This is a genomic window from Mesorhizobium sp. B3-1-9 (genome assembly GCF_006439595.1).
In the GTDB taxonomy this organism is placed as follows: Bacteria; Pseudomonadota; Alphaproteobacteria; order Rhizobiales; family Rhizobiaceae; genus Mesorhizobium.
On record NZ_VFTJ01000009.1, the window covers coordinates 110,390 to 216,887 of the forward strand.

The 106,498-nt window shown below is 65.1% G+C and carries 106 protein-coding genes and 1 tRNA gene (1 of these 107 only partly in view); 60 read left to right on the forward strand and 47 right to left on the reverse strand.

Annotated elements, in window-relative coordinates:
* The 3 genes from ccmD to ccmA all read right to left on the reverse strand — a co-directional run.
* Nucleotides 1–91 carry the 5' portion of a heme exporter protein CcmD gene (gene ccmD, locus FJW07_RS18115; RefSeq protein WP_140658615.1) on the reverse strand. It extends 77 nt beyond the left edge of the window, so 91 of the gene's 168 nt are visible here — the first part of the coding sequence; it begins with the start codon at nt 89–91; its stop codon lies beyond the left edge, outside the window.
* A gap of 117 nt (nt 92–208) precedes the next feature.
* Complete coding sequence (gene ccmB, locus FJW07_RS18120; protein ID WP_140857972.1) at nt 209–874, reverse strand: heme exporter protein CcmB; 666 nt, start codon at nt 872–874, stop codon at nt 209–211.
* Between the two features lie 208 nt (nt 875–1,082).
* Nucleotides 1,083–1,685 (reverse strand): heme ABC exporter ATP-binding protein CcmA, encoded by a 603-nt coding sequence (ccmA, locus tag FJW07_RS18130; protein WP_140857974.1) that lies wholly within the window; start codon nt 1,683–1,685, stop codon nt 1,083–1,085.
* A gap of 283 nt (nt 1,686–1,968) precedes the next feature.
* Here ccmA and acnA point away from each other — a divergent pair, with 283 nt between their 5' ends.
* The gene (acnA, locus tag FJW07_RS18135) at nt 1,969–4,659 is read left to right on the forward strand and encodes an aconitate hydratase AcnA (protein ID WP_140857976.1); all 2,691 of its coding nucleotides are present in this window, start codon (nt 1,969–1,971) and stop codon (nt 4,657–4,659) included.
* A gap of 102 nt (nt 4,660–4,761) precedes the next feature.
* Here the strand turns inward: acnA and FJW07_RS18140 are convergent, their stop codons facing one another.
* The gene (locus FJW07_RS18140) at nt 4,762–5,433 is read right to left on the reverse strand and encodes a ceramidase domain-containing protein (protein ID WP_140857978.1); all 672 of its coding nucleotides are present in this window, start codon (nt 5,431–5,433) and stop codon (nt 4,762–4,764) included.
* A 185-nt stretch (nt 5,434–5,618) separates the two neighbouring features.
* On the opposite strand from FJW07_RS18140, the gene FJW07_RS18145 reads away from it, so the two are divergent.
* Both FJW07_RS18145 and FJW07_RS18150 read left to right on the forward strand, forming a co-directional pair.
* On the forward strand, nt 5,619–6,407 hold the full coding sequence (locus tag FJW07_RS18145) for a thioredoxin family protein (protein WP_140857980.1): 789 nt from the start codon (nt 5,619–5,621) through the stop codon (nt 6,405–6,407).
* A 792-nt stretch (nt 6,408–7,199) separates the two neighbouring features.
* Nucleotides 7,200–7,586, forward strand: coding sequence for a DUF2794 domain-containing protein (locus FJW07_RS18150; protein ID WP_140658621.1), 387 nt, complete (start codon nt 7,200–7,202; stop codon nt 7,584–7,586).
* An 86-nt stretch (nt 7,587–7,672) separates the two neighbouring features.
* Here FJW07_RS18150 and FJW07_RS18155 read toward each other — a convergent pair whose 3' ends face one another.
* The 4 genes from FJW07_RS18155 to FJW07_RS18170 form a co-directional block, all read right to left on the reverse strand.
* Entirely contained in the window at nt 7,673–8,239 is a 567-nt protein-coding gene (locus FJW07_RS18155) for a GNAT family N-acetyltransferase (RefSeq protein WP_140857982.1), read from the reverse strand.
* 217 nt (nt 8,240–8,456) lie between these two features.
* A complete protein-coding gene (locus tag FJW07_RS18160) occupies nt 8,457–9,197 on the reverse strand; it encodes a Bax inhibitor-1/YccA family protein (protein WP_140647847.1) in 741 nt (246 codons plus the stop codon).
* Nucleotides 9,198–9,436: 239 nt separating this feature from the next.
* A complete protein-coding gene (locus tag FJW07_RS18165; RefSeq protein WP_140857983.1) occupies nt 9,437–11,977 on the reverse strand; it encodes an ABC transporter permease in 2,541 nt (846 codons plus the stop codon).
* Nucleotides 11,977–12,675 carry an ABC transporter ATP-binding protein gene (locus FJW07_RS18170; RefSeq protein ID WP_140857985.1) on the reverse strand — a complete coding sequence of 233 codons (699 nt, stop codon included), beginning with the start codon at nt 12,673–12,675 and terminating at the stop codon, nt 11,977–11,979. The genes FJW07_RS18165 and FJW07_RS18170 overlap by 1 nt, the downstream gene beginning before the upstream one ends.
* Nucleotides 12,676–12,757: 82 nt before the next feature.
* Here FJW07_RS18170 and FJW07_RS18175 point away from each other — a divergent pair, with 82 nt between their 5' ends.
* The gene (locus FJW07_RS18175) at nt 12,758–13,402 is read left to right on the forward strand and encodes an arylesterase (RefSeq protein WP_140857987.1); all 645 of its coding nucleotides are present in this window, start codon (nt 12,758–12,760) and stop codon (nt 13,400–13,402) included.
* A 118-nt stretch (nt 13,403–13,520) separates the two neighbouring features.
* A complete protein-coding gene (gene thpR / locus FJW07_RS18180; protein ID WP_140647851.1) occupies nt 13,521–14,114 on the forward strand; it encodes an RNA 2',3'-cyclic phosphodiesterase in 594 nt (197 codons plus the stop codon).
* Here thpR and FJW07_RS18185 read toward each other — a convergent pair.
* Nucleotides 14,021–14,536 (reverse strand): low molecular weight protein-tyrosine-phosphatase, encoded by a 516-nt coding sequence (locus tag FJW07_RS18185; RefSeq protein ID WP_140857989.1) that lies wholly within the window; start codon nt 14,534–14,536, stop codon nt 14,021–14,023. The genes thpR and FJW07_RS18185 overlap by 94 nt on opposite strands.
* 117 nt (nt 14,537–14,653) lie before the next feature.
* Between FJW07_RS18185 and FJW07_RS18190 the strand changes: the two genes are divergently transcribed.
* The 8 genes from FJW07_RS18190 to FJW07_RS18225 all read left to right on the forward strand — a co-directional run bounded on the left by FJW07_RS18190 (nt 14,654) and on the right by FJW07_RS18225 (nt 19,952).
* On the forward strand, nt 14,654–14,947 hold the full coding sequence (locus FJW07_RS18190; RefSeq protein ID WP_140857991.1) for a 4a-hydroxytetrahydrobiopterin dehydratase: 294 nt from the start codon (nt 14,654–14,656) through the stop codon (nt 14,945–14,947).
* 253 nt (nt 14,948–15,200) lie between these two features.
* Nucleotides 15,201–15,563 (forward strand): YkvA family protein, encoded by a 363-nt coding sequence (locus FJW07_RS18195; RefSeq protein WP_140647854.1) that lies wholly within the window; start codon nt 15,201–15,203, stop codon nt 15,561–15,563.
* A gap of 257 nt (nt 15,564–15,820) precedes the next feature.
* Entirely contained in the window at nt 15,821–16,324 is a 504-nt protein-coding gene (locus FJW07_RS18200) for an invasion associated locus B family protein (RefSeq protein ID WP_140658627.1), read from the forward strand.
* A 471-nt stretch (nt 16,325–16,795) separates the two neighbouring features.
* Nucleotides 16,796–17,329 (forward strand): sigma-70 family RNA polymerase sigma factor, encoded by a 534-nt coding sequence (locus FJW07_RS18205; RefSeq protein WP_140658628.1) that lies wholly within the window; start codon nt 16,796–16,798, stop codon nt 17,327–17,329.
* Nucleotides 17,316–18,101: a hypothetical protein gene (locus FJW07_RS18210; protein ID WP_140857993.1), complete on the forward strand. Its 786-nt coding sequence runs from the start codon at nt 17,316–17,318 to the stop codon at nt 18,099–18,101. Before FJW07_RS18205 ends, FJW07_RS18210 begins: the two co-directional genes overlap by 14 nt.
* Nucleotides 18,102–18,197: 96 nt before the next feature.
* Nucleotides 18,198–18,488 carry a hypothetical protein gene (locus FJW07_RS18215; RefSeq protein WP_140857995.1) on the forward strand — a complete coding sequence of 97 codons (291 nt, stop codon included), beginning with the start codon at nt 18,198–18,200 and terminating at the stop codon, nt 18,486–18,488.
* 129 nt (nt 18,489–18,617) lie between these two features.
* On the forward strand, nt 18,618–19,160 hold the full coding sequence (locus tag FJW07_RS18220; protein ID WP_140647859.1) for a hypothetical protein: 543 nt from the start codon (nt 18,618–18,620) through the stop codon (nt 19,158–19,160).
* Nucleotides 19,161–19,343: 183 nt separating this feature from the next.
* Nucleotides 19,344–19,952 (forward strand): DUF4336 domain-containing protein, encoded by a 609-nt coding sequence (locus FJW07_RS18225; protein WP_246680797.1) that lies wholly within the window; start codon nt 19,344–19,346, stop codon nt 19,950–19,952.
* 21 nt (nt 19,953–19,973) lie between these two features.
* Here the strand turns inward: FJW07_RS18225 and FJW07_RS18230 are convergent, their stop codons facing one another.
* Both FJW07_RS18230 and FJW07_RS18235 read right to left on the reverse strand, forming a co-directional pair.
* Nucleotides 19,974–21,326 (reverse strand): chloride channel protein, encoded by a 1,353-nt coding sequence (locus FJW07_RS18230; RefSeq protein ID WP_140857997.1) that lies wholly within the window; start codon nt 21,324–21,326, stop codon nt 19,974–19,976.
* 137 nt (nt 21,327–21,463) lie between these two features.
* On the reverse strand, nt 21,464–21,763 hold the full coding sequence (locus tag FJW07_RS18235; RefSeq protein ID WP_140647862.1) for a hypothetical protein: 300 nt from the start codon (nt 21,761–21,763) through the stop codon (nt 21,464–21,466).
* Between the two features lie 331 nt (nt 21,764–22,094).
* On the opposite strand from FJW07_RS18235, the gene FJW07_RS18240 reads away from it, so the two are divergent.
* The 3 genes from FJW07_RS18240 (at nt 22,095) to FJW07_RS18250 (ending at nt 25,325) form a co-directional block, all read left to right on the forward strand.
* Nucleotides 22,095–23,525, forward strand: coding sequence for a DHA2 family efflux MFS transporter permease subunit (locus tag FJW07_RS18240; RefSeq protein ID WP_140857999.1), 1,431 nt, complete (start codon nt 22,095–22,097; stop codon nt 23,523–23,525).
* Between the two features lie 103 nt (nt 23,526–23,628).
* Nucleotides 23,629–24,861: a 23S rRNA (adenine(2503)-C(2))-methyltransferase RlmN gene (rlmN, locus tag FJW07_RS18245; protein ID WP_140858000.1), complete on the forward strand. Its 1,233-nt coding sequence runs from the start codon at nt 23,629–23,631 to the stop codon at nt 24,859–24,861.
* Nucleotides 24,858–25,325: a hypothetical protein gene (locus tag FJW07_RS18250; protein ID WP_140858002.1), complete on the forward strand. Its 468-nt coding sequence runs from the start codon at nt 24,858–24,860 to the stop codon at nt 25,323–25,325. Before rlmN ends, FJW07_RS18250 begins: the two co-directional genes overlap by 4 nt.
* A 3-nt stretch (nt 25,326–25,328) precedes the next feature.
* On the opposite strand, the gene FJW07_RS18255 is transcribed toward FJW07_RS18250, so the two are convergent.
* Entirely contained in the window at nt 25,329–25,970 is a 642-nt protein-coding gene (locus FJW07_RS18255) for a LysE family translocator (protein WP_140647866.1), read from the reverse strand.
* A 183-nt stretch (nt 25,971–26,153) separates the two neighbouring features.
* Here FJW07_RS18255 and FJW07_RS18260 point away from each other — a divergent pair, with 183 nt between their 5' ends.
* Nucleotides 26,154–27,374 carry an argininosuccinate synthase gene (locus tag FJW07_RS18260; RefSeq protein WP_140858004.1) on the forward strand — a complete coding sequence of 407 codons (1,221 nt, stop codon included), beginning with the start codon at nt 26,154–26,156 and terminating at the stop codon, nt 27,372–27,374.
* A gap of 271 nt (nt 27,375–27,645) precedes the next feature.
* On the opposite strand, the gene FJW07_RS18265 is transcribed toward FJW07_RS18260, so the two are convergent.
* Complete coding sequence (locus FJW07_RS18265) at nt 27,646–28,449, reverse strand: lytic transglycosylase domain-containing protein (RefSeq protein WP_140858006.1); 804 nt, start codon at nt 28,447–28,449, stop codon at nt 27,646–27,648.
* 155 nt (nt 28,450–28,604) lie between these two features.
* Here FJW07_RS18265 and FJW07_RS18270 point away from each other — a divergent pair, with 155 nt between their 5' ends.
* The 7 genes from FJW07_RS18270 to rpsP all read left to right on the forward strand — a co-directional run bounded on the left by FJW07_RS18270 (nt 28,605) and on the right by rpsP (nt 35,493).
* Nucleotides 28,605–29,852, forward strand: coding sequence for an NAD(P)/FAD-dependent oxidoreductase (locus FJW07_RS18270; RefSeq protein ID WP_140707260.1), 1,248 nt, complete (start codon nt 28,605–28,607; stop codon nt 29,850–29,852).
* A 69-nt stretch (nt 29,853–29,921) separates the two neighbouring features.
* Complete coding sequence (locus FJW07_RS18275; protein WP_140783174.1) at nt 29,922–31,001, forward strand: putative zinc-binding metallopeptidase; 1,080 nt, start codon at nt 29,922–29,924, stop codon at nt 30,999–31,001.
* 86 nt (nt 31,002–31,087) lie between these two features.
* Nucleotides 31,088–31,693, forward strand: coding sequence for a DUF1236 domain-containing protein (locus tag FJW07_RS18280; RefSeq protein ID WP_140647871.1), 606 nt, complete (start codon nt 31,088–31,090; stop codon nt 31,691–31,693).
* Between the two features lie 147 nt (nt 31,694–31,840).
* Complete coding sequence (locus tag FJW07_RS18285; protein ID WP_140783175.1) at nt 31,841–32,791, forward strand: type II CAAX endopeptidase family protein; 951 nt, start codon at nt 31,841–31,843, stop codon at nt 32,789–32,791.
* A gap of 338 nt (nt 32,792–33,129) precedes the next feature.
* Nucleotides 33,130–34,710, forward strand: a complete 1,581-nt coding sequence (gene ffh / locus FJW07_RS18290; protein WP_140858008.1) for a signal recognition particle protein — start codon at nt 33,130–33,132, stop codon at nt 34,708–34,710.
* 7 nt (nt 34,711–34,717) lie between these two features.
* On the forward strand, nt 34,718–35,044 hold the full coding sequence (locus FJW07_RS18295) for a chorismate mutase (protein ID WP_140658643.1): 327 nt from the start codon (nt 34,718–34,720) through the stop codon (nt 35,042–35,044).
* Nucleotides 35,045–35,091: 47 nt separating this feature from the next.
* On the forward strand, nt 35,092–35,493 hold the full coding sequence (gene rpsP, locus FJW07_RS18300; protein WP_140658644.1) for a 30S ribosomal protein S16: 402 nt from the start codon (nt 35,092–35,094) through the stop codon (nt 35,491–35,493).
* Nucleotides 35,494–35,566: 73 nt separating this feature from the next.
* Here rpsP and FJW07_RS18305 read toward each other — a convergent pair whose 3' ends face one another.
* The 4 genes from FJW07_RS18305 to FJW07_RS18320 all read right to left on the reverse strand — a co-directional run bounded on the left by FJW07_RS18305 (nt 35,567) and on the right by FJW07_RS18320 (nt 38,124).
* Nucleotides 35,567–35,830, reverse strand: a complete 264-nt coding sequence (locus FJW07_RS18305) for a YMGG-like glycine zipper-containing protein (protein ID WP_095770014.1) — start codon at nt 35,828–35,830, stop codon at nt 35,567–35,569.
* A gap of 147 nt (nt 35,831–35,977) precedes the next feature.
* Nucleotides 35,978–36,505, reverse strand: a complete 528-nt coding sequence (locus FJW07_RS18310) for an SRPBCC family protein (protein ID WP_140858010.1) — start codon at nt 36,503–36,505, stop codon at nt 35,978–35,980.
* Between the two features lie 12 nt (nt 36,506–36,517).
* A complete protein-coding gene (locus tag FJW07_RS18315) occupies nt 36,518–36,928 on the reverse strand; it encodes a DoxX family protein (RefSeq protein WP_140647876.1) in 411 nt (136 codons plus the stop codon).
* Between the two features lie 290 nt (nt 36,929–37,218).
* Nucleotides 37,219–38,124 carry a bestrophin family ion channel gene (locus tag FJW07_RS18320; RefSeq protein ID WP_140647877.1) on the reverse strand — a complete coding sequence of 302 codons (906 nt, stop codon included), beginning with the start codon at nt 38,122–38,124 and terminating at the stop codon, nt 37,219–37,221.
* A 162-nt stretch (nt 38,125–38,286) separates the two neighbouring features.
* Here FJW07_RS18320 and FJW07_RS18325 point away from each other — a divergent pair, with 162 nt between their 5' ends.
* Nucleotides 38,287–38,694, forward strand: coding sequence for an ACT domain-containing protein (locus FJW07_RS18325; protein ID WP_140858012.1), 408 nt, complete (start codon nt 38,287–38,289; stop codon nt 38,692–38,694).
* Between the two features lie 313 nt (nt 38,695–39,007).
* On the opposite strand, the gene FJW07_RS18330 is transcribed toward FJW07_RS18325, so the two are convergent.
* Nucleotides 39,008–40,042, reverse strand: coding sequence for an aspartate-semialdehyde dehydrogenase (locus FJW07_RS18330; RefSeq protein WP_140858014.1), 1,035 nt, complete (start codon nt 40,040–40,042; stop codon nt 39,008–39,010).
* A gap of 666 nt (nt 40,043–40,708) precedes the next feature.
* Here FJW07_RS18330 and FJW07_RS18340 point away from each other — a divergent pair.
* Nucleotides 40,709–42,559, forward strand: coding sequence for a DEAD/DEAH box helicase (locus FJW07_RS18340; protein WP_140858018.1), 1,851 nt, complete (start codon nt 40,709–40,711; stop codon nt 42,557–42,559).
* Between the two features lie 170 nt (nt 42,560–42,729).
* Nucleotides 42,730–43,386 carry a DUF805 domain-containing protein gene (locus FJW07_RS18345; RefSeq protein WP_140858020.1) on the forward strand — a complete coding sequence of 219 codons (657 nt, stop codon included), beginning with the start codon at nt 42,730–42,732 and terminating at the stop codon, nt 43,384–43,386.
* Nucleotides 43,387–43,498: 112 nt separating this feature from the next.
* On the opposite strand, the gene FJW07_RS32300 is transcribed toward FJW07_RS18345, so the two are convergent.
* From FJW07_RS32300 to leuD, 6 genes are all read right to left on the reverse strand, one after another.
* Nucleotides 43,499–43,627, reverse strand: coding sequence for a hypothetical protein (locus tag FJW07_RS32300; RefSeq protein ID WP_281405340.1), 129 nt, complete (start codon nt 43,625–43,627; stop codon nt 43,499–43,501).
* A gap of 4 nt (nt 43,628–43,631) precedes the next feature.
* Nucleotides 43,632–44,735 (reverse strand): 3-isopropylmalate dehydrogenase, encoded by a 1,104-nt coding sequence (leuB, locus tag FJW07_RS18355; protein ID WP_140858022.1) that lies wholly within the window; start codon nt 44,733–44,735, stop codon nt 43,632–43,634.
* 278 nt (nt 44,736–45,013) lie between these two features.
* Nucleotides 45,014–45,364: a VOC family protein gene (locus tag FJW07_RS18365; protein WP_140783184.1), complete on the reverse strand. Its 351-nt coding sequence runs from the start codon at nt 45,362–45,364 to the stop codon at nt 45,014–45,016.
* Between the two features lie 10 nt (nt 45,365–45,374).
* Nucleotides 45,375–45,758, reverse strand: coding sequence for a RidA family protein (locus FJW07_RS18370; protein WP_140858024.1), 384 nt, complete (start codon nt 45,756–45,758; stop codon nt 45,375–45,377).
* Nucleotides 45,759–46,245: 487 nt separating this feature from the next.
* A complete protein-coding gene (locus tag FJW07_RS18375) occupies nt 46,246–47,199 on the reverse strand; it encodes a hypothetical protein (RefSeq protein WP_140858026.1) in 954 nt (317 codons plus the stop codon).
* A gap of 71 nt (nt 47,200–47,270) precedes the next feature.
* Nucleotides 47,271–47,876 carry a 3-isopropylmalate dehydratase small subunit gene (gene leuD / locus FJW07_RS18380; RefSeq protein WP_140647189.1) on the reverse strand — a complete coding sequence of 202 codons (606 nt, stop codon included), beginning with the start codon at nt 47,874–47,876 and terminating at the stop codon, nt 47,271–47,273.
* Between the two features lie 184 nt (nt 47,877–48,060).
* Here leuD and FJW07_RS18385 point away from each other — a divergent pair, with 184 nt between their 5' ends.
* The 4 genes from FJW07_RS18385 (at nt 48,061) to FJW07_RS18405 (ending at nt 50,151) form a co-directional block, all read left to right on the forward strand.
* On the forward strand, nt 48,061–48,486 hold the full coding sequence (locus FJW07_RS18385; protein WP_140858028.1) for a GNAT family N-acetyltransferase: 426 nt from the start codon (nt 48,061–48,063) through the stop codon (nt 48,484–48,486).
* Between the two features lie 337 nt (nt 48,487–48,823).
* Nucleotides 48,824–49,144, forward strand: a complete 321-nt coding sequence (locus tag FJW07_RS18395; RefSeq protein ID WP_140647191.1) for a metalloregulator ArsR/SmtB family transcription factor — start codon at nt 48,824–48,826, stop codon at nt 49,142–49,144.
* The gene (locus tag FJW07_RS18400) at nt 49,141–49,590 is read left to right on the forward strand and encodes an SRPBCC family protein (RefSeq protein ID WP_140858030.1); all 450 of its coding nucleotides are present in this window, start codon (nt 49,141–49,143) and stop codon (nt 49,588–49,590) included. The genes FJW07_RS18395 and FJW07_RS18400 overlap by 4 nt, the downstream gene beginning before the upstream one ends.
* 45 nt (nt 49,591–49,635) lie before the next feature.
* Nucleotides 49,636–50,151 carry an SRPBCC domain-containing protein gene (locus FJW07_RS18405; RefSeq protein ID WP_140858032.1) on the forward strand — a complete coding sequence of 172 codons (516 nt, stop codon included), beginning with the start codon at nt 49,636–49,638 and terminating at the stop codon, nt 50,149–50,151.
* Nucleotides 50,152–50,153: 2 nt separating this feature from the next.
* Here FJW07_RS18405 and FJW07_RS18410 read toward each other — a convergent pair whose 3' ends face one another.
* The 4 genes from FJW07_RS18410 to FJW07_RS18425 are packed head-to-tail and all read right to left on the reverse strand — an operon-like array spanning nt 50,154 to nt 55,144.
* Nucleotides 50,154–51,320 carry an FAD-binding oxidoreductase gene (locus tag FJW07_RS18410; RefSeq protein ID WP_140858034.1) on the reverse strand — a complete coding sequence of 389 codons (1,167 nt, stop codon included), beginning with the start codon at nt 51,318–51,320 and terminating at the stop codon, nt 50,154–50,156.
* Between the two features lie 27 nt (nt 51,321–51,347).
* Nucleotides 51,348–52,919 (reverse strand): HAMP domain-containing sensor histidine kinase, encoded by a 1,572-nt coding sequence (locus tag FJW07_RS18415; RefSeq protein ID WP_140858035.1) that lies wholly within the window; start codon nt 52,917–52,919, stop codon nt 51,348–51,350.
* The gene (locus FJW07_RS18420; protein WP_140858037.1) at nt 52,907–53,605 is read right to left on the reverse strand and encodes a response regulator transcription factor; all 699 of its coding nucleotides are present in this window, start codon (nt 53,603–53,605) and stop codon (nt 52,907–52,909) included. The genes FJW07_RS18415 and FJW07_RS18420 overlap by 13 nt, the downstream gene beginning before the upstream one ends.
* A gap of 3 nt (nt 53,606–53,608) precedes the next feature.
* A complete protein-coding gene (locus FJW07_RS18425) occupies nt 53,609–55,144 on the reverse strand; it encodes a DUF4173 domain-containing protein (RefSeq protein ID WP_246680798.1) in 1,536 nt (511 codons plus the stop codon).
* Nucleotides 55,145–55,687: 543 nt separating this feature from the next.
* Between FJW07_RS18425 and FJW07_RS18430 the strand changes: the two genes are divergently transcribed.
* Nucleotides 55,688–56,566: a CoA ester lyase gene (locus tag FJW07_RS18430; protein WP_140858039.1), complete on the forward strand. Its 879-nt coding sequence runs from the start codon at nt 55,688–55,690 to the stop codon at nt 56,564–56,566.
* Between the two features lie 29 nt (nt 56,567–56,595).
* Entirely contained in the window at nt 56,596–56,802 is a 207-nt protein-coding gene (locus tag FJW07_RS18435) for a DUF1737 domain-containing protein (protein WP_140647198.1), read from the forward strand.
* Nucleotides 56,803–57,030: 228 nt separating this feature from the next.
* Here the strand turns inward: FJW07_RS18435 and FJW07_RS18440 are convergent, their stop codons facing one another.
* Entirely contained in the window at nt 57,031–57,468 is a 438-nt protein-coding gene (locus FJW07_RS18440) for a metallopeptidase family protein (protein ID WP_140858040.1), read from the reverse strand.
* A gap of 184 nt (nt 57,469–57,652) precedes the next feature.
* Between FJW07_RS18440 and FJW07_RS32080 the strand changes: the two genes are divergently transcribed.
* The 3 genes from FJW07_RS32080 to FJW07_RS18455 are packed head-to-tail and all read left to right on the forward strand — an operon-like array spanning nt 57,653 to nt 63,424.
* Nucleotides 57,653–58,660, forward strand: a complete 1,008-nt coding sequence (locus FJW07_RS32080) for a hypothetical protein (protein ID WP_140858042.1) — start codon at nt 57,653–57,655, stop codon at nt 58,658–58,660.
* Nucleotides 58,602–60,092 (forward strand): DUF6504 family protein, encoded by a 1,491-nt coding sequence (locus FJW07_RS18450; protein WP_140858044.1) that lies wholly within the window; start codon nt 58,602–58,604, stop codon nt 60,090–60,092. Before FJW07_RS32080 ends, FJW07_RS18450 begins: the two co-directional genes overlap by 59 nt.
* The gene (locus FJW07_RS18455; RefSeq protein ID WP_140858045.1) at nt 60,089–63,424 is read left to right on the forward strand and encodes an error-prone DNA polymerase; all 3,336 of its coding nucleotides are present in this window, start codon (nt 60,089–60,091) and stop codon (nt 63,422–63,424) included. The genes FJW07_RS18450 and FJW07_RS18455 overlap by 4 nt, the downstream gene beginning before the upstream one ends.
* A gap of 69 nt (nt 63,425–63,493) precedes the next feature.
* Here FJW07_RS18455 and FJW07_RS18460 read toward each other — a convergent pair whose 3' ends face one another.
* The 4 genes from FJW07_RS18460 to FJW07_RS18475 all read right to left on the reverse strand — a co-directional run bounded on the left by FJW07_RS18460 (nt 63,494) and on the right by FJW07_RS18475 (nt 66,318).
* Nucleotides 63,494–63,739, reverse strand: a complete 246-nt coding sequence (locus FJW07_RS18460; RefSeq protein ID WP_140647205.1) for a Trm112 family protein — start codon at nt 63,737–63,739, stop codon at nt 63,494–63,496.
* Nucleotides 63,740–63,762: 23 nt separating this feature from the next.
* Nucleotides 63,763–64,434 (reverse strand): LON peptidase substrate-binding domain-containing protein, encoded by a 672-nt coding sequence (locus FJW07_RS18465; RefSeq protein ID WP_140783198.1) that lies wholly within the window; start codon nt 64,432–64,434, stop codon nt 63,763–63,765.
* A 276-nt stretch (nt 64,435–64,710) separates the two neighbouring features.
* Complete coding sequence (gene trxA, locus FJW07_RS18470) at nt 64,711–65,703, reverse strand: thioredoxin (RefSeq protein WP_140783225.1); 993 nt, start codon at nt 65,701–65,703, stop codon at nt 64,711–64,713.
* Between the two features lie 120 nt (nt 65,704–65,823).
* Complete coding sequence (locus tag FJW07_RS18475) at nt 65,824–66,318, reverse strand: prolyl-tRNA synthetase associated domain-containing protein (RefSeq protein ID WP_140858047.1); 495 nt, start codon at nt 66,316–66,318, stop codon at nt 65,824–65,826.
* Nucleotides 66,319–66,580: 262 nt separating this feature from the next.
* Between FJW07_RS18475 and FJW07_RS18480 the strand changes: the two genes are divergently transcribed.
* From FJW07_RS18480 to FJW07_RS18500, 5 genes are all read left to right on the forward strand, one after another.
* Nucleotides 66,581–66,655: transfer RNA gene (locus FJW07_RS18480), tRNA-Gly, on the forward strand.
* 334 nt (nt 66,656–66,989) lie between these two features.
* A complete protein-coding gene (locus tag FJW07_RS18485; RefSeq protein WP_140858049.1) occupies nt 66,990–67,967 on the forward strand; it encodes a hypothetical protein in 978 nt (325 codons plus the stop codon).
* Between the two features lie 8 nt (nt 67,968–67,975).
* Nucleotides 67,976–69,109, forward strand: coding sequence for a glycosyltransferase family 4 protein (locus FJW07_RS18490; RefSeq protein WP_140858051.1), 1,134 nt, complete (start codon nt 67,976–67,978; stop codon nt 69,107–69,109).
* Between the two features lie 739 nt (nt 69,110–69,848).
* Nucleotides 69,849–70,004, forward strand: coding sequence for a hypothetical protein (locus tag FJW07_RS18495; protein ID WP_181182672.1), 156 nt, complete (start codon nt 69,849–69,851; stop codon nt 70,002–70,004).
* A gap of 214 nt (nt 70,005–70,218) precedes the next feature.
* A complete protein-coding gene (locus FJW07_RS18500) occupies nt 70,219–70,596 on the forward strand; it encodes a hypothetical protein (protein WP_140659062.1) in 378 nt (125 codons plus the stop codon).
* Between the two features lie 256 nt (nt 70,597–70,852).
* On the opposite strand, the gene FJW07_RS18505 is transcribed toward FJW07_RS18500, so the two are convergent.
* Nucleotides 70,853–71,293, reverse strand: coding sequence for an Lrp/AsnC family transcriptional regulator (locus tag FJW07_RS18505; protein WP_095769871.1), 441 nt, complete (start codon nt 71,291–71,293; stop codon nt 70,853–70,855).
* Nucleotides 71,294–71,421: 128 nt separating this feature from the next.
* On the opposite strand from FJW07_RS18505, the gene rocF reads away from it, so the two are divergent.
* Nucleotides 71,422–72,354 carry an arginase gene (gene rocF, locus FJW07_RS18510; protein WP_140659063.1) on the forward strand — a complete coding sequence of 311 codons (933 nt, stop codon included), beginning with the start codon at nt 71,422–71,424 and terminating at the stop codon, nt 72,352–72,354.
* 2 nt (nt 72,355–72,356) lie between these two features.
* Complete coding sequence (locus FJW07_RS18515) at nt 72,357–73,415, forward strand: ornithine cyclodeaminase (RefSeq protein WP_140858053.1); 1,059 nt, start codon at nt 72,357–72,359, stop codon at nt 73,413–73,415.
* A gap of 348 nt (nt 73,416–73,763) precedes the next feature.
* Here FJW07_RS18515 and FJW07_RS18520 read toward each other — a convergent pair whose 3' ends face one another.
* The 5 genes from FJW07_RS18520 to FJW07_RS18540 all read right to left on the reverse strand — a co-directional run bounded on the left by FJW07_RS18520 (nt 73,764) and on the right by FJW07_RS18540 (nt 79,578).
* The gene (locus FJW07_RS18520) at nt 73,764–74,762 is read right to left on the reverse strand and encodes a substrate-binding domain-containing protein (protein WP_140858055.1); all 999 of its coding nucleotides are present in this window, start codon (nt 74,760–74,762) and stop codon (nt 73,764–73,766) included.
* A 12-nt stretch (nt 74,763–74,774) separates the two neighbouring features.
* A complete protein-coding gene (locus tag FJW07_RS18525) occupies nt 74,775–75,767 on the reverse strand; it encodes an ABC transporter permease (protein ID WP_246680799.1) in 993 nt (330 codons plus the stop codon).
* A gap of 20 nt (nt 75,768–75,787) precedes the next feature.
* The gene (locus FJW07_RS18530; RefSeq protein WP_140858058.1) at nt 75,788–77,290 is read right to left on the reverse strand and encodes a sugar ABC transporter ATP-binding protein; all 1,503 of its coding nucleotides are present in this window, start codon (nt 77,288–77,290) and stop codon (nt 75,788–75,790) included.
* A gap of 128 nt (nt 77,291–77,418) precedes the next feature.
* The gene (locus FJW07_RS18535; protein WP_140858060.1) at nt 77,419–78,384 is read right to left on the reverse strand and encodes a sugar ABC transporter substrate-binding protein; all 966 of its coding nucleotides are present in this window, start codon (nt 78,382–78,384) and stop codon (nt 77,419–77,421) included.
* Nucleotides 78,385–78,558: 174 nt separating this feature from the next.
* Nucleotides 78,559–79,578 carry an LLM class flavin-dependent oxidoreductase gene (locus FJW07_RS18540; protein WP_140858063.1) on the reverse strand — a complete coding sequence of 340 codons (1,020 nt, stop codon included), beginning with the start codon at nt 79,576–79,578 and terminating at the stop codon, nt 78,559–78,561.
* Between the two features lie 244 nt (nt 79,579–79,822).
* Here FJW07_RS18540 and FJW07_RS18545 point away from each other — a divergent pair, with 244 nt between their 5' ends.
* From FJW07_RS18545 to FJW07_RS18570, 6 genes are all read left to right on the forward strand, one after another.
* Entirely contained in the window at nt 79,823–80,725 is a 903-nt protein-coding gene (locus FJW07_RS18545; protein ID WP_140858065.1) for a MurR/RpiR family transcriptional regulator, read from the forward strand.
* An 85-nt stretch (nt 80,726–80,810) separates the two neighbouring features.
* Entirely contained in the window at nt 80,811–81,815 is a 1,005-nt protein-coding gene (locus FJW07_RS18550) for an extracellular solute-binding protein (protein WP_140647225.1), read from the forward strand.
* Between the two features lie 22 nt (nt 81,816–81,837).
* A complete protein-coding gene (locus tag FJW07_RS18555; RefSeq protein ID WP_181182673.1) occupies nt 81,838–83,640 on the forward strand; it encodes an iron ABC transporter permease in 1,803 nt (600 codons plus the stop codon).
* Nucleotides 83,637–84,680, forward strand: a complete 1,044-nt coding sequence (locus FJW07_RS18560; RefSeq protein WP_181182674.1) for an ABC transporter ATP-binding protein — start codon at nt 83,637–83,639, stop codon at nt 84,678–84,680. Before FJW07_RS18555 ends, FJW07_RS18560 begins: the two co-directional genes overlap by 4 nt.
* A 25-nt stretch (nt 84,681–84,705) precedes the next feature.
* Entirely contained in the window at nt 84,706–85,461 is a 756-nt protein-coding gene (locus tag FJW07_RS18565; protein ID WP_140858069.1) for a COG4280 domain-containing protein, read from the forward strand.
* Entirely contained in the window at nt 85,458–85,673 is a 216-nt protein-coding gene (locus FJW07_RS18570) for a hypothetical protein (protein WP_140858071.1), read from the forward strand. Before FJW07_RS18565 ends, FJW07_RS18570 begins: the two co-directional genes overlap by 4 nt.
* A 303-nt stretch (nt 85,674–85,976) precedes the next feature.
* Here the strand turns inward: FJW07_RS18570 and FJW07_RS18575 are convergent, their stop codons facing one another.
* On the reverse strand, nt 85,977–86,609 hold the full coding sequence (locus FJW07_RS18575) for an isoprenylcysteine carboxylmethyltransferase family protein (RefSeq protein ID WP_140858073.1): 633 nt from the start codon (nt 86,607–86,609) through the stop codon (nt 85,977–85,979).
* A 205-nt stretch (nt 86,610–86,814) separates the two neighbouring features.
* On the opposite strand from FJW07_RS18575, the gene FJW07_RS18580 reads away from it, so the two are divergent.
* The 5 genes from FJW07_RS18580 (at nt 86,815) to FJW07_RS18600 (ending at nt 90,593) form a co-directional block, all read left to right on the forward strand.
* A complete protein-coding gene (locus FJW07_RS18580) occupies nt 86,815–87,072 on the forward strand; it encodes a hypothetical protein (protein ID WP_140707344.1) in 258 nt (85 codons plus the stop codon).
* A 30-nt stretch (nt 87,073–87,102) separates the two neighbouring features.
* Entirely contained in the window at nt 87,103–87,888 is a 786-nt protein-coding gene (locus FJW07_RS18585; RefSeq protein ID WP_140858075.1) for a hypothetical protein, read from the forward strand.
* Nucleotides 87,889–88,085: 197 nt separating this feature from the next.
* The gene (locus tag FJW07_RS18590; RefSeq protein WP_042645381.1) at nt 88,086–88,763 is read left to right on the forward strand and encodes a winged helix-turn-helix domain-containing protein; all 678 of its coding nucleotides are present in this window, start codon (nt 88,086–88,088) and stop codon (nt 88,761–88,763) included.
* A gap of 39 nt (nt 88,764–88,802) precedes the next feature.
* Nucleotides 88,803–90,182, forward strand: a complete 1,380-nt coding sequence (locus tag FJW07_RS18595; RefSeq protein ID WP_140858076.1) for an ATP-binding protein — start codon at nt 88,803–88,805, stop codon at nt 90,180–90,182.
* Nucleotides 90,183–90,338: 156 nt separating this feature from the next.
* Nucleotides 90,339–90,593, forward strand: coding sequence for a DUF1344 domain-containing protein (locus FJW07_RS18600; RefSeq protein ID WP_140858078.1), 255 nt, complete (start codon nt 90,339–90,341; stop codon nt 90,591–90,593).
* A gap of 58 nt (nt 90,594–90,651) precedes the next feature.
* Here the strand turns inward: FJW07_RS18600 and FJW07_RS18605 are convergent, their stop codons facing one another.
* The gene (locus FJW07_RS18605) at nt 90,652–91,521 is read right to left on the reverse strand and encodes a helix-turn-helix domain-containing protein (protein ID WP_140858081.1); all 870 of its coding nucleotides are present in this window, start codon (nt 91,519–91,521) and stop codon (nt 90,652–90,654) included.
* 106 nt (nt 91,522–91,627) lie between these two features.
* Between FJW07_RS18605 and FJW07_RS18610 the strand changes: the two genes are divergently transcribed.
* The 5 genes from FJW07_RS18610 to FJW07_RS18630 all read left to right on the forward strand — a co-directional run bounded on the left by FJW07_RS18610 (nt 91,628) and on the right by FJW07_RS18630 (nt 97,953).
* Nucleotides 91,628–92,896: an ABC transporter substrate-binding protein gene (locus FJW07_RS18610; RefSeq protein WP_140858083.1), complete on the forward strand. Its 1,269-nt coding sequence runs from the start codon at nt 91,628–91,630 to the stop codon at nt 92,894–92,896.
* A gap of 174 nt (nt 92,897–93,070) precedes the next feature.
* Complete coding sequence (locus FJW07_RS18615) at nt 93,071–93,931, forward strand: sugar ABC transporter permease (RefSeq protein WP_140858085.1); 861 nt, start codon at nt 93,071–93,073, stop codon at nt 93,929–93,931.
* Complete coding sequence (locus FJW07_RS18620) at nt 93,928–94,764, forward strand: carbohydrate ABC transporter permease (RefSeq protein WP_140858087.1); 837 nt, start codon at nt 93,928–93,930, stop codon at nt 94,762–94,764. The genes FJW07_RS18615 and FJW07_RS18620 overlap by 4 nt, the downstream gene beginning before the upstream one ends.
* An 11-nt stretch (nt 94,765–94,775) precedes the next feature.
* On the forward strand, nt 94,776–95,861 hold the full coding sequence (ugpC, locus tag FJW07_RS18625) for a sn-glycerol-3-phosphate ABC transporter ATP-binding protein UgpC (protein WP_140858089.1): 1,086 nt from the start codon (nt 94,776–94,778) through the stop codon (nt 95,859–95,861).
* 58 nt (nt 95,862–95,919) lie between these two features.
* On the forward strand, nt 95,920–97,953 hold the full coding sequence (locus FJW07_RS18630; RefSeq protein ID WP_140858098.1) for an aldo/keto reductase: 2,034 nt from the start codon (nt 95,920–95,922) through the stop codon (nt 97,951–97,953).
* 322 nt (nt 97,954–98,275) lie between these two features.
* Here FJW07_RS18630 and FJW07_RS18640 read toward each other — a convergent pair whose 3' ends face one another.
* Both FJW07_RS18640 and FJW07_RS18645 read right to left on the reverse strand, forming a co-directional pair.
* A complete protein-coding gene (locus tag FJW07_RS18640; protein WP_140858100.1) occupies nt 98,276–98,563 on the reverse strand; it encodes a GIY-YIG nuclease family protein in 288 nt (95 codons plus the stop codon).
* Between the two features lie 238 nt (nt 98,564–98,801).
* The gene (locus FJW07_RS18645) at nt 98,802–99,230 is read right to left on the reverse strand and encodes an Lrp/AsnC family transcriptional regulator (protein WP_140858102.1); all 429 of its coding nucleotides are present in this window, start codon (nt 99,228–99,230) and stop codon (nt 98,802–98,804) included.
* A gap of 127 nt (nt 99,231–99,357) precedes the next feature.
* Here FJW07_RS18645 and FJW07_RS18650 point away from each other — a divergent pair, with 127 nt between their 5' ends.
* A complete protein-coding gene (locus FJW07_RS18650) occupies nt 99,358–100,461 on the forward strand; it encodes a saccharopine dehydrogenase family protein (RefSeq protein WP_140858104.1) in 1,104 nt (367 codons plus the stop codon).
* Nucleotides 100,462–100,791: 330 nt separating this feature from the next.
* On the opposite strand, the gene lpdA is transcribed toward FJW07_RS18650, so the two are convergent.
* The 4 genes from lpdA to FJW07_RS18675 all read right to left on the reverse strand — a co-directional run bounded on the left by lpdA (nt 100,792) and on the right by FJW07_RS18675 (nt 106,003).
* Nucleotides 100,792–102,189, reverse strand: a complete 1,398-nt coding sequence (gene lpdA / locus FJW07_RS18660) for a dihydrolipoyl dehydrogenase (RefSeq protein ID WP_140858106.1) — start codon at nt 102,187–102,189, stop codon at nt 100,792–100,794.
* Between the two features lie 239 nt (nt 102,190–102,428).
* Nucleotides 102,429–103,739: a dihydrolipoamide acetyltransferase family protein gene (locus FJW07_RS18665; RefSeq protein WP_140858107.1), complete on the reverse strand. Its 1,311-nt coding sequence runs from the start codon at nt 103,737–103,739 to the stop codon at nt 102,429–102,431.
* A gap of 15 nt (nt 103,740–103,754) precedes the next feature.
* The gene (locus FJW07_RS18670) at nt 103,755–104,768 is read right to left on the reverse strand and encodes an alpha-ketoacid dehydrogenase subunit beta (protein ID WP_140858109.1); all 1,014 of its coding nucleotides are present in this window, start codon (nt 104,766–104,768) and stop codon (nt 103,755–103,757) included.
* A 2-nt stretch (nt 104,769–104,770) separates the two neighbouring features.
* Complete coding sequence (locus FJW07_RS18675) at nt 104,771–106,003, reverse strand: 3-methyl-2-oxobutanoate dehydrogenase (2-methylpropanoyl-transferring) subunit alpha (protein ID WP_140858111.1); 1,233 nt, start codon at nt 106,001–106,003, stop codon at nt 104,771–104,773.
* Nucleotides 106,004–106,498 lie beyond the last annotated feature (495 nt).

The following is a 106,498-nucleotide window of genomic DNA, read 5'->3' on the forward strand; positions in this document are numbered from 1 at the left end:
GCTGGTCGAGCAGGATCCAGCCGATCAGCCCGGCGAGCACCACGGCGGTGATGGCATAGGCGGCGGTGACGAAGAGGGCGTGCGCGCTCATGTCAGCCGCTCCTCGCTCTCCGCCGTGCCAATCGTTGCGATCATGTCTTCCCTTAACCTCGCGCCGGCAGTTCCGCAATTTGTCGCGGTGCCGCAGTGAAGGAACATTCTCGTCGTCTCAATCCGTCCCGTGCCGCAGCGCCAATGCCGCCGCCAGCGGACCAAGCACTGCAAGAAACAGCGTCAGCGCGGCAAGAATGAGGAAAGGCTGCAGGAATGGCGCCGGATCGGCCACCGCGCCATAGCTTGCCGAAACGCCGAAGATCAGCACCGGAATGGTCAAAGGCAGCACCAGCACCGAAATCAGCAATCCGCCGCGCGGCAGCGCCACCGCCACCGCGGCACCCGCGGCGCCGATGAAGGTGATGGCCGGCGTGCCGACGAGAAGCGTGAGCGCCGTGGCGCCGATGCCGAGCGGCTCCATGTTCATGAACAGGCCAAGCAAAGGCGCCGCGACCACCAGCGGCAGCACGCTGCCGGCCCAGTGCGCCAGGCACTTCGTCAGCACCGTCAGCGCCAGCATGTGGCGGTCGTTGTTCAGGACAAGAAGGTCGAGCGAGCCATCCTCGCGATCAGCCTGGAACAGGCGGTCGAGCCCGAGCAGGCAGGCAAGCAGGGCGGCGATCCACAGGATCGCTGGGCCGATGCGCGACAAGAGGTTGAGGTCGGGACCGACGCCGAACGGGATGGTGACGATGACGGCGAGGAAGAAGATGACCCCGATCAGCGCCCCGCCGCCGGCGCGGATGGAAAGACGGATGTCGCGCAGGAAGAGGGGCCACATTATAAAGGGATCCCTTGGCGAGGCTGGCGCTCCGGCACACCCCCCTCTGGCCTGCCGGCCATCTCCCCCGCAAGGGGGGAGATCGAATGTCGCGCGGACTTTCGCCAATCACCGACGCCGCGAAGGAGATGCCGGCGCCGAAGCTGCCAATCTCCCCCCTTGCGGGGGAGATGTCCGGCAGGACAGAGGGGGGTGCCTCGCACCGACATCAGTCGCCCATCCTCAACACCTTCGCCCCGCCCAGCCCCAGCGGCAGATGCGTGGCCGCCACGACAATCCCTCCGTCGCGCAGATGCGCCTTCATCAGCCCTGCGAACCTTGCCTCCGAGGCCTTGTCCAGCCCCGCGGTCGGCTCGTCGAGCAGCCAGACCGGCCGGCGGCTCACCAGGAGCTTCGCGATCGAGGCCCGTCGCCTCTGCCCCGTCGACAGATAGCCGAAGGGCAGATGCCCGAGACCGCCGAGCGCCACCGTCTCCAGCGCCTCTTCGACGTCCAGCCCCGGCTCGCCCTGGAAGGCGCGCCAGAAGCCGAGATTCTCCTCGACGCTGAGCGCCGTCTTCATTGCGTTGAGATGGCCGAGATAATGCGAAGCCGAGGCGACCGTCGGGAAGGCCTCGCCGCCATCCTCGAACCGCACCTTTCCTTGCGCGGCCGGCAGCAGGCCGGCGACGATTCTGAGCAGCGTCGATTTGCCCGAGCCGTTCGGACCGGTGACAATGAGCGCCTCGCCCTTGTCCAGCGCGAAGCCGATGTTGGAAAAAACCGTCTCGCCGCCGCGCTCGCCGCCTAGATTTTCGGCGATCAGCCGCATTCTTGCCCGTCCCGAAAGCACCGTTTCGCGGCCGTTTCCGGCTCACGCAAATTCGTCCTTCGACTGTCTAGAACTATTCCAGTAAATTCTCTATATGCGGTTCATCCGTGCCAGCGGTCGGCGCGGGATCAGAATTAGCGCCGAACCAGCGCACGCGCCGCCTTGAACGGCTCGGGTTGCTTGGGAGCGGACAGCGGAAATGGCCGTACCCGCACCTTTGCGCGTGATTGCATGCCAACGGCGTCCGTTCCCTTTCAGGCTGAACAGACAAGGACGGATAGCCGTGACCAAATCCCTCGACAGTTTCAATTGCCGCCGCACCCTGACCGCGGGTGGCGCGGATTATGTTTATTTCGACCTCGTTGAGGCCGAGAAGAACGGCCTCACCGGCATCGCCCAGCTGCCTTATTCGATGAAGGTGCTGCTGGAGAACCTGTTGCGCAACGAGGATGGCCGTTCGGTCACCAGGGAATCGATCCAGGCGGTCGCCGCCTGGCTGACCGACAAGGGCACCGCCGGGGTCGAGATCGCCTATCGCCCGGCCCGCGTGCTGATGCAGGATTTCACCGGCGTTCCGGCGGTGGTCGACCTGGCGGCGATGCGCGATGGCATCAAGGCGCTCGGCGGCGACCCGGAGAAGATCAATCCGCTGGTGCCGGTCGACCTTGTCATCGACCACTCCGTCATCGTCGACGAGTTCGGCACGCCGATGGCCTTCGCCCGCAATGTCGAGCTGGAATATGAGCGCAACGAGGAGCGCTACAAATTCCTGAAATGGGGCCAGCAGGCCTTCCGCAACTTCCGTGTCGTGCCGCCCGGCACCGGCATCTGCCACCAGGTCAACCTCGAATATCTCGGCCAGGTCGTGTGGACCAACGCCGAGGACGGCGAAACCACCGCCTATCCCGACACCTGCGTCGGCACCGATTCGCACACCACCATGATCAACGGCCTTGGCGTTTTGGGCTGGGGCGTCGGCGGCATCGAGGCCGAGGCCGCGATGCTTGGCCAGCCGGTCTCCATGCTCTTGCCGGAAGTCATCGGCTTCCGCCTCACCGGCAAGCTCAAGGAAGGCGTCACCGCCACCGACCTCGTGCTCACCGTCACCCAGATGCTGCGCAAGAAGGGCGTCGTCGGCAAATTCGTCGAGTTCTTCGGCCCCGGCCTCTCCAACATGACGCTGGCCGACCGCGCCACCATCGGCAACATGGCGCCGGAATACGGCGCGACCTGCGGCTTCTTCCCGGTCGACTCGGAAACCATCCGCTACCTGACCATGTCCGGCCGCGAGGAGAACCGCATCGCGCTGGTCGAGGCCTATTCCAAGGCGCAAGGCATGTGGCGCGACGCGGGCTCGGCCGATCCGGTCTTCACCGATCTGCTCGAGCTCGACCTCGGCGACGTCGTGCCGTCGATGGCCGGCCCGAAGCGCCCCGAGGGCCGCGTCGCGCTGCAGGACATCCCCGCCGGCTTCGCCAAGGCGATGGAGACCGAATACAAGAAGGCCGCCGAAATTTCCAAGCGCTACGCCGTCGAAGGCACCGACTACGATCTCGGCCATGGCGACGTCGTCATCGCCGCCATCACCTCCTGCACCAACACTTCGAACCCTAGCGTGCTGATCGGCGCCGGCCTCCTGGCTCGCAACGCCAACCGCCGCGGCCTGAAGCAGAAGCCGTGGGTGAAAACCTCGCTCGCCCCCGGCAGCCAGGTGGTGGCCGAATATCTCGAAAAGTCCGGCCTTCAGAAGGAACTCGACCAGATCGGCTTCAACCTGGTCGGCTTCGGCTGCACCACCTGCATCGGCAATTCCGGCCCGCTGCCGGCGCCGATTTCCAAGACCATCAACGATAAAGGTTTGATTGCCGCCGCGGTGCTTTCCGGCAATCGCAACTTCGAAGGCCGCGTCTCGCCGGACGTGCAGGCGAACTATCTCGCGTCGCCGCCGCTGGTCGTGGCGCACGCGCTGGCCGGCACGGTGACCAGGGACCTCACCACCGAGCCGCTTGGCGAAGGCAGCGACGGCAAGCCGGTCTATCTCAAGGACATCTGGCCGACTTCGGCCGAGATCCAGGAGTTCATCGAGAAGAACGTCACCCGCGAGCTGTTCGCCCGCAAATATGCCGACGTCTTCAAGGGCGACGCCTACTGGCAAAAGGTCAAGGCGCCGGAAGGCCAGACCTATGCCTGGGACGACCACTCGACCTATGTGCAGAACCCGCCCTATTTCGCCGGCATGGGCCGCTCCTTCGGCAAGGTCGGCGACATCAAGGGCGCGCGCGTGCTCGGTCTCTTCGGCGACAAGATCACCACCGACCACATCTCGCCGGCGGGCTCGATCAAGGCTGCATCGCCGGCCGGCAAGTACCTGACCGAGCATGGCGTCGGCGTCGCCGACTTCAACCAGTACGGCACGCGGCGCGGCAACCATGAGGTGATGATGCGCGGCACCTTCGCCAACATCCGCATCCGCAACCACATGCTGGGCGAGAACGGCCGCGAGGGCGGCTACACGATCCACTATCCCTCGAAGGAGGAGATGTCGATCTACGACGCGGCGATGGAATACAAGCAGGAAGGCGTGCCGCTGGTGATCTTCGCCGGCGTCGAATACGGCAACGGCTCGTCGCGCGACTGGGCGGCCAAGGGCACCAACCTGCTCGGCGTGCGCGCTGTCATCGCCCAGTCCTTCGAGCGCATCCACCGCTCCAACCTGGTCGGCATGGGCGTCATCCCCTTCGTCTTCGAGGACGGCACCTCATGGGCCTCGCTCAACCTGAAGGGCGACGAGCTGGTCGAGATCGACGGCCTGGACGCGATCAAGCCGCGCCGGAAGATGGTGGCCAAGGTCACCTATGGCGACGGCACGGTGAAGAACGTGCCGATCATCTGCCGCATCGATACGCTGGATGAGCTCGACTACTTCAAGAACGGCGGCATCCTGCAATACGTGCTGCGCGACCTGGCCGCGTAGCGGCCAGGGAATAGGGCTTAGGCATTAGGCAGTAGGGAAAGGACACCTACTGCCTACTGCCTACTGCCTACTGCCTACTGCCTACTGCCTACTGCCTACTGCCTACTGCCTTACCTGCGGCTTCCCAAACCGCGCCGTCGCCGCCAGCAACACGGCGAGCATCAGCCCGTTGAAGACATGCCAGAGGAAATGCGTGCCGAGCGGGAAGCTGGCGCAGACCAGCGGGTCGATCATGCGGCAGAAGACCGAGACGACGAAGATCGCCGACCCCGCCAGATTGTACCAGCCGGCCCGGTTGCCGGTGGCCGCCACCCACGCTCCGAAGAAGGCGAGCGCGAGGAAGGGCGGCAGGTAGCCCGTGGTGCCGTTCGACGCCTGGCGCAGCCAGTCCGGCACGGCGAAGGCGATCAACCCGGCGACGACATAGAAGGCGACGAAGACCAGGATCGCCTTGCCCCATTCCATGCCGAGGAAACGCCGCAGGTTGAACAGCGTGTAGGCCAGCGTGAAGCCGGCGATCGGCAGGATGTCGGCCCAGATCGTGCCTTTGCTGGCGAAGGTGTGGAAAAGGGTCGAGCCGATGCCGATCGCCACCACCCACCAGGCCAGCACTTCGGCGAAGGCGCCGGTCTTGTATCGCCGCACCTGGTGGACGCCCCATAGTCCCGCCGCAATGAAAGCCAGGTTGGTCAAAGCATTAGCCGGCTCGGCCCAAAGTCCAGGCCCCGTCCGTTCGCAATAGAGATCGACAGGGGTCAGGAGAGTTTGCCACATGGTGAGGATGCTGCTCCCGAATCGAACCACGCCTTGAAATGCAATCGCCTCTCCTATTGCGCCCTTACCTGCGGCTGCAACAGCAAAAATTTCACCGCAACGTGACTTCCCGTTGACTGGCGCTTCTGCCACATATTTTAGCAATCAGAACAAGGCCGGCGTCACCGGCGGGAATTGGAAAAGTCATGGCATTTCGAGGACGATTGCGGCTTGCGGCAGTAGCGCTGGCCCTTACGGCGTTGGGCGGCGTGGCCCTGGCAGCCGAGCCTGAGAAGGCCGCGACCGGCAAGCCTCAAGCCGACAAGCCTTTGGGCGTGGTCGAATTGTTCACCAGCCAGGGCTGCAGTTCCTGCCCACCGGCCGACGAGTTGTTTGCCGAGCTCGCCGGCAAGGACGACATCGTCGCGCTCGCCTACCACGTCAATTACTGGGACTATCTCGGCTGGCAGGACACGCTGAGCACCAAGGAGAACACCGAGCGCCAGTATGACTATATGCGCGCCTTCGGCAGCCGCTCGGTCTACACGCCGCAGGCCGTCATCAACGGCCGCAGCCACGTCAACGGCGCCAGCCGCAAGGACGTCGACGGCGCCTTGGCGCGGATGGACAGGACCGGCGAGGGCATGCGGGTCGCCATCAAGGTTAGCCGCACCAGCGACCGTGTCGTGATCGACGCGGGCGATGCCGGCAACGGCCCGACCGACGCCCATGTGGTGATCGTCTATTTCGATCCGCCGCAGATGGTGAAGATCGGCCAGGGCGAGAACAGCGGCCGAAGCCTGACCTACTGGAACGCCGTTTCCGACATTCAGACCGCCGGCATGTGGCACGGCAAGGCGCAGCGTTACGAATTGCCGATGACCGAGATCGCCAAGAAGGGCGGCTGCGCGGTGCTGCTGCAGTCGGTTGGTCAGGACGGCATGCCCGGCCCGATCCTCGGCGCCGCCTTCATTCGCAAGCCCGACCGGCTTTAGCTCCCGCCTTCTAGCAATTGGCTTCTCGTCCGCTCGCGCGCGGACCGCTTCTTACCACAAGGCAGGGCAATCTTTGGGAGTTCGGATAGCCGGCATGCCTTGATCGGCGTGATTGATCGGCCGAAGACCTGATTGCCACGTGGTTCCCCCAATCCGTCGCTGCTTTGCAGCGCCACCTTTCCCCCCTCCGGAGGGAAAGGAAGGGAGCCTTGCTGGACGAGCGTTGTCGGCAAAAAGCCTGGCGCGCCTTTCCTCTACCCCGTCGATCGGGGGAGAGGTGGCTCGGCGAAGCCGAGACGGAGTGGGGGTCGACCAGCGCAGCATAAGACACTGCATGCGCCAAGCTGCCATTCACGCTATCGCCAAGACCAGCCGCTTGGAAATGTGTGCATGCCGTAGACAAGGGGAGAGGGAAATAAAAAACCGGCGTCAGCTTGCTTCTGACGCCGGTCATTCAGGTTTTGGGATCGTCGCACCTGATTTTTCCAAGGAAAAACCGAGGTTGGTTCGATCCGACGCTGACCCGTGGGCGGGGGGCTTGGGGTTTACGAGCCGGTGCCGGACCGAACCGTCTCAGGCAACGCCGGTAAATTCGTCGGACATTGGGGCATGAGCGCGGATTATTTGTGGCGAGAATGTGGCAGAGCATCACCAATTCCAACATGTGTTTCGCAAACGTGACTGGACGTTTGGGAAACCGCGCGACCATCGGGCCTGCTTAGCCAGGCCTTGCAATTCGACCGCGAAAGCGCGAACCTTGGCCGGCGCATGATTCAATCGAAGGATCGAGGCATGACCGATCACAGCAGCGGGACGGAGGATGGGGAAGCATCCGGAATATTGATCCCGTTGCACGAGGCGCGCAACGCCCGCCTCGACCAGCCGGTGCGATTCGACCGGCGCGAGCTCGACCAGATTCTGAGGCTTTACGGACGCATGGTGGCGGCCAATGAATGGCGCGACTACGCGATCGACCACCTCACTGATCGCGCTGTCTTTTCCGTCTTCCGCCGGGCCAGCGAAGTGCCGCTTTTCCAGATCGTCAAGGACCCCAGGCTGGCACGCCGGCAAGGCGCTTTTGCCGTCATCGCCGCAGGCGGCCGCATCCTGAAGCGCAGCCAGGAACTCGGCCGCGTGCTTGGCGTGTTCGATGCGAAGCTCAAGGTTGTCGAGGCGTAGTCCGGAAAGAGGAAGTGAGGAACTGGAGAAAAGGACTCTGAATACCTTTCTTCAATTGCCCAATTCCCCAGTTCTTCAATTCCCCTTCAGCCTTTCGCGAACTTCCGTTCCGGCAGCGAATTCGGATCGGGCGGCAATTCCGCGCCGCCATTCAGCGAAAGCTGCATGAACACCGTGTCCAGCCAGCGTCCGTGCTTGTAGCCCGATCCTTCCAGGCGACCGGAATGGCGGAAGCCGAGCTTCTCGTGCAGCCGCACCGAGGCGCTGTCCGCGTGGCCGTCGCCGATCACCGCAATGATCTGGCGGAAGCCCGCCGTGCGCGCCGTCTCGATCAGCGCCCGCATCAGCAGGAAGCCGACGCCCTGCCCCTTGGCCTCCGGCGCGACATAGACCGAATCCTCGATGACGAATCGGTAAGCGGGGCGGGGCCGGAACGGCCCGGCATAGGCATAGCCGAGCACGGCGCCGTTCTTCTCGGCCACGAGATACGGAAAGCCGCCGGCCACCAGAGCGTCGAATCGGTCGCCCATTTCGGCGCGGCTGGGCGGCTCCAGCTCGTAGCTCGCCGTGCCATGCGCGACCGCATCGGCATAGATTTCGGTGATTCGGTCGAGGTCGGCCGCGGTGGCGGCCCTGATCGCAACATTGCTCATAATTTGTGCAGGTTCTCTTTCCTGCCTCGATAACAGCAGAGGACTGCGCAAAAAGAAAGGGCGGCCGTTGGGCCGCCCTTCGCAAAGTCTATGGTCCACTGAGACCGGGTAACCGCCTTTAGAGCAATTCCAGGAAAACTGTGCGCGGTTTCCCGTCCGGAATTGCGTCAAACAAGGAGATAGAGGGTTCGCCGTTTCCGTGAAACGGCGAACTGCTCTAGCGGCGGTCGCCCATGAACTGCAGCAGGAACATGAACAGGTTGATGAAGTCGAGATAGAGGCGCAGCGCGCCCATGATCGCCTTGCGGCCGGCGACGTCGGCGACGTCACCTTCGAAATACATCTCCTTGATCTTCTGCGTGTCGTAGGCGGTGAGGCCGGCGAACACCAGCACGCCGATCGCCGAGATGGCGAAGCCAAGCGCCGACGACTGCAGGAAGATGTTGATCAGCATCGCGATCAGCAGGCCGATCACGCCCATGATCAGGAACGAGCCGAACGCCGACAGGTCGCGCCTGGTCGTGTAGCCGTAGAGCGACAGGCCGCCGAAGGCCGCGGCCGTGGCGAAGAAGGTCTGGGTGATGCTGGTGCCAGTGTAGACGAGGAAGATCGTCGACAGCGACAAGCCGACAAGGCCGGCATAGACCCAGAACGTGGCCTGCGCCGCGCCCACGCTCATCGACTGGATACGGAACGACAGGAACATCACGGCGGCGAGCGGCGCCAGGATGACGACCCAGCGGAACGCGCTTGCATAGATGAGCTGGCCGAAGGCGGTCAGCTGACCGTCGCCGGTGACGGCGAGCTGGAAGGCGCCCCAGGCGGCAAGGCCGGTGATCAAAAGGCCAAGCCCCATGAGGTTGTAGACCTTGATCATATAGGCGCGCAGGCCCTGATCGATATCGACGCGCGCGCCGGGGGCGGCGGACGTCTGGTAGTTGCGAATGGGATCAGCCATTGGAAATCCTCTGTTGCTTCTGCCCCGTCCGGTGACAGGTCCGCTCGGAGCGGTCCCCGGGACCAGGCGCCGCTGGCGGAGCTCCAGCATGCCTAGCGCGAAATATGATGGTTCTTGACGTCAAGAACAAGACGGTAACGGGCCGTAACGCTTTGTGAGAAGGCAAAAGGCCGGTTTTCGGGTCTTCCGGGCGGCATTCTTACAAAGATTTAACCGGGCGGGCGGCTCTCGGCCCTCCGTCAGAGGTTGCGCAGCACCGGCGCTGCCCTGTGGCCAAGCACCCGCCAGGTGCCGGCAAGGCCGATTCCGACGGTGACCGCCAGCGAAACCAGGATCGTCGCCACCGCGACCTCCGGCATGAAATGCGACGGCAGCGTCATGATATGCGCGACCACGAACCAGGCGGCGATGCCGCCGGCGGCAAGCGCGAACAGCGCCGTCGCGAGGCCGATCAGCATATATTCCAGGGAGAAGGCGGTAATCAGCGTCCGCCGCGTCGCGCCGAGCGTCTTCAGCACCACCGCGTCGTGGATGCGCGCCCGGTTGCCGGCGGCAAGCGCGCCGGAGAGCACCAGCACCGAGGCGATCAGCGCCACGCCGGCGGCGGCGCGGATCGCCGTGCCCAATTGCGCGACCAGCCGGTTGACGATGTCGAGCGCGTCCTTGACGCGAACCGTCGTCACCGCCGGAAAGGCGCGGGTGACGGCGTTGAGCAGTCTTGCGTCGTCGGCCGTGCTGGCTTGTTTGTCGGTCAGCGTCGCCAGCCAGCCATGCGGCGCCCCAGCAAAGGTGTTGGGCGAGAAATCCATGACGAAATTGATGCCCATCGTCTCCCATTGCACCTGGCGGAAATTGGCTATTTTCGCGGTGACGTTGCGTCCCAGCACATTGACAGTCACGGTGTCGCCGAGCTTCAGCCCGATCGCCTTGCCTTCCTCGGCCGAGAACGACACCAGCGGCTCCCCGGAATAGTCCTGCGGCCACCACGCACCTTCGGTCAGCGTCGCGTTCTCCGGCTGTTTCGCGTCATAGGTCAGGCCGCGGTCGCCGCGCAGCACCCAGGCGCCGTCGGCCGGGATCTTCACCTTGTCGACGTCGACGCCGTTGAGCGCCATGATACGGCCGCGCAGCATCGGCACCTTGACCAGTGTTCCCCGAGGCGACTCCTTGCCGACGAGGCTGGCGAAGGCGTCGACGTCGCTGCTCTGGATATCGACGAAGAAGAAGTTCGGCGCCCGCTCCGGCAGGCTGCCGGAGATCTGCCGCCTGAGATTCCCGTCGATCAGCGCCAGCGTCACCAGCAGCGTCAGCCCGAGGCCAAGCGACAGCACCACCGAGGGCGTCAGCGCGCCCGGACGGTGGATGTTGCCGAGCGCCAGCCGCAACGAAACGGAACGCACGCGCGGGCTCTTTTTTGCCGCCCACTGCACCAGCATCGCCACCAGCCGCAGCACCAGGAAGGCAAAGACCGTGGCGCCGACGAAGATCGAGGCGATGCGGTAGTCGTTGGCCGAGAGGATCGCCAGCGCCGCCAGCGCGACGACGATCGCCAGGGCAGCGCCCGTATAGGGCAGGCGCGGCAGGCCGCGGCTCTCGAATCCCATTTCGCGGAACAGCGCCGTCGCCGGCACGTCGCGGGCGCGGCCGAGCGGCAGCAGCGCGAAGGCCAGCGTCACCAGAAGGCCGAACAGTGCGGCCATGGCAAGCGCGCCAGGATAGAAGCCGCCTTGCGCGGGCACCGGGATGACCGACTGCAGGAGCGCGCTCGCCACGAACGGCATCGCGGCACCCAGGATCAGCCCGAGCACGATGCCGAGGCCCGCGATCAACAGGATCTGCACCAGATAGACGGTGAAGACGAAACCACCCGAGGCGCCGAGGCTCTTGAAGGTGGCGATGACGCCACGCTTGCCGTCGAGATAAGCGCGCACGGCATTCGCCACGCCGACGCCGCCGACCACCAGCGCCGTCAGCCCGACGAGCGTCAGGAACTGCGAGAAGCGCTCGATGTTGGCGGAGAGCGCGGGTGCGGCGTTGCTGCGCGTGCGGATCGACCAGCCGGCCTGCGGGAAATCCTTCGCGGCCTCGGCCTGGATGTCCTTGATCCGGGCCTCGGACGCGCCGTCGGGCAACCTCACCTTATAGGCGTTTTCGACCAGGCTGCCGGGCTGCACCAGACCGGATGCGGCAAGGCCCTCGCGCGAAATCATCAGCCGTGGCGCGAAACCGAAACCGTCCGACACCGCATCCGGCTCACTGACCAGCCTGGCCCGCAACTCGAAAATGGCGCCGCCGAGCTTCAGCCTGTCGCCGATGTGAACATTGAGCCGGTCGAACAACAGGTCGGGCGCGGCGGCACCGAACACGCCGGACCTTTCGCCGAACAATTGGTCCTTCGGCAGCGCCGGATCCGTCTCCAGCGCGCCGTAGAGCGGATAGGCGTCGTCGACGGCCTTTGCCTCGACCAGCGCCTGGTCGGAGCCGTCCTCCAGCCGCGCCATCGAGCGCATGCCGGAAGTCAGTGAGACCGTGCCGAGGCCTTTGATGAAGCCGAGCTCGGCGTCCGAAGCGCTGCGCTGGTTGACCTGGAAGCGCAAATCGCCGCCAAGCAGCGTCTGGCCCTGATTGGCGACGCCGGCGGAAATCGCCTGCGCCACCGAATTGACGCCGCCGATCGCCGCGACGCCCAGCGCGATGCAGGCAAGGAAGATCATGAAGCCGGACAGGCCGCCGCGCATCTCGCGCAGCGAGAAGCGGATGGCGAGCTTCAATGTCCGCATCAGGCGGGAACCTTCACGGCTTTCGGCGCGTCCTCGATCCGCCCCGAGCGCATCGAGACCTGCCGCGCGCAACGCGCGGCAAGCGCCGGGTCGTGCGTCACCAGCACCAGCGTCATGCCGCGTTCCGCCGCCTTGGCGAACAGAAGATCGGCGATCTGCTTTCCCGTCGCCTGGTCGAGATTGCCGGTCGGCTCGTCGGCGATGAGGATGCGCGGCGACGGCGCCAGCGCCCGGGCGATCGCCACCCGCTGCTGCTCGCCGCCGGAGAGCTCGCCCGGATAGTGCGTCATGCGGTCGCTCAGGCCGACGGCGGCGAGATCGCGCGCGGCGACGCCGAACGGGTCGGCATGGCCGGCAAGCTCGAGCGGCACCGCGACGTTCTCGAGCGCCGTCATGTTGGGAATGAGATGGAAGGACTGAAAGACGATGCCAATGTTTCGTCCACGAAACGATGCGATCTGGTCCTCGCTTTTGCCGTTGAGCAGCTCACCGGCGATCTGGACCGTACCCGAATCGACCCGTTCCAGGCCGGCAAGAACCATCAGCAGGGTTGATTTGCCCGAGCCCGACGGTCCAACGATGCCGGTGGCTTCACCGGCCGCCACGTCGAGGCTGACGCCCTTCAGCACATGGACGGAGGACGCGCCCTCGCCGAGCGTCAGCGATACGTCCCTCAGCGCGATGACGGCTTCTGTCACAATGAAAGTGCCCTATATGTGGAAAAGGGAGACGGCCCGTGTCTCTTTCCTTGGGTTGTTTCGGTCATATGGGGCTCGCCGCATGGCATTCAAACACCGTTTTGCCGCAGCCCTCATCCTTTTCCTCGCCGTTTGCGGCGCCATTACGCCGGCGCGCGCCGCCACCTTCACCATCGTCGGCTTCGGCGACAGCCTGATGGCAGGCTTCGGCCTTGGCCCAGGCCAGGGTTTCACCGACAGGCTGCAGGCGGCGCTGAAGGCTAAGGGCCTCGACATCACCGTCGCCAATGCCGGCGTCTCCGGCGACACATCGAGCGGCGGGCTGGCGCGGCTCGACTGGTCGGTGCCGGACGGCACGAGCCTCGTCATCCTCGAACTCGGCGCCAACGACATGCTGCGCGGCGTCGCTCCCGGCATCGCCGAGAAGAACCTCGACGCCATGCTGGCAAAGCTGAAGCAGCGCAACGTCCCGGTGCTGCTCGCCGGCATGCGCGCCGCGCCCAATCTCGGCGCCGACTACCAGAAGACCTTCGACGCCATCTACCCGAAGCTTGCCGCCAAATATGCCGTTCCGCTCTATCCGTTCTTTCTCGAAGGCGTCGCCGGCCACCCCGACCTGCAGCTGGAGGACGGCCTGCACCCCAATCCGAACGGCGTCGACGTGATCGTCGAGCGCATCCTGCCCACCGTCGAGAGGTCGATCGCCGACAATGGCGGCCCGTCGTGAGTCCAAAACGCCACGGTTTCCGCTGGGGAAACTTTGTGGACAACAAAGCTCTTGCCCCGCGCTTGTATCGATGATTCGCTAGGGACGAGAGTTTCGATTCGAGGACAGGAGGCTTCACATGCCACGTCTTTTCACCGCCCTCGAAATTCCGCGTGATGCCGCCCTCTCTTTGTCCCTGCTCCGGGGCGGGTTGCCGGGAGCGCGCTGGATCGACGTCGAAAACTACCATCTGACGCTGCGCTTCATCGGCGATGTCGAAGGCCATGTCGCCGACGAGATCGCCAACGCCCTCGACCGGGTCGACCGCCCCTCTTTTCAAATGACGCTCTCCGGCGTCGGCGCCTTCGGCGGCAAGAAGCCGCATGCGGTGTGGGCCGGCGTGTCGGCTTCGCCCGACCTGGCGGCGCTGCAGGGCGAGATCGACCGCATCTGCCAGCGGCTCGGCCTGCCGGCCGACCCGCGCAAATTCTCGCCGCATGTGACGCTGGCGCGCCTGCGCAATGGGAGCCCGCTCGATGTCGCGCAATATCTTTCGGCGCGCGGCAATTTCGCGGCGCTGCCCTTCCGCGTCGGCCGCTTCGTCCTGATGTCGTCGCGCGATTCGGTCGGCGGCGGCCCCTACATCGTCGAAGAAGCCTGGCCGCTGGTCGGCGAAGCGCTGGCCTCGAGCCGCTTCGCCAGCGCCTCAGATGCCTCGCGGATCATGCGATAGACCGAAGCGAAGGCCTCGGCGCCGTCGTAATAGGGATCCGGCACGTCCGCGGTCTTTCCCGTCGCGAAATCCAGATAGAGATGGACCCGGTCGCGCGCGGTCGCTGGCGCCAGAGCCTTGAGGTCGCGCACATTCGCCTTGTCCATGCCGAGGATCAGGTCGAAGCGCGAAAAATCCTCCGCCAGCACCTTGCGCGCCCTCTGCCCTGAAATGTCGACGCCATGCTTTGCCGCCACCGCGACAGAGCGTGGATCGGGCGCGGAGCCGACCTCCCAGCCGCTGGTCGCGGCCGAATCGAGCACGATGCGCCTGGCCAGTTCGCGCTCGGCCAGCACGCTGTGGAAAACGCCCTCGGCAAGCGGTGACCGGCAGATGTTGCCGAGGCAGACGAACAGAATGGATTTTAAGGGCTTTTCGCGCATCGATCCGGCAGGTTTAAATCTTTGCTTTCATGCATGTCGTCACCCCAAAACCGCCGCGCACTTTTGGGCGACATGCATTATGGTGCAGGCCATTTTCGAATAGCACAGGGACCACACATGAACAGGGAAAAACTGACCAAGGACGCGATCGCCACGGCTCTGGCCGAGCTCGGCGGCTGGTCGCTCGCCGCCGACGGCGCTTCCATCAAACGCAGCTTCGTCTTCAAGAATTTCTCCGAAGCCTTCGCCTTTATGACGCGCGTGGCGCTGGCGGCCGAAAAGATGGACCATCACCCGGACTGGTCGAATGTCTACAAGACTGTCGACGTGACGCTGAACACGCATGACGCAGGCGGCGTGACGGCGCTGGATATCGAGTTGGCAAAGCGGATGAACCGATATTTCGGCTGAGTCGAAAAGACTCGCCTTTCTTCGTCATTCCAGGGCGAAGCAAGGAGCGAAGCCCGTGGATGACGATGGGAGGGATGCCTCGGCCAATCGCAGAAACTAGGCGATCGCCAGCCAGGTCACCGCTGGCCAGCATCCCTTTCCGATTTTCCGGCCAAGCAACCGCCCAAACTCTTGTAGCAGTCCCCCGCTTTCACCACATCTTTCGCGGCGGGTTGGCACGCATGGGTTGCGAGCGGCCGCCAAGGAGCGACTGATGACGCAAGGTACCGGTTTCGATTTCTTCGGCTTCGGCGACAAGCTTGCCGGGGAGGGCGAGGTCCGCGAGAAATTCTGGCGCACCGCCAGGAAGGCGGCGCGGCAGATTCCGTTCATGGACGAGGTGGTCGCCGCCTACTATTGCGCCATGGACAAGGACACGCCGATGCGGGCCAAGGCAATCCTGCTCGGCGCGCTGGGCTATTTCGTCCTGCCGTTCGACTTCATTCCCGATTTCGTCGTCGGCCTCGGCTTCACCGACGACCTTGCCGTGCTGACCGCCGCGATCACCGCCGTCAGCGCCCATATCACGCCTGCCCACAGGCAGGCCGCCAGGGACGCGCTGGCGGACAAGAACTGATCTCGCCTCGCCTCACGCCCGTAAATCAGCGCGTGCGAAAAGACAAACTCTTGCCGTTTTCGTGGCATCCAACTCCGCGCCGGGACGTCGCGCCGGCCTCAATCCACAGTGGCGGCGCGGATGGTGGCGGTTTCCTGGGGTGAGTTCCTTTTCTTCGAGGACAATTCACCGTTTGGTAACCCTGATTAAATCAAAATGAAGCGACGGCAGGACGCCACGCGGCCCGCCTCCGCACCATTTGGAATACGGGAAGAACGATGCGCGGATTGATTGCTATAGTTTCCAGCCTGGTCCTGGTGGCCTCGGCAGTGCCGGTGTTGGCGCAACAGGCGACCAAGATCGGCCAGCACAATGCCTGGGGCACCTACAGCTATCAGTCGGCCGCCGGCAAGGTCTGCTATGTGCTGACCGTGCCCACCGACAAGCAGCCGGCGACGCTCGACCATGGCGACATGTTCTTCTTCGTCAGCCAGCGGCCCGGACAGCAGGTCTCCTACGAGCCGCAGTTCATCGCCGGCTACAACTTCCAGGAAGGCTCGAAGGCCACCGTCACCATCGACAAGAAATCCTTCTCGATGTTCACCCGCGGCAAGTCGGCCTGGGTCGAGAACGCCGCCGAAGAGCCGGTGCTGATCGCAGCCATGAAGACCGGCTCCGACATGAAGGTGCAGGCCAAGTCCGGCCGCGGCAACCCCACCTCCTACGTCTTCTCGCTCAAGGGCATCTCGGCCGCGCTGTCCTCGATCGCCAAGTGCAAATAGGCAAGAGCCACAAACCGCCAAAACGACGAATGAACTGACGCAAGGCCGGCCATCAGGTCCGGCCTTTTCCCTTCAGCTTGCCTTGTATCCGCGCCGGTTCGTCTCGGCGGGCGGCGTCGGCGAGGCACGGCCGGGAATTCATACCCGCGGCCAATCGCCCGGAAAAATTTCGCGGTCGACGGAATAGTTTCCCGCCGAGCCCGGTAGATAGCGCAAAGAGGGAGAACACGTTTTGACGCGGCCCGTCATTTTCAGGGCCGCGCCGGAAACAGGGAGCGGCGGCAAGCACTGGGGATGAGTGTCTTTCAGGGCTTGCAGTCGGGAGGAGCACGCTCCCAGCCGGCCCAGCGGTTGCCTGTCCCCCTGTCCCTGACCGCTGGGCCGCTTTTCACGCCGGCTTTGGCTGGACAGCGCAGTAAGGTAGGCCCGGCTTGCGCCAACACGGGCATGAGACGGGCGGCATGAGATGGGATGAAAGCGAAGTTCGACGTCATACCGCACCTGGAGGATCTGTGGCGTTACGGCAGAGTGCTCACCGGCAATGATTCCGACGCCGATGACCTTGTACAGGAATCTCTCGCCCGTGCGTTGTCGATGGCCGGCAGCTACGATCCCTCCCGGCCGCTGCTTCCCTGGCTGATCAGGATTGTCCGCAATACCTTCTTCACCGGTGCCAGTCAGGCCGATGCCGACAGGCGGCGCCTTGCGTCCATCGCCGACATGTCGGATGCCGCCTCGCCGCCGCCGCAGGAGCACAGCGCCGAACTTTCCAACGTCGGCAGGGCCCTCGCCCGGATGCCGACCGACCAGGCCGAAATACTGCACCTGGTCGGCGTGCTGGGTTTTACCTATTCCGAGGCGGCCGAACTTCTGGGCGTGCCGACGGGAACCGTGATGTCCCGTCTCAGCCGGGCTCGCGCTGCCTTGAAGCACAACATGGAAAATATGGATGACGGAGCTTCCCGTCATCTGAAGATCATTGGAGGGCGTGATGTGGCCCGATAGTCGCGTTTCCGAGCAGGATATCGGCCGCTTGCTGGATGGCGAGCTGTCGCCGTCGCAGCGATCCGAGCTGCAGGCCCGGCTTGCCCGCGAGCCGGAACTGGCAGCGGAGGTCTTTGCCCACGCGCAACGCATGGATGCGCTGCGCGATTCCCAACCAAGGCGATTGTTTCCGCCCGGCGCGACCGTCGACAAGGCGAGACAGCTGGAACAGGCGCTTCGCCGCAGGCGGATGTTCGCGATGCTCCGACTTCAGGTCGCCGCCGTCGCGCTAATCGCGATCGGATGGTCGGCCAACTCGCTGACAGTGCCGCTTCGCCAGGGCGGCAAGACGGCGGATGAAACCTTCATCCTGGCCGCGCGGGATGCGCTGCGCGTCGCGCAACTCAATGCCGGTCCCGAAAAGGGCGTCGAGCTCAAACAGGACAAGATCCAGCGGCTGGTTGGCGCCGTCAACGTCAGCATGCCGACGCTGCCCTCGGCATGGGTGGTCAAGGATGTCCAGGTGCAGCCCTGGAACGGACAGCAGAGCCTGGTCGTGACGGCCGATACACCAAGCGTCGGGCGCATCACACTTGTGGCGGCTCCGATGAACGGCGAGGACGCCGTTCCCCCGACGCCTGCCACCGACGGCCGCGTGCCGACGGTTTACTGGCAGTCTGGGGGTACCGCCTATGCGCTGATGGGGTCCGCCGCGCCGGATCGGCTCGAAGTGGAAGCAAAGCAGATCGAGGTCGCCACGCGCCGGAGCGTTGCGCCCAAGACAAGAGGCTGATCGCGGCCGCCGGCTGCCGGACAAGGGAGACAGAATGCACGCGAAGCTGGAATTCACGATCCGCCGATGCCGCATGCCGTCGGATAAGTCCGCGCGATGAAACTCCTGCCGTTCGAAAGGAGATACTATCCGTCCACCTGTCCCGTTTGCGCCGGAGCGGCCCTGGAAGCCGAGGTCATGCTCCGCAAGGTGGAGTTCCAGTGTGCCGCCTGCGGGCCATTCGAGATCACCTCCGCTGCTCGCACCGCGATGAAGGGCCTGTCGCAGGAGCACCGCCGATTGTGGCTGTCGCAAGCGCGGCTGCCGAATTCGACCGTCCCCCTGATTGCCTGCGCGAACGAGATGCTTTCGCAGGTTACCGGCTCCCCAGGTGACCCGGGAAGGTGACCCGGGAAGCGCTGCGCGCGGGCGCTTCCCGACGGCCCGGCATCTCGGCTTGGGGGTCGCCGGGCCGTTTTCGCGCAAGAAGAGATGAGCACGGCTTCATCGACCAGGGACTTATTTGCGATGCGCAGATTGGAAGACTACGAGGAAATCGCACTGATCGGTTATCCTTGCGATGGAGAATACATCGCCGTGATGGCGAATGGCGGGCAGCGGAACTGGCTGCTCGGCGGCGAGCTCTGCGAATGGAACGGCGCCATCCTCGCCGATCAAGCCGCTGCTTTGCTCCGATATTATCCGCGGGGGTCGCGCCTCGTCCTCGTTACGATCAAAGGTGACAACCTCGTTGCGATCCGGGACTGCGACACCGCCACGGCCCCGGCAGAGTCGCAGGCGACTGCGAATGCAAAACCGGGCGAAGGGCAAGCCGGTCCGGCCGAGGACGCGCGGCTCGCCGATTTTCGCGCCGCGGCGATGCTACGCGATTCCGCGTCCATGTCGTTCGACCCGGCCACCGAAATTGCGCTGTCGACGATCGCGGCGCGCATGAAGCTCGGACGCATGGAATTAATCCGTGTCGCGCTTCGCGAGTGGCTGGCGATGCGTGCAGCCATGCGCTTCCCTCCAGACGAAGGCGCGCCATATGGCTCACAGGCGCCGGACGGTTTCGGCTGACCGCATCGCGCTTCGAGTTACCGCCGAGTAGCCATGCCCCAGGAATCGCCCGCCGACAGGTCCGCTCTCGATCTCTATGAGCCGATCGATGTCCTGAAACCCGTCGCTCCCGATCTGTGGATCGTGGATGGACCACGGATCGGCTTCGGCGTCGGACCGTTTGAATTTCCTTTCACCACCCGCATGACGGTCGTGCGGCTTCGCAGTGGCGACCTGATCCTGCATTCGCCCGTCGCGCTTGCGCCCGCGCTCCGGTCCGCGGTCGAGCTTCTGGGGCCAGTCCGCTTCCTGGTCGCGCCGAACTCCCTTCACTACTGGTGGCTGCCCGATTGGAAGGTCGCCATGCCTAGGGCGGAGGTTTTGGCCGTGCGCGGCCTGCGGGAACGGGCAAAGCGTCCTATCGCCGTGGACCGGCTGCTGGTGGGGCGCGCCTCGCCCTGGCCCGCTGAGATCGACCTTTTGGTCGTGCGCGGCGACGTCCTCACCGAGGCCGTGCTGTTCCATCGCGCATCGCAAACGCTGATCCTCACCGACCTGATAGAGAACTTCGAGCCAGGCCGGATTCATAGCTGGTTTCTGCGATTGCTCGTCAGGCTCGCCGGCGCGATCGATCCGGACGGCAAGGCGCCGATCGACATGCGGCTGAGCTTCTTTCGCCGTCGTCGGGCCTTGCGGGCGGCGGTTCACCAGATGCTCGCTTGGCAGCCGGAGCGCGTCATAATCGCGCATGGCCGATGGTATGACAAAGACGGCGCCGCCGAACTCAGGCGCGCGTTCCGTTGGGTTTTGTGACGACGACCCACCTTCGAAGCGCTACGCCTTGACTGCTTCGCTTGTCTCCGCGCGCCGCCGCCGGATCGCCTCGGCGATGAAGACGCGCGACAGCGCATGATAGAGCGGCTCGTGCGAGATCAGCCGCGCCGTGCCGTAGCCCAGCACCGCCGCGCACATCAGCGCGATCACATTGTCGTGGTTGCCGGTCATTTCGAGGATGATGACGAAGGCCGTCATCGGTGCCTGCACGACGCCGGCGAAATAGCCGGCCATGCCGAGCAGCGCCGCGGTTCCCGTGGCCGCGCCGAAGACGAGGCCGAGCGTGCTGCCCAGCCCGGCGCCCACCGCCAGGGACGGCGCGAAGATGCCGCCCGGTATCCCCGACACCATCGACAGCAGGCCGGCCGCGAATTTCTCGACGAAGAAGAAGGCCGGCAGCGGCGTGCCTTCGATCGCGCCGCGCGCCTGCGTGTAGCCGGTGCCGAAGGTCAAACCGCCCGAGGTGATGCCGATCGCGGCCACGGCCAGGCCGCAGACAGCCGCCACGACCAGCGTGCGCGGCAGCGGCTGCAGCGCGTTCCAGCGCCGGATGCGGCGCATGACCTTCAGCGCCGAGAGCGAGAACAGCGCGCCGACACCGCCGCCGATGATGCCGCAAGCCAGCACCAGCGGCCAGTCGGCGGCGAAGGCGACCGTGTCCTTGGCGACGCCGAAATAGGTGTAGTTGCCGATGAGCCCGAGCGAGGCAAGGCCGGCTAGGATAACCGCCGTCAGCACCAGCCCGTTGGTGCGCGATTCATAGGCGCGGCCCATCTCCTCGATGGCGAAGACGATGCCGGCAAGCGGCGTGTTGAAGGCCGCCGCGATGCCGGCGGCCGAACCGGCAAGGATCAGGCCGCGCGCCTGCGCCATGCCGCCCCAGCGCGCCGCCTGCAGCATCAGCGAAGCGCCGACTTGCACCGTCGGGCCTTCGCGGCCGATCGAGGCGCCGCAGGCGAGCCCGACGATCGTGAGCGCGATCTTGCCCGCCGCCAAACGCAGCGACAGGATGTGGCTGCGGTCGTCCTCGTCGCGCAGATGCCGCGCCGCGATCGCCTGCGGAATGCCGCTGCCTTGCGATCCCGGGAAGAAGGAATGCGCCAGCCAGGCGCAAAGGACGAAACCGAGCGGCGTCACGACCAGCGGCAGATAGAAGCGCCAGCCACCGTCATTGCCCGTCATGAGATGGAACAGGGTTTGCGCGCGGTCGGCGAGCAATGCGAACAGGACGCTGATCAGGCCGATCGAGATGGCGCCGGCCCAGAAGACCAGACGCGGCTGCCAGACGCGCCGCGACACCCACATCGCCTGTGAGCGCCGCAGCATACGATTCTTTCGGGATATGCCGGCCATGTCCGCCCTCGTGATGGAATTCAGCCCTAGCACAGGCTGAGGGTCGATCAAGACCGCGCAGGCGTAATCGTGCATGCGCTCAAGATTGTCCCGCCGGCTCCGATGCCGGCGGGAATGTCAGGCGGGCAAGGTGGATCTCACATCGCCATTTTTTCACATTCGGCCTGGGCCTTCTTGGTCGACGTATCGATCATGTAGGCTTTGCCCTTGGCGTCGGTGATCATCATCATGCAATGCTTGATGGGCTTGGCCATCTTCATCATATCGGCGCTCATCTTGGCGTCCGGCATCATGGTGCCCATGTGACCGTCCGGCATGATCGCGGTGACCTGCCCGCCCTTCATCATCGTCATGGCGCCCATCGTGTCCTCGGCAAAGGCCTGCGAGGCGCAAAGACCGGCGAGGCCGGCAACGAGTGCGAACTTGATCGAGTGCATCTGAACAACTCCCATTGTTGAGGGGCATGGTCGCCCCTTTCAGGTTCGCGGATGCGCTTCGATTGGTTACGCCAACACGAATATGTGATCGATTTTCAGCCGACCATGGCGGGAGCCGGCCCCGCTCCGCCCTGGCACAGGCGGCAGGGCTCAAAATTTGTTGACCCCTGTGCCAGTCGAAATCGCTATCGCTTCGCATCGATCGGGACATAAAGCAGTCGGGTGCGGTGGGAAGGCCAGGCCGGCTGGGCCGCACGACATCGACGCCGGCTCGATCGTGGATGGCCCAAAGGCGGGCCACCGCTTCCTGCACGACGGAACTGGCGGACAATTGGAACAGCATCTCTTTGCGACCGAGCGCGACCCGCGTCTCAAGCTGATCATCCCGGCAATCGTCGCCATCGCCTTCCTGATGGAGCAGCTCGATTCCACCATCCTCACCACCGCTATCCCGGCCATCGCGCAGAGCCTCGACACCACCCCGGTCCGGCTCAACCTGGCGATCACCACCTACATCCTGACGCTGGCGGTGTTCATTCCGGTCAGCGGCTGGTTCGCCGACCGGTTCGGCGCCCGCAAGATCTTCGCCCTGGCGCTCTTCACCTTCACCCTTGGCTCGGTCCTGTGCGGCGTGGCCGACAGCGTCGGCATGCTCCTGGCGATGCGCGCGCTGCAGGGGCTGGGCGGCGCCATGATGACGCCGGTCGGGCGGCTGATCCTGTTGCGCTCCTTTCCGCGCAGCGGGCTGATCACGGCCATGACCTACATGACCTTGCCGGCGATCGTCGGTCCCGTTATCGGGCCGCTGCTCGGCGGCCTCTTGACCACCTATGCGTCCTGGCGCTGGATCTTCTACGTCAACGTGCCGTTCGGCCTCATCGGCATCTTCGCCGCCTTGCGCTTCGTCGACGATTTCCACGGCGAGGAGGCGCAGCCTTTCGACTTCGCCGGCTTCCTCATGGTGGGGGCCGGCGCCGCGCTGCTGCAGTTCGGCCTGGAGAATATCGGCAGGCCGATCATTTCCTCGCTGGCGACCATGCTGGTGCTGGCCGCGTCGGTCCTGCTCCTGCTCGCCTTCGGCCGCTATGCCCGCCGCGTCGCGGCGCCCGCGGTCGATCTCACGCTGTTCCGCTTCCGCTCCTTCTGGGTCGGCACGCTGGCCGGGGGGCTGTGCCGCATCGGCCTCAACGGCGCGCCGTTCCTTTTGCCGCTGATGCTGCAGGTCGGCTTCGACATGAGCCCGGTCACGTCCGGCTCGCTGACCTTCGTCGGCAGCTTCGGCGCGCTTCTAATGCGGCCGCTGCTGTCGTTCTTCCTGCGGCGCTTCGGCTTCAAGGCCGTGCTGAGCGGCAGCGCGGTGGTCGGCTCTGTTGCCGTGGCGGGCTTTGCCCTGCTCGATGCCGACACCCCGCATTGGCTGATCGGCCTCTATGTCTTTTTCTTCGGCATCGTGCGTTCGGCGCAGTTCATGTCGTCCAACACGCTGTCCTATGCCGACCTGCCGGCGGAGAAGCTCAGCCGCGCCACCAGCCTCGGCGGCGTCCTGCAGCAGCTCAGCGTTTCGCTCGGCGTCTCGATCGCCGCCATGGTGCTCGGCCTCGTCTCCGGCCAGGCGCACGCGCCGACGGCGGACCAGTTCCATTGGGCGTTCCTGCTGACGGCGGTGATCCCGCTGCTTCCCATACCGGGTTTCTTCTTCCTGCATCCGGAAGACGGCCAGCAGGTCAGCGGCCATCGCCGCAAGGCGGAAGCCGACGCCTGAACCTGCGGGGCGCATGACTCCGCCGCCGAGCTGTGCTATGCGCCGCGCTTCCATCTGAGGCCGATGCTGAAATCAGCCGCAAATCGCTTATATTGGCGCCACCATGACCGTTTCGCTTGATCTTACCGCCGAAGGCGCTCGTGACGCCTTGCGCCGTGCAACACCGACCGAGAAGCCGTCGCTGATCGGCCTGACCCGCGCCGAGCTCGGTGAAGCTCTCATCAATGCCGGCATCGTGCCGGAGCGCCAGGCCAAGATGCGCGCCCAGCAGCTCTGGCACTGGATGTATGTGCGCGGCGTTTCCGACTTCGCGCATATGTTCAACATCTCCAAGGACCTGCGCGCCGAGATCGACAAGCATTTCACCGTCGCGCGGCCGGAAATCGTCGAGGAGCAGATCTCTTCCGACGGCACGCGCAAATGGCTGTTCCGCTTTCCGCCGCGCGGCGCCGGCCGTCCCGTCGAGATCGAGACCGTCTACATTCCCGAGGAAGGCCGCGGCACGCTCTGCATTTCCTCGCAGGTCGGCTGCACGCTGACCTGCTCCTTCTGCCACACCGGCACGCAGAAGCTGGTGCGCAACCTCACCGCCGAGGAGATCCTGGCGCAGCTGCTCACCGCGCGCGATCGCCTCGGCGACTTCCCCGACCGCGACACGCCGGACGGCGCCATCGTGCCGGCCGAGGGCCGCAAGGTTTCCAACATCGTCATGATGGGCATGGGCGAGCCGCTCTATAATTTCGAGGCGGTGAAGAAGGCGCTGCTGATCGCCTCCGACGGCGACGGCCTGTCGCTGTCGAAGCGGCGCATCACGCTGTCGACCTCGGGCGTGGTGCCGGAGATCGCCCGCACCGGCGAGGAGATCGGCGTCATGTTGGCGATCTCGCTGCACGCCACCAATGACGACCTGCGCGACCTGCTCGTGCCGATCAATAAGAAGTTCCCGCTGAAAGACCTGATCGCCGCCTGCAAGGCCTATCCGGGCCTTTCCAACGCCAAGCGCATCACCTTCGAATATGTGATGCTGAAGGACGTCAACGATTCCCTCGACGACGCCAAGGCGCTTGTGAAGCTGCTCAAGGGCATTCCGGCCAAGATCAACCTGATCCCGTTCAATCCCTGGCCCGGCACCAACTATCAGTGCTCGGACTGGGAGACGATCGAGAAGTTCGCCGACTACATCAACAATGCCGGCTATGCCTCGCCGATCCGCACCCCGCGCGGCCGCGACATCCTCGCCGCCTGCGGCCAGCTCAAGTCGGAGTCGGAGCGCATGCGCAAGGTCGACCGGCTGGCGCTCGAAGCCATGATGATCGCGGGACACGGCGAGGCGTGAGGCGCATCATCGCCTACCTCATCCGCTTTGCCGCCATCCTGGTCGGCTATGTCGTCGCCTCGCTGGCGGCGAGCGCCTTCCTCCACGTCCTGGTCCTGGCGCATCTGGGCTACACCCCGGCCGATCCGGAGCCGACGGCCACCGCCTCGCTCTATTTCTCGGTGCCTTTCGTGGCGCTGTTCGTCGCTTATTTCGCCTTCATGCCGGCGGTGGTCGTCATTTTGATCGCCGAGGTGCTCGACCGCCGCGACTGGCTGTTCTACGCGCTCGGCGGCGCCGTCATCGCCATCGTCTTTCTCGGCTTCGTGCACAATGTCGGCGATGCGAATTTCGATGTCACCGAGACCAACGCCAGGCTGGCCGTGATCGGCACCGGCATGGTCGGCGGCATCTTCTACTGGCTCTCCGCCGGTCGCTGGGCCGGAAGCTGGCGTCGCGCGCCCTTGCTCGACGCGCAGCCGTGAACCCTACTTCGCCTGCGCGGTCAGGATCTTGAGCGCGAAGGCCGAGAACACGCCAGCGAACAGATAGTCGACCACGCGCGTGACGCGCGGGCTTGCCTTCATCGCCGCCGAGAACTTTTCCGCCGCCAGCACCATCGGCACCGTCACCGGGATCGACAGCACGATGAACATCATGCCGAGGAAGAACAGCTTTCCGGACGCGTTCGGATCGTGCGCGGAGACGAATTGCGGCAGGAAGGTCATGAAGAACAGGATGATCTTGGGGTTGAGCAGGTTGACGCCGAGCCCGGCCGCCCAGCTGCGGAACAGGGAGACTTGCGGTCCGGTCCTCTTCTCCGGCGAGAAGGCCGAACCCTTCGTCACTGCCTGCCAGGCCAGGAACACCAGATAGCCGGCGCCAAAAATCTTCAGGACGAAGAAGGCCATCGGCGAGGCGACGATCAGCGCCGAGATGCCGACCACCACCAGCGTGGTGTGGATCAGCGTGCCGGTGAGCGCGCCCGCCATCGAGGCAAAGCCGGTGGCGCGGCCTTGGCTCAGCGTGCGCGAGACGAACAGCGTCATGTCCGGCCCCGGCGTGATCGCCAGGATGACGGTGGCGATGGCGAACTGGATGAGCGTCGAAGTGTCGGGAATAAAGGACATGCGCGCGGCCCTGGGAGAGATCGCGCAGCCTATAACGCGACCATTTTTGCTCCGCCAGCGTCTGCCCGGGCAAACATCTGGCCCAGCCTGCGCTGGAGCCAGGCCTCTGTTCGTCTCTTGCGCCGCCCGGAAAGGCCGTGATACCTCGCCCCGCGAAGCTCTTTTCCCGCGGAACCGCCAAAAATGTCCAAGATCAAGAACGTCAAGAAAGTCGTGCTCGCCTATTCCGGCGGCCTCGACACCTCCATCATCCTGAAATGGCTGCAGACCGAGCTCGGCGCCGAAGTCGTCACCTTCACCGCCGATCTCGGCCAGGGCGGCGAGCTGGAGCCGGCCCGTAAGAAGGCCGAGATGATGGGCATCAAGGACATCCGCATCGTCGATGTGCGCGAGGAATTCGTCGCCGACTTCGTCTTCCCGATGTTCCGCGCCAACACCGTCTATGAAGGCACCTACCTGCTCGGCACCTCGATCGCCCGGCCGCTGATCTCCAAGCACTTGGTCGAGATCGCGAAAGAGACTGGCGCCGACGCCATCGCCCATGGCGCCACCGGCAAGGGCAACGACCAGGTCCGCTTCGAGCTGTCGGCCTATGCGCTCAACCCCGACATCAAGGTCATCGCGCCCTGGCGCGACTGGACGTTCAAGTCGCGCACCGATCTGATCAACTTCGCCGAGCAGCACCAGATTCCGGTCGCGAAGGACAAGCGCGGCGAAGCGCCCTTCTCGGTCGACGCCAACCTTTTGCACTCCTCTTCCGAGGGCAAGGTGCTGGAGGATCCGTGGAGCGAGCCGCCGGAATTCGTGCATCAGCGCACCGTTTCGCCGATGGACGCGCCCGATGCCGTCACCGAGATCGAGATCGAATTCCTCAAGGGCGACCCGATCGCGCTCAACGGCAAGAAACTGTCGCCGGCCACCATGCTGGCGGCGCTCAACGACCTCGGCCGCGACAACGGCATCGGTCGCCTCGATCTGGTCGAGAACCGCTTCGTCGGCATGAAGTCGCGCGGCGTCTACGAGACGCCCGGCGGCACCATCCTGATCGCCGCCCATCGCGCCATCGAATCGATCACGCTCGACCGCGGCGCCGCCCACCTCAAGGACGAGTTCATGCCGCGCTACGCCGAACTCATCTACAACGGCTTCTGGTTCTCGCCCGAGCGCCTCATGCTGCAGGCGATGATCGACAAGAGCCAGGAAGACGTCGAAGGCACGGTGCGGCTGAAGCTCTATAAGGGCAATGTCATGGTCACCGGCCGCAAGTCGAAAAAGACGCTTTATTCCGATGCGCTGGTCACCTTCGAGGACGACCGCGGCGCCTACGACCAGAAGGACGCCGAGGGATTCATTCGGCTCAATGGGTTGAGGTTACGGACGCTGGCGGCGAGAAGCCGTCGCTGAAGCTGCTAATCTCCCCCCTTGCGGGGGAGATGCCCGGCAGGGCAGAGGGGGGTGTGAAGGATCGCTGCCTCTCTGATTTGCAGCTGGGCGCCAGCGTGAAAATGGTGAGGATTGCCGGACAGGCTGGAGGGACAGCACCCCCCTCTGTCCTGCCGGACATCTCCCCCGCAAGGGGGGAGATTGGCCATCATCCCGGCTTTCGCCAATCTCCAAGTCCAACAAAAAAGCCCGGCGCATGGCCGGGCTGTTCTGCTCAACAAAGATTCAAAGATCAATCCGCGTCGATCGCCTCGGCGATGCGGGCGATGGCCTGCTGGTAGACGCTTGCCGAATTCCAGCCGGCGATTGCGCCCATATTGGCCTCATAGCTCGCGCCGGCGTGCCAGCCATGGCCCTTGAGGTAGTTGGCGGTGGAAGCCAGCGCCGTGTTGCGGTCGCGCAGGTTGCCGCTGCCGACGCCGTATTTCAGCACGTTTCCGGGCAGGAACTGGGTGTGGCCGATCTCGCCATGCATGGCGCCCACCGAGGCGGCGCTGAGCGCGCCGCGATCGACCAGCTTGAGCGCCGCAATGGCGTGCGGCGTGAAATAGTCCGGGCGGCGGCAGTCATAGGCGAGCGTCAGGATGGCCGACACCGTGTTCTGGTTGCCCATCGAGGCGCCGAAGCCGGTCTCCATGCCCCAGATGGCCAGCAGCACGCCCGGCGGCACGCCATAGGTCCGCTCGATATTGGCGAACATCGCCGCGTTCGCCTTCTTCAGCGCACGGCCTCTCGAGATGATGGCGGAAGCGCCGCGACGTTTCATGAACGCCTCAACGGAGCCGCTGAAAGCCTTGTGGATGGCGCGGTCGGCCGAAATCGTCCTTGTCGCGTAGGTCGCCCCGGCCAGCGCCGAAAGGCCCCTTTGGCCGACGCCGTTGGCCTTGGCCTCGGCGGCAAAGTCCTGCTTCCAGGCGTCGAAGCCGGCGCCGTTCTTGCCGCAGCTGGCCGCGGCCTCGGCGCCTGTCGCCAGCCCAAACATCGCCAGCACCGCCGCGGTGGCCACGAAAATCCTTCCCTTGGCAAAAAATGCCATATCCGTCTCCTGGTTGCCTTGAATCACGTCCCGGTTGCGAATTTGCCAGCGAAACGCCTGATTGTCACCGCCCCCGCCGGGGACGTGACACCCGACACTGGCGAAAGAAGGGCAATTTGCCTACGATCAGCCATCAGGTGTGGCGGGCTTGCCTCATGAAAGACGTTGACGTCGTGATCATTGGCGCCGGTTCCGCGGGGCTTGCCGCGGCCAAGACGCTTCGAGCGGCCGGGCTTTCCTTCATTCTTCTCGAGGCGATGGATCGCATCGGCGGCCGCGCCTGGACCAGCGACCGCCATTTCGGCGTGCCCTTCGACATTGGCTGCGCCTGGCTGCACGCGGCAGACCGCAATCCTTATTTTCCGGACGCCCAGGCGGCCGGCTGGACGCTGCATCACCACGACATGAATGTCGACCACCTCTATTACCGCAAGCGCAAGGCGGGCGAGGAGGAAGAGGCCGAGATGAAGGCGGCCGATGCCAAGCTGTTCGAATTGCTCGCCAATCACCAGGTCGAGGAAGGCGACGACGACCGGCTGTCGGCGCTGCTCGCCAAGGGCCAGGCGCCGCGCGCGGCCGCCACCTTCGCCGGCCCGATGGATTTCGGCGCCGACGAGGACGAGATCTCGATCCGTGACTTCCAGGCGGCGGCCGACCTCGACCCCAATTATTTCAGCAAGGAAGGGTTCGGCGCGCTGGTCGCGCGCTTCGGCTTCGATGTGCCGGTCGAGCTGTCGACGCCGGTGCGCAAGATCCTCTGGGATGTACCGGGCGTCGCCTGCGTCACCGACCGCGGCACGGTGCGCGCGAAGGCGGTGATCGTCACCGCCTCGCCGGCCGTGCTCGCCTTCGAGGAGATCGAGTTCTCGCCGGCGCTGCCAGACGCGCATTTCGGCGCCTTCTTCGACCTGCCCATGGGCATGCTGACCAAGCTGCCGGTGGAGATCAAGGGCACGCGGCTCGGCCTTGAACCTTTCGACGACCTTCTGATCGAACGCATGGCCAGGCACGACATCTATTTCCTCTGCTTCCCCTTCGATCTCGACCTGATGGTCGGTTTCGTCGGCGGCGACTTCGCCTGGGAAATGTCGGCCGCCGGCGAGGCGGCCGGGGTCGATTTCGTCGTCGACCGCCTGTGCGGCATCTTCGGCGGCGACGTGAGGAAGCATGTCGGCCGCGCCATGATGACGAACTGGGGCGCGGAGCGCTTTGTGCGCGGCGCCTATGCCGCGGCGCGCCCTGGCCGTTCGGAGGCGCGCGCGACGCTGCTGCAGCCGCTGGCGGAAAAGATCTTCTTCGCCGGCGAGCATGTCGCCGGCCCGCTGATCCAGACCTGCGGCGGCGCCAGGCTTTCGGGCGAAAGCGTGGCCCGGCAGGTCATTGCCCAGCTCGCTACGAAATAGCTTCGGAACGCCGGAGGCCCGGCGGACGTTTCGACGAGGCTTCCACCTCTTCCGCATGTTGAAAACAAGATGAAGCTGTTCGACTGTCCAAACTGCGGCCACCGCCTTTATTTCGAGAACGCCCAGTGTCTGAACTGTTCCAGCCTGGTGCTCTACGACCCGTACGAAGCACGTTTCCTGCTGGCGGGTGCGAGCGGCGTTGCCGCATGCGGCAATGCCGATGAATGCGCCTGCAACTGGCGGGCTGAGGCTGGCCGGACTTTCTGCCGCGCCTGCGCCCTCAACCAGGTCATTCCCGACCTTTCCATCGACGGCAACCGTCGGCGCTGGATCCGGGTCGAAGCAGCGAAGAAGCGGGCCGTCTATTCACTGCTCGCCTTTGGCCTGCCGGTCGTTCCCAAGGCCGACGCCAAGGATGAGATCGGCCTTGCCTTCGACCTCCTCGCCGATCCGATCGGCGCCGGTCCGGGCGGAGAGCGCATCCTGACCGGCCATGACAACGGCCTGATCACGCTCAACGTTGCCGAGGCCGATTCCGTCGAGCGCGAGCGACGACGCGTCGAAATGGGCGAGAATTACCGCACCCTGCTCGGCCATTTCCGCCACGAGCTTGGCCATTATTATTGGGACCGGCTGATCCGTGGCGATCCCGCTCGGCTTTCAGTCTTCCGCGCGCTCTTCGGCGACGAGCAGGCCGATTACGAACAGGCCCTGAAGGCATACTACGCCAATGGCGCGCCGCCGGACTGGCAGCAACGCCACATCTCCGCCTATGCCGCATCCCATCCCTGGGAGGACTGGGCCGAGACCTGGGCGCATCATCTCCACATCGCCGACACGCTGGAAATGGTCCATGCGCTGAATTTTCCGCTGGGCCGGCTGGAGACGGTGGATGCCGACGCCATCCCGCGCGGCGACACTGGTGGCCGTCTGCACCCGGCGCCCGCCGATCCCGACCTGGATCCGGAGCCATTTGAAAGGATCCTGGCCCGCTGGCTGGTATTGTCGGAGGCATCCAACTCGATCAACCGCTGCATGGGTCTGCCGGATCTTTACCCCTTCGTGATTTCCGAGGTGGCGGCGCGCAAACTCGCATTCGTGCACGATCTTTTGACAGGCGCGCCGAAAAAGGCCTGGAACAATTCGTGAGCGGGCGCAAAGCACTTTAGCCGGAACGCATAAGCCTTTGTTTCGTTTCCGATCCCGAGGGAGCGTTGAAAACGGAGAGAAGAACCATGACACGCGTGTTGTTTCCGGCTCTGGCCGGTGCGCTGCTCACAATCTCGGGCGCAGCTTTCGCCGACACTCCCGTACAGGCGGTGACCGACTTGAACGTTCGCGCTGGCCCCGGGCCGCAATATCCGGTTATCGGCGTGCTGGCGGCAGGGCAGTCGGCCACGCTTAACGGCTGCATCGAAGGCAGCAAATGGTGCACGATCGCCGAAGCCGACGGCAAGGGCTGGGTCTATTCCGACTATGTGACGGGCGATTTCGGCGGCAGCCGCGTCGTCGTGACCCGCCGCCCGGCCAATGCCGAGATCGCCGTCGTCGCCCCGCCGACCGACAACATCTACACGACCGATACCTACACCGGCGCCATCGTTTCCAACGACGACGCCATTGAGTCGATCGGCAGGCCGCCGGCCGAGGTCGGCACCTATGTCGCCACGCACCGGGTCGACCCGGTCTATCTCGACGGCGAGGTGGTGACCGGCGCCACACTGCCCGACACGGTCGAGCTGCGCGAGATCCCCGATTACCGGTATCGCTACGTCTATGTGAACAACCAGCCGGCGCTGGTCGACCCTGGCACGCGGCGCATCGTCTATGTGATGCGCTGATCGGGCTTGATCGCTGTCAAATAACGGCCGCCATCGCTGGCGGCCGTTTTTTGATCCTGCGCGCGGCAACTCCGCGTGGACGGTAATTGCGCGGTAACTGCCGATCTCCTAGACCCATGTGGCGAAAGCCTTCGGCAGGGGAGCCGCGTGACGATCGAAAATGCCGCCTTCGAGCGCTATCGCCGCTCGCCGAACGAAAAGACCAATTTGCTGCGCCTGTTCTTCGGGACGGCGATCGTCATCGCCTTCTGGATGGCGATGACGGCTCTGGTGCTGTTTGCCGGCACCTATGTCTACATTGTCTGGCGTCTCCCCGGCCCCTCGACCGGGCGCTACATGCAGGACTTCCTGGCATCGCCCACCGGCATCCTGAGCGCCCTGACCTCCTTTGCCGGCATCTGGATCGGCCTGTGGGTGGCGATGCGCTTCGTCCACGGCGAGCCGCTGTCGGCCCTGTTCGGCGTCAGCCGCCGCGTCGCGGGCGGCGATTTCCTCAAGGGCCTGGCCGCGGTGATGATCACCTCGCTCTTTTCCGAGGTCTTGCTCTATTGGCTGCAGCCCGAGATCGCGCGCGGACCGATCGCCTTTTCGTCCTGGCTGCTCTTCCTGGTGCCGATCGTGCTGCTCGCCTTCCTGCAGACCTCGTCGGAGGAGATGCTGTTTCGCGGCTATCTGCTGCGCGGCCTCGCCTATCGCTTCAGCAGCCCGCTGGTCTGGGCGCTGCTGCCCGGGCTGCTGTTCGCGTCGCTGCACTGGAATTCGGCCTCGACACTTGCCATCAATGCCTGCGTGCTGGTCTCGATCGGCACCTTTGCCCTGCTGCTCACGCTCCTGGTCTATGTCACCGGCAATCTCGGCGCCGGTTTCGGCGCCCATCTCGGCAACAATCTGACCGGCTTCCTGCTGATCTCGCATCAAGAGGGCTACAATGGCTTCGCGCTGCTTAATGCCAAGCCCCTCGAAGGCCCCGGCTGGACCAATCTGGACGCCGTTCTCATCGCCGCGATCGGTATCGTCAGCACGCTTTTGACGATGCTGCTGCTTTTGCACCGGCGCTCGCCGCTCAGGGTCGGGACGAGCAAGCAAAGCCTGGGCTGAATCGCCAATAGCGGCGTTTTGGCTCGGATTCCGGCATTGTTTTTTGATGCATGCCGTTGCCGCAAAACCGCTGCGCACTTTTGCGCGACATGCATCAGCCTTGACTCCGCGGCCAATTTCCTGTCTAGAGCCGCTGAATTCCGCGACGAGTTTTCTTTCGCGAAAGCCGACCAGGACGCCGAAGCCTCTTTGAGGCGGGTGCTGTAAAGAGATCCTGGAGGCCAACACCCGGCAGCGCGATGCGCCCCCGGGTGCTTTTTGGCTTTGCGCTTTTGCTTGGCGACCCGGCCCGAACGCACTACCTCTCGGTCGAAACCCACCGAGATCAAGGACCGCAGATGTTTGAATCCCTCCAGGAGCGTCTTGGCTCCATCCTGAACGGCCTGACTGGCCGCGGCGCGCTGTCCGAGGCGGATGTCTCGGCGGCGCTGCGCGAGGTGCGCCGGGCGCTGCTCGAGGCCGATGTCGCGCTGGAAGTGGTTCGCTCCTTCACCGACAAGGTGCGCGAGAAGGCGGTCGGCGCCGCAGTGCTTAAGTCGATCAAGCCTGGACAGATGGTCGTCAAGATCGTCCATGACGAGCTGGTCGAGATGCTCGGCGCCGAGGGCGTGGCCATCGACCTCAACGCGCCGGCGCCCGTCGTCGTCATGATGGTCGGCCTGCAGGGCTCCGGCAAGACGACCACCTCGGCCAAGATCGCCAAGCGCCTGACCGAGCGGCAGAACAAGAAGGTCCTGATGGCCTCGCTCGACACGCGGCGGCCCGCGGCACAAGAGCAGCTGCGCCAGCTCGGCGAGCAGACCAAGGTCGCCACCCTGCCGATCATCGCCGGCCAGAGCCCGGTCGACATCGCCAAACGCGCCGTGCAGGCCGCCAGGCTCGGCGGCCATGACGTCGTCATCCTCGACACCGCCGGCCGCACCCATATCGACGAGCCGCTGATGGTCGAGATGGCCGACATCAAGAAGGTGTCGAGCCCGCACGAGATCCTGCTGGTCGCCGACTCGCTGACCGGCCAGGACGCCGTCAACCTTGCCAAGAGCTTCGACGAACGCGTCGGCATCAACGGCCTGGTTCTGACCCGCATGGACGGCGACGGCCGCGGCGGCGCGGCGCTGTCGATGCGCGCCGTCACCGGCAAGCCGATCAAGCTGATCGGCACCGGGGAAAAGATGGACGGGCTGGAGGAATTCCACCCCAAGCGCATCGCCGACCGCATCCTCGGCATGGGCGACATCGTCTCGCTCGTCGAGAAGGCCGCCGAGACCATCGACGCCGAGCAGGCGGCCGCGATGGCCAAGAAGATGCAGTCGGGCAAGTTCGACCTGAACGACCTCGCCCAGCAGCTTCAGCAGATGTCGAAAATGGGCGGCATGGGTGGCATCATGGGCATGATGCCCGGCATGGGCAAGATGAAGGACCAGCTGGCCGCCGCCGGCCTCGACGACAAGATGTTCGGCCGCCAGCTCGCCATCATCTCCTCGATGACCAAGGCCGAGCGCGCCAACCCCGACATGCTCAAACACTCGCGCAAGAAGCGCATCGCCGCCGGCTCCGGCACCGACGCGGCCGAGATCAACAAGCTGTTGAAGATGCACCGCGGCATGGCCGACATGATGAAGGCGATGGGCGGCAAGGGCAAAGGCGGCGGCCTCATGCGCGGCATGATGGGCGGCCTCGCCTCGAAAATGGGCCTTGGCGGCATGATGCCGGGCGGCGGCATGCCCGATCTTTCCAGGATGGATCCCAAGCAGCTCGAGGCCCTGCAGAAGCAGGCGCAGTCCGCCGGTCTCGGCAAAGGCATGCCGGGCGGCCTTCCCGGTGGCGGCGGACTGCCGGGCCTGCCCGGCGGCATGAAGCTTCCGGGTCTTCCGGGCCTCGGCGGCGGCGGGCTGCCCGGCCTTGGGAAAAAGAAGTGAGGGGGCGATGAACGAGGAGAAAGATATGGCCGACGCACGCGCCATCCTGGCTGGCTACCGCGCTTCGATCGACAACATCGACGCCGCCCTCATCCATATGCTGGCCGAGCGCTTCCGCTGCACCAAGGCGGTCGGCGTCCTGAAGGCCGAGCATGGCCTGCCGCCCGCCGACCCGTCGCGCGAGCAACAGCAGATCGCCCGCCTTCGCCAGCTGGCGAAAGATGCGAACCTCGACCCGGATTTCGCGGAGAAGTTCCTGAACTTCGTCGTCCGCGAGGTGATCCGGCATCACGAACAGATCGCCGCTTCCAACGGTGTGACGAAAACGGGTTGAAGAAACCCCGACTTATTCAACGAAATCAGAGCTTTTAGGAGAAAACAATGGCACTGAAGATCAGACTGGCCCGTGCGGGCTCGAAGAAGCGTCCTTACTACCACGTCGTCGTCGCCGACGCCCGTTCGCCGCGCGACGGCCGGTTCATCGAGTCGCTCGGCTCGTGGAACCCGCTGCTGCCGAAGGACGGCGAGCGCGTCAAGGTCGACGCCGATCGCGTCAAGCATTGGCTGTCGCATGGCGCCCAGCCGACCGACCGCGTGCTGCGCTTCCTCGACGAGGCCGGCCTTGCCAAGCGCGAAACCCGCTCGAACCCGAACAAGGCCCTGCCCGGCAAGAAGGCGCAAGAACGCGCCGCCCTGTTGAAGAAGGCCCAGGAAGACGCGGCCGCTGCCGCCGCCGCGGCGACCGCCGCGCCGGCCGAGGCTGAAGCCGCCACCGCCGAGTAATCACGGCTTTTTCGTTAACGAGAACGGCGGGCCCATGCCCGCCGTTTTTTATTCGATTGTCCGGTCCGATGCCTCAATAGCCGGACGGGCAGCGCGCCACATAAACGCGTCCGTAGCGGTCGCGGTAGCGGCACTGGCCGGCTTCGCTGGCATGACCGATCAGCGCGCCGGCCACTGCGCCAACAGCGCCGCCGACCACCGCGCCTTGCACCGGATCGCCTGCCACCGCGGCACCGACCGCCGCACCGCCCAGGCCGCCGATCGCAGCACCCTTTTCTGTTTGCGAGCAGGCGCCAAGGGCCACCGTCAGCACCAGGATGGTGATTGCTTTCTTCATTGCTGTTCCTCTCTCAAGCGCCGTCCTCGCCGCCATGCCCTAAACTCACGAACAGCTGAATTGATCCCGCAGATGATGAAGATTGGCCGGCTACGCGCCGGCCGGATTTACGGCACTGAGCGCCAACGCATTGAAACTTCGTGGTTTTCACCGCTCGGCGAGGCGCCGCAGATTGCCCAGCCCAGCCTCGAAATCCTTGCCGATCAGCGTGTCGAAATTCATGAACAGGCCCATCAGCTTGGCAATGAAAGGCCTTGCGCCGCGCATTGCCCAGGTGACCGTGGTGCCCTCGCCGGACGGCGAAAGCGAGAAATCGACAGTGTTGTTGGCCCTGAATGGCTTTTCGAAATCGAGTTTGAGCGAAACCAGCGAGGACGGCACCGAGTTGACGATTTCCATGCGGCCCTTGCCGGCCTTGCTGTTGCCCTCCCAGGCATACGCCGCGCCCTTGCCGCTTTCGGCGCCGGACAAAGTGCGCTTCATCCCGGGGTCGAGCTTTTCGTAGGGCGACCATTCGGGCCAGCGCCGAAAATCGTCGATCAGCGGGAAGATCGTCTCGGCAGGCGCCTTGATGCTGGCCGAGCGGGTGACGACGAAATCGTTCGGCCGGGTCGCGGCATAGACCAGCACGGCGGCGATGATGACGGCCAGGATGATGAGGATAGTGGCAAACATCTCTTCTCCTCCCTATCGCGAAAACGGGATCAGCGCGCGCACTCTTGCGTCGCGCAGATAGAGCCCGCCCCACAGGATAATGCCGAGATAGACGCCGAACAGCGTGTGCGAGAACAGCGGGTTGCCAATCCGCACATGCGTCGAAATCGCGCCGCCCATATAGGCGGTGAGCAGGATGGCGCCGAGCACCGACGTGCGTGGCCATGCGTAGAGCGCGGTCGAGACCAGGCCGATGACGCCCAGCATGCGCGCCACATTCGGATCGGCCGGCCAGCCGAGCTGCGCCATCGTTTGCGTGACGATGTCGAGCGGCGGCAGCTTGATGGCGCCGTCGAAGATCATGAACAGGACGATGACGCCGCTGAGCGCGCGCCCGGCCCACAAAGCGCCTTTTGAAGCAGGCGCGGCTTCGGAAATGCTCATGGATATTCCCTCCTGATGGTTTCGAATGCCGGCCATTTGCCGGGTCCGATCCAAGGACGAAGGAACATGCCGCGATCCTACACGCCTTCGTCATACTCGGGCTTGACCCGAGTATCCATGCCGTGACGTCGAACGAAGAATGCAGCGCTCTAGAATGAAGCTCCAGCCAGGCGATCTTAACTTCTGGGTCTGCGCCGCGTCGCTTCGCTCCTTGCTCCGCCCTAGAATGACGAAGAGAACACAGCGCTTTCGACCAATCTCCGAGGGCAGAGCCCTCGCGGGTCGACCTCCTAAGAGAAGTAGAACTTGTCGGCCGCGATCATCTTCGGCGGCGTCTCGTCCAGCGCCTCGAACACGGAGATCTCGCAGACGCGGCAAAGGCCGTCGAGCGCCAAGTCGTTGGCCTCGATGCCGAACGGGTCCTCGAGCTCCTCCGACAGCGCGTCGAGGCCGAAGAATGTATAGGCGATCAGCGCCGTGAACAGCGGCGTCGCCCAACCCGTGGTCGAGACCAGGCCGATCGGCAAGAGCAGGCAGACGACATAGGCCGTGCGGTGCACCAGCAGCGTATAGGCGAAGGGCAAGGGCGTGCCGGCGATCCGCTCGCAGCCGGCCTGGATGGCGGCGATCGCGGCCAGCCTTTCATCGAGGATGCGGAAGCCGATCGGGTCGAGCGCGCCCGCCTCGCGCCGCGCATTGGCGCGCCGGCCCATGCGGCGGACCATGTCGTCGGCCGGATTGGTGCGGGCGGCGGCCTTGTCGACCTCGTCGCCGATGAAGGCGCGGGCGTCCTTTATGCTGTCGATTTTGCGCAGTTGCCCGCGCAGCAGGTGGCAGAAGGCAAGCGCCTCCATCAGAAGCGCGCGCTGCTCGGCGCGGTCGCCGACCAGGCTGGTGGTGGCGCGCGCCAGGTTGCGTATCTCGAAAACCAGCGCGCCCCAGAGTTTGCGCGCCTCCCACCAGCGGTCATAGGCGGCGTTGTTGCGGAACGACAGATAGATCGACAGCGTCACGCCGACGAGCCCGAAAGGCGCGATGCTGAAAGCGCTGAGGTCGAGATGGAACTGCCGCGCCAGAAGCAGGATGACCGCCGAATAGAGGGCGAAGCCGAAAATCTGCGGCAGGATGCGCGGCACCACCGAACCACGCATGATGAAGAACAATTGCAGGAATGTCGGGCGCGGTCGGACGATCATCGGGTTAACCTTTGCAAGCCGGCTTGGCTTTGATGTCTTATTGTGCGGTCGATGCCCGCGGCGCGACAGCAAGCGACATCGAGATGTCGTCGGCACGGCCGGACCGTCGGCCCTTGCATGTATTGAGACATGCGACTGCGACTGCCAAGAGGAGGAGCGACGATGACGGGCGAGACCGACCTGCAAAAACTGCTCGCGTCGATGACGCCGCAACTGCTTGCCGACGTCTATGTGTTCGCGACGCTGACGCCGGACACGCCGGTCCCGGCGAGACTCGATCCCATCATGCAATTTCGCGAGCGGGAAGGCCTGACCCTGATCACAACCGAAGACGAGGCGAAATCAGCCGGCCTCGCCGGCACGTTCCGCTGCCGGATGATCACGCTCGACATCCACTCCTCGCTGGAAGCCGTCGGCTTCCTCGCCGCCATCACGAGACGGCTCGCGGCGGCCGGCATGGGCGTCAATCCGGTCTCGGCCTTCTATCACGACCATCTCTTCGTGCCGGCGGAGCGGGCGAAGGAGGCGCTGGCCATATTGCAGCGGTTGGCGGCGGAAAGCGGCGGGTGAACTCAGCGCCTGAGCGCGTAGAGATGGTTTCGGCGACGGCTCGGCCAACAAGGAAGGCCTGCCGGATATTTCGCGATGGTGGCGGCATCGGAGCCGATGGCCGGGCGTAGGGTGATTTCGGTCCGGTCACTCATAGGCCGGCGCTGCCCCTCATCCGCCCTTCGGGCACCTTCTCCCCGTTGAACGGGGAGAAGGAAGGGCGTCCCGGCCAAAGGCCGAGCCCGCGACTGCGGGCCGCCGGTCGTCCGGCGCCCCCCGCGAAGGGCCCGCCGCGGCAGCGGCGATACGGCCCGTGAGCGAAAACAAACTGCCGTCAGGCCGCCTTCTTCTTCGGCTGGATGAGGCCGCGCTCGACCAGCAGCTCGGCGATCTGCACGGCGTTCAGCGCCGCGCCCTTGCGCAGATTGTCGGAGACAACCCACATCGACAGGCCGTTGTCGACGGTCGAATCCTCGCGGATGCGCGAGATGAAGGTGGCGTCCTCGCCGGCCGATTCGAGCGGCGTGATGTAGCCGCCGTTCTCGCGCTTGTCGAGCACCTGGCAGCCGGGCGCCTCGCGCAGGATCTCGCGCGCTTCATCCGCCGTGATCGGCTTCTCGAACTCGATGTTGACGGCTTCCGAATGGCCGATGAACACCGGCACGCGCACGCAGGTCGCCGTCAGCTTGATCTTTGGGTCGAGCATCTTCTTGGTCTCGGCGACCATCTTCCACTCTTCCTTGGTGAAGCCGTCGTCGAGGAAGACGTCGATATGCGGGATGACGTTGAAGGCGATGCGCTTGGTGAACTTCTTGACGTCGACCTGGTCGGCGACGAACACCGCGCGGGTCTGGGTGAACAGCTCATCCATGCCTTCCTTGCCGGCGCCGGAGACCGACTGGTAGGTGGCGACGACGACGCGCTTGATGGTGGCGATGTCATGCAGCGGCTTCAGCGCCACGACGAGCTGCGCGGTCGAGCAGTTCGGGTTGGCGATGATGTTCTTGCGTGTAAACAGCGAGATCGCGTCCGGGTTAACCTCCGGCACGATCAGCGGCACGTCCGGATCGTAGCGGAAGGCCGACGAATTATCGATGACGACGCAGCCCTGCTTGCCGATCTTCGGCGACCATTCCTTCGACACATTGCCGCCCGCCGACATGACGCAGATGTCGGTATCGGAAAAATCGTACTGGTCGAGCGCCTTGACCTTCAGCGTGCGGTCGCCGAAGGACACTTCGGTGCCCTGGCTGCGCCGCGACGCCAGCGCCACCACTTCGCTCACCGGGAAGCCGCGTTCGTCCAGAATGTTGAGCATTTCGCGGCCCACATTGCCCGTGGCGCCGACTACCGCAACCTTGAAACTCATCTGATATCTCCTGTCCCTCTCCGCTTGGTTGTTGGAGAAACCCGCCGGCCTCATGCGGGTTCCGTCCCCGGGCCGGACCCGGGAGAGGGTGGTTAGGCCAAGGGAATCACACCGTTTTGGTGGTGGTTTTGGCCGTAGTTTTGCTGGAACGGACGGACGCGTCTAAGCGCCCAGCCCAATGCGTTACATTGTGGCTGGGGGAGTCGAATGCAAGAAGAGCCATCAAAAGGCCGCGCATTGAAAAACGATCCCGTTCGACGCGGGTTTTTACGCGGTTTGATGAAAGAGTCAATTGGCGCAACGCTCTCCTTCTCCCCGTCACTATACGGGGAGAAGGTGCCCGAAGGGCGGATGAGGGGCGGCGCCGACTTCGACAGTTAGCTCGTCCGGAAGTGAGGCCTGAAGCCTCGCCCCTGCCTTACCTATCAGCGGTCGCGCTGCCCCTCACCTGCCTGCCGGCATCCTCTCCCCGTATAGTGACGGGGAGAGGGGCGCTCTCGCGAGCGGTTTCGCCAGCCGGCACAGCATGGTCGCGGTCCCGGTGGAGCCGATGCACTATACAAGTGAGGCCGCAAGAAGTACGAACGCCCAAATATCCTTTGGCTGGCGCAGTGCCGGCCTTGTGCTCCACGACGAGCACAGAACCCCGAATTCCGAAAGAAGAAAATGTCCAGTTTCGAAACGATCGTTCCTGCGCTGGCGGAGGCGCTGGAAAAGCGCGGTTATTCAGCGCTGACGCCGGTGCAGAAGGCGGTGCTGGAGACGGAGCTCGGCCAGGCCGACGCGCTGGTTTCGGCGCAGACCGGATCCGGCAAGACCGTCGCCTTCGGCCTCGCCGTGGCGCCGACCCTGCTTGGCGGTGCTGAGCGTTTCGCCGGCGCCGGCGCGCCGCTGGGGCTGGTCGTGGCGCCGACACGCGAGCTGGCGCTGCAGGTGCGGCGCGAGCTCGAATGGCTTTACGAACTGACTGGCGCGCAGATCGCCTCCTGCGTCGGCGGCATGGACATGCGCACCGAGCGGCGGGCGCTGGAACGCGGCGCCCACATCGTCGTCGGCACGCCGGGGCGGCTGCGCGACCACATCACGCGCGGCGCGCTCGACATGTCGGCGCTGAAGGCGGTGGTGCTCGACGAGGCCGACGAGATGCTAGACCTCGGTTTTCGCGAAGACCTCGAATTCATCCTCGATGCCGCACCGCCCGAGCGCCGCACGCTGATGTTTTCCGCCACCGTGCCGCGCTCCATCGCCACGCTCGCCCAGGGCTACCAGCGCGATGCGGTGCGGATCTCGGCCTCGGGCGAGGAAAAGCAGCATCTCGACATCGAATACCGAGCGCTCAGCGTTGTCCAGGCTGATCGGGAAAACGCCATCATCAACGTGCTGCGCTACTACGAGGCGCAAAACGCACTGGTGTTCTGCAACACACGCGCGGCGGTCAACCACCTGACGGCGCGCTTCAACAACCGCAATTTCTCCGTCGTGGCGCTGTCGGGCGAGCTCAGCCAGAACGAGCGCAGCCACGCGCTGCAGGCGATGCGCGACGGCCGCGCAAAAGTCTGCATCGCAACGGATGTCGCGGCGCGTGGCATCGACCTGCCCAATCTCGAGCTGGTGGTGCATGCCGATCTGCCGACCAACCCCGAGACGCTGCTGCATCGCAGTGGTCGCACGGGCCGCGCCGGGCGCAAGGGCGTCAGCGCCCTGATCGTTCCTGGAAATGCCCGCAGGCGCACCGAGCGGCTGCTTGGCAATGCCGGCATCAAGGCGACATGGGCGAGCCCGCCCTCGGCCGACGATGTGCTGCGCCGCGACGACGAGCGCATTCTGGCCGACCCCGCGCTTGCCGAACCGATCAACGAGGAGGAGCGCTCCTTCATCGAGACGCTGCTCAACCAGCACGGCGCCGAACAAGTGGCGGCCGCCTTCGTGCGGCTTTGCCGCAGCAGCCGCTCGGCGCCTGAGGACCTGCTCGACGTCGCGCCGTTCACGCCTTCGCATGAAAGATTGGCGGGCGAGAAATTCGCGCGCCGCGACGAAACACCCAGCCGCCGTGACGATTTCGGCGACAGCGTCTGGTTCTCGCTTTCGGTCGGCCGCCGGCAGAATGCCGAGCCGCGCTGGCTGATCCCGATGCTGTGTCGCACCGCCGGCATGTCCAAGCGCGAGATCGGCGCCATCAAGATGCAGCCGGAAGAAACCTTCGTGCAGATCGCCGCCGACTGGGCCGACCGATTCGTCGCCGCGATCGGCCCCGACCGCAAGCTTCAGGGCAACATCGCGGTCAAGCGGATCGACGGCACGCCGGACCTGTCGCGGGCCGGCTACCAGCCGCCGAAGCCGGACAAGAAGCCGCATCGCGGCAAGGGTGCTTTCGACCAGAAGAGCCCCAGATTCGAGAAGCGGGAACCGGGCGAGCGACAGCCTGGCGGCGAGGCGAAATCTTGGAAGCCTGGCAAACCGAAGTTCAACAAGCCGGGGCCGATGAAAAACAAGAAGTCGAAGAAGCGGCCCGTGTGACTATAAGCCAATCTATCACTCGCTCGGCCAATTCTTGCGCGGCTGTCGCCGACATCGGCAGTGAGAACAAGTGGGGACTTATCCCGGCCGGTGTCACGCTCTAGCGCCATGCGTGCATTGCTATTTTCTGCAACCATTGATAGTTTTAAAGGCGATGCAGGGGGGAGTCAATGCGCGGCACTGTGTTTCACTACGACGAGGACCACGACTACGGCTACATCAACGGCGTCGACGGCAAGCGCTACATCTTCGGCCGCAAGGACCTGACAAAGGGCATTCCCCTCGCCAGAGGTCTGCTGGTCGAGTTCACGCCAGACAACGGAACTGCACACGACATCGTGGCCGCGAGCCGACCTTCGCTCCCGGCAAACGGCAATCCGGAACAGCGCGGCCGCATCGCCGAACCCCATTCCGCCAGCTCCGTGGGACTGTGGGCCTATTTTCTACGTGCGCTCGGCGACGACTACCGCAATTTCACCGGCCGAGCGCGCCGTAAGGAGTTTTGGGCGTTCTATCTGTGGTTCTACGTCGTGCTCATCGCGCTGTTCGGTTTCGGTATCCTCCTCAACCTGGCGATAAGCGGCTTCGATGACGGCCCAAGGACGTCGATCGGGTACATTCCTGCCCTGCTTTTCGTGCTGGCAGCAATCCTTCCGTCGATCGCAGTCGTCGTGCGGCGTCTGCACGACATCGGGCTGACCGGCTGGCTTGCCTTGCTTTGCTACATCCCGGCTTTCGGAGCCGTGGCGTTTCTGATCTACGGACTTCTACCTTCACAGTTCGGGGAGAACCGATGGGGGCCGATACAGGCCGGCGTCAGGTTCTAGCGACCTTGTTCAGCGCGTCGCCCGACAGCCTGAGGAAGATCTTCTGGCCGTGGCGCTCGGCGCCAAGCCGGCGGTAGAAACGCAGCGCGCCTTCGTTCCTCTCTTCCGTGGGTCAGATCGATGCAGCCGATGCCTTTGCCGACGCAATGGCCGGCGAGAAAGCCGACCAGCGCACGGCCGACGCCCTTGTGGCGAGCGCTTCGGCGTCGTCGACCCTCGCCCAGCGAATGTCGACGGTCATACGATCACCCCAGGAACTTGGCGATGATGGCGTCGCCCATTTCGGTGGTGCCGACTTCCTTCATGCCTTCCGAGAAGATGTCCTTGGTGCGCAGGCCGTCGTCGAGCACGGCGGCGATCGCCGCCTCGAGCTTGTCGGCCTCGGCGACCATGCCGAAGGAATAGCGCAGGCACATGGCGAAGGACGCGATCATCGCGATCGGGTTGGCGATGCCCTTGCCGGCGATGTCGGGCGCCGAGCCGTGCACCGGCTCGTAGAGCGCCTTGCGCTTCTTGGTCTTCACATCCGGCGCGCCGAGCGAGGCCGACGGCAGCATGCCGATCGAGCCGGTGAGCATGGCGGCGATGTCGGAGAGCATGTCGCCGAACAGATTGTCGGTGACGATGACGTCGAACTGCTTCGGCCAGCGCACCAGCTGCATGCCGCCGGCATCGGCCAGCATGTGGTCGAGCTTGACGTCGCTGTATCTGGCCTTGTGCGTCTGGCTGACCACCTCGTTCCACAACACGCCCGACTTCATGACGTTGCGCTTTTCCATCGAGGTGACGTGATTCTTGCGCGTCTGCGCCAGCTCGAAGGCGACGCCCGAAATGCGCTCGATCTCGAACGTGTCGTAGACCTGGGTGTCGATGCCGCGCTTCTGGCCGTTGCCGAGATCGATGATCTGCTTCGGCTCGCCGAAATAGACGCCGCCGGTGAGCTCGCGCACGATCAGGATGTCGAGGCCCTCGACCACGTCCTGCTTGAGCGAGGAAGAGGCGGCCAAAGCCGGGTAGCAGATCGCGGGCCTGAGGTTGGCGAACAGCTCCATGTCCTTGCGCAGCCGCAGCAGGCCGGCCTCGGGGCGCACCTCGTAAGGCACGGCATCCCATTTCGGCCCGCCGACGGCGCCGAACAGCACCGCATCCGCCGCCATCGCCTTTGCCATGTCTGCATCGGAGATCGCCGCGCCATGCGCATCGTAAGCGCAGCCGCCGACCAGCCCCTCGTCGGTGGCGAAGCCGCTGCCGAGCTTGTCGTTCATGGCGTTGATCAGCTTCTTCACCTCGGCCATGGCCTCGGGGCCGATGCCGTCGCCGGCGAGCAGGAAGAGATTTTTCGAAGCCATGGAGAACCGTCCGGTGAGAGAATTGAACCGGCGCCTTGCTAAACGGCAAGCGCTTGCGGCGCAAGGGGACGAGCGCCGAGATCCTTCACACCCCCCTCTGCCCTGCCGGGCATCTCCCCCGCAAGGGGGGAGATCGATGCACTTCGGCCTTCGCCAATCGCCGACGTTGAAAAAGAGGAGCGGGGCGGCCAAGCTGCCAATCTCCCCCTTGCCGGAGATGTCCGGCAGGACAGAGAGGGGTGCTGTCCCGCCAGCGTCTCAAAGAAGACCGGCAGCGCCTACCGATGCGACAGAACATTCACCAGCCGGCCGAACGGGTCGCGCACATAGAAGCGACGCACGCCCCAGGGTTCATCGGCCGGGCCGTATTCGATGGCAAAACCGGCCTTCTCCATACCCGCAAGCGCCGCATCCACGTCGTCGACCTCGATCGACAGGTCCGGCACCGGCGTCCCCGATCCGCCCTCGGCCATGAAGCTCACCTGCACCTGCATCCGTTCCTCGGAGCCGTAGGTGGCGATCCAGCCCATATCCATGAGCAGATCGAGGCCAAGCACGTCACGATAGAAGCGCTTCGCCGCGGCGATGTCCCTTGTGGCGATGTTGGTTACGATGCGCCGAACCGCCATCCCTCAGCTCCTATGCCGTGCGCCGCAGCGCCGTCACCTCGATCTCGATCTTCATCTCCGGCTTGTTGAGCTGGCACACGATCATCGTCGCCGCCGGGCGGATGTCGCCAAACGCCTCGCCGAGGATCGGGAAGACCACGTCAACGAAAGCCTGGTCGGTGATGTAGTAATGCGCCCGCACCACGTCGGCCATGTCGAAGCCGCCATCGGCCAGCGCCTTGGCGATGGTCGCGAGGCAGTTGCGCGTCTGCGCCTCGACCGTATCCGGCATGGTCATGGTGGCATAGTCGTAGCCGGTCGTTCCGGACACGAAACACCAGTCGCCCTGCAGCACCGCGCGCGAATAGCCGGCGGTCTTCTCGAAGGGGGAGCCGGTGGAGATGAGCTTGCGCATGGGGCGGCCTCGTTGGGTTGCAGTCCTGCATTTAGCAGGCGGAGTGGCGCAGGTCGTGGGCCAAGCCGGGCGGAGCATTGTTACGAAGGCAAGCGCCAGCCTCGGAGATTAGCGATGGCCGTCCCTCCCGTCGTCATTCCAGGGCGAAGCAAGGAGCGAAGCGACGCGCGCAGACCCTGGAATCCATGCCGTTATGCCGAAGCGCCGCTGGCGGTGCAGAATTTTGACCCGCCCCACTCTACGCTACGGCAACCGTCACGGCATGGATCCTCGGGCCTGGGCTCCGCTGCGCGTCGCTCCGCCCGTGGATGACGAAGCTGACGGGTGATCAGCAAGACACCGGCCTAAGGTATGTTGAGCTTCAGGTCAGGCCGAGTCGAAAGTGGTGGCTGCCGAGAACCGGAGCGGAGCGTACTTAAGTACGTGAGCACCGGAAGCGCAGGAGGCCGCCACTTGCAGGCCGGCCTCACCTGAATATCAGCATACCTTAATTCCCCGACCCTTGCGCGTCGTCATAGGCCTTCTTGATGTCCTCAGGCCAGTCCTTGACCGGTGGCCAGGCCTGCGGCTCGCCATTGTCGCCGCGGCGGGCGAAATAGACTTTCTGCTTGGCCGGGTCGACGGCCATGAAGCCGTCGTTGCCGCCGCAGTCATGCGGCACGCAGCCGGTGGCGTAGAAGGCGCCGGATGCCGTCTTTTCGGTGCCGCCGCCGACCAGCAGGCTGGTCGCCATGTCGGGCATGTCGTCGCCCAGCAGCGCCTGTCCGGCCTTGTAGACGGCCTCGTTGTGGAAGGCGTCGATGATGTTGTCGTATTTCGACGGGTCGACATCCTTCCAGCCGGTGCCGGGTTCGGGCGTGTAGGTGAGGTTGCCGGAGGTCGTCAGCCCTTCCGTAGGCGACCATTGCAGCGCCGGCTTGGAATCGCCGGGCAGCAGATAGGGCACGAAATAGATGGCGCTGTCGGAGACTGCCGCCGGCGGCGCGCCGCATTCGTCCTGCTCGACCGTGGTGGTCTGGATCTCGCCGTCCTTCGGCTTCCAGACGATGACCTTGGCCGGACCGCACTGGTTGCCGCCGTCGCCGACATCGACCAGCGCCACGTTGACGTCGCCGATCTTGACGATCCTGTCGAAGAAGACGTCGTAATTGCTGGCCAGCTGCTTGCCGTCATAGGACAGCACCTTCTCGCCGTCCTGCTCCGGCTGCGTGATGGTGAGCTGGCCGCCTTCGAACGGGATCGGCGCCTGCTTGTCGTCATCCGACGCGGCCTGGTCGCTGCCCGATCCCTGGTCGGATGCGCCTTGATCGGCCGCCGGCTGGTCGGACGTGGCGGGCGCCGGCTGCGTGGCCGGCGCGGCGGTCTGCGCATTCGCGCCGATTGTGACGAGAAGGATTATTGCCGCCGAAGCACCGGCGGCGGCCAGAAGCGAGCGTGTCATGACTGTCCCTCCATTCAGCCGCCACGAACCCGGCCTGCCATGGCCGGGGCCTATCGATATAGCTTAGGTGCTCAGGCCCAGGGGCGCTGCTCGGCATTCTTCTTCTCGAAGGATGCGATGGCGCCGGCCTTCTCCATGGTCAGCCCGATGTCGTCGAGGCCGTTCAAGAGGCAATGGCGCTTGAAGTCGTCGAGGTCGAACGTCACCACGCCGCCGTCCGGCCCGCGGATTTCCTTGGCTTCCAGATCGATCGACAGCGTCGCGTTGGAGCCGCGCGAGGCGTCGTCCATCAGCTTGTCGAGGTCTTCCGGGCTGACGGTGATCGGCAGGATGCCGTTCTTGAAGCAGTTGTTGTAGAAGATGTCGGCGAACGAGGTCGAAATCACGCAGCGTATGCCGAAATCCAGCAGCGCCCAGGGCGCATGCTCGCGGCTCGAGCCGCAGCCGAAATTGTCGCCGGCGACCAGGATCTGCGCCTTGCGGTAGGCCGGCTTGTTGAGCACGAAATCCGGGTTCTCCGAACCGTCCTCGTTGTAGCGCATCTCGGCGAACAGGCCGGTGCCGAGCCCGGTGCGCTTGATCGTCTTGAGATAATCCTTCGGGATGATCATGTCGGTGTCGACATTGACGATCGGCATGGGCGCGGCGACGCCGGTGAGCTTGGTGAATTTATCCATGATCCTTGCCCGTCTTCTTGGCTTGCGGGGAATTTTGCCGGACGGTTTACACAAAGCCGGCGGCAAATGAAAGGCAACTGTTCGTGCGCGGGCCTTGGGCCAAGTCGAGCATGGCATGCGCGCCGGAGCTGCAATACCTAAAAAACGGCTTCGAAATCCTGGCCGGCTGGTGCAGTCTGCGATCATGGTTGAGCCTTCCAAAGTCCTTTACGCCAGCGAGCCTGCCCTCGACGTCGCCGAATTCCGCCGTGTGCTGGTCGAATCCGGCCTCGGTGAAACACGGCCCGTCGACGACGAAGCGCGCCTGAAGACAATGCTCGGCAACGCCAATCTGGTGCTGACAGCGCGGCTCGACATCGAGGGCAAGCCGCTGATCGGCGTCGCGCGCGGCATCACCGATTTTTCCTGGGTCTGCTACATCTCCGAGCTCGCCGTATCCGCCTCGGCACAGGGTCTCGGCGTCGGCAAGGGCCTGATGGACGAAGCGCAGCGCCACCTTGGCCCTTCCGTCGCCATCAGCCTGATCTCGATGCCCGACGCCGTCGGCTTCTACGAGCGCATCGGCATGACGCGCATGGCCGACGCCTTCTGGTTCTCCCGCAAACGCTGACCTGAACCGCCACCGATATCGGAGCCGACTCCTGCCTGGAACCGGCGAGCCAGATCGACCCCCACTCCGTCGAGTTTCGCTCGACACCTCTCCCCCGATCGACGGGGGAGAGGAACCGTGCGAGGTCGCCGACCCTGGCTCCCTTCCTCTCCCTCCGGAGGGGGGAGAGGTGGCGCTGCGAAGCAGCGACGGAGTGGGGGAAGGCGCTGCTCAAAAGCGAAGCCACCTCAAGACAGGCACAATCCGGCAAGCAAGAAAACTTAGGCAAGCAGTCATCAGGCGGCAGAATATTTTTGCCACCGCTTGACATGCAACCAAATGGTTGCATATTAGAGCCATGAGCATGGATGCCGTCTTTCGCGCTTTGGCCGACCCGACCCGCCGGCAATTGCTGGACAGTCTCCATGCCCGGAACGGGCAGACGCTGAACGCGCTCTGCGAGCACATGGAGATGACGCGGCAGGCGGTGACCAAGCACCTGGCGATCCTCGAGGAGGCCAACCTCGTCACCACCATGCGCCGCGGCCGCGAGAAGGAGCATTACCTCAACCCCGTTCCGATCAACGAGATCGCCGAGCGCTGGATCGGCAAGTTCGAGCGAGGGCGGCTTGCTGCCCTCAGCCACCTGAAGCAACGCCTTGAAAGGGAAGAGCCGTGAGCGAGAACAGCTTTGTTTATGTCACCTATATCCGCACGACGCCTGAAAAACTTTGGCAGGCGCTGACCGATCCGGAATTCAACCGGCAGTTCTTCCTCTGCTCCCATCAGGAGAGCGACTGGAAGGTCGGCTCGAGCTGGAAACTGATCTTCCCCGACGGGCGCGTCGCCGACTCGGGCGAGATCCTCGAGGTTGACCCGCCAAGACGCCTGGTCATCAAATGGCGCAACGAATGGATGCCCGAGGTCAAGGAGGACGGCTATACGCGCTGCACCTTCACCATAGAGCCCGACGGCGAGTTGATGAAGCTCGCCGTCATCCACGAGGCCGACGGCCCGCACAGGCTGATCCCGAACGTCTCCAAGGGCTGGCCGCTGGTTCTGGCGAGCCTCAAAAGCCTGCTTGAAACCGGCAAGGGTTTCGAGCGCCCGCCGTCAAAGGGGTGAACGTTCGTTTCGGATACGAGACAATCCTTGGTGGAGTTGAATCTGATGCTTCACTTGTCGTTACCGCAAGCCATGGCGAATGCAGACACGGTCATGGCCTCGGCCGAGCTTTGCGCCTCGCCGGGCGAGGTTATCGTGGCGCTGGTCACCAGTGAAGTCGAGCGCTGGTGGGGTTCGCCCGAAACCTACCGCATGACCGACTGGTCCGCCGATCTGCGCGTCGGCGGCGGTTGGAACGTCACGGTGCAGGCCGCCGACGGCAGACACTTCCCCGCCGGCGGAAAATTCCTCGAAATCGAGATGCCGCGCCGCATCGTGCAGACGCGGCGCTACGATTGGGACCATCCGGCGCTGGGGCATCACGAGACGACGGTGGCCTATCTGCTTGAGCCGATCGGCGGCGGCACGCGGCTCACCGTCTGCCATGGCGGCTTCGCGGGTTTCCCGGATGCGGCGGCCGAACATGCCGAAGGCTGGGCGCGGGTGCTTGGATGGCTGCAGGGCTATTTTACCGGCGCGGCCGCCCCTTCTCCCGCAAGCAAGGGGAGAAGAGAGCGCTGACGCTAGATCACATTCAATTCCCTGAACGCCCTTCCCTCCGCCACCCGTTCATATCCAAACGCCCTGCAGTCCACCGTCCTGTACCCGCCATGCACGATCAACTCGGCGATCGACTTCCCCACTGCCGGCGCCTGCTGCAGGCCGTGGCCGGAGAAACCGTTGGCGAAGAGGAAGTTCTCGACCTCCGGGTGCGGGCCGATCACCGCGTTCTGGTCGAGCGTGTTGTAGTCGTAATGCCCGACCCAGGCGCGCGTCGGCTTGATCGCTTCGAAGGCCGGGATGCGGGCGGCTAAGGTCGGCCAGACCACCTCTTCGAACAGCGGCCAGTTGACGTCGAAATCCTTCGGATCGGGCGCGACATCGCCCTCCTCCGGCTCGGCGCCGCCGGTGAGGTAGACGGAGCCTTCCGGCCGCACATAGATTCCGCTTGGATCGACCAGCAGCGGCATGTCGGCATATTTCTCGCGCGCCTCGAAGACGAAAACGTTGCGCTTGCGCGGCTCGACCGGCAGCGCAAGCCCGGCAAAACCCGCCACCTTGCCGGCGTTCGGCCCGGCGGCGTTGACGACGATGCCCGCTTCCAGCGTCTCGCCATTGTCGAGGCTGACGCCGGTGACGCGATTGCCGTCGCGCGCAATGCCGGTGACGGAGGCGGTGATGAAATCGATCTTCTTGTCGCGCAGCGCCTTGCGGAACAGCGTCAGCAGCGCATGCGCGTCGAACCAGCCCTCGCCGCTGCGGCCAAAAGCGCCGGCGGTGATGCCTTCGACCGACAGCCACGGGAAGCGGCGCGCCAGCTGTCCGGCGTCCTCGAGCAGGATATCGGCGCCCTCGGCGACCTGCGTCTCGTGATTGGACTTGAGGATCGGCAGGCCGGCCTCGCCGGCGAGGATGAGGTAGCCGCCCTCGCGAAAGCCGATATCGGCGTCGGCGCCGAAGATTTCCTTCAGCCGACGGAACAGTTTCAGCGTGAACTGCGACAGGCGGATGTTTTCCGGGATGGAGAATTGCTGGCGGATCGAGGCGAGCGACAGCGTCGTCGCCGCATGCGGAAACTGCGGATCGCGCTCGATCAGCGCGATCGAGCCGGTAAAGCCCTCCTCGCGCAAATAGTAGGCGACCGAGGACCCGACGATGGCTCCGCCGATGATGACGATGTCGTAGCGCATTTTTTCTCCGATCATTCGGTCGCGTCTTCACGCAACCGGCAAGTCGATCTCGAAGCGCGTGCCGCGCTCGGAGTCAACCAGCCTGATCGTGCCATCATGCGCTTTCAGGAGGGCCAGCACGATGCCGAGCCCCATGCCGGTGCCGCCGGACTCGCGCCGCGTGGTGAAGAACGGCTCGAAGATCCTGGCGCGGTTGGCGGCCGAGATGCCGTCGCCGTCGTCGCCGATCTGGACCGACGCGCGCTCGCCATCGGCTGAGGCATGGATCGCCGCCTGTCGGGCGCCATGCCTCGCCGAGTTGTCGATGAGGTTGGCGAGCACGATGCCGAGATTCTCGGCCGAGATGCCGAGCCTGATGTCGCCGCCGCCTTCAAGCCGCGCTTCCAGCCTGGTGTCGATCGGCAACGATGCCAGGGCCGCATGAAGCGTCGTGCTGTCACCGCTCGGTTCCAGGTTCTCGGCGCGCGCCAGGTCGAGCAGCCGGCGCACCAGGAGATTGAGCCGCCCGGCGTCGGTGACGATGTTGTTGGAGAAGCGCCGCCGCTCGGCCTCGTCCATCGCGCCGCCGGAATCCCTGAGCAGCTCCGCCGCGCCCTGGATCGCCGTCAGCGGCGATTTCAATTCATGCGAGACATGGGTGGCGAAGGTCTGGATGCTGTCGGAACGCGCCTGCAGCTTTTGCGCCATGTCGAGGAAGGCCGCGGACAGCGCCGCCATCTCGCGCGTGCCGTGATGGTCGAGCGGCCTGATTGCGTCGCGGTCGCCGGCGGCGATGCGCTTCGTGCGGTCGATCAGCGCGTAGATCGGCCGGCTGACGGTGCGGATGAACACCAGCGCGATCAAAAGTGTGCCGCCGAGGATGGCGATGGCCGCCAACGTCACCTTGCCGCGCTCGCCATAGAGGTGCTTGACGATGTTGTTCGGCGTTCGCGACAGGTACACGACGCCGGCGACCCGGCCGTCGAGCTCGACCGGCATGGCGACGAAGACGCGGACCTTGGTGCCGCGGCTGACCGAATAGAGCGGCGGGGTCGGCTGGTCGGGGATGCGCAGCCTGAGCTCGCTGGCATAAGCGCCGGAAAGCGCGGTCCGCACCTCTTCGATCTCGCCGAGCGACTGGCCGACCTCGTCGCCACCGGCGATCACCACGCCGCGTGGATCGAGCAGCCGGAAGCCGGCGAGCGTCGTTTTCTGCGTCTCGTCGAGAATGCCGTCGAGCCGCGCGCCTATTGCCGCGAAGGCGGGATCGGGCGTGGCGGGAAGCGCCGCCGGCCGCGACGGCATGACATCGTCCGAGGCAAGGTCGAGGCGCGGCTCGATCGGATCATAGGGATAGTTGTTGTCCCTTGCCGGATCGGCCGAGACCGGCGCCCCCAGTCTTTCCGGGGCGATGCCGGCCGCGCGCACCTCGCTGGCATAGACGGCGGCGACGACCGCCCCTTGCGCGATCAGCTCGCCCTCGGTCTGGCGGATCAGCTGGTTCTCATAAAGCCGAAAGAAGAACAGCCCAACCAGCGGCAACGCCATGACCAGGATCAAGATGACGACGACGACGGTGGCGAGCCGCGGCCGCCACCTTTCCTTGCTCAACCACCGCATCGGCCGAGCCGGAAGCCGACGCCATGCACCGTCGCGATCGCATCGATACAGCCGACCGCGGCCAGCTTGGCCCGCACGTTGCGGATGTGGCTGTCGACCGTGCGCTCGGAGACATGGATGTTGGAGGCATAGGCATTGGCCATCACCGCGTCGCGGCCAAGCACGTGCTGCGGCCGGGCGAGGAAGCCTTTCAGGATCGCGAACTCGATCGCCGTCAAGGTGAGCGGCCTGCCGCCGAAACTTGCTTCATGGCTTGCCGGGACGAGCATGAGCTTGCCATGTGTGAATTCACGATCGTCCGCCTCTTCTTCCACGGCGGCCGGACGCGCGCGCCGCAGGATGACGTTGACGCGGGCGACCAGCTCGCGCGGGCTGAACGGCTTGGTCACATAGTCGTCGCCGCCCATCTCCAGACCCAGAATGCGGTCGATCTCTTCATCCCGCGCGGACAGGAACAGCACCGGCACGTCGGATTTTTGCCTGAGCCGGCGGCAGACCTCGAGCCCGTCCATCTCCGGCATGCCGATGTCGAGCACGATGAGGTCGGGCGCGCGGCGCTCGACCGCCTGGAGTGCTGCGGCGCCATCGGCGACGGCGGCCGTCTTCATGCCGGCCTTTTCCAGCGCGAAGCAGATGATCTCGCGGATATGCGGGTCGTCGTCGGCGACGAGGATATTGTGCGGCATCGATCAATGGCCCGGTGCGGACGGTTGCACAGATGGAGGAAGCACGAGCGGGCCTCTGTTGTCGAGAACCCGTACCAGCCGCCAGTCGCGAAAGCTCCAGGCGCGCCATTTCTTTTGTTCGGCGAGATAATCGTCGATCATCACCTGGTCGGCCAGATAAGTGGTCGGCATTCCGATCTTGTGTGTGTAGTAGCGGTCCAGCGCCGGCATGGCGACAGCGCCCAGCGAGTGCAGATACGGCGTGTCGAGCGGAGTGCCGGATCCGGTCATTTCCAGGGAATGGTCGACATTGAAGTTGGCGATCGTTGCTGCGAAGTTGACGAAGCAGCAGGCATAAAGCGTCGCCGATAGTGTCACAAGATTGGCGGAGAGCAGCCATTCGCCGGATTTTTGAAACGCGATGCGGGCGACGATGAGGGCCAGTCCCGCCGCCACCAGTCCCATCCAGATGAAGGCGGCGATGCGCAGATAGGTGAGCGCATAGACGTCGATATAGAGATCGAGCCGCAGCATCGAGGAGATCACCAGCGCGATGTTCTGCGTCACCCAGAGATAGACCAGCCCGCGGATCAGCGGATCCCGGGACGTCTCGCTGCCCGAGCGCAGCGCCGCCAGCACGAAGCCGGCGGCGAGCAGCGCGGTGGCGACCAGCGGATAGGCGCCGCGATGCGCATAGGCGGCATAGGTCATCCCGTCGGGCAGGGCGACCCCGCCCCAGAGATAGGTGGCGTCGAGCGCGCTCTGCACCGCGAACAAGCCATTGAAGACAATCAGCGCGCGCAGGATGGCCGCCTTGCCGAAGAGGATATCCTCGGCCTTCGCCGGTCTCGCTGCGGGCGTGGCAGGCAAAACGCGCCTGACACGGAAGGCGAAGCGCGGCAGGCGCGGCCTCAGGAACGCCCAGACGCCGGCAAGCACGATCAGCCAGAAGATCAGCCGCGCGAACTCAATTTTTTCGAGGAGCGCGTAGAGGTCGATCAGCGACAGCCAGTGCTCGATGATCGGATTGGCGGCGCCGAACAGCGCCAGGAAGACGACGCCAAGCGTCAAGGGCATGATCCAGACGACAATCGCCGTAAGCTGAAGCCGCCGCTGACCGAGTTCCCGCGCTGCCTTGCGCCAGCGGAAGAAGTCGCGGGCGAAGCGGAAGGGCGCTGCGACCAGGAACAGGCTGAGCTGGCGGGCTATTCGGGCAGGTTCGCTGCGCAGCCGCCCGGCCAACGACAGCGCGAAGACCGCAAGTGCCGCGACAGCGACCAGCAGCGAAAGCGGGCTGACATTTTCGACGAGAGGCAGCAGCGCGGCGAACAGCGCGGCCGGTTTCAGCCAGACCCGGCCGTCGCTGAGCGCCGCCGGGTGCATGGCGACGACCGTGGCGGCGAGCACGGTCGCGAAGATGAAGACGGTGATCCCGACCGGCTGGCCGTAGAAAAGAAAATCGGCCAGCGCCACCAGCAGCGCGGCGGCGCCGACACGGCGGCAGTAGCTCGGGACAGGCGATGTCGTGCTCGCCGGCGCCGTCACGGTCATCGTCGTCATCGCTGGGCCTTCCTGGCTGTGTTAGCGCCGCCGCATGCCGGCCGCGATCTGAACGGAAGCACCGTCGCCGTCACGCGCCGCCTTTGCGGCTCGACGAGCCACCAGCCTTCGTCGCGGAGCCGGCGCGGCAGGGACCAGCGGGATGTGTGAGGTGTTCGCATGCCGGCTTTGTCGCCGACGGGCACGGTGAACGCGCGGCGGATTGGAGGAGGTTTTCCGCACAGATTTGCAGATTTGGTGCAGGACAGCCTGGCGCCGGCGCCCGAGACGCTCGAGTACGGCATCGCATATGGCGGTGCCAGCCCCTGGGATGTCGTCAAAGGCGATAGAGAGGGTTCTTGCGCGTGAAGCTGCGATCTATCCTTCGTCATTCTAGGGCGGAGCAAGGAGCGAAGCGACGCGCGCAGACCCTAGAATGACGAAGGACGGGTTGGCAGGACAGCGTGCGCCTCCGCCCTGCCGGGCATCTCACCCTTGCGGCCCCTCAAGGAGAAGATTACTCCGCACCTTGCCTCATCCGCCATCACCCTGCATAGATCGGCCATGGCTCAGGAACCCTACCGCCCGCGCCGCTCGGTGCTTTACATTCCCGCCTCGAACGACAAGGCGCTCGCCAAGATCGCTTCGCTTGCCTGCGACGCCGTCATCATCGATCTCGAGGACGCCGTCCTGCCGGCCGACAAGAAAGCCGCGCGCGACAAGATTGCCGGCATTCTCGTCGGGCGCGAAAAACGCTGCGAGATGGTGGTGCGCATCAACCCGCTCGCCAGCGAATGGGGCGCCGACGACCTGTTGGACGTGGCCAAGGCCGAGCCCGACGGCATTCTCCTGCCCAAGATCGGCACGCCGCGCGACATCCTCGAGGCGGGCGACCTGCTCGACGACAATTTCGCCCCGGACAGCGTGAAACTATGGGCGATGGTCGAGACGCCCAAGGCGCTGCTCAACATCGGCGCCATCGCCGAGCTTGGCCGCGATCCAGCGTCGCGCCTCGCTTGTTTCGTTGCCGGAACGAATGACCTGGTGAAGGCGACTGGCATCCTGGCGACGCCCGACCGGCGCTATCTGATGCCCTGGCTGATGCAATTGGTGCTCGCCGCGCGCGCCGGCGGCCTTGACGTGATCGACGGCGTCGCCAATGATTTTCGCGACCTCGACGCCCTGGCGCGCGAATGCGCCGACGGCGCGGCCATGGGTTTCGACGGCAAGTCGCTGATCCATCCCGCCCAGATCGAGCCGGCGAACCGCGCCTTCTCGCCGTCGTCCGAGGCGCTGGCCAGGGCCCGCGCGATCAGGGATGCGTTCGCGCGGCCCGAAAATGCCGGCAAGGGCGTGATCGCGATGGACGGCCGCATGGTCGAGCGGCTGCATCTGGCGGAAGCCGAGAAACTTCTGGCGAAGGCGATAATCATCGGCGCATGATGCGCCGATATTCAAGACAGGCTCGAAAAATGAAACTCTACCGCTTTCTGTCCGGCCCGGACGATTCAACCTTCTGCCACAAGGTGACGGCGGCGCTGAACAAGGGCTGGCACCTGTTCGGCTCGCCGACCTACGCCTATGACAAGAAGACCAAGTCGATGCGCTGCGGCCAGGCCGTGGTGAAGGATGTCGAAGGCCAGGACTACGGCCCGGACACCAAGCTGAGCGACTGGTAGAAAGAGCGGCAACCCCCACTTCGTCATTCTAGGGCGGAGCAGGAGCGAAGCTCCGTCGCGAAGACCCTAGAGGCGCAGCGGATCAGAATATAGGGGACGTTTGCGGGTGTCGGGCGGCAAGCGTTCCGTTCTGCACCGCGGGTTTGGTGTTGATGGAACGGCATGGATCCTAGGGTCTGCGCGCGTCGCTTCGCTCCTTGCTTCGCCCTAGGATGACGAAGTGCACGCTCAGCCCGCCGCCGCCTGCTCGGCCGCTTCCTCGATGCGCTCCATGTCGTCGTCCGACAGGCCGAAATGGTGGCCGATCTCGTGGATCAGCACGTGGGTGACGATGTCGCCCATCGTCTCTTCGTTCTCGGCCCAGTAGTCGAGTATGGCGCGGCGGTAGAGCGTGATGCGGTTCGGCCCCTCGCCGGTCTGCGGGTTCCAGCGCTCGGCGATGCCACGTCCTTCGAACAGGCCGAGCAGGTCGAAAGGCGTCTCCAGCGACAGGTCGTCCATGATCTCGTCGGTCGGGAAATCGGCGATCTGGATAATGATCTCGCCGGTGAGCTTGCGGAACTCGTCCGGCAGATGGGCATAGGTCTCCAGCGCCAGAAGCTCTATCTCGTCCATCGACGGCGAGAGCTGGTCGTGCCAAGAGCGTGTCTTATAGATGCGGGCCATGAAATTTCCTTTGATCCCGGCATATAGGCTTTCGCGCCGATAGAGGCAAATGAGCCGGCTGGGCGTTCGCTTTCAGGGTAAAAGCTCGAAGGAATAAATTCCTTGTGACTCTGCTTGACTCTTCCGGGCGCCTCTGGAATCTATAGGAACATAACAGGAACAATTGCTGCCGGAAGTGAACGTCATGGCGATGAGCGCCGTGGCGCGGGACACTGTTTTTGCCCTGCGCCGCCAGATCGCGAAGATCGAGGGAACGCTGCCCGAGCGCCTGCAGGCGCCGACGGCCGGTGGTATCGTGGATGCCACTCGAGCGGACAGGACGATCGTCCGGCGTGGCCTCGCCGTGGCTTCGGCGGACGCCTTCCTGCATACCGGCATCGGTCGCCTCGACGCCGCCCTCGGCGGCGGCCTGCCCAAGGCGGCGCTCAGCGAAATCCATGGCCTGGAGACTCGCGATGCCGGCGCCGTTGCCGGCTTCGCGCTGTCGCTCGTAAGCCTGATCCTCAGAGAGAAGCAGGGCCTGCCGATCCTCTGGGTCGGCACGGCGGAAATTTTCCACGAGGCCGGCTTTCCCTATGCCAGGGGCCTTCACGCCCTGTTTGGCATCGAGCCGGAGCAATTGCTGTTTTCCGAGGCGCCAAAACTGCTCGACGCACTGTGGATCGCCGAGGAGGCCGCCCGCATGACGGCCTTTGCCGCGGTCATCCTCGAGATCCGCGGCAGTCCCCAGCGGCTCGACCTCACCGCCACGCGCCGGCTGCACGCCCGCGCCCAGAATGCCGGCCGGCCGCTGCTTTTGCTGCGCCAGGCCGGCGAGGCCGATCCCACCGCAGCGCCCGTGCGCCTCATCGTCTCGGCGGCGGCGGCGGCAAGCCGCGAAACCGTCGCTGGGCCGCTCGCCGGCTCGATCGGCCGCCCCGCCTTCAAACTCGATATCGGCAAGAGCCGCACGGCCCTGCCCGGACAATTCACACTGGAGTGGAACCCAAATGAGCACGCTTTTGCAGAAAGAACAGAGAATTCTGTCGCTGTGGTTCCCGCATCTGGCCGCGGAGCGGATCCTGCGCCAGCGCCTGGGGCGGTCCTGGCGTTCCCGGCCCCCGCATCACCTGCCGTCACCTCACCCGCCGCTTGTGATCAGCCATCGCGACAACAACACCCAGCGCATCGCGGCCCTCGACGAGCGGGCTGAGGCGCTCAGATTGAAGCGCGGCATGGGCATCGCCGATGCGCGCGCCATGCATCCCACGATCGATGTGGTCGAGGCCGATGCGGAAGCCGACCGCCGGCTGCTCGAAGGCCTCGCCGACTGGTGCGACCGCTACACGCCTTTGGTGGCGATCGACGGCGAGGACGGGCTGTTCCTCGACGTCACCGGCTGCACGCATCTCTTCGGCGGCGAGCGCGCCATGCAGGACGAGATCCTCACCCGCTTCTTCCAGCAGGGTTTCGATGTCCGCGCCGGCCTTGCCTCGACGCCGGGCGCCGCCTGGGCGGCGGCGCGCTTCCATGGCGACCGCATCATCGCCGGCGGCGAGGAGGAGGCGCTCCTGGCGCCATTGCCACTGTCGGCGTTGCGCATCGCGCCGGAAACCCGCGCCGGCCTGGAAAGTGTGGGCCTGCGCACCGCCGGCGCGGTGATGGCCGCGCCTCGCGCGCCGCTCGCCCGCCGCTTCGGCGCCACCTTGCTTCTGCGCCTCGACCAGGCGCTCGGCCGCCTCGACGAGGCCGTGTCGCCGCGCCTTCCCGTCGCACCGCTCTCGGTCGAGCGCCACCTTGCCGAGCCGGTCGTGCTCACCGACGACATCGAGCGGCTGGTGAGCCGGCTGGCGATCGCCTTGAAGAGCGACCTCGAACGCCGCGGCGAGGGCGCGCGCACGCTGGCGCTGCTTCTCTTCCGCGTCGACGGCGCCGTCAGCCGCATCGCCGTCGGCACCTCGCGCCCAATGCGCGAGCCGCGGCTGATCCAAAGACTGTTCCATGAGCGGCTCACCGCGCTGGAGCAGACCATCGACGCCGGCTTCGGCTTCGACCTCGTGCGGTTGTCCGTGCTGTCGGTCGCGGCCTTCGACTTGGCTCAGGGCGACCTCACCGGCGAGACGAACGACGATGACGCCGACATCGCGCTCTTCGCCGACCGCGTCCGCGCCCGTCTCGGCGAGGCCGCCGTGCTGAAGCCGGTGGCCGTCGAAAGCCATCTGCCGGAACGCGCCGTCAAAACCGTGCCTTTCGCCGAAGCGCCGCAAAGACGCGCCCCGGCGGCCGGCCGGGCAGCACCCCCCCGAACGGCGCCGCCGATGACCGTCTATCCGCCGGAGCGGCCGGTGCGCCTGTTCCGCTCGCCCGAGCCGATCGAGGTGCCGGCGACCGAGATCCCGGAAGGTCCGCCGATGAATTTCCGCTGGCGGCGCGCGCTCTACCGCGTCGCCCGCGCCGAGGGGCCGGAGCGCATCGCCGCCGAATGGTGGCGGCAATTGCCCGGTGAGGAGGAGGCGCCGACCCGCGATTATTACCGCATCGAGGACAGCGAGGGACGCCGCTATTGGCTCTACCGCCAGGGCCTCTACAGCAGCGCCGCGCAGGCCGCGCCGCCGCGCTGGTTCATGCATGGGGTGTTCGCATGAACGCGCTGACCGTCATCCCCTATGCCGAGTTCGGCATAAGTTCGAATTTCTCCTTCCTGCGCGGCGCTTCGAAACCCGAGGAACTGGTGGTGACCGCGAAGTTCTACGGTTTTGCCTCGATCGGGCTTGCCGACAGGAACACGGTCGCCGGCGTCGTGCGCGCCTGGCAGCAGGCCAGGGTGGAGAAGATGGCCTATCACCCCGGCTGCCGCCTGGTTTTCGGTGACGGCACGCCGGATATCCTCGCCTATCCCCGCGACCGCCAGGGCTGGGGCCATCTCTGCCGCATGCTGACCCAGGCCAATCTGCGCGACGAGAACGAGAAGGGCGCGACGCTGCTGGAGCTCGGCGACCTGCTCGAATGGGGCGATCGGATGTCGCTGGCGATCCTGCCCGATCTGTCGGCAGGCGCCGAGGGCAGCTTGTCATTTATTAGCCGGCTTAAGGATCGTTTCGGCGCGGCGCTCCGTCTTGCCGTGGCGCCGGATTATGCCGGTAACGATCGTTTCCGCATCGAGCAGGCGGCGTCGATGGCCGAGCACGCCCGCGTCCCGCTGATGGCGACCAACGACGTGCTCTATCACGCCGCCGACCGCCGACCGCTGCAGGACGTGCTCACCGCGATCCGCCTCAACACCCCGGTTTCCGAGGTCGGGCTCGAGCTGACCGCCAATGCCGAGCGCCACCTGAAACCGCCGCTGGAGATGGCGCGGCTTTTCCGCCGCCACCCGCAGGCGCTGGCGGAGACGCTGCGCTTCGCCGACGAGCTCACCTTCTCGCTCAGCGACCTCGAATACAATTATCCGGACGAGCCGACCGAATCCGGGCTCGGACCGCAGGCCGAGCTCGAACGCCTGGCGCGGGAAGGGGCGGTCAGGCGCTATCCGGCCGGCGTTCCCGATTATGTGCTGAAACGTATCGACAGCGAACTCGCTTTGATCGAGCGCCTGAACTATGCCCGCTATTTCCTCACCGTCCATGACATCGTCAAATTCGCCCGCAGCCAAGGCATCCTTTGCCAGGGCCGCGGTTCGGCCGCCAATTCGATCATCTGCTTCTGCATCGGCATCACCGAGGTCGGCCCCGATCGCATCGACACCTTGTTCGAACGTTTCATCTCGGAGGAACGCAACGAGCCGCCCGACATCGACGTCGACTTCGAGCATGAGCGGCGCGAAGAGGTCATTCAGTACATCTATACGAAATACAGCGCCAAGCGCACCGCCTTGGCCGCTGCCGTTATCAGCTATCGCGGTCGCTCCGCCTTGCGCGAGGTGGCCAAGGCAATGGGCTTGTCGGAGGATGTCCGCAGCGCACTGTCGAGCACCATCTGGGGCTGGTCGACCTCCGAGCTCGGCGACAGGGAAGCCAATGCCGGCGGCCTCGACCGCACCGATCCGCTGTCGCGGCAGGTGCTGGAACGGGCCAACGAGATCATGGGCTTTCCCCGCCATCTTTCCCAGCATGTCGGCGGTTTCGTCATCACCCGCGACCGGCTCGATGAGGTCGTGCCCATCGTCAAGACGGCGATGGAGGAGCGCAAGATGGTCGAGTGGGACAAGGACGATCTCGACGCGGTGAAGATCCTCAAGGTGGACGTGCTGGCGCTCGGCATGCTGACCTGCCTGAAGCGCGCCTTCACCTTGCTCACCGATCATTATCCGCGAGCCCGGGATCCGTTTGGACAGCCCTATGTGCTCGCCACACTTCCGGAAGAGGACAGACGCGTTTACGCCATGATCCAAAGAGCCGACACGCTCGGCGTCTTCCAGATCGAGTCGCGCGCGCAGATGTCGATGCTGCCGCGCCTCAAGCCAAAGAACTTCTACGACCTCGTCATCGAGGTGGCGATCGTGCGCCCCGGCCCGATCCAGGGCGACATGGTTCATCCCTATCTGCGTAGACGACAGGGCAAGGAGAAAGCCGAATACCCCAAGCCTGAGCTGGAAGAGATCCTTGGCAAGACGCTCGGCGTGCCTTTGTTTCAGGAGCAGGCGATGAAGATCGCCATTGTCGCCGGCGGCTTCCGGCCGGGCGAGGCCGATGAGCTGCGCCGCGCCATGGCGACCTTCAAGCGAACCGGCACGATAGGCAACTATGAGACGCGGATGGTCGAAGGGATGGTCGAGAAAGGCTATCCCAGGGAGTTTGCCGAGCGCTGCTTCAAGCAGATCGAAGGTTTTGGCGAATACGGCTTTCCTGAAAGCCACGCCGCCTCCTTCGCATTGCTGGTCTATGCCTCCTGCTGGTTCAAGACCTTCTTTCCCGACGTCTTCTGCGCCGCTATCCTCAACGCGCAACCGATGGGTTTCTATCAGCCGGCGCAGCTCGTGCGCGACGCGCGCGACCATGGCGTCGAGGTGCGTGAGGTCGACATCAATCATTCCGTCTGGGACTGCACGCTGGAGGCCACCGCCTTCGATCCGTCCCGCATCCTCGAGCGCCACGCCTCGATGCGCGACGTCATCGAGACGGCGCATGCCGTCCGCCTCGGCTTCCGCCAGATCAAGGGCCTGTCTGAGGAGCGCATGAATATCGTCGTTGCCCAGCGCGGCGATGGCTATCGGTCGGTCAGGGATGTCTGGTTGCGCTCGGGCCTCGATGTCGGCGAGATCGAGAAGCTGGCGCAGGCTGATGCGTTCCGCTCGATCGGCCTCGACCGCCGTGCCGCGCTCTGGGAGGTGCGGGCGCTCGACGGCAAGAGCGCAGCCGAGAAACTGCCGCTGTTCGACCAGCCGTCGCTCAGCCTGCGCGAGCTGGAGCCGGAAACGAAACTGCCGAAAATGCCGCTCGGCGAGCATGTCGTGCACGACTACCGCTCGCTCGGCCTGTCGCTGAAGGAGCATCCCGTCGCCTTCCTGCGCGAAAGGCTGGATCGCGCCGGCGTCACCCCCAACGCCCGCCTGCCGTCTGTGCGCGACGGCCGCCGCGTTTCCGTCGCCGGGCTGGTGCTGGTGCGCCAGCGCCCAGGCAAGGGCAATGCGATCTTCCTCACGCTGGAAGACGAAAAATCGATCGCCAACGTCATCATCTGGCCACGCGTCTTCGACCGCTTCCGCTCCGTCGTCATGGGCGCCCGCTTCATCCGCGTCACCGGCAAGCTGCAGCATGAATCGGACGTCATCCACATCGTCGCCGACCGGATCGAGGATCTGACCTCCTGGCTGAGCGTGTTGCTGGAGTCCAACCGCCCGGTCATCGAGCATAATCCCGCCGAACGGCCGGCTGGATCAGAGTCCGCCGCAAGCCGCGGCCTGCCGGTCCGCCAGGATATCGCCACGCTGTCGGGCACGGCACGTCAGGTCATGCCGAAGGGGCGCAATTTTCAGTAGCAGCGATTTCCAGCACAAAAGGGAACGCAGCAGAGGCAAGAAGCGTAATCGCCGCCTGCGCAAGCACACTCATGACGGCCCGCCGAGCCGCGGCGTCCGCGGCGCCAGCATGTCCTCGGCCGAGATCGTGCGCGCCTCCGAAGGCAGCATGATCGGGATACCGTCGCGCACCGGATAGGCGAGCTTCGCCACGCGCGAGACCAGCTCGCTGCGCTCGGGGTCCCAGGTCAGCGGCCCCTTGGTCAGCGGGCAGGCCAGCAGCTCCAGCAGCTTCGGGTCGACCTCGGCCTTCCGCCCGTCACGTCCGTCAGCCATGAACCCGTCCCCGTACCGGCAACCTATTGTAGACTTGACCCAAATTCATCATCCTCGCGCGCCAGCGTTATTTCGGTGATGGCGATCAGCGTCTCGGCGCGCGTCTTCAGGTCCGGCGCTTCCAGCAGCGCCTGTTTCTCGGCCGGTCCATAAGGCGCCATCATCGACAGCGCGTTGACCAGCATGCCGTTTTCGGCGCGGCTGACGCTTTCCCAGTCGGCCTCGAGGTCGTTGGCCTGCAGATAGGCGCGAAACGCCTTGAGCAGCGCCGGCCGGTCGACCTCGGCGCCGGCCGGGTCTTCATCGAGGTCGGCCAAAAACGGCCTGATCTTGCACTGCCGGAACGGCGCCTTTGCCGCGAGCTCCTGCACGATGCGAAACCGGCATACGCCCTGCAGCGAGATCAGGTAGCGCCCGTCGCCGGTCTCGGCGAGCGAGATGATGCGCCCGGCGCAACCGACGCTGCACAGCTCGGGCTCGCCGTCATCGCGCAATGCGCCGTCAAGGCTGGGCTGGACCATGCCGATCAGCCGCGAGCCGGCCATCGCCAGGTCGATCATCTGCAGGTAACGCGGCTCGAAGACGTTGAGCGGCATGCGGCCGCCCGGCAGAAGCAGCGCCCCGGCAAGCGGGAACACCGGGATTGCCGCCGGCAGATCCTTGGCAAGCCGATAGAGTGCGTTACCGACGCGCACCGCGACCCTCCCAAAGCAACGCCGGCAAGCGCATCAAGCTGCAATCTCCTCTCGCACCGGCAAACTCGCCTCTATCGGCATCCGGCCCCGCCCTTATCTGGCGCTGACGTCCCGCTGCGCAAGCCTGCCGGCCACGACAGCCGGCAAAAAATTCACGGCAATTCCGCGAAAGTGCCTGGCGGTCAGGTTCGGCGACGTCGCCGTGGCCTCCCGTCCGGAATTGCGCAAAACCAAACTTTAAAGCGGTTCGGCGATTCTGTGAAACGCCGAACCGCTCTAGGAAAACAGCAGCGACGAGAGCTTGCGGCGTGCCGCGAGCGTCGCCTCGTCGGTCATTCCCCAGGCCTCGAACAGTTTCAACAGCTGCGCCCTGGCGCCGTCGTCGTTCCAGGTCCGGTCGGCCTTGACGATCGCCAGCAGGTTGTCGGCGGCCGCGTTGCGCTCGCCGCGCGCGTTCTGGATCATCGCCAGGTCGAAGCGCGCCTGATGGTCGGCCGGGTCGGCGGCGAGCCGGCGCTCGAACTCGGCCGGATTGCCGAGCGCGGCCGCTTCCGCGGCAAGCGTCATCTTGGCGCGCAGCGCCGCCAGCGCCGGCGCGTCCTTCTTGTCCTCGGGCGCCCGCGCCAGCACGGCTTCCGCGCCTTCCGCATCCCCGGCATCGAACAGGATCTCGCCCAGGCCCGCGACCGCCTCGATCGTCTCCGGCGCCTGCTCGAGGATCGCATCGTAGATGTCGGCAGCGGTCTGGACGTCGCCGGCCGTACGCGCCTCGGCCGCCGCGGCGAGTGCGTCCGCGATCTGCGGCGCGCCGCCGCCCTTGCCGCCGACCTTCTGGATGAACTGGGCGATCTGGCTTTCCGGAACAGCGCCCATGAAGCCGTCCACGGGCTGGCCGTCCTTGAAGGCGATGACGGCGGGGATAGACTGGATGCCGAGCTGGCCGGCGATCGAGGGATGATCGTCGATGTTCATCTTGACCAGCTTGACCTTGCCGCCGGCGTCCTTCACCGCCTTTTCGAGCTGCGGCGTCAGCTGCTTGCAGGGCCCGCACCATGGCGCCCAGAAGTCGACCAGCACCGGCTGGCGGCGCGATTCCTGGATGACGTCGGCGGCGAAGGTGGCGGTCGTGGTGTCCTTGATCAGGTCGGCCGCCGCCGGCGCGTCGCCGAGCGAAACCTTGGCGCGGTCGCCGCCGCCATATTGCACCGTCTGGGCGTACTGGCCGCCATTGCCGCCGAACGCGCCGCTATACGGATTGTCGTCACTCATATTCTCGCCCTTTCGGTCACGCTCTCGGGCGTCGGCGCCCGGCGCGTCATTGTCGGATTTCAAAACCGCCTTCCATGTGGCGATCAGCCCCTGAGTTTCAAGGTAGTGGGACTTTCAAGGTCATGAGACCTTCAGGATAACAGGATCGTGGCCGGTTGCCTCGACGAATCTGATCAGGTCGGCGGCGGCGATCGAGGTCGTCGCCTCATTGGTCAGCGGGTGGCCGTTGATGACGTCGTGGCTCATCAACGCCTGGTCGAGCACGATCTTGACCTTCCCTTCCGTGTCGTTGATCAGGCCGAAAACGGTGACCGCGCCGGGGATGACGCCGAGCAGCTCCATCAGCATTTCCGGCTTGCCGAAGGACACCCGGCTGGCGGCGCCGATCAGGTGGTGGATCTGTTTCAGGTCGACCACGGCGTCCTCGCCGACGGTGACGAGGAAATAATTGTCCTTCTTGTCCTTGAGGAACAGGTTCTTGGTGTGGCCGCCGGGAATCTCGCCGCGCAGGTCTTGCGAATCGGCGACCGTGAACAGCGGCGGGTGCCGCACCGTCGTGACGGCAATGCCGAGATCGGCAAGAAAGGCGTTGAGCTCGGCTTCGGTCTTCGGCATCGGTCCTCGCGCAATCAGAAAGGGGTCATGCCGTTTACGGCCAACGGCGCCCTCGGGGCAAGGCTGCCGCAGCGATTCCAGGCAAAGCGAACGGCGGCTTTGCCCGGGGACTCGCGCCCGGCCCGGTTTTGGCCCCGCTTCGATGCTTTCGAAGCGAACTTCGCGGCGTGAGGAATTCACTCCAAGAAGACCATCATTTCCCTGTTGCAATCGCCGCGCTCTTCGGCCATATAGGCCCGGCTTGCGGCCCAAGGCCGCGCGAGCGGGTGTAGCTCAGGGGTAGAGCACAACCTTGCCAAGGTTGGGGTCGAGCGTTCGAATCGCTTCACCCGCTCCAATTTCCTCAAGGAAGTTAAGCGCTATGAAAAAGGGCCGGATCGATCCGGCCCTTTCATTTTTGCCGCTGACATACGCTGTTGTACACTCATGGCTGCCGCTTGGCGGAGCCTTTCGCGGGATCATTTCGCGATTGCCCCTCGCACCGGAGATACGCTAACAACGGCAAGGCAGGCCTTGGCGGGGCGCTTGTCGCGTAATGCAGGCACGCTTGCCGCAGTATCTGGCCTGAACAGGCTCCATACCCATGACCTTTCCTCTCTCATCAACGGTTACTCGGCGCGCCGCGATTGTCGATCCGGTCACCACGGGAGCGTGCGCTGCGCGGGTGCCGCGTGTACCAGCCTGATTGCTCACAGGCCGATTTGGAGGCCCGCAACGGGCTGGCGGAGGCGCTCTCGCCTCTATTGCAGGGTTTTGTTCGGGCTCCCTCCGGATCCGGGCCTGCCGAAGCGATTCATGGCTTGTTCGCACGTTTCAAGCGCCGTTTCGCCGAGCCGGCGGGGCACTGGGCGCAGAATAACCTTGCGGCGCACCGGACCATGGTCGAGACCATTTTCTATCCTTTCGGCGGCCCGGACCTGCTGTTCCCCCTTCACCTTTTCCCGCAAGCTCGAGAATACATCCTGGTTGGCGCCGAACCATGCGGTCCCTGGCCGCTCGCGGAAAGACCGGACGACTTCGCGTTGGCCGGCATAGTGGACATCTTGCGGCACTATCTCGACTGCTCCTATTTCGTCACCAAGGACCTGCGATCGCAGCTGACGAGCAGCAGCATAGGGGGCGTCCTGCCGCTCCTGATCGCGCAGATCGCCCATGCCGGGCTGCCGCTGCACCGGATCGATCCCGTCGACGGAACGGGGATCCATATCCTGTTCGGTGACCGGGCGGCGCCAACCCGCCTCACCTATTTCCAGCAGGACCTTCGCGACGAACACTGGGCGCGCGAGAGCCCGCTCAGCCGTCACCTCGGGGCCACGCGCCGCTTGGCGACCTTTGTCAAGAGCGCGAGCTATCTCCTGCACGAACCGCCCTTCGAGCGGCTTCGCGGTCTTCTGCGGGAACGGACCGATGTCCTGGTGCAGGATCCAAGCGGCATCCCCTACCGCCTGTTGCGCGACTGGGGATGGCATATCGAGCTGCATGGACGCTTTGTCGCCGATATTCCGGTGTTCGCGAAGTATGATCAGTCGGAGCTGGCCGCGGCCTATGGCGACAGGGGCGACGGTCCGGTCCTGCCCTTCGGGATCGGCTATCTCAACGACGCCGCAAGGGCCGGCCTTATCGTCGCCGTGCCTCCTTGCCGCTTATAGGGGCCGGCATGCGGCTCCTGATGACCCAACGCGCGCTTGTCGACTTCCACGGGTCGGAGATGGTCACCGTCGAGGTCGCCCGCGAAATGGCCGAACGCGGCCACGAAATCACGGTTTTCAGTCCTCGTCTCGGCGGTGTCGCCAAACTGCTCTGGCCAAGCGGCGTGCGTGTGGTATCGCGCCTGGACGACGTGCCGTGGACCCCGGACCTGATCCACGCCCACCATCATCTGCCGGCCATGGCGGCCATGGCGCGCTTCGAAACAACGCCTGCCGTCTACTATTGTCACGGCGCCATACCATGGGTGGAGCAGCCGCCCATGCACCAGCGCATCCACTGCTACGTGATGATGTGCGAATGGATGGTGCGACGCGCCATCGCCGAGTTCGATCTCGATCCCGGGCGTGTTTCCTGCGTGCCGAACTTTGTCAACACGACGCGCTTCTCCGAGCTGCGCGCGCCGCCTCGGGAGATGCGCCGGGCGCTGCTCTTCCAGAGCAGTGGCCTGCCCGCGATCGAGCTTTCGCAACTGGAATCCGGTTGTGCCGCGCTCGGTCTCCAACTCGACAAGATCGGCGCGGCCTATGGCAACAGCCAACCCCGGCCGGAGATGCTGCTGCAGCAATATGATCTCGTCTTCGCAAGCGGCAAATCCGCGCTGGAAGCAATGGCGACCGGTTGCGCGGTGATGACGCTGGCGCCGACCCAGGCCGGTGGACTGGTGACCGTGGAGAACTTCGACCGCGGCTCCTTCTTGAATTTCGGACCCCGCTACTACAGCGGCGCGACGCCGATCAACGAGGCATGGCTGCGCCGGGAGCTTGCTCTCTATTCGCCGGAGGACGCGGCCCAGGTGACGGCAAAGGTGCGGCGCGAACGAACCCTCCAGATTGCGGTCGACGGGCTGGAAGGCCTTTATCGAAAAGCGCTGGAATCCGGTGCGCCGGAGCCGGCGGTGGGTCCGTTCGCGCCCTATCTCGAACGCCTGGCAAGCGAGGTTGACGCGATGTGGCTGGAGAGGGAAAGCTTGCCGGCGCTGCGCGGGCGCATCGCTTATCTGGAAAGGAAGCTCGCGCGGAGATGGCCGTCTCGTCTCAAAAAAATCATCAAATCCATCTCGCGCAAACGTGGGCATGAATAGGGCAGCGCGTCTTGGCGCCGCGCATGGCCCGAAAAACGTCCCCGCCTGAACCGATCGCCTGTGCGCCTTCCGTCACGGACTTCCCGCAAAATGGATCAAGCAGATGTAATCACGCGATATTTCTCCCGGGTAGTAGCATTCGCCACCCCGAAAATATCGGCAACCCATCAGACTTGGGTCGCATGCCGAAGGGACTGTAGAACCTCTTTTGCCGGGCGCCCGACAATTATATGTTGAGCGAAAGTGCCGGAATTGATCCGGCCGGGCAGTCTCGCGGGGAACCATTCCCGCAAGTCGTTACGTTGGGGCATAGCTAAACAAAACGGCCATGAGGTTCACAGCCTTACAGGATCCGTGCGGCCAATGGATGGTATACGATCTGCGGTCCGGTTGCCCGGCGCAGATGCCGGACATGGTGCTACTGGGTCTCACGCGCGAGCAAGCGGAGGAGTTCGCCAGCCAGGCGAATGAACTCCTCTCGACACCGCGGCCGGCGGTACTTTCCCGATATTCCAGCCTTTTATCGATACTTTACTGGCCTGCGCTGGAACAATCGGACTCTGTTTCAACTGCCATGCGTGTCGTGGGAGCGCGCCGCGGTTCCGGGGCAACCACGTGGGCCAAACAAAGACTTAGGCCGGTCAGCGATTCTGTGAACACCGAGCCCGCTTTAGCTACGCTGAAACAAGGCGCGTCAATGCGGTTCGCAGCGATGCGGGATCCATGCGACGACTGGCTTGTGTGTGATCTGGCCTTCGACATCCCGGCGGAGATGGTCGGCCGGCCGCTGATCGGCCTGACGCGCGGCGAAGCCGAGCAGCTTGCCGACCTCGCCAATGCCGGGCTTGGCGGACAGACTGCCAGTTCGCCGATCCCGTTCGCCAGCGTCGCCTGAAGACCCCGGCCCGCGCATTGGCGATTCAACGCCCGTTCACATCGGATAACGTTTGCGTTCCACCCTCGTTTCAACGCCGGGGCGGCTTCTATATGTCTGCTTTGGGCCGAGAAACGCCGGCGGTGAATGGCCAGCACCGCGACACGACGCGACAGGACGGCCCGTTTCGGAAAAAGCGGTTTTGCCGCTTCTTCCATCGCAGGGAGATGTCATCATGCGTTCTTTCATCCCAAAACTCATTGCGGCCGCCTCGATCTTCGCGGCCATGCCGCTTTCCAGCGCCTATGCCGTGCACCGCCACCATAGAGCCGCGGTCGACACGACAACCACGGCGTCAGTGCCGATGGATCCGGAGGCGAGAGCCGCAACGGAGCAGCTGCTTGGCGTCAAGCAAGGTATCCGCAACGCCAGGGAGCTCGGCAAGATCTCTGAAGGCAAGGCCCGCGAGCTGATGCAGCAGGCCGACAGCATCCAGCGCGGCGGATCGGCGATCGGGCAGATCAACGAGCTGGATCAGCGGCTTCAGGACGCCACCGGCCAGGGAACCTATATGGGCGACGGCTCGGACGGCGGCTATTATCCGAACGGCTGACGAACATGCGTTCTTCGCAAGGCGGCTGCCGGTGTGACCGGGCCTTCCCAGGCTTCACACCGGCGCGCTGCCGTACAATGCCGCTGCAGCGACAGCGCCGGCATCCGTCATACCAGGCTACGCTCTTTGGCGGTCTCGCTATCTGCGCCATGCGCAATCCCGTCGCCTGACGCGTCGCATAACGCTCTTTGGGCCGCCGGTCGTCCCGGCCCTCGCGAATCTGTGATGTGACGGAGGGGCCGGCCGGCCCGCTCGACTACGCCAGCCGCGCCCGCGTTGTCCTCGGCGTCGCCAAGAGCAGGCTTGTCTCGCTTCCCGTTATGCCAGGGATCAGCCTTATGCGCCGCAGCACGGCGTCGAAATCCGTCAGCGTGGCGGTGCCGAGCTCCACCACCAGGTCCCAGCGGCCGTTGGTGGTATGAATGGTCGAGACCTCGGCAAGGCCGCCGAGCGCCTTGACGACGCGGTCGGCGGCGTGGCCCTCGATCTCGATCGTCATCACGCCGCGTATCTTCTGGTCGACCGCGTCGGCGCGCAGCACCACCGTGTAGCCGATGATCTCACCGGACTTTTCCAGCCGCTCCATGCGCGACCTGACCGTGGCGCGTGACACGCCGAGATCGATGGCGAGGTCGGATACGCTGCGCCGCGCATCATGCCTCAGCAGCGTCACCAGCTTCTCGTCGAGAGCGTCCATTGCTTTCCATTTCGATCAAATCATTTGACCAATATGATAGATTGGTCTTCTCGAAATGCCAATTTTTGCTGTTCAAACCGCCAGCGGGCGATGGTTCACTCCTTCGATCAATCGCAAGGTGAGAAAAAATGCGCTGCAGGATCGTCGGCGCGCCGGTGCAGGACGGCGCGGGCAGGATGGGATGCGAAATGGGGCCGAGCGCGCTGCGCACGGCGGGGCTGGTCTCGGTGCTGGCCGAGCTCGGCCACGAGGTCGAGGACTGGGGCGCGGTCGAGAAGGCCGCGGCGCGGCCCGTGGTCCACGGCAACCTGGCGCTGAAGGCGCTGCCGGAGATCTCCGCCTGGACGGCGGCGATCGCCGAGACCGCCTACGCCGCTTCCAGGGACGCCATGCCGATCTTCCTCGGCGGCGACCATTCGATCTCCGCCGGCACCGTGTCCGGCGTGGCGCGCCGCGCAGCCGAGCGCGGCCGGCCGCTCTTCGTGCTGTGGCTCGACGCGCATCCCGATTTCCACACGCTCGACACCACCACCAGTGGCAATCTGCACGGCGTGCCGCTCGCCTATGCCAGCGGCCAGGCCGGCTTCAAAGGTTATTTCCCGGATCTGCCGCAAGCGGTCGACCCGGCCCGCATCTGCGCCATCGGCCTGCGCAGCGTCGACCCGGCCGAGCGCCGCGCGCTCACTGAAGCCGGCGTCACCGTGCATGACATGCGCGCCATCGACGAGCACGGCATCGCGCCCTTGCTGCGCGCCTTCCTGGCCCGTGTCGAGAAGGAGAACGGGCTCTTGCATGTCAGTCTCGACGTCGATTTCCTCGACCCTTCGATCGCGCCCGCCGTCGGCACCACGGTGCCCGGCGGCGCCACCTTCCGCGAGGCCCATCTGGTGATGGAGATGCTGTCCGACTCAGGCCTGGTTTCGAGCCTCGACCTGGTCGAATTGAACCCGTTCCTCGACGAGCGCGGCCGCACCGCGACCCTGATGGTCGACCTCACCGCCAGCCTGATGGGCCGCCGCATCATGGACCGCCCCACCCGCAGCCACTCCGGAAGCCTCTGACCATGACCCAGCCTTCACGCCTTGCCATCGTCCCCTTCGTCAGCGTCGACCGCATGATGAAGCTTGTGCTCGCCATCGGCGTCGAGCGCTTCCTGACCGAGCTCGCCGCCTATATCGAGGAGGATTTCCGCCGCTGGGAGCTGTTCGACAAGACCCCGCGCATCGCCTCGCACAGCCATGACGGCGTCATCGAGCTGATGCCGACCAGCGACGGCAAGATGTACGGCTTCAAATATGTCAACGGCCATCCGAAGAACATGCGCGAGGGCCGCCAGACGGTCACCGCCTTCGGCGTGCTCGCCGATGTCGGTTCCGGCTATCCGATGCTGCTCACCGAGATGACGATCCTGACGGCGCTGCGCACCGCCGCCACCTCCGCCGTCGCGGCCAAATACCTGGCGCCGAAGGGCAGCCAAGCCATGGCCATCATCGGCAACGGCGCCCAGTCGGAGTTCCAAGCCATCGCCTTCAAGGCGCTGCTCGGCATCGATAGGCTGCGGCTCTATGACATCGACCGCTCGGCTTCCGAAAAATGCGCCCGCAACCTCGCCGGCAAGGGTTTCGACATCACCATCTGCGCGACAGGACAGGATGCCGTGGAAGGCGTCGACATCATCACCACGGTGACCGCCGACAAGCAGTACGCCACAATCCTCACCGACAACATGGTCGGCTCCGGCGTCCACATCAACGCCGTCGGCGGCGACTGCCCCGGCAAGACCGAGCTGCACCGCGACATCCTGCTGCGCTCCGACATCTTCGTCGAGTTCCCGCCGCAGACCCGCATCGAGGGCGAGATCCAGCAGCTCGACGCCGATCATCCGGTGACCGAGCTGTGGCAAGTGATGACCGGCCAGGCCGAGGGCCGCAAATTGGCCAAGCAGATCACGCTGTTCGATTCCGTCGGCTTCGCCACGGAAGATTTTTCCGCGCTGCGCTACGTCCGCGACCAGCTCCAGGCCACCGGCCTCTACGAGGAGCTCGACCTGCTCGCCGACCCCGACGAGCCGCGCGACCTGTTCGGGATGCTGCTGAGGGCGGCCGTGCAGCCGGCGGCTTGAAGCCAATCGCATAGGGCGTCCCCCTCTCCGTCTTATGTAGCGCTGGTCGACCCCCACTCCGTCTCGGCTTCGCCGAGCCACCTCTCCGCCGATCGACGGGGTAGAGGAAGGCGCCAAGCTTCTTGCCGTCAACGCTCGTCCAGCAACGCTCCCTTCCTTTCCCTCCGGAGGGGGGAAAGGTGGCGCTGCGAAGCAGCGACGGATTGGGGGAACCACCTGGCAATCAAGCCTCCGCCTGATCAGTCACGCCAGTCACAGAAGGTGTGCATAGCAGTGGGGGTAGAGGTGGATCGGCGCGCAGCGCCGAGACGGAGCGGGGGCTGGCGCCGGCGTCGACAATCACAAACACTACCGCCGCGCCGCGCAGCTTTCCCTTTCGACCAGCGACGGCGCCAGCACCTCGCGGCGCGAGGGGGCGGCCGGATCGCCGAGCCGCTCCAGCAGTAGGCTCACCGCCCGCGTGCCGATCTTTTCGACCGGCTGCGCGATCGTCGTCAGGGGCGGCCAGGTGGTGACGGCATAGGGGATGTCGTCGAAGCCGACCATCGACATGTCGTCGGGAACCCGCAATCCGCGCGAGCGCAGCACCGTCAGCGCGCCCATCGCCATCAGATCGTTGCAGGCAAACAGCGCCGTGATGTCGGGCGCCTGCGCCATCAGCTGCTCCATCGCCAGCCGGCCGCCGGCGAAATGATAGTCGGAATCGACGATCGAGGACGGCGGCAGCCCGAGGCCTGCCTCCTCGAGCGCGCGGACAAAGCCGCGCAGGCGGGCCGGGCTGGAGCTCGAATCGCGCGGCCCGCCGATGACGCCGATCTTCCGGTGCCCGAGCCCGGCCAGGTATCTGCCGGCGAGATAGCCGCCATGGTCGTGGTCGACCAGCACCGAATCGACATTGACCGACTGGATCTCGCGGTCGAGCAGCACCGCCGGCACGCTGGGCAGGAGGCGGGCGAACACCCGCGCGTGGTCGGACGAGCCGGCGAAGATCAGCCCGTCGATCTGCTTGGCCATCAGCACCGAGAGATAGCGCTCCTCCTTCTCGGCATTGCCGTCGGAGTTGCACAGGATCACCGTGTAGCCGGAGACGAAGCCGGCATCCTCGATCTGCCGCGCGACGCTGGCGAAGAACGGATTGGAATTGTCCGGAAGCAGCAGGCCGATGGTCTTGGTCTCGCCGCGCCGCAGGCTCCGCGCCACCGAGTTCGGGCTGTAGCGCAGCGCCGCGATCGCGGCGCGCACGCGCTCTGCCGTCTCCGGCTCGACATGGCGGGTATGGTTCATCACATGCGAGACGGTAGCGACGGATACCCCCGCATGGCGCGCGACATCGGCGATCGTCGTCATGGCCCGTTCCCCTCAGCGGATCCTCCGCAACAGCCTCTCCCGGTACGCGTCTAGGATGACCGCGAGCACGATGACAAGGCCGATTACGATGGGTTTGAAATTGTCGCCGACGCCGAGCAGCTGCAATCCGGTGGAGAGCACCTGCAGGATGCAGGCGCCGACCAGCGTGCCGATGATCGAGCCCTTGCCGCCGCTGAGGCTGGTGCCGCCGATGATGACGGCGGCGATCGCGTTGAGCTCGTAGCCGACGCCGGCGATCGGACTGCCGATGTTGAGGCGCAGAAGATAGACCATGGCCGCGATGCCGGCGGTGAGCCCGCTGATGGTGAAGGCGGCGACCTTGTAGAAATCCGGGTTGTGGCCCGACAGCCGCACCGCCTCGTCATTGGTGCCGACGGCGAAGATCATGCGGCCGAAGACGGTGAAGCGCAGCACGAACCAGCCGGCCGCGATCACCAGCACCGCGACCAGGAAGATCGACGGCAGGAAGCCGCCGATGATCAAATTGCCGAAATCGACGAAACTCTGCGGCAGGCCGGTGATGGTGGAATTGTCGCTGACGACGCGGGCGGCGCCCGCGGCCATGTTGAGCATGCCGAGCGTGACGATGAAGGAAGGGATCTTCCAGCGCGTCGAGATCCAGCCATTGAGGAAGCCGCAGACGGCGCCCGTCGCCATGCAGGCGAGCAGCGCCAGCGTGATGGCGACGGCCGGCGACAGGCTTTCGTCGATCATCACGGTGGCGCCGACGACCGTGCACAGCGCCAGCACCGAGCCGACCGAAAGGTCGATGCCGCCGGTCAGGATGACGAAGGTCATGCCGGCCGCCAGCACCGTGTTGATGGCGATCTGCACGAAGATCTTCAGCGCATTGCCGGAGGTGGCGAAATAAGGCGCGGTCGCCGAGAAGAACAGCGTGATCAGCACCAGCGCCAGCAACACGCCTGCATCGCGCACCAGGAAGCGCAGGAACTTTGCCCTTGCGGGAGAAACCGGCGCCGCCATGGCTATCTCGGACGTCTCGCTCATGGTCGCACATACTCCTGATAGGCGAGCGACAGGATGCGCTCCTGGTCGAATTCGGAACGCGGCACCTCGCCGACGATCCTGTTCTTGGAAAAGACGATGATGCGGTGGCACATGCCCATCAGCTCGGGCAGGTCGGACGACACCATGATGATGCCCTTCTGCTGCGCCGCCAGCATCCACAGCAGCTGGTAGATCTCGCGCCGCGCGCCGATGTCGACGCCCCGCGTCGGCTCGTCGAGGATCAGCGTCGAGGTGCCGCGGAACAGCCACTTGGCCAGAACCACCTTCTGCTGGTTGCCGCCGGAAAGGTTGCGCACCGCCTGCTCGATCGAGCTCGCCTTGACGCGCAGCTGGCCGACCAAATCGTTTGCCGCCGCGCTCTCCGCCCGGCGGTTGAGCAGCCCGTTGCGCGAGACCTTGCCGAGATCGGTGATGGTGATGTTCTTGTCGACGGCCATGTCGAGCAGCAGGCCCTGGCCCTTGCGGTCCTCGGTGAGCAGGCTCAAGCCGTGCCGCACCGCGTCCTTGGGCGCGGCGATCGCCACCGGCTTGCCGTCGATCTCAACGACGCCGTCGAGCTTGGGATCGGCGCCGAACAAGGCGCGCATGGCCTCGGTACGGCCGCTGCCGACCAGGCCGGCGACGCCGAGAATCTCGCCGTGGCGCACGGCGAAGGAGATGTCCGGCGTCGCGGCGTCGCGCTTCAGATTGGCGACGCTGAGCGCGACCTTGCCCGGCACGATCGAGGCGTCGAAACTATATTCGTCGGCGATGTCGCGGCCGATCATCATGCGCACAAGGTCGGGCACGGTGAGGCCCTCGAGATCGCGGGTCGCGACCAGCCTGCCATTGCGCAACACCGTCACCCGGTTGCCGATCTCGAACACTTCGTGCAGCCGGTGCGAGATGTAGATGATGGTGACGCCCTTGGCCTTGAGCCGCTTGATGATGGAAAACAGCCGTTCGATCTCGGGCGGCGTCAGCGTCGCCGTCGGCTCGTCGAGCACCAGCAGCTTCGAGTCGTAGCTAAGCGCCTTGGCGATCTCGACCAGTTGCATCTGCGCGACGCCCAAGGCTTCGACGCGCGTGCGCGGATCGATGTCGAGGCCGACTTCCTTGAGCAGCGCCACCGCGCGGCTGTTGAGCGCCTTGCGGTCGACGATGCCGAAGGCGCGGCGCGGCAGGCTTTCCAGCATCAAATTCTCGGCGATGCTGAGATAGGGCAAAAGGTTCAGTTCCTGGTGCACGATGCGGATGCCGCTCTGCTGCGCGTCATGCGGCGTCTTCGGCTGGTAGGGCTGGCCGTTGAAGGCGATCTTGCCCGAGTCCGGCTGGTAGATGCCGGCCAGGAGCTTGATCAGCGTCGACTTGCCGGCGCCGTTCTCGCCCAGGATGATATGGGTTTCGCCACGCGCGATCGACAGCGACACATCGCTCAGCGCGACGGCGCCGGGAAAGATCTTTCCGACCCCTTCAAGGGAAAGAATCACGTCGTTCATGCGGCAATCCTGAACAGCGCTCTTCTACCGCAACGGCGGTACGAGCGCGCGGCCATCGTCGCCGGCAGGTGGCCGGCGACGATGACGAGACAAGCAGAACACCGGGGGAGTCCCGGCGGCGGCTCGCCTCAGGCGGTGATCAACTTGATGTCGGTCTTGACCCATCCGGAGAATTTCTCGCCGGCAAGCTCGCGCAGGCCGTAGTCGATGCCCATGGCGGCCATCTGCGCGCCATACTGCTCGACGGTGGCTAGCATCTTGCCGTCCTTCAGCAGCGGGCCGACGGCCGGGATGTTGTCGAAGCCGACGACCTTGATCTGGCCGGACTTACCGGCCGCGTCGATCGCCTTGACGACGCCGAGCGCCATCGAGTCGTTGGCCGCCATCACGCCCTGGATATCCGGATGCTGGGTGAGGAAGTTGGTCATCAGCGTGTTGGCTTCCTCGGTCTCCCAATGCGCGGTCTTGGAATCCAGCAGGTCGAGGCCGTTTTCCTTCACCGCGTCGTCGAAGCCGAGCTTGCGTTCCTTGGCGTTGTCGGCCTCGGGATTGCCTTCGAGGATGACGACCTTGCCGCCCTTGCCCAGCGCCTTGCCGAGCGCGTCGCCGGCGAGTTTGGCGCCGGCGCGGTTGTCCGGCCCGAAGAAGGCGAGGTCGATGCCGGCCTTCTTCTTGGCCTCGGTGTCGAGCGAGACGTCGATGTTGATCACCTTGATGCCGGCCTTCAGCGCCTTGGCGATCGGCGTGACCATGGCCTTCGAATCGGCCGGCGCCACGACGATGATGTTGTAGTTCTGGGTGATGAAGTTCTCGATCGCGTCGACCTGCGCGGCGAAGTCGCGCTCGTCCTTCATGCCGACGGCGGCGAAATCGAACTTGTCCTTGTTCTTGGCCGCGTAGTCCTCCGCGCCGGCCTGCATCTGCTTGAAGAACTCGTTGGCGAGCGACTTCATGACCAGGCCGACCTTCGGCTTGTCGGCAGCAAAAGCCGGGCCGAGCGGCAGAGCGAGCGCGCCTGCAGCCAAGGCGCTGGTCTTCAGGAACTGGCGGCGTGAGAACGGGCCAAGCCCATGCGTGTCCGAAATCTTGCTCATTAGTCTCCTCCACTTGATTGAGCCGTAATCGGTTACGTAACCGATTACGCGACAAAGTAGATTGTTATTTTATCAGATGTCAACGTCGAGGGTAAGGACGGGAGGAGCGCCGGCGCCGAAGCTGCCGATCTCCCACTTGCGGGGGAGATTACGCCATTTGCGGTTTTCGCCACCTCACCGCCACCCCAGCGCCGGCGCGACGTGCTTCAGGATCGACTCGATGACGTGGGCGTTGTAGTCGACGCCGAGCTGGTTGGGCACGGTGAGCAGCAGCGTGTCGGCCTCGGCGATCGCCTCGTCCGCCTTGAGCTGTTCCACCAGCTTGTCCGGCTCGTCGGCATAGGTGCGGCCGAACACGGCGCGCTTCTCCGGCTCGATATAGCCGAAATGGTCCTCGCCCTCGCTGCCGCCGAAATAGGCGCGGTCCATGTCGTTGACCAAGGCAAAAATGCTGCGGCTGACCGAGACGCGCGGCTCCCGCGTATGGCCGGCCTCCTTCCAGGCGGCGCGATAGGCTCTTATCTGCTTGGCCTGCTGGACATGCAGCGGCTCGCCGCTCTCGTCGAATTTCAGCGTCGAGCTTTGCAGGTTCATGCCGAGCTTGGCTGCCCATACCGCGGTGGCGTCGGTGGCCGCGCCCCACCAGATGCGGTCGCGCAGGCCCGCCGAGAAGGGTTCCAGCCTGAGCAGGCCGGGCGGGTTGGGGAACATCGGCCGCGGATTGGGCTGGGCAAAGCCTTCGCCGCGCAACAGATCGAGGAAGATCTCCGAATGCCGGCGCGCCATGTCGGCGTCGCTCTTGCCCTCTTCGGGCACATAGCCGAAATGGCGCCAGCCATCGATCACCTGCTCGGGCGAGCCGCGGCTTATGCCCAACTGCAGACGCCCGCCGGCGATGAGGTCGGCCGCGCCCGCGTCCTCGGCCATGTAGAGCGGGTTCTCGTAGCGCATGTCGATGACGGCGGTGCCGAGCTCGATACGGCGGGTCTTGGCGCCCGCCGCGGCAAGCAGCGGAAACGGCGAGGCGAGCTGCCGGGCAAAATGGTGGACGCGGTAATAGGCGCCGTCGGCGCCGAGCTCCTCGGCCGCGACCGCGAGGTCGATCGACTGCAGCAGCGCGTCGGCGCCCGAGCGCGTGCCCGATTGCGGCGAGGGCGACCAATGCCCGAACGACAGAAATCCGATCTTCTTCATGGTTCCATTCCTGCTGGAGCGGCTCATCGACCGCTCGAACTCCTTGTTGCTCCAGCAAATAGCCAAGGCAGTGCCGCGATACAACGGACACCGAACGGATACAGACCGTCAACGGGTAAGGCCCCCAGCGCGCCGATCGGTCCCGTGATCCACGGCTGGCGTTGTCACACGGATGTAATGAACATTTCGGAGTGTCGGTGCCGTAGCGATTGCTACAGAACCTCTTGGCGAATGGCCGACCATCATGACATCCGACGACCCCGAAGACAGGCCGAGCGCTTTCGACGATCGCGTCGAGGCAGCTTTCGAAACCCTGCCGCCGGCCGAGCAGCGCATGGCACGTTTCTTCGTCGGCCAGAAACAGGCGGTGCTGTTAGGATCGGCGGCCGAGATCGCCGCGCTTGCCGGCGCCAGCGACGCGACCGTGGTGCGCACCGCCCGCTCGCTCGGCTTCGAAAGCCTGTCGGCGCTGCGCCAGGTGCTGCTCGCGGACCTGACCGGCACGGCCTCTCCCGGCAGGCGGCTGGCCCGCACCTTGCAGGAGACCGGCGGCGACAGCGCCGCGGCGCTGCGCCATGTCGTCGGCCTCCATGAAAGCGCGCTTGAAGCGCTGAAGCTGCCCGGAATGGAAGCGGCCTTCGCCAACGCCGTCGATCTCCTGGCCGCCGCCCGTCGCCGCCACATCTTCGGCATCGGCCCCTCGGGCGCCATGGCCGAATACGCGGCCCTGCAATTCAACAGGATCGGCCTGCCGAGCAGCGCGCTTTCCGTGTCGGGCGTGGCGCTTGCCGACCGCCTGCTGTGGCTGGAAAGCGGCGATGCCGTGTTGATGATGGCCTACGCACCGCTTTACCGCGAGGTCGAGATCGTCCTCGACCAGGCCGGCCTGCATGACGTGCCGGTGGTGCTGATCAGCGACAATCTCGGGCCGCTCGTCTCCGACAAGGTGGCTGCGACGCTTCCGGTCCCGCGCGGCAAGGCCGACCACCTCGCCACCCATGGCGGCACCATGGTGCTCATCGAGGCAATGATCATCGCCCTGGCGGCGAAGGCCGGCGAGACCGCGTTCGACAGCCTGGACCGGTTGAGCGGCCTGCGCGGCGCGATCGACAAGGCATGGATAAAACGCGGGACGCGCAAGAAGTAAATGCCGCTGACATAAAAATGTCAGTTAAAGAGGTATACTATACAATTGGCATTACTTTGCCTTCTCGAAACAACAGGAGAGCGAGATGACTATAAAGACAACGCTTGGACTTGCGTTGAGTTTGACGGTTCTATCCATCGCCGCGCCGGCCTGCGCCGCGGATCTGGTGCTCTATGACGCGCTCGACTTTGCCGGTCCGGTCGCCAAGGCCTTCCAGGCCAAGACCGGGCTGACCGTCGACATCGTCGAGCCCGGCAGCACCGGCGAAACGCTGGGCAAGATCGCAGCTGAAGGCAATAACCCGCAATTCGACATCGTCTGGCTCGACGGCTCCGCCGTGATGGAGCGCATGGCGGCCGACCACGTGCTGCAGCCGGTGCCGGCCGATGAATTCGACAAGATCGCCTGGACCGATCTCGGCAAGTCGCTGATCCCGCAGAGCCACGCCTTCCTGCCGACCGGCACCAGCACCACCGCGATCGAGGTCAACACCAAGAAGGTCAAGGCCGACAAGATGCCGAAATCCTGGGCCGACCTGCAGGGCTTCGCCGGCAGCGTCGCCGCCAAGGACCCGAACCTCTCCGGCCCGGCCTATCAGTGGCTTGCCGGCCTGTTCCAGACCAACGGCGTCGATGCCGGCAAGGAGCTGCTCGCCAAGACGCTGACCAACAAGTCGCTCTCGGGGCTCTCCAGCGGCGGCAAGGTCAACAAGGCGGTGCTGACCGGCGACGCCTCGGTCGGCATCAACCAGGACAGCGCCATCTTCTCCAAGATCGCCGCCGGCGAGCCTGTCGTCGCCGTCTATCCGAGCGAGGGTTCGGTCTCGCTGCCGCAGGGCCTCGGCATCAGCGCCAGGACGCAGCATATGGATGCCGCGCGCAAGTTCATCGAATTCGTCACCAGCGCCGATGGTCAGGCCGCGATGCAGAACGGCGACGACACCGACTTCTTCTACATTCCGATCGTCAAGGGCGTGAACCCCAAGCCCGGCCGCGAGACCAGCATCGCCTACACCCATCTCGACGACGCGACGGCCTCGGCGCACGAGACGGAGTGGAAGCAGTGGTACAAGGAAAAGTTCGTCCAGTGACCGCGCTCGCCTGGCAATGACGATGGTGCAGAAATTCGATGCCGCCGCCGCCGTCGGCGGCATCGGCTCGAGCGGGTGGGCGCGCGGACGCCTGCCCGCGCTGGCGCGCCTTGGCGGGCCACTGGCGGTCTATGCCGTCTTCGCTCTGCTGATCGGCCTGCCGCTGGCGCTCGTGCTGCTGCAGGCCGTGGTGCCTGGGCTGTTCGCGGTCGACGGCGCGCAAGGCCTCTTCAGCGCCGAGCCGCTCGCGCGCGTCTTCTCCTCACCCTATATCGCCGGCTCGATCCTGCATTCGCTGGAGCTCGGCCTGCTTGCGGCCCTGACGACGACCATGCTCGGCGGCGCCTTCGCCGTGCTGGTGCAGCGTTGCGACATCCCGCTGCGCGGCCCGCTTTCGCTGGTGCCCTGGCTGGTGTTCCTGACGCCGTCCTATCTGAAGGCGCTGGCCTGGGTGCTCTTGATGTCGTCCGGCGGCTACCTGGCGCAGCTTGGCCTTTTGCCGCCTTGGCTCGGCGCTTCCTTCTTCGGGCTGGCCGGCCTGGTCTTCGTGCACACGCTGAGCCTCTTCCCGCTCGCGGCTTTCATCATCGGCAGCGCGCTGGCGGGGCTCGGCAGCGAGCTGGAGGACGCCGCGCGCCTGTCGGGCGCCGGGCCGCTCAGGATCTGGCTGCGCGTCAACGGCCCGTTGCTGGCGCCGGCGATCGTGCTGAGCTTCATCGCCACCTTCGCCGAAGTGCTCTCCGATTTCGGCCTGGCCTCGACGATTGCCAGGATGTCGAGCTTCGGCGTGCTGACCTATGGCATCTATGCCGCGGCGAGCGACTATCCCGTCGACTTCCCTGCCGCCGGCGCGCAGGCCCTGGTGCTGCTGGCGCTGGTTCTGCTCGTCGTCGTGGCCGACAGGCTGCTGCGCCGCCGCGCCGATCCGCGGCTGATTTCCGGACGGGCCAGGCCGGCCCGGCGCTATCGGCTTGGCGCCTGGCGCTGGCTCGCTTTTGCGATGGCACTGCTGGTCGCCTTCCTCGCGCTCATATTGCCGCTCGGCGCCATCGCGGTGCGGGCGCTCACCAGCACGCTCGGCAACGGTCTGGCGCCGGACAATTTCACCCTCGCCAATCTCGGCGCGGCGCTTAGCCTGCACACGGCGGCCAATGAAGGGCTCATGCGCAGCCTCTTTTACGCCGGCTTTGCGGCGGTCATCGCCAGCACGCTGGCCTTGCTGCTTTCGGCCCAGCTCGATCGTTCGAGCCCTGTCATGCGCACTGCGGTGCTTGGCCTGTCGCTCGGCGCGGTCGCGATCCCCGGCATCGTGCTCGGCTTCGGCTACATCCTGGTCTGGAACCGGCTGCCCGGTTTCCGCGACTGGCCGTTCCCGCATTACGGCGACGGCTCGCTGCTGGTCATGGGCTATGTCGCGGCGGCGCTGCCCTATTGCCTGGTCGTCATCCTCTCGGCCGTCGGCCAATTGGCGCCGAGCCTGACCGACGCCGCGCGGATCTCCGGCGTCGGCGCGGTCCGGCGTCTCATCTCGGTGACCTTGCCGCTGATCCTGCTCAGCGTCGTCACGGCCTTCCTGCTTACCTTCATCCGCACCGTGTTCGAATTGCCGATGTCGCAGATGCTGATCCCGCAAAGCGGTCCGCCGGCGCCGACGCTCATCCTGAAATTGTTCAGCCATGACCGCGACGGGCTGGCCTGCGCCATCGCGCTCGCCGCCATGGCCGCCGCCGGCGGCGCCGCGGCATTGATCTGGTATCCGCTCAAGCGCTTCATTGCATTTGGCCGGCCGCAAGGCACTTCGGCCGCGTCGGGAGGGCCGGCATGACCGCTTCGCTCCATTGCGCCGGCATCTCGAAGTCGCTCGGCGGGCGCGCCGTGCTCAGCAACCTCGACCTCGCCATCAGGGCCGGCGAGGTGGTCTCGCTGCTCGGCCCGAGCGGTTCCGGCAAGACCACGCTGCTGCGCAGCATTGCCGGGCTGGTCGACCCCGACAGCGGCACGATCGCGCTCGGCGACCGTGTCGTCTGGAGCGAACGATCCGTCCTGCCCGCTGAAAAGCGCAGGATCGGCATGGTGTTCCAGGACTACGCGCTGTGGCCGCATATGACGGTGGCGGGCAACCTGTCGTTCGGGCTGCGCGCGCAGCGGCTCGCCGAACCGGAGATCGCCGTCCGCGTCGGCCATGCGCTGGAGGTCGCGCGGCTCGCACCCTATCGCGATCGCTACCCCTCGGAACTGTCGGGTGGACAGCAGCAGCGCGTCGCCATCGCCCGCTGCCTTGCGGCGCGGCCGGCGCTGATGCTGTTCGATGAGCCGCTCAGCAATCTCGACGCAGCGCTTCGCGAGGACATGCGCATCGAGATGATGGAGCTGGTGCGGCGCGAAGCTGCCACCGTCATCTATGTGACGCATGACCAGGCCGAAGCCATGGCCGTTTCGGATCGCATCGCGGTGATGCGCGACGGCCGCATCACCCAGTTCGACACGCCGAGGGCGATCTACGAGCAGCCGGCCGATTCCTTCGTCGCCGGCTTCATCGGCGGCTTTTCGGTGGTGCCCGGCACCGTGCGCGACGGGCTGTTCAGCGTGCGGGGCGCCGCCGCCGACAGCCTGCGCACGCCCGGGGCGAAATCAGGCGACGGCATGCTTGTGATCCGGCCGGAAGACGCACGGCCGGCCGAGGCGCATCCCGGCAACCGGCTGCAGGGCAAAGTGCTGTCGAGCGCCTTCCAGGGCCGCTGCTGGCGGCTGGCGGTGGAACTCGGCCCGCAGCGTGTCCGCCTCGACTGGCCGGAAGCGCCGCCGGTCGGCTCCTCGCTGGCGTTCTCGCTGCCGCCCGAACGCTGTATCGTTCTCGCCAACTGATGATTCCGAACTATAGGATGCCTGCATGCATGGCCTGACACCCATACTTTCCACCGTGACGGCCTCTTTCCTGGCCTCCTTCGTCGAGGTGGTCGAAGCCTTCACGATCGTGCTCGCCGTCGGCGTGACGCGCAGCTGGCGCCCGGCGCTGACCGGCGCGGCGCTGGCGCTTGCCGTGCTGGCGGCGCTGGTGCTGGCGTTCGGACCGCTGCTGGCGCTCGTTCCCATCACCGTCCTGCAATTCGTCGTCGGCGTGCTTTTGATCCTGTTCGGCATGCGCTGGCTGAGGAAGGCGATCCTGCGCAGCGTCGGCGTCATCGCGCTGCATGACGAGGAGCAGGCCTTTTCCAAGGAGACGGCCGCGCTGCAGCGGCAGGCCGATGACCGCCGCGCCGACTATCTGGCGGCCGTCGCGTCGTTCAAGGCGGTGCTGCTCGAAGGCGTCGAAGTGGTGTTCATCGTCATCGCCGTCGGCGCCGCGCATGGCCAGACGCTCTATGCCGGCCTCGGCGCGCTGGCCGCCTTCGTGCTGGTGACGCTGATCGGCCTCGCCGTGCACCGGCCTTTGGCGCGCGTGCCGGAAAACGCCCTGAAATTCGTCGTCGGGCTGATGCTCACCAGCTTCGGCGTGTTCTGGACGGGTGAAGGCCTTGGCGCCGAGTGGCCGGGCGCCGACCTCGCTCTGCTCGCCATCTTCGCCATCATTGCCGCCGCATCCTTCGCCATCGTGCGCTGGCTGCGCGGCGCCTATCCGACGCCCGCCGCAGGAGTCGCCCGATGACCATGATCCGTCTTGTCTTCAAGGAGCTCGTCGGCATGTTCGTCGACGACGGCAGCCTGGCGCTGCTGGCGCTGATCCTCATTGCACTGATCGCCGCCGCAGTGAAGTTCTTGGGGCTGCCGCCGCTCGCCGGCGGCTGGCTGCTTCTCGCCGGCTGCCTGGCAATTCTTCTGCAGAGCACGCGCCGCGCCGCGCGCGGCAGGGCGCGCTGATCGCGTAACGCTGGAGATTGGCGGAAGCTTCCCAGCTTCGTCATTCCAGGGCGGAGCAGCCGCGAAGCGGCGTCGCGGAGACCCTGGAATCCATGCCGTGCCCTCAGCCGTGGAATGCAGCGAGGCAGAATTCTGCACCGTTGTGACGCTTCAAAGTAATGGCATGGATCCTATGGTCTGCGCGCGTCGCTTCGCTCCTTGCTCCGCCAAAGGATGACGATCGCGATGGGCGCTTCAGACAATCTCAAAGCATGCCGCCTGCCAAGGCAAAGCATAGCCGCCGGCCAAATCCGCGCCGGAGACCTAATAAACGGTGAAAAGCGTCGGCAAGTCCCCGCTGAGGCGGAAATACTCGACCGCCTCGATGACCGGGAACAGCGCCAGGAAATAGAGCCCGTCGCGGAACGTGTTCCGCAGCGCGCGCGTCGAAAACAGCCATTGCGCCTCGTCGCGGTAAAGCAGCGGATTCGGCCAGAAGCGCGGCGTGCGGTCGGCATAGGCCGCGTAAACCGCACCGAACTTGCCGGCGAGGTATTCGGCCTCCTTGCGCGCGGTGAAGCGGAAGACGAGGAAGCTCGCCAGCCCGAGCATCGCGGCGGCCAGCACCGAGCCGAACATCAGGCCGATGCCGGCAGCGCCGACGGTCGAGAAGAAATAGAGCGGGTTGCGGGTCATCGAGAACGGACCGGACATGATCAGCTCGTCATTCTTCCTGCCGCCGACGAAGAGGATGCTCCACAGCCGGCCAAGGAAACAGATCAGCACCATCGCGAACCCGATCGTCTCGACGATTTCGTGCCCGTCCGACCCTTCGGCCAGCGCCGGCTTGCTGAACAGGAGCAGGATGACGGCAAGCACGGCGGCCGCCTGCACGACGATCAGGCGCTTGTGCTGGTCGAACGCCTTCGGCGCCGATTTGAGGGACGTATAGGCCATTCTTCTCACGCTCCGGCGCCGACAGGGGCGCCGAGGCTTCTAGCTGTTCCGCCGCGCGATGACGAGGCCCGGTGGAGGTTTTTGGCCGACCTTACGAATTTGTAAGCGCGCGGACAGGCCGCGGTGAATTCGCCCGTCTAGCCTGACGATCGCCGCCAAACGCGATTTCGGGCGGCGAATGGATCATCAACCTCGGGATAATGCCATGAACAAATTTGCCCTTGCTTTCGCCTTTGCCGCTACCGCGATCATCGTTCCCTTGGCTTCGGCCGTTGCCGCTCCGACGCCTTGCGAGACCGCGTTGAAGGACCTGCGCGCCGCCGAGGCCAAGGCGACACCTAACGATGCCGACAAGAACAAGGTTTCCGAACTGGAGACGAAGGGCATCGAGCGTTGCAACGCCGACGACGACAAGCGCGCCGACGACTTCTTCGCCCAGGCTATGAAGATTCTTGGCAAGTAAGCGACGGAGGAACCGGAAATGGATATCGCCATGACCGTAGCAAGCCACGCACGCGAGTCCGAATTGAACCGCGTTCCGGACGTCGCCATCGATTTCTGGCTGATCAAGATCATGGCGGTGACCATGGGCGAGACAGCGGCCGACTACCTGGCCGTCAATCTCGGCCTCGGCCTTACCGCGACATCCTTGATCATGAGCGGCATCCTGGCCGTCGCGCTTGTCCTGCAGTTCGCGCGGAAGCGCTACGTGCCCTGGGCCTATTGGCTCGCGGTCGTGCTGATCAGCGTCGTCGGTACCCTAGTCACCGACAACCTCGTCGACAATTTCGGCGTGCGGCTGGAGACGACGACGATCGTCTTCTCGGCCGCCCTCGCACTGACTTTCGCGGCCTGGTACGCCAGCGAAAAGACGCTCTCGATCCACACCATCTTCACCACCAGGCGCGAGATCTTCTACTGGCTGGCGATCCTGTTCACCTTCTCGCTCGGCACGGCCGCCGGTGATCTGGTGGCCGAGCGTTTCGAGATGGGTTATCTCACCACCGGCGTGATCTTCGGCGGTGTCATCGCGGCGATCGCGCTCGCCTGGTTCTTCCTCGGCCTGAACTCTATCCTCGCCTTCTGGCTCGCCTATATCCTGACCCGGCCGTTCGGTGCCTCCTTCGGCGACCTGCTATCGCAACCGGTCGAGTATGGCGGCATGGGCTTCGGCACCACCGCCACCAGCCTGACCTTTCTCGGCTGCATCGTGGTCATCGTTCTCTATATGACCCTGAGGAACCTGATCGACGAAGACGAACAGGCGCTCCTCGACTAAAACGCTTCTCGCAAAAATGTGTTGCGGCCTTCGCTCCGGCAGCGCTTAAAAACAGATGGTTAGAGCAATTCCAGCAACGGGTGGCGCGGGATTTCCGTCAGGAACCGCGTCAAACGAACAGATAGACCGGCCAAGAAAAAGCCGCAGCCGGCGCTACCATGCCGGTGAGGTTGAGGCGGCAAGGACAGCACGGGGCGATGCGACTTCTGCTTGTTGAAGACGATCCGAGAACCGCCGACTACATCGTCAGGGGACTGACCGAGGCCGGCCATGTCTGCGACTTGCTGCGCGACGGCCATGACGGCCTCTTCGCCGCGACCCGCAACGCCTATGACGTGATCGTCGCCGACCGCATGGTTCCCGGCCTCGACGGCCTGTCGATGATCAAGGCGGTTCGCGCCGCCGGTATCCGCACGCCGGCCATTTTCTTGACCTCCATCGGCGGCGTCGACGACCGCGTCGAGGGCCTCGAAGCGGGTGGCGACGACTATCTGGTCAAGCCCTTCGCCTTTTCCGAGCTGCTTGCCCGCATCCATGCGCTCGGCCGCCGGCCGGCGGCGCAGGAGCAGAAGACGGCTTTGCGCGTCGCCGACCTCGAAATGGACCTGATCCTGCGCCGCGTGACCAGGCAGGGCCAGCCGATCGACCTGCAGCCGCGCGAGTTCAGCCTGCTCGAGGTGCTGATGCGCGGCGAGGGCCGCGTCATCACCCGCACCATGCTTCTGGAGCGAGTCTGGGATTTTCATTTCGACCCCAAGACCAGCGTCGTCGAAACGCATATCAGCCGGCTGCGGGCCAAGGTCGACAGGCCTTTCGACGTGCCGCTGATCCACACCGTGCGCAACACCGGCTACAGCCTGCATGTCCCGGCCTGATCTCGCGGCCGCATGTGCGGGGCGACCCACCGCGATCGCATGAGCGAGACACGCTCCAGCCTGCTGCGCAGCACGCCGTTCAGGCTGGCGCTGACCTTCGCCTTTCTGTTCCTGCTGGCCTTCATCCTGTCCGGCGCGATCGTATATCAATTGATGAGCGCCTCGCTCGCCAGGCAGCTCGATCAATCGATCAAGGAGACCTATTCGCTGATCGCCGCGACCTATGCCGAGAGCGACGAAGAGGATCTCGTCTCCACGGTCAGGGACCATGCCCAGTTCAGCCAGGACAAGGACGAGATCTTTTCCCTCACCGACAAGGACGGCAACCGCCTTGCCGGGGATTTCACCGCCGCCGCGCTGCCGGACGGCTTTTCCATGTTCGCCGCCAATTTGCCGGGTGTGCCGCCCGACACCGAATATCGCGCCTATTCGGGCGTGGTCGGCGACAACAATTTGACGGTCGCCTTCTCGCTTTCGGAAACCGAGGATCTGGAAAGGATCGTGCTGATGAGCTTCGGCTGGGCCACGCTCTTCATCACCGTCCTGGCGATCGTCGGCGGCGCCGTGCTTGCCTCGCGCGTCCAGCGGCGCCTCGACGGCATCGCCAGCACCATGGTCGACGTCTCGCATGGTCGTCTCGATGCGCGCATTCCGCTGATCGGCAGCGGCGACGACATCGACGCCGTCTCGGCCCAGGTGAATGCGGCGCTCGAGCGCCTGTCGGCGCTGGTCGACGGCATGCGCGAAGTGAGCGCCAACATCGCCCATGACCTCAAGACGCCGCTCAACCGGCTGCAGATGATCCTGGAATCGGCCGCCGACAAGACGGTGTCGGGCGAGGACGTCTCGACCGAGCTGACCGACGCCCGCGCTGAGAGCCAGCAGATAAACAGCACCTTCGACGCTTTGCTTCGCATCGCCCAAATCGAAGCCGGCGCCCGCAAGGCTCGCTTCGTCGACCTTGATGTCGGCCCGGTCGTCGAGACCATCGGCGAGGTCTATGCCGACGTCGCCGAGGATGACGGCAAGTCCTTGTCCACAGGGATTATTCCGGGTACGAAATGGTATATTCACGGTGACCGCGACCTGCTGATGCAGATGCTCGCCAATCTGGTCGAGAACGCGCTCAGGCATTGCCCACCGGGCACCGCGATCGAGCTCTCGGTGACCAGGGAAGGCAGCCACGTCCTCGTCCATGTCCGCGACAATGGTCCGGGCATCCCCGCCGAAGAGCGCGAAAAGGTGTTCCGCCGGCTCTACCGGCTGGATGCGAGCCGCACGACGCCGGGCAGCGGCCTGGGCTTGAGCCTGGTCAAGGCGGTGGCCGACCTGCATGGGGCGGCAATAACGCTCGAGGACCGCAACCCGGGTCTCGGCGTGACAATCAGCCTTCCGGCCGTGCGAGTTCCAGATGCCTGAGGCAGGCGGAGCCCGCGTCCGGCCGCCTTACGCATTTGTATAGCCCCCGCCAGCCGCACGAAAACTCCGGTCTCTAGGCTTGTGCCGTTCCCGCCGGATCGGGAGCGCGGCCCGACGAGGTTCGGGCCAGCAACCTCACAGAAGAAAGGAAAGAAGATGAAAAAATCCGTCATCGCAGTCGCAGCGATCGTGGCTCTCGCCTCCGCGACCGGGGCCTATGCCAAGGCAGCCAGCGGCACCATCGCCAGCGTCGACAAGAAGGGCGATTCCTTCACGCTGAGCGACGGCAAGACCTTTGCCCTGCCCGAAGACATCGAGGTTGAGACCCTGAAGGTCGGCGAAAAGGTCACCGTCACCTATTCCGCCAAGGCCGGCAAGCTCATGGTTTCGGCCGTCCAACCGGCCAACTGAACCGACAATCACGACACGCCGGCAGGGTTCTCCCTGCCGGCGACGCCATTCGGCGATACTACCGCGCGGCGCCCGCCCGGCGGAAATCGGAAGGCGACATGCCGGCAAGCTTGCGGAAGGATTTGTTGAAGGCGCTGAGCGAGCCGAAGCCCGATTCCATGGCGACCCTCAGCACATTGGCGTCCTCATGCATCAACAGCGCCTGCGCGTAGCTCAGGCGCAGCAGATTGACATATTCGTTGAGCGTCATGCCGGTCGATTTCTTGAACAGGCTCATGGCGTATTTGGGATGGATGTCGGCGGCAGCCGCAATGGTCACGCAGTCGATGTCGTAGAGGAAATTCTCGGCGATGTAATCGCACATGCGCCCGACATTGCGCGAGGATTGCTGGTCGAAGGGATTGCCTGCGCCTTGCCCGGCGGCCGCTCCTGGCACCAGGCGGTAGGGCTCGAAGCGCACCCGCTCGAGCCTCAAGAGCAGCTCGTTGACGGCGTGCTCGGCCCTGGCCGGATCGCCCGAGCGCGCATATTCGTTCCAGCGCTTGAAATTGTCGTTGTCCGACTGGTCGGTGGCGTTGGTCACCAGGGTCGCGCCGGTCATTAGCCGATGGCGTATGTTGGCCGGCAGATGCAGGCGGAAGAAATGCACCAGCGGCAGATGCGCGCCGGCATAGACGGCGTCGTCGGAGAGGTCGTCCATCTGGTGCGGCAGGCCGCCCCAGAACAGGCACATCTCGCCGGCCGACAGCGCAATCTCGTGCTCGGCCATGCGGTAATGCACGCTGCCTTGAACGATGAAATTCACCTCGACCTGGGCGTGCCAGTGCGGCTTCAGCATCACCAACGGGTGGTTGTGGAACATCTGCAAAACAAGCGGCAGTCCTTCGACGCTGCTCGCGCCAGGCTGGTAGAATGGACGCCCCGGCATCTTACTTTCCGCCAACTTCTTATTCCCTTCGACGGGGACAAGCCTTCCGCGCCGCATAGTCTAGCCACGCTCACAGTGAGAGAGCAAATGAAATGGGAGGATTTCAATGCGCACTACACTGACCTGCGCCGCGCTTATGCTTGCCCTGGGCTCCGGCCCGGCCCTGGCGCAGTCCGGCGAGATCACCATCTGGAGCTGGAACATCGCCGCCTCGTCGTTGAAGGCGACGGTCGAGGGCTTCAACAAGAAATACCCCGACATCAAGGTCACGGTTCAGGACCTCGGCAACCAGCCCACCTATGACAAATCGATCGCCGGCTGCGCCGCCGGCGGCGTCGGCCTGCCCGATATCGTCTCGATCGAGAACGGCGAGGCGGAGAATTACTGGAGCCAGTTCCCGGACTGCTTCGTCGACCTGCACACGCTGGGCTACAGCGCCGAGGACCAGAAGAAATTCCCCGACTTCAAGCGCACCGAGCTCGAAGTCGGCGACAAGGCCTACGCGATGCCTTGGGATTCCGGCCCGGTGGCCGTCTTCTACCGCCGCGACTTCTACGAGAAGGGGGGCGTCGACCCGGCCTCGATCAAGACCTGGGACGATTTCATCGCCGCCGGCAAGAAGATCCAGGCCGCCAATCCGGGCGTGTCGATGACCAATGCCGATTTCAACGGCGACACCGAATTCTTCCGCATGATCTCCAACGAGCAGGGCTGCGGTTACTTTGCCGAGGACGGCCAGTCGATCACCGTGGCCGAGCCGAAATGCGTCGACGCCCTGACCAAGGTCAAGGAGATGAAGGACGCCGGCATCGTGTCGTCGGCCGACTGGTCCACCAAGATCACCAACAACACCGCCGGCACCGTCGCCAGCCAGGTCTATGGCGGCTGGTATGAAGGCACGATCCGCACCGAATCGCCGAAGGAGAGCGGCAAATGGGGCGTCTATCTGATGCCGAGCCTGACCGCCGACGGCCCGCGCGCCGCCAATCTTGGCGGCTCGTCGCTGGCCATCACCTCGGCCTCCAAGAACAAGGAGGCGGCTTACGCCTACCTGAAATATACGCTGGAGACCAATGAGGGCCAGATCACCATGCTGAAGGATTTCGGCCTGGTGCCCTCGCTGATCTCGGCGCTCGACGACCCTTATGTCGCGCAAGGGCAGCCCTATTGGGGCGACCAGGCGGTCTGGAAGGATATCCTGGCGACGCTGCCCAAGGTGGTGCCGAGCCGCGGCACGCAGTTCCAGAGCGACGCCGAGATCATCATGCGCGCCGTGCAGACCAAATATCTGGCCAGCGGCTACCCCGACGCCAAGGCCGCGCTCGACGACGCCGCCAAGCAGATCGCCGCTGCGACTGGTTTGCCGGTGAGGTAGGCGATTAGCCCCTTCTCCCCTTGTGGGAGAAGGTGGATTGGCGCGCAGCGCCAAGACAGGGTGCTTCAGCGGAGTGAGACGTCGGCTTTCCCTGGAACACCCCTCATCCGGCCGCTGCGCGGCCACCTTCTCCCACAAGGGGAGAAGGAAAAGACAAGAGAAAGGAGGAAGACGATGCGCACGCAGAACGCCACCGCGTACCGCTTCCTCACGCCTTACCTTTTGATCTTCGCCATCTTCTGGATCTGGCCGATCATCTCGTCCTTCCTGATCTCTTTCCAGGCGACGCGCACCGTGCCGTGGCGCTTCGCGCCGGCCTTCAACTGGGGCCGCCTGATCGGCGACCCCGCCTTCTACAATGCGCTGAAGAACACGCTGCTGATCCTGGTCATCCAGGTGCCGGTGATGATTGCGCTGGCGATCGTCATGGCGGTGCTGCTGAACTCGCCGCTGCTCAAGGCGCGCGGCCTCTACCGCTTCGCCTTCTTCGCCCCGGTGGTGGTCGGCGAGGTCGCCTATTCGGCCGTCTTCCGGCTGATGTTCAGCCTCGATTTCGGCATCGTCAACAAGCTCTTGAACAGCGTCGGCCTGCCCAAGATCGACTGGTTCTCCAACGTCACGCCGGCCATGGCGCTGATTATGATCGCCGTGACCTGGCGCTGGGCCGGCTACAACGCCATCATCATCCTGGCCGGCCTGCAGTCTATCCCCGAGGACGTCTACGAGGCGGCGACACTCGACCGCGTCAGCAGGCTGAAGCAATTCTTCTACATCACCTTGCCATTGCTGAAGCCGGTCATCGTCTTTTGCGCCGTGCTGTCGATCATCGGCACCATGCAGCTCTTCACCGAGCCGTTCCTGATCACCGAGCGCGGCGGCCCTGGCGGCGGCACCGAGACGCTCGGCCTGCTGCTCTATCGCCAGGGCTTCCGCTCGCTCAATTTCGGCTACGCTTCCGCCGTCGCCTACACCATAGCCGGACTCGCCATCGCCATCACCCTGGTGCAGCTCTGGCTGATGAGGGAGCCGAAATGACCTCGCGCTCGCAGGCAAGGCTCGGGCGCGTCATTGCGCTGCATCTTTTCCTGACGCCGCTGGCGCTGGTCTGGCTGTTTCCGCTGTGGATGATGGTGGTGTTCTCCACCATGCCCGACAACGGCATCTTCAGCCCCGGCATCGAGCTTCTGCCGCACGACAATTTCCTCGACAATGTCGCCAACCTGCAGCGCGACACCAATTTCATCGGCGCCATCGGCATCTCGGTCTCGGTCGCGGTGACCTACACGATCCTTTCGGTGCTGCTCACCTCGATGGCCGGCTGGGCGCTGGCGCGCTACGAATTCCACGGCAAGGGCGCGGTGGTGGCGATCATCTTCGGCACCATCACGCTGCCCTACGCGGTGGTGCTCATCCCGCAATTCATCATGGTGGCGCGCGACTTCGCTCTGGCCAACACCTGGATCGCGCTGATCGTGCCGCCGCTGTTCAATTCGCTGGGCGTCCTCTTCATGCGCCAGGCCTTTTCGATGATGCCGGCCGAACTGTTCGACGCTGCGCGTGTCGAAGGCGTCAAGGAATGGCGCATCTTCCTGTTCGTGGCGATGCCGCTGGCCCGCCCGATGCTGGCGGCCTTGGCCATCATCCTCTTCCTCGCCTCGTGGAACAATTATCTGTGGCCGCTGCTGATCAACAGCCAGCCGGGCGCGATGACGGCGCCGGTGGCGCTCGGCACGCTGATCGGCCTGACCAAGGTCTCGTGGGGCGGCATCATGGCCGGCGCCGTGATGCTGACAGTGCCGATGCTCATCGTCTTCGTGCTGTTGCAGCGCCATTTCATCGCCGGCATCGCCGCCGGCGCGGTCAAGTAGGAAGGAGCGCAATGGCGGCCGTCACCCTCACCAATGTCGTCAAACGCTTCGGCGTCTTCGAAGTCGTCCACGGCGCCAACATCGACATCGCCGACGGCGAGTTCGTCGTCTTCGTCGGCCCCTCCGGCTGCGGCAAGTCCACGCTGCTGAGGATGATCGCCGGGCTGGAGGACATCAGCGGCGGCGACATCACCATCGGCGGCAAGGTGATCAACGATGTCGAGCCGGCCGAGCGCGGCATCGCCATGGTCTTCCAGTCTTATGCGCTCTACCCGCATATGACGGTCGAGCAGAACCTCTCCTTCGGCCTCAGGATGAACGGCAACCCGAAGGCCGACACCAATCGCCGGGTTAGCCGAGCGGCGGAAATCCTGCGCATCGACGAACTGATGCAACGCCGGCCGAAGCAACTCTCCGGCGGCCAGCGCCAGCGCGTCGCCATCGGCCGCGCCATCGTGCGCGAGCCGCAGGTTTTTCTCTTCGACGAGCCGCTCTCCAATCTCGACGCTGAACTAAGAGTCCAGATGCGCGTCGAGATCTCGCGCCTGCACAAGGAGCTCGGCGTCACCATGATCTATGTGACGCACGACCAGACCGAGGCGATGACGCTGGCCGACCGTATCGTCGTGCTGAAGGCCGGCAATGTCGAGCAGATCGGCGCGCCGCTCGACCTCTACGACGACCCGGCCAACCGTTTCGTAGCCGGCTTCATCGGCTCGCCGAAGATGAATTTCCTCAGCGCCAAGGTCGTGGAGATCTCCAACAGCGCGGCAATCGTCGAACTCGTCCATCATGGCGGCGCGCGGTTGCGCAAACCGCTCGCCGAAGCTTTTCCCGCCCTTGATGCCGAAATCGTGCTCGGCGTCAGGCCGGAGCATTTCTTCGAGGCGGGCGAGGGCGATTGCGACATCCCGGTCAAGGCCGACGTCGCCGAGCATCTCGGCTCGGTGAGCTATGTCTACGCCAATGCCGGACCCGAGGAGCTGATCGTCGAGCGCGAGGCCTCGCGCCAGCGCGCCAGCGGCGACCATTTCACGGTCTCGATCAAGGCGGAACGGGCGCTGCTCTTCGACAAGAAGGGCGCAAGGATCCGCTGACCCGCAAGTTTTCTTTGCCGGCATGCCAGGCGTGGCGGCGACCCATGGAGTATTTGATATGACATCTTCATCCAAGAAAATCCGCTGGGGCATCCTCGGGCCCGGCAGCATCGCCAAATCCTTTGCCGGCGGCGTGGCGCAGTCGCGCACCGGCACGCTCGAGGCGCTCGGCGCCCGCAATCCGGGCAAAGCGGGGCTTGCCGAGACCTTTCCGGGCGCGCGCATCCTCGACGGCTATGAGGCGCTGCTTGCCGACAAGGACGTCGACGCCGTCTACATTTCGATCCCGCATCCCGGCCATGCCGAATGGGCGATCAAGGCTGCCGAGGCCGGCAAGCATGTCTTATGCGAAAAGCCGCTGGCCCTGACCGCCTTCGAAGCCGACGCCATGATGCATGCGGCGCGCAAGGCCGGCACCTTCCTCGGCGAAGCCTTCATGTACCGGCTGCATCCGCAGACGCTGCAGCTGGTCGAGCTGATCAAGTCGGGCGCCGTCGGCGATGTGCGCATGATCAAGTCGAGCTTCGGCTTCGCCATGCCGGGCTTCATGCCGGAGCACCGGCTTTACGCCAACGAGCTCGCCGGCGGCGGCATCCTCGATGTCGGCGGCTATCCTGTATCGATGGCGCGGCTGATCGCGGGCGCTGCGATCGGCCAGCCTTTCGCCGAGCCCGACAAGGTTGTGGGCGCCGCCCATCTCGGCCAGTCCGGCGTCGACGAATGGGCCTCGGCGCTGCTGCACTTCCCCGGCGGCATCGTCGCTGAAGTGTCCTGCAGCATCTCGCTCGACCAGGACAATGTGCTGCGCATCCTCGGCACCAAAGGCCGCATCGAGGTGCCCGATTTCTGGTTCGCCGGTGGCAACCGCGATGTCGGACCGGGCCGGATCGAGGTGATCCGGTCCGGGACCGCACGCGAGGTGATCAGCCTCGGCGAGACCCGCCACCTCTATTCCTTCGAGGTCGATGCCGCCGGCGAGGCGATCCTCGCCGGACGGCAGGAATTCGCCTGGCCCGGCATGTCCTGGGCCGACAGCCTCGGCACGCTGCGCGTCCTCGACAGATGGCGCGCCGCTGTCGGGCTCGAATACGAGATCGAGAAGCCGGCTAAGCGTGTCAACACCATCTCCGGCCGGCGGCTAAGGACCAACGGCGCCGCCATCGGCAAGCGTGACATTCCCGGCCTGTCGATGCCCGTCTCGCGGCTGGCACTGGGTTTCGAGGATTTCCGCAGCTTCTCCTCCGGCTCGATCCTGCTCGACGCCTATTTCGAGGCCGGCGGCAATCTGTTCGATACGGGCTTTGTCTATGGCGCCGGCTACACCGAGACGCTGCTTGGCCAATGGCTCGCCAATCGCGGCGTGCGTGCGCGATCGGTGATCATCGCCAAGGGCGCGCATTCGCCGCTCTGCTATCCCGACGTCATCGGCAAGCAGCTGGCACAGTCGCTCGACCGGCTGCAGACCGACCATGTCGACATCTATTTCATGCATCGCGACAATCCGGACGTGCCGGTCGGCGAATTCGTCGATGCGATGGACGCGGAGGCCAAGGCCGGCCGCATCCGCGGCCTGTTCGGCGGCTCCAACTGGACGATGGAGCGCATGGACGCGGCGATTGCCTACGCCGAAAAGAACGGCAGGCAGAAGCCCGGCGCGCTGTCCAACAATTTCTCGCTGGCCGAGATGCTGGAGCCGATCTGGGCCGGCTGCGTCACCTCGTCGACCGACGCCTGGAAAGCCTGGCTGGCGGCGCGGCAGATGCCGAACTTCGCCTGGTCGAGCCAGGGCCGCGGCTTCTTCACCGACCGCGCCGGCCGCGACAAGCATGACAGCGAGGAGCTGGTGCGGGTCTGGTATTCGGAAAAGAATTTCGGCCGCCGCGACCGCGCCATCGAACTGGCCCGAAAGCTCGGCAAGAGCCCGATCCATGTCGCGCTGGCTTACGTGCTGGCGCAGCCCTTCCCCTCGGTGCCGCTGATCGGCCCGCGCACCCTGGACGAGTTGGAGGACAGCCTCAAGGCGCTGGATATCAAGCTGACGCCGGAGGATGTGGCCTGGCTGGACGAAGGGCCGGAAAGGCGGCGGGCTTAGGGGATAGACCACGAGCGAGATGACGGGCGTCGCGTCCCTTCGCCCCCCTCTCTGCCCTGCCGGGCATCTCCCCCTCAAGGGGGGAGATCAGATGTCACGCCGGCTTTCGCCAATCACCAATGTTGCAGAAAAGGTGCCAGCGTCGAAGCTGCCAATCTCCCCCCTTGAGGGCCTTGAGGGGGGAGATGTCCGGCAGGACAGAGAGGGGGGCCTCGCGCCGGCGCCTCCTTCGTCATTCTAGGGCGGAGCAAGGAGCGAAGCGACGCGCGCAGACCCTAGAATCCATGCCGTGACGGTTGAGCGCCGCCACGGTCCAGAACGCTCACCAGCCGATGCCGCGAAACAGCTCGAACCATTCCGGATTGGTCTTCTCGATCAATTCGACCTTCCATTGGCGCGGCCAGTGCTTCAATGATGTCTCACGCTGGATGGCGTCGGTGACGTCGAAATGCTCTTCGTACCAGACGAGGCGCTGCACGCCGTAACGGCTGGTGAAGCCGGAGCCTTGGCCGGTCTTGTGCTCGGGCATCCGACGAGCAAGATCATTGGTGACGCCGATATAGATCGTGCCGCCTTTCTGGCTCGCGGTCATGTAGACGTAGCCTGTCACGTGGCGATCTTACCTGGCGCTACTACCAACGGCTATTCTGGGCCGCTGCATTCTATGGCTAATGTCACGGCATGGATTCTAGGGTCTGCGCGCGTCGCTTCGCTCCTTGCTCCGCCCTAGAATGACGAAGGAGGCGTCGGCGCTCTACGGGAGGCGAACCCCCTCTGGCCTGCCGGCCATCTCCCCCGCAAGGGGGAAGATCGGCAGCTTCGCCGCCCCGCGAACATCTGAGGCGTTGCTACCGATCCACCCGCGTCGACAGGATGATCGACGACGAGGTCCGCTCCACCCCGTCCATCGCGCCGATCCGGTCGAGCAGCGCGTCGAGATCCCGGATCGACGGCGCGTCGACGATGACGATCATGTCGAAATTGCCGCTCACCGAATGCACCGTGCGGACCGGCGCCATCGCTTCCAGGCTGCGCACCACCTTGTCGGCGAGCTTCGGCGTCACGGTGAGCAGCACATGCGCCTTGACCAGCCCTTGCTCATAATCGGGCGACAGCCTCACCCCATAGCCGGTGATGATGCCGCGCTGCTCCAGCCGCTCGATGCGGCTCTGCACTGTGGTACGCGACACGCCGAGCTGGCGCGCGAGCTCGGCGGTCGAGGCGCGAGCATTGGCGCGCAACAAGGTAAGCAGGGCTTGTTCGGCTTCACTGATCAATCGACGAAACCTTTCGGCATATCGCTTGAAGTTCGGCGCCATATTGCCAGATTCCACGCTTCCTTTCGACAGGCAAGCTGCGAAGATTCCCGCCAAATCGAAATCAGCATTGGCAGGGGAATTGATCATGAAGAACATCGTTGTCGTCGGCGCCGGCAAGATCGGCTCGACCATCGCCGAAATGCTGAACGCCACGGGCGACTACCACGTCACGCTGGTCGACCGCTCGGCCGCCCAGCTTGCCGCCGCCGAACTGCCGGCCGGCGTCGCGACGCAGGAGCTCGATATCGCCACTTCGGGCGAACTCGAAAAAGTGCTTGCCGGCAAATTCGCCGTACTGAGCGCCGCACCCTTCCACCTCACCACCCGCATCGCCGAGGCGGCCGCCGCCGCCGGCGTGCACTATCTCGACCTGACCGAGGATGTCGTCTCGACCCGCCGCGTCAAGGAGCTAGCGCGCGACGCCAAAAGCACCTTCATCCCGCAATGCGGCCTGGCGCCGGGCTTCATCTCGATCGTCGCCAACGATCTCGCCAGCCGCTTCGACACGCTGGAAAGCGTTCGCATGCGCGTCGGCGCGCTGCCGCAATATCCGTCCAACGCGCTGAACTACAACCTCACCTGGAGCACCGACGGCGTCATCAACGAATATTGCGAGCCCTGCGAGGCGATCGTCGAGGGCGAGCTGATCGAAGTGCCGCCGCTGGAGGAGCGCGAGGAATTCTCGCTCGACGGCGTCACCTATGAGGCCTTCAACACCTCCGGCGGTCTGGGCACGCTCGCCGAGACGCTGAAGGGCAAGGTGCGCACGCTGAACTACCGCACCATCCGCTATCCCGGCCACGCCGCGATCATGAAGGCGCTGCTCAACGATCTGGGGCTGCGCCACCGCCGCGACGTGCTGAAGGACATCTTTGAAAGCGCGCTGCCTTCGACGCTGCAGGACGTGGTCATCGTCTTCGTCACCGTCTCGGGCCGCCGCAACGGCCGGCTGCTGCAGGAGACCTACGCCAACAAGATCTATTCCAAGCGTGTCGGCAATCTGGTGCGCAGCGCCATCCAAATCACCACCGCTTCCGGCATCTGCGCCGTGCTCGATATGCTGGCCGACGGCTCGCTGCCGGCGAAGGGTTTCGTGCGCCAGGAAGACATCGCCCTCGACGCCTTCCTCGCCAACCGCTTCGGCCGCGCCTACGCCCAGCACGAGATGGCGAGCAAGCTGGCGGGTTGAGCGGCGCCTTTCCTCTCCCCCGTCGATCGGGGGAGAGGTGTCGAGCGAAGCTCGACGGAGTGGGGGTCGACCGGCGCCGGGCGGTTGCTATTTCAAGCCGGATGCCTGGCCCTGGTTGAGGCCCGGGTGGTGATGTGTAGTTGTCAGCGGCAGCGCATCTGAGCAGCGCCTTCCCCCACTCCGTCGCCGCTTCGCGGCGCCACCTCTCCCCCCTCCGGAGGGAGAGGAAAGGAGCTTGGCAGACTAAGTTCGCGCCTTTCCTCTCCCCCGTCGATCGGGGGAGAGGTGTCGAGCGTAGCTCGACGGAGTGGGGGTCGACCGGCGCCGGACTCAAACATGCAGCGCGTGGCCGAGCGCCTTCAGCGCCGCTTCCTGGAAACCTTCGCCCTGCGTCGGATGCGCATGGATCGTGCCGGCGATATCTTCCAGCCGCGCGCCCATCTCGAGCGCGAGACCAAAGGCTGCAGCCAGTTCCGACACGCCTTGCCCGACCGCCTGGATGCCCAGCACCAGGTGGTTGTCCGCGCGCGCTACGACCCGCACAAAACCGTCCTCGCCCTGCTTGGTCATCGCCCGGCCGTTGGCGGCGAAGGGGAACTGGCCGATCTTGATCTCGCCGGCAAGCGCCTTCGCCTCTTCCGGTGACAGGCCGGCGGTGACCAGCTCCGGATCGGTGAAGCAGATCGCGGGAATGGCGCGCTTGTCCCAGCTTCTTTTGTGGCCGGCGACGATCTCGGCCACCATCTCGCCCTGCGCCATGGCGCGATGCGCCAGCATCGGCTCGCCGGTGACGTCGCCGATCGCAAAAATGCCGCGCATCGAGGTGCGGCACTGGTCGTCGATGCGGATGAATTTTCCCGCCTTGTCGAGGTCGATCTGCTCCAGGCCCCAGCCCTCGGTCAGCGGCTTGCGCCCGACCGTCACCAGGATGCTGTCGGCGGTGAGTTTGGCATTCTTGCCGTCTGATGTCTCGACCAGCAGCGCGTCGCCCTTGGTCGACAATCCGTTCGCCTTTGCTCCTGTAATCATCTCGACGCCGAGCTCGCCGAGCCGCTTCAGCACCGGCCGGGTCAACTCGGCATCATATTGCGCCAGCACGCGCGGCAAGGCCTCGACCACGGTGACCTTGGCGCCCATCTTGGCGAAAGCCATGCCGAGCTCGAGCCCGATATAGCCGCCGCCGACGACCGCGAGCTTCTTCGGCACGTCGCTCAGCGCCAGCGCCTCGGTGGACGAGATCACCGGGCCGCCGAAAGGCAGGAACGGCAATTCGACCGGCGCCGAGCCGGTGGCTATCACCACGGTCTCGGCGCGGATCACCTGCGTGCCCGTCTCGGTCTCGACCTCGACCGTCTTGCCGTCGCGGAACGTCGCCCAGCCTTGCACGGTCTTGACCTTGGCCTTCTTGAGCAATCCGGCAACACCGCTATTCAGCCGGCTAACGATCCCGTCCTTCCAGGCGACGGTTTTTGCGAGTTCCAGCGTCGGCGCGGCGACCTTGATGCCCAGCGGATCCTTGCCGCCGGCCATATGCGCGACCTTCTCGAACTCTTCCGCCGCATGGATCAGCGCCTTGGACGGGATGCAGCCGACATTGAGGCAGGTGCCGCCCGGCTTGCCTGCCTCGACGATGACCGTGTCGACGCCGAGCTGTCCGGCGCGGATGGCGCAGACATAGCCGCCCGGACCGGCGCCGATGACGAGCAGCTTGCAGGAGATTTCTTTCATGATGGCACCTTATGTTGCGGCCTGGAGAACATAGGTCGCGATCCTTCGCGCCCCCCTCTGTCCTGCCGGACATCTCCCCCACAAGGGGGGAGATCAGCAGCTTCGGAGCGCCGCCCATTCCTGCTGCGTCGGAGATAGGCGAAAGCCGCGGTGACATCTGATCTCTCCCCTTGTGGGGGAGATGCCTGGCAAGGCAGAGGGGGGCGCTGTCCCGCCGGCATCTCGATCGTTCCGCCCCCTCAATCCACGAAGATCAGCGCCGGCGTCTCGAGCAGCGCCTTGATCCGCTGTACGAACACCGCGGCATCCCAGCCGTCGATGATGCGGTGGTCGAAGCTGGACGACAGGTTCATCATCTTGCGCGGAATGAACTGCGTGCCGTCCCATACCGGCCGCACCATGATCTTGTTGACGCCGATGATCGCCACTTCCGGATAGTTGATGACCGGCGTGGTCGCGACGCCACCCATGGCGCCGAGCGAGGTGATGGTGATGGTCGAGCCGGACAGTTCCTCGCGCGTCGCTGTGCCGGACTTCGCCGCGTCGGCCAGCCGGTTGACCTCGACAGCGCAGTCCCACAGATTGCGCGCCTCGGCATGCTTGACCACCGGCACCACCAGCCCGTTGGGCGTCTGGGCGGCGATTCCGATATGGATGCCTTCGTGCTGGTGGATGATGCCGGCATCGTCGTCGAACAGCGCGTTGAGATTGGGCTGCTCGGCGATCGCCTTGACCATCGCCCGCATCAGGAAAGGCAGCAGCGTCAGCTTGGGCCTTTCGGTCCCCTTGGCCCCGCGCTTCTCCTTGTTCAGCGTCGCGCGCAATTCTTCCAAGGCCGTGACGTCGATCTCCTCGACATAGGTGATGTGCGGGATGCGCGACTTCGCCAGCGACATCCTTTCGGCGATCTTGCGCCGCAGGCCGACGACCCTGATATCCTCGACGCCGTCCTTCCGGTCAAGCCCGGTCGCGCGGGCCAGTTGCGGGCCGCGCGCGACGAACGCATCGATGTCCTCATGGCTGATGCGCCCCGCCGGACCACTGCCCGCGACCTGCCGCAGATCGATGCCGGCCTCCTTGGCGCGCAGCCGGACGGCCGGCGAGGCCAAGGGCTTTTCGCCTTCCGCGCGCGGCGCGGCTGAAACGGAGGCAGGGCGCGTGGCCTTCGGCGCGGGGGCGGTCGTCTTCGGCGCCTCTGTCGGCTTTGATGCCGCCTTCGGCGCGGCCGGCGCCGGTTTTGCCTCGGCCGGCTCAGCCGGCGCTTTCTCCTCGGATGCAGGCGCAGCGTCGGCCTTCACATTGCCTTCGCCGGCCACCTTCAGCCGCACGATCGGCGAGCCGATCGCCACCGTGTCGCCGATCTCGGCGCCGAGCCAAAGGATTTCGCCATCGACCGGCGACGGAATCTCGACGGTCGCCTTGTCGGTCATGACGGCGGCGAGGACCGTGTCCTCGCGCACGAGGTCGCCGACCTTGACATGCCATTCGACGAGCTCGGCCTCGGCGACGCCTTCGCCGACATCGGGCAGCTTGATGATATGTTCGCCCAACCAGGCCTCCCCGCTCTAAGCTTCCAATGTTTCGATAAGCGCGCGCCCGACCCGCGCCGGGCCGGGGAAATAGTCCCATTCCTGCGCATGCGGATAGGGCGTGTCCCAGCCGGCGACCCGCGCCACCGGCGCTTCCAGATGATAGAAGCAGTTTTCCTGCACCAGCGAGACCAGCTCGGCGCCGAAACCGGAGGTGAGCGTCGCCTCGTGCACGACGACGCAGCGGCCGGTCTTCTTCACCGAGGCGACAATCGTGTCGAGGTCGAGCGGCAAAAGCGTTCTCAGATCGATCACCTCGGCGTCGATGCCGGTTTCCTCGGCCGCCGCCTGCGCGACATAGACCATGGTGCCGTAGGCAAGCACGGTGACCGCGGCTCCTTGCCTGCGGATCGCCGCCTTGCCGAGCGGGATCGTGTAATGGCCGTCGGCGACTTCGCCCAGCTCGTGTTTCGACCAGGGCGTCACCGGCCGGTCGTGGTGACCGTCGAACGGGCCATTGTAGAGCCGCTTCGGCTCAAGGAAGATCACCGGATCCGGATCCTCTATCGCCGCGATCAGCAGACCCTTGGCGTCGTGCGGATTGGACGGCACCACCGTCTTCAGGCCGGAGACATGGGTGAACAGCGCTTCCGGGCTCTGGCTGTGCGTCTGGCCGCCAAAAATGCCGCCGCCGGTCGGCATGCGCACCACGATCGGGCAGGTGAAATCGCCGTTCGAGCGGTAGCGCAGCCGCGCCGCTTCCTGCGTCAGCTGGTCGTAGGCCGGATACATGTAGTCGGCAAACTGGATCTCGACACAGGGCTTCAAGCCGTAGGCGGCCATGCCGATGGCCGAGCCGACGATGCCGGATTCGTTGATCGGCGCGTCGAAGCAGCGGCTGCGGCCATATTTCGCCTGCAGGCCCTGCGTGGCGCGGAACACACCGCCGAAGAAGCCGACATCCTCGCCATAGACGATGACTTTGTTGTCGCGCCCCATCGAGACGTCGAGCGCGTCGCGGATCGCCTCGATCATGGTCTTCCTGGGCATGATCAGACCCCCGCCTGCTGGCGCTGGCGCCTCAGATGCGGCGGCATCTCTTCGTAGAGCCCTTCGAACATGTCGCGGGTCGATGGTTTGCCGCCGGCATGCAGCGTGCCGTGGCCCTCGGCCTCCTTCTGCGCGGCGATCACCGTTTCGAGGATCTCGGCTTCGGCCTGGGTGTGACGATCCTCCGACCAGACGCCCTTGTGGATAAGATGGTTCTTCAGCCGGATGACCGGATCGCCGAGCGGCCAGGCATCCGATTCCGCCTTCGGCCGGTAGGCCGACGGATCGTCCGACGTCGAATGCGCGCCGGTACGGTAGGTGACATATTCGACCAGCGTCGGCCCGAGATTGGCGCGCGCCCGCTCCGCCGCCCATTTCGCCACGGCGTGCACCGCAAGATAGTCATTGCCGTCGACGCGCAACGCCGGAATGCCGAAGCCAAGGCCGCGCGCCGCAAAAGTGCCGGAGCCGCCGCGCGCGATGCCCTGGAAGGTCGAGATCGCCCACTGGTTGTTGACGACGTTGAGGATGACCGGCGCCTTGTAGGTCGAAGCGAAGACCAGCGCGGAATGGAAATCGGACTCGGCCGTAGAGCCATCGCCGATCCAGGCGGCGGCGATGCGCGAATCGTTGGAGATCGCCGAGGCCATCGCCCAGCCGACCGCCTGGATATACTGCGTCGCCAGATTGCCGGAGATCGAGAAGAAGCCGTGCTCCTTCGACGAATACATGATCGGCAGCTGCCGGCCCTTCAGCGGATCGGCCTCGTTGGAATAGATCTGGTTCATCATGGTGACCATCGGATAGCCGTCGGCGATCAGAAGGCCGGCTTGCCGATAGGTTGGGAAGTTCATGTCGCCTGGCGCCAGCGCCTTGCGGAAAGCGCAGCTCACTGCCTCTTCGCCCAGATGCTGCATGTAGAAGGAGGTCTTGCCCTGGCGCTGCGCCATCTGCATGCGCGCGTCGAAGGTCCTGAGCGTCATCATATGGCGCAGGCCTTCGAGCAGTTCCTCGTCGCTGAGCAGCCCGGCCCACGGCCCGACCGCCTCGCCGGCGCGGTTGAGCACGCGGATGATGGAGAAAGCCATGTCGCGGATGGTGCGCGGATCGACGTCGATCTCCGGACGCGGCACCGAGCCCGCCTTGGGAATGGTCACATTCGAGAAATCCGGCGTGCCGCCGGGCCGCACCTCTGGCTCGGGCACATGGAAGCGCAACATTCCAGCATCGGCCATGAGCTCACATCCTCCAATGTTGCCGGTGCGATCTTTGCACATCCGCGCCGCCGCACCAGTGCCAATTCGCCGGGTCTGGGCATGGCCTTCCCCTTCGGCCGTCGGCTCGTGGAACCGATGCGGCACGCAAGCGCCAAGATGCAGATATGGCGGCGAAATTTCTTGTCGATGTTTTTGCGCTGCGCGCAATTTGGCGGAAGTTTGCGGGGCGATTGCTGTCAGAAAAAGTAAGCGGGATATGCGCGGCGGCCGTAGCAGCTAATCTCCCCCCTTGTGGGGGAGATGCCCGGCAGGGCAGAGGGGGGCGTGACAGAACGCCAACTCTCCGTAGTCATTCGTCGTCATAAGGCAACGGAGGGCGCGCAAACCCGGCTTCCGAAAGTCGACATTCGGTCAAGGCCAAGGATCAAACATCAAGACGCCGGCGGGACAGCGCCCCCCTCTGGCCTGCCGGCCATCTCCCCCACAAGGGGGGAGATCACGCTCTCTGCCCGC

Coding starts and splice junctions, on each gene's coding strand:
- ccmB (WP_140857972.1), bottom strand. CDS start 874: ATGTGGCCCCTCTTCCTGCGCGACATCCGTCTTTCCATCCGCGCCGGC.
- ccmA (WP_140857974.1), bottom strand. CDS start 1,685: ATGCGGCTGATCGCCGAAAATCTAGGCGGCGAGCGCGGCGGCGAGACG.
- FJW07_RS18140 (WP_140857978.1), bottom strand. CDS start 5,433: ATGTGGCAAACTCTCCTGACCCCTGTCGATCTCTATTGCGAACGGACG.
- FJW07_RS18145 (WP_140857980.1), top strand. CDS start 5,619: ATGGCATTTCGAGGACGATTGCGGCTTGCGGCAGTAGCGCTGGCCCTT.
- FJW07_RS18150 (WP_140658621.1), top strand. CDS start 7,200: ATGACCGATCACAGCAGCGGGACGGAGGATGGGGAAGCATCCGGAATA.
- FJW07_RS18155 (WP_140857982.1), bottom strand. CDS start 8,239: ATGAGCAATGTTGCGATCAGGGCCGCCACCGCGGCCGACCTCGACCGA.
- FJW07_RS18160 (WP_140647847.1), bottom strand. CDS start 9,197: ATGGCTGATCCCATTCGCAACTACCAGACGTCCGCCGCCCCCGGCGCG.
- FJW07_RS18165 (WP_140857983.1), bottom strand. CDS start 11,977: ATGCGGACATTGAAGCTCGCCATCCGCTTCTCGCTGCGCGAGATGCGC.
- FJW07_RS18175 (WP_140857987.1), top strand. CDS start 12,758: ATGGCATTCAAACACCGTTTTGCCGCAGCCCTCATCCTTTTCCTCGCC.
- thpR (WP_140647851.1), top strand. CDS start 13,521: ATGCCACGTCTTTTCACCGCCCTCGAAATTCCGCGTGATGCCGCCCTC.
- FJW07_RS18185 (WP_140857989.1), bottom strand. CDS start 14,536: ATGCGCGAAAAGCCCTTAAAATCCATTCTGTTCGTCTGCCTCGGCAAC.
- FJW07_RS18190 (WP_140857991.1), top strand. CDS start 14,654: ATGAACAGGGAAAAACTGACCAAGGACGCGATCGCCACGGCTCTGGCC.
- FJW07_RS18195 (WP_140647854.1), top strand. CDS start 15,201: ATGACGCAAGGTACCGGTTTCGATTTCTTCGGCTTCGGCGACAAGCTT.
- FJW07_RS18200 (WP_140658627.1), top strand. CDS start 15,821: ATGCGCGGATTGATTGCTATAGTTTCCAGCCTGGTCCTGGTGGCCTCG.
- FJW07_RS18205 (WP_140658628.1), top strand. CDS start 16,796: ATGAAAGCGAAGTTCGACGTCATACCGCACCTGGAGGATCTGTGGCGT.
- FJW07_RS18210 (WP_140857993.1), top strand. CDS start 17,316: ATGTGGCCCGATAGTCGCGTTTCCGAGCAGGATATCGGCCGCTTGCTG.
- FJW07_RS18215 (WP_140857995.1), top strand. CDS start 18,198: ATGAAACTCCTGCCGTTCGAAAGGAGATACTATCCGTCCACCTGTCCC.
- FJW07_RS18225 (WP_246680797.1), top strand. CDS start 19,344: ATGACGGTCGTGCGGCTTCGCAGTGGCGACCTGATCCTGCATTCGCCC.
- FJW07_RS18230 (WP_140857997.1), bottom strand. CDS start 21,326: ATGGCCGGCATATCCCGAAAGAATCGTATGCTGCGGCGCTCACAGGCG.
- FJW07_RS18235 (WP_140647862.1), bottom strand. CDS start 21,763: ATGCACTCGATCAAGTTCGCACTCGTTGCCGGCCTCGCCGGTCTTTGC.
- rlmN (WP_140858000.1), top strand. CDS start 23,629: ATGACCGTTTCGCTTGATCTTACCGCCGAAGGCGCTCGTGACGCCTTG.
- FJW07_RS18255 (WP_140647866.1), bottom strand. CDS start 25,970: ATGTCCTTTATTCCCGACACTTCGACGCTCATCCAGTTCGCCATCGCC.
- FJW07_RS18260 (WP_140858004.1), top strand. CDS start 26,154: ATGTCCAAGATCAAGAACGTCAAGAAAGTCGTGCTCGCCTATTCCGGC.
- FJW07_RS18265 (WP_140858006.1), bottom strand. CDS start 28,449: ATGGCATTTTTTGCCAAGGGAAGGATTTTCGTGGCCACCGCGGCGGTG.
- FJW07_RS18270 (WP_140707260.1), top strand. CDS start 28,605: ATGAAAGACGTTGACGTCGTGATCATTGGCGCCGGTTCCGCGGGGCTT.
- FJW07_RS18275 (WP_140783174.1), top strand. CDS start 29,922: ATGAAGCTGTTCGACTGTCCAAACTGCGGCCACCGCCTTTATTTCGAG.
- FJW07_RS18280 (WP_140647871.1), top strand. CDS start 31,088: ATGACACGCGTGTTGTTTCCGGCTCTGGCCGGTGCGCTGCTCACAATC.
- ffh (WP_140858008.1), top strand. CDS start 33,130: ATGTTTGAATCCCTCCAGGAGCGTCTTGGCTCCATCCTGAACGGCCTG.
- FJW07_RS18295 (WP_140658643.1), top strand. CDS start 34,718: ATGAACGAGGAGAAAGATATGGCCGACGCACGCGCCATCCTGGCTGGC.
- rpsP (WP_140658644.1), top strand. CDS start 35,092: ATGGCACTGAAGATCAGACTGGCCCGTGCGGGCTCGAAGAAGCGTCCT.
- FJW07_RS18305 (WP_095770014.1), bottom strand. CDS start 35,830: ATGAAGAAAGCAATCACCATCCTGGTGCTGACGGTGGCCCTTGGCGCC.
- FJW07_RS18310 (WP_140858010.1), bottom strand. CDS start 36,505: ATGTTTGCCACTATCCTCATCATCCTGGCCGTCATCATCGCCGCCGTG.
- FJW07_RS18315 (WP_140647876.1), bottom strand. CDS start 36,928: ATGAGCATTTCCGAAGCCGCGCCTGCTTCAAAAGGCGCTTTGTGGGCC.
- FJW07_RS18320 (WP_140647877.1), bottom strand. CDS start 38,124: ATGATCGTCCGACCGCGCCCGACATTCCTGCAATTGTTCTTCATCATG.
- FJW07_RS18325 (WP_140858012.1), top strand. CDS start 38,287: ATGACGGGCGAGACCGACCTGCAAAAACTGCTCGCGTCGATGACGCCG.
- FJW07_RS18330 (WP_140858014.1), bottom strand. CDS start 40,042: ATGAGTTTCAAGGTTGCGGTAGTCGGCGCCACGGGCAATGTGGGCCGC.
- FJW07_RS18340 (WP_140858018.1), top strand. CDS start 40,709: ATGTCCAGTTTCGAAACGATCGTTCCTGCGCTGGCGGAGGCGCTGGAA.
- FJW07_RS18345 (WP_140858020.1), top strand. CDS start 42,730: ATGCGCGGCACTGTGTTTCACTACGACGAGGACCACGACTACGGCTAC.
- FJW07_RS32300 (WP_281405340.1), bottom strand. CDS start 43,627: ATGACCGTCGACATTCGCTGGGCGAGGGTCGACGACGCCGAAGCGCTC.
- leuB (WP_140858022.1), bottom strand. CDS start 44,735: ATGGCTTCGAAAAATCTCTTCCTGCTCGCCGGCGACGGCATCGGCCCC.
- FJW07_RS18365 (WP_140783184.1), bottom strand. CDS start 45,364: ATGGCGGTTCGGCGCATCGTAACCAACATCGCCACAAGGGACATCGCC.
- FJW07_RS18370 (WP_140858024.1), bottom strand. CDS start 45,758: ATGCGCAAGCTCATCTCCACCGGCTCCCCCTTCGAGAAGACCGCCGGC.
- FJW07_RS18375 (WP_140858026.1), bottom strand. CDS start 47,199: ATGACACGCTCGCTTCTGGCCGCCGCCGGTGCTTCGGCGGCAATAATC.
- leuD (WP_140647189.1), bottom strand. CDS start 47,876: ATGGATAAATTCACCAAGCTCACCGGCGTCGCCGCGCCCATGCCGATC.
- FJW07_RS18385 (WP_140858028.1), top strand. CDS start 48,061: ATGGTTGAGCCTTCCAAAGTCCTTTACGCCAGCGAGCCTGCCCTCGAC.
- FJW07_RS18395 (WP_140647191.1), top strand. CDS start 48,824: ATGAGCATGGATGCCGTCTTTCGCGCTTTGGCCGACCCGACCCGCCGG.
- FJW07_RS18405 (WP_140858032.1), top strand. CDS start 49,636: ATGCTTCACTTGTCGTTACCGCAAGCCATGGCGAATGCAGACACGGTC.
- FJW07_RS18410 (WP_140858034.1), bottom strand. CDS start 51,320: ATGCGCTACGACATCGTCATCATCGGCGGAGCCATCGTCGGGTCCTCG.
- FJW07_RS18415 (WP_140858035.1), bottom strand. CDS start 52,919: ATGCGGTGGTTGAGCAAGGAAAGGTGGCGGCCGCGGCTCGCCACCGTC.
- FJW07_RS18420 (WP_140858037.1), bottom strand. CDS start 53,605: ATGCCGCACAATATCCTCGTCGCCGACGACGACCCGCATATCCGCGAG.
- FJW07_RS18425 (WP_246680798.1), bottom strand. CDS start 55,144: ATGACGACGATGACCGTGACGGCGCCGGCGAGCACGACATCGCCTGTC.
- FJW07_RS18430 (WP_140858039.1), top strand. CDS start 55,688: ATGGCTCAGGAACCCTACCGCCCGCGCCGCTCGGTGCTTTACATTCCC.
- FJW07_RS18435 (WP_140647198.1), top strand. CDS start 56,596: ATGAAACTCTACCGCTTTCTGTCCGGCCCGGACGATTCAACCTTCTGC.
- FJW07_RS18440 (WP_140858040.1), bottom strand. CDS start 57,468: ATGGCCCGCATCTATAAGACACGCTCTTGGCACGACCAGCTCTCGCCG.
- FJW07_RS32080 (WP_140858042.1), top strand. CDS start 57,653: ATGGCGATGAGCGCCGTGGCGCGGGACACTGTTTTTGCCCTGCGCCGC.
- FJW07_RS18455 (WP_140858045.1), top strand. CDS start 60,089: ATGAACGCGCTGACCGTCATCCCCTATGCCGAGTTCGGCATAAGTTCG.
- FJW07_RS18460 (WP_140647205.1), bottom strand. CDS start 63,739: ATGGCTGACGGACGTGACGGGCGGAAGGCCGAGGTCGACCCGAAGCTG.
- trxA (WP_140783225.1), bottom strand. CDS start 65,703: ATGAGTGACGACAATCCGTATAGCGGCGCGTTCGGCGGCAATGGCGGC.
- FJW07_RS18475 (WP_140858047.1), bottom strand. CDS start 66,318: ATGCCGAAGACCGAAGCCGAGCTCAACGCCTTTCTTGCCGATCTCGGC.
- FJW07_RS18490 (WP_140858051.1), top strand. CDS start 67,976: ATGCGGCTCCTGATGACCCAACGCGCGCTTGTCGACTTCCACGGGTCG.
- FJW07_RS18500 (WP_140659062.1), top strand. CDS start 70,219: ATGCGTTCTTTCATCCCAAAACTCATTGCGGCCGCCTCGATCTTCGCG.
- FJW07_RS18505 (WP_095769871.1), bottom strand. CDS start 71,293: ATGGACGCTCTCGACGAGAAGCTGGTGACGCTGCTGAGGCATGATGCG.
- rocF (WP_140659063.1), top strand. CDS start 71,422: ATGCGCTGCAGGATCGTCGGCGCGCCGGTGCAGGACGGCGCGGGCAGG.
- FJW07_RS18515 (WP_140858053.1), top strand. CDS start 72,357: ATGACCCAGCCTTCACGCCTTGCCATCGTCCCCTTCGTCAGCGTCGAC.
- FJW07_RS18520 (WP_140858055.1), bottom strand. CDS start 74,762: ATGACGACGATCGCCGATGTCGCGCGCCATGCGGGGGTATCCGTCGCT.
- FJW07_RS18525 (WP_246680799.1), bottom strand. CDS start 75,767: ATGGCGGCGCCGGTTTCTCCCGCAAGGGCAAAGTTCCTGCGCTTCCTG.
- FJW07_RS18530 (WP_140858058.1), bottom strand. CDS start 77,290: ATGAACGACGTGATTCTTTCCCTTGAAGGGGTCGGAAAGATCTTTCCC.
- FJW07_RS18535 (WP_140858060.1), bottom strand. CDS start 78,384: ATGAGCAAGATTTCGGACACGCATGGGCTTGGCCCGTTCTCACGCCGC.
- FJW07_RS18540 (WP_140858063.1), bottom strand. CDS start 79,578: ATGAAGAAGATCGGATTTCTGTCGTTCGGGCATTGGTCGCCCTCGCCG.
- FJW07_RS18545 (WP_140858065.1), top strand. CDS start 79,823: ATGACATCCGACGACCCCGAAGACAGGCCGAGCGCTTTCGACGATCGC.
- FJW07_RS18550 (WP_140647225.1), top strand. CDS start 80,811: ATGACTATAAAGACAACGCTTGGACTTGCGTTGAGTTTGACGGTTCTA.
- FJW07_RS18555 (WP_181182673.1), top strand. CDS start 81,838: ATGGTGCAGAAATTCGATGCCGCCGCCGCCGTCGGCGGCATCGGCTCG.
- FJW07_RS18560 (WP_181182674.1), top strand. CDS start 83,637: ATGACCGCTTCGCTCCATTGCGCCGGCATCTCGAAGTCGCTCGGCGGG.
- FJW07_RS18565 (WP_140858069.1), top strand. CDS start 84,706: ATGCATGGCCTGACACCCATACTTTCCACCGTGACGGCCTCTTTCCTG.
- FJW07_RS18570 (WP_140858071.1), top strand. CDS start 85,458: ATGACCATGATCCGTCTTGTCTTCAAGGAGCTCGTCGGCATGTTCGTC.
- FJW07_RS18575 (WP_140858073.1), bottom strand. CDS start 86,609: ATGGCCTATACGTCCCTCAAATCGGCGCCGAAGGCGTTCGACCAGCAC.
- FJW07_RS18580 (WP_140707344.1), top strand. CDS start 86,815: ATGAACAAATTTGCCCTTGCTTTCGCCTTTGCCGCTACCGCGATCATC.
- FJW07_RS18585 (WP_140858075.1), top strand. CDS start 87,103: ATGACCGTAGCAAGCCACGCACGCGAGTCCGAATTGAACCGCGTTCCG.
- FJW07_RS18590 (WP_042645381.1), top strand. CDS start 88,086: ATGCGACTTCTGCTTGTTGAAGACGATCCGAGAACCGCCGACTACATC.
- FJW07_RS18595 (WP_140858076.1), top strand. CDS start 88,803: ATGAGCGAGACACGCTCCAGCCTGCTGCGCAGCACGCCGTTCAGGCTG.
- FJW07_RS18600 (WP_140858078.1), top strand. CDS start 90,339: ATGAAAAAATCCGTCATCGCAGTCGCAGCGATCGTGGCTCTCGCCTCC.
- FJW07_RS18605 (WP_140858081.1), bottom strand. CDS start 91,521: ATGCCGGGGCGTCCATTCTACCAGCCTGGCGCGAGCAGCGTCGAAGGA.
- FJW07_RS18610 (WP_140858083.1), top strand. CDS start 91,628: ATGCGCACTACACTGACCTGCGCCGCGCTTATGCTTGCCCTGGGCTCC.
- FJW07_RS18615 (WP_140858085.1), top strand. CDS start 93,071: ATGCGCACGCAGAACGCCACCGCGTACCGCTTCCTCACGCCTTACCTT.
- FJW07_RS18620 (WP_140858087.1), top strand. CDS start 93,928: ATGACCTCGCGCTCGCAGGCAAGGCTCGGGCGCGTCATTGCGCTGCAT.
- ugpC (WP_140858089.1), top strand. CDS start 94,776: ATGGCGGCCGTCACCCTCACCAATGTCGTCAAACGCTTCGGCGTCTTC.
- FJW07_RS18630 (WP_140858098.1), top strand. CDS start 95,920: ATGACATCTTCATCCAAGAAAATCCGCTGGGGCATCCTCGGGCCCGGC.
- FJW07_RS18650 (WP_140858104.1), top strand. CDS start 99,358: ATGAAGAACATCGTTGTCGTCGGCGCCGGCAAGATCGGCTCGACCATC.
- lpdA (WP_140858106.1), bottom strand. CDS start 102,189: ATGAAAGAAATCTCCTGCAAGCTGCTCGTCATCGGCGCCGGTCCGGGC.
- FJW07_RS18670 (WP_140858109.1), bottom strand. CDS start 104,768: ATGCCCAGGAAGACCATGATCGAGGCGATCCGCGACGCGCTCGACGTC.
- FJW07_RS18675 (WP_140858111.1), bottom strand. CDS start 106,003: ATGGCCGATGCTGGAATGTTGCGCTTCCATGTGCCCGAGCCAGAGGTG.